This is a genomic window from Caballeronia novacaledonica, from assembly GCF_900258035.1.
GTDB classification, from domain to species: domain Bacteria; phylum Pseudomonadota; class Gammaproteobacteria; order Burkholderiales; family Burkholderiaceae; genus Caballeronia; species Caballeronia novacaledonica.
The window spans coordinates 1-101,804 of sequence record NZ_OGTP01000024.1; the positions used below are offsets into that span (position 1 = coordinate 1).

Consider the following 101,804-nt stretch of genomic DNA (forward strand, 5'->3'; position numbering starts at 1 on the left):
AGAGCACATCGCAAGACACTCAAACCATCACTTCCGTCTTGCGTCGCTGCATCAGCAGCAGAGAAACGAGATTATGAACAACGCTTCGGTTCGTGTCAACAAGATTTTGAAGCATTTTCTTGCCGACCCAACCCGCTGATCCTGCCGACTCAAAGCAAACGGGTCGTGCGGACATCGCACGACCCGTCGACGTAAGTCTTGGTGCCGGCTGCAGGACTCGAACCCGCCACCTGATGATTACAAATCAACTGCTCTACCAGATGAGCTAAGCCGGCGAAGCTCGGGATTCTACTTCATTTAACGACTTTGAGGTGAGACCTCGCAGGTGATTTCGAAGCGTCGTCATCCGTGACGGATTGCGACTCGTCTTTCGTCACGGAATCCGTACGTTCATCTGCAGGCTCTTCGATCTGCCGTGTCTCACGCTCAGGCGATCGCGCCCCGACGGGAGCGCTCGTCAGCTCCGAGCCGGAATGCGTCTGCTCGACCGGGAACGCCATGCCCTGCCCGTTTTCGCGCGCGTAGATGGCGAGCACGTTCGCGACTTGCACCTCGATCTTGTGCGACTTGCCGGAGAACCGCGCGCTGAACTCGATCCACTCGTTGCCCATCTGAAGCTGGCTCGTCGCCTCGAAACTGATGTTCAACACGATCTCGTCGTTGCGCACGAACTGACGCGGCACGCGCGTGGCGGCATCGACCCGCACGGCGATATGGGGCGTGAAACCGTTGTCCGTGCACCATTCATACAGCGCGCGCAACAGATACGGCTTGGTGGAAATCTCTTGCATCAACTTTCCTCTGCCGGAATGCGGCCGCGCGAAACCGCGCCGCCGCGTTCCAACGCACTCAAACTATCGACGCATCACCTTTTCGGAAGGCGTCAGCGCTTCAATATAAGCCGGGCGGCTGAAAATTCGCTCGGCGTACTTCATCAACGGTGCGGCGTTCTTCGACAGTTCGATCCCGTAGTGATCCAGACGCCACAGCAGCGGCGCGATCGCGACGTCGAGCATCGAGAACTCTTCGCCCAGCATGTACTTGTTCTTGAGGAAGATCGGGGCGAGTTGCGTGAGGCGATCGCGGATCGCGCTGCGCGCCTTCTCGTGATTCTTTTCGGCGGCCTTGCCCTTCTCGTTCTCGAGCGTGCCGACGTGAACGAACAGCTCCTTCTCGAAGTTCAGCAGGAACAGGCGTGCGCGTGCGCGCTGCACAGGATCTGCCGGCATGAGTTGCGGGTGCGGGAAACGCTCGTCGATATATTCGTTGATGATATTCGACTCGTACAGGATCAGGTCGCGCTCGACGAGAATCGGCACCTGTCCGTACGGGTTCATCACCGCGATGTCTTCCGGCTTGTTGAACAGGTCAACGTCGCGAATCTCGAAATCCATGCCCTTTTCGAACAACACCAGCCGGCAGCGCTGGGAGAAGGGGCAAGTAGTGCCGGAATACAGAACCATCATGTTTTTAAAGTTCCTTCAGTAAACTCGAAGGGCCGGCCGCGGCGTTTTCTCGCGAAAACGCTGTCGCGCCGACCCACGCCGTCGAAGGCGCGCTATTTGATATCTTTCCAGTATGCCGCGTTCAGGCGCCACGCGAGGAAACTCAAGAGCGCCAGGAACAGCAGAACCCAGACACCGAGCCGCTTGCGCGTCTGCTGCGCGGGTTCCGCCATCCACGACATGTACGAAACGAGATCGGCCACAGTTGAATCATAATCCACGGATGACATGGCACCAGGCGTAACCTGAGTGTAACCGACGAATCTTCTTACCTTTTCGCCGGTCTTTTCGTCCGTATCGGTCTCGAATTTCGCATCGCGAACGCCCTGAAGCGTCCACAAAACGTGCGGCATGCCGACGTTCTCATAGACGCGATTGTTCCAGCCCGTCGGCCGCGTCGGATCGCGATAGAAACTCCGCAAGTACGTGTACAGCCAGTCGTTGCCGCGCGCCCGCGCCTCGACCGACAAATCCGGCGGCGACGCGCCGAACCACGCCTTCGCGTCTTCCGGGCGCATCGCGATGGACATCGTGTTGCCGACCTTGTCCGTCGAGAAAAGCAGGTTCTCCTGAATCTGCTTCTCGCTGATGCCGAGATCCGTCAGCCGGTTGTACCGCATCAGATTCGCGCTGTGGCAGTTCAGGCAGTAGTTTACAAAAACTTGGGCGCCATGCTGCAAAGACGCGAGATTATCCGAACTGTCGGGCGCCCGGTCCAGCACCGCTTCTTCCTGCGCGAACGCCGGCGCCGCGTTAAACGCGAGCAGCGCCGCACCGATCATCGCTATTGTAGAGAGCCATTTTTTCATCGTATTCGTCTCCGGACGTGCGCTCAGTGAGGTTTGTAGTGCACTCGCTCAGGCGGCGTCCTGAATTTGCCGCGCGGCGTCCAGAAAGGCATGCCGAGGAAAAACGCGAAATAGATCAACGCGCAGATCTGCGCGATCAGCGTCGCGGCCGGCGATGGCGGTCGTGTGCCCAGAAAGCCGAGCATCAGGAACGCGAGGATGAAAATCGCGTAAAAGACCTTGTGGAAGAGCGGCCGATAGCGGATGGATTTCACCGGACTGCGGTCCAGCCACGGCAGGAAGAATAGCGACACGACCGCCGTGCCCATCACGACCACGCCCCAGAACTTCGATTCCGTCAGCGCCATGAAAATCAGCACGAGGACCGCGAGCACCGGCAGGCCGAGGCGCCACTTGCCGCGTCCCTTCACGAGCGCGAGCAGCCCGAGCAGCGCGATGACGATCATCAGCACGATCTTGAACGGATCGGTCGTGGCGCGGAGCATCGCGTAGAACGCCGTGAAGTACCAGACCGGCGCGATTTCCGGCGGCGTCTGCAGCGGATTGGCCGGCACGAAGTTGTTCGCTTCGAGGAAGTAGCCGCCCATTTCCGGCGCGAAGAAGATGATCGCCGCGAAGATCAGCAGGAACACGCACACGCCCATGAAGTCGTGCACCGAGTAGTACGGGTGAAACGGAATGCCGTCGAGCGGAATACCGTCCGGGCCCTTCTTCGCCTTGATCTCGATGCCGTCCGGATTGTTCGAGCCGACTTCATGCAGCGCGACCAGATGCGCGACCACGAGCCCGATCAGCACCAGCGGAATCGCGATCACGTGGAACGCGAAGAAACGGTTCAGCGTGACATCCGACACGACGTAGTCGCCGCGAATCCACAGCGACAGATCCGGGCCGATGAACGGAATCGCCGAGAACAGATTCACGATCACCTGCGCGCCCCAGAACGACATCTGTCCCCACGGCAGCAGATAACCGAAGAACGCTTCGGCCATGAGGCACAGGAAGATCGCGCAGCCGAAGATCCAGACGAGCTCGCGCGGCTTGCGATATGACCCGTACATCAGCCCGCGGAACATGTGCAGATACACGACGACGAAGAACATCGACGCGCCCGTCGAATGCATGTAGCGGATGAGCCAGCCCCACGGCACCTCGCGCATGATGTACTCGACCGAGGCGAACGCGAGCGTCGCGTCGGGCTTGTAGTTCATCGTCAGGAAAATGCCGGTGACGATCTGATTCACCAGCACCAGCAGCGCGAGCGAGCCGAAGAAGTACCAGAAGTTGAAGTTCTTCGGCGCGTAATACTCGGATACGTGCTTCTTCCAGGTCGAGGTCATCGGAAACCGGCGGTCGATCCAGCCGGTCAAGCCCGATGTCTCCACTTCCTTGTCTGCGGTCGCCATTTACGCCTCTCCCTTTTCGTCCTTGCCGATCACGAGTTGCGTCGCGGATGTGAACATGAACGGTGGAATGTCCAGGTTCTGCGGCGCGGGCTTGTTCTTGAAGACGCGGCCGGCCAGGTCATAGGTCGAGCCGTGGCACGGGCAAAGGAAGCCGCCCGGCCAGTTATCGGGGAGATTGGGTTGCGCGCCCTCCTGGAAACGCGGCGTCGGCGTGCAGCCCAGATGCGTGCACACGGCGACCGCGACGAGAATGTTCTTGTGATCCGCGCGCGAGCGATACTCGTTGTTGCAGTACTCCGGCAACGGCATCGAGAATTCCATCTTGGACTTCGGGTCGGCCACTTCGTTGTCGGCCTTCTTGATGTCGGCCAGCATTTCGTCGGTGCGATTGACGATCCACACCGGCTTGCCGCGCCAGGCAACGGTCATCATTTCGCCCGGCTTGAGTCCGCTGATATCGACCTCGACGGGCGCGCCCGCCGCCTTGGCCTTCTCCGATGGAGCAAACGAACCCACAAAAGGAACTACGGTTGCCACAGCTCCGACACCACCTACTGCGGTCGTCGTAATCAGCCAGGTACGGCGGCCGCCGTCGACGCGTTTTTCATCCTTGTCTCGCATCACACGCCCCACTTCTGAGTTGGATTTATACCGTCACATCAGTCGTTCGCCGTTAGTGTGCGCGAATGGAGTTAGCATTTACAAGGGCTGACTAGCAAAAATCACTCGAAGTGTTTGATGCTTCAGGGTTTTCCCCACGTTTCTCGCGCAATCTGGTGAAGCTTCATTCAGGCAACTGCAAGCGCCGATAATCGGCGCGCCGGCTTAACAACGTATTAAACCGGATTATCGATATCGATAAAAACATGTTCGATATCGAACTGCTCCGACAGATGCGCGCCGACGGCCTGCACGCCGTAACGCTCCGTTGCGTGATGACCGGCCGCGATGAACGCCACGCCCGATTCCGCCGCGATGTGCATGGTCTGCTCCGAGACTTCGCCGGTCAGATACACGTCCGCGCGCGCCGCGATCGCGTCGTCGAAATAGCCTTGCGCGCCACCCGTGCACCACGCCACGCGACGCAGTTCCTTGTCCGTATCGCCGAACACGAGCGGCTTCCTGCCGAGCGCGTTCTCGACCATCGCGCTGAAGTGCTCGAGCGACAGCGGCATCGCGAGCGTCGCGGCCCAGCCGAGATCCTGATCGGCGAAACGGCCATCGGCGATCAGCCCGAGGCGCGCGCCGATCTGCGCATTGTTGCCCAGATCAGGATGCGAATCGAGCGGGAGATGGTAGGCGAAGAGATTGATGTCGTTGGCGATCAGCGTGCGCAGCCGCCGGTACCTGCGACCCGTGATCTGCGGCGCCTCGTTGCGCCAGAAGTAGCCGTGATGCACGAGCACGGTGTCCGCGCCCCACTCCAGCGCGGCCTCCAGGAACGCCTGCGAGGCCGTTACGCCGGTCGCGATCTTCTGCACGCGCCGCGCGCCTTCAACCTGCAGACCGTTCGGGCAATAGTCCTTGAAGCGGCCGATTTCCAGCAGATTGTTCAGATACAATTCGAGTTCGATCCGATCCATGAAATCCTCTATCCCTTCAAATGCTTAGACGCTTCTGGCTATTTTTTGCCCAAGCGGTCACCGTGCTTTTGGCCCTGATGTTCATCATCGCGACCTTGAAACCGCAGTGGCTTCAACGTCAGGGTCAATTCGGCAAGCAGCTTGCCGAGCCGATCGTCGCGTTGCAGGAGGTGGCGCCGAGCATCGGCTCGCGCCCGGTTCAATCGTCCTACTCGGAAGGCGCGCAAAAGGCGATGCCGGCCGTCGTGAACGTGTTCTCCAGCAAGGACGGCAACCTGCCGCCCGATCCGCGTGCGAAAGACCCGCTGTTCCGCTACTTCTTCGGTGACAAGAACAAACGAAAGAGCGACGAGCCGCCAGCGTCGAATCTCGGCTCCGGTGTCATCGTCAGCTCGGAAGGTTACATTCTAACGAACCAGCATGTCGTCGACGGGGCGGATCAAATCGAAGTCGCGCTCGCCGATGGTCGCACGTCCAGCGCGAAAGTGATCGGCGTCGATCCCGAAACCGACCTCGCCGTGCTGAAGATCAACATGACCAATCTGCCGAGCATCACGCTCGGACGAATGGATCAGACGCGCGTCGGCGATGTCGTGCTCGCGATCGGCAATCCGTTCGGCGTAGGCCAGACGGTCACGATGGGCATCGTCAGCGCGCTCGGGCGCAATCACCTCGGCATCAACACGTTCGAGAACTTCATCCAGACGGATGCGGCCATTAATCCCGGCAATTCGGGCGGTGCGCTGGTGGACGTGAACGGCAATCTGCTCGGCATCAACACCGCCATCTATTCGCGCAGCGGCGGCTCGCTCGGCATCGGCTTCGCGATTCCCGTGTCGACCGCGCGCAGCGTGCTGGAAAGCATCATCACGACGGGCACGGTCACGCGCGGCTGGATCGGCGTGGAGCCGCAGGACGTGACACCGGAGATCGCGGAGTCGTTCGGGCTGGATCAGAAATCCGGCGCGATCGTCGCGGGCGTGCTGCAAGGCGGCCCGGCGGACAGGGCGGGCATCAAGCCGGGCGATATCCTCGTGTCCATCAACGACGACACGATCACCGACACCACGCGCCTGCTCAACGTCGTTGCGCAGATCAAGCCGGGTACGTCGGTGAAGGTTCATCTCATGCGCAAGAACAAGGAGCTGGACGTCAACGTGATGATCGGCAAACGTCCCGCGCCGCCGCGCGCACCGCAAATGCCGGATGAAGATCAGGGCGAGCAAGGCGACCAGAACGACGAATAAACGCCGCATCCGCCGAAGAAAAAAGGCAGCTTCGATCACCCGAAGCTGCCTTTTTAGTGTCCATCAACCCCACGCGCGCCGCGACAATACGCCGCATCTATTCCGCCGCCGGCTCCTCGTTCTTGACCTGTTCCTTGCCGACCACCAGCCGCGCCGCGATGATGCCCGCCTCGTAAAGAATGATGAGCGGAATCGCGAGAATGAGCTGCGAAAACACGTCGGGCGGCGTGACGACCGCTGAGATGACGAACGCGCCGACGATCACATACGGGCGAATCTGCTTGAGCTTCGGAATCGACACGACGCCCATGCGCGCGAGCAGCACGACGACGATCGGAACCTCGAACGTCACGCCGAACGCCATGAACATCGTCAACACGAAGCTCAGGTAATTGTCGATATCCGTCGTCATTTCCGCGCCGAGCGGCGCGTTGTAGTGCGCCATCACGCGAAAAATGGTCGGGAACACGACGAAATACGCGAACGCCATGCCGCACAGGAACAGCGTATAGCTGCTGAAAACGAGCGGCCCGACGAGCTTCTTCTCATGCTGATACAAACCCGGCGCGACGAAGGCCCAGACCTGATACAGCACGATCGGCAGCGCGATCACGAAGGCGACGAGCATCGTCACCTTCATCGGCACGAAGAACGAACCGGTGACGTCGGTGACGATCATCTTGCCGTCGGCCGGCAGGTTCTGCATCAGCGGACGCGCGAGCAGCTTGAAGATGTCCGGCGCCCAGTACACCAGCGCGACGAATACGACGATGACCGCAGCGCCCGCGCGCATGATTCGGTCGCGCAATTCGACCAGATGCGAAATGAACGTCTCTTCGACGGGCTCTTCTTTAGTATGTTGCGGGTCGCTCACGCCGGCCCTCGGTAGAAATCATCGATGAAGGAATCGCGGCTCGTTCAGAAGAACTTCGTCTGCCGGCGCAGGGTGGCGGGCGTATGACGAGCGACGCGCGCCGCGCCCGATTGGACTCGCGTGCGACGCGAGGTCGTGCGCTTGTACCAGTTCGGAATTGCGGCTTGCTTCACGCGCCAGTTCTTGCGCCTGGTCGACGTCGATGTAGACGTGCTTGCCCAGGGCTTGTCCGACGCGGCACTGTCCGCCGATTCGCCCGCGCCGCCCGCGATGCTCGGCGCGATCGACGTGCCCTCTTTCCATGCATCGTTCAACTCGGATTCATGGCGGCGCAGCGTGTCGTGAATCGTCGATTCGACATTGGACGCCGCGTTTTCGAACTCGGTGCGCATTTTCTTCAGCTCATCGAGTTCCATCTCGCGCGCGACTTCCGATTTGACGTCGTTGATATAGCGCTGCGCGCGTCCGAACAGCGCCCCCGCCGTGCGAGCGACGCCGGGAAGGCGCTCCGGCCCGAGGACCACCAGCGCAACGACGCCGATGACCGCCATTTTGGTCAGACCGAGATCGAGCATTGAACGAAAAGTGGAGAGTTACCGTCGGTGGACGGATTAGCGATAGTCGCCCGAACGGGACTTGTCCTTCGCCTCGACGTCCACGGCGCCGTTACGCGGCAGCTCGCGCTGATCGGTCGAATTTGCCGGCGTGTCGCCTTCGCGCATGCCTTCCTTGAAGCCCTTCACCGCGCCGCCCAGATCGCCGCCGATATTGCGCAGCTTCTTCGTGCCGAACACGAGCGCCACGATCAGCAGAACGATCAACCAATGCCAAATGCTTAACGAACCCATGAATGAAAACTCTCCGTGATTCCGCTCCGATTTGGGTGCCAGAGCGGAAATTGGGGCCTTGCGGCCTCAGCCGAGACTGGACGCCTCAACTTCGACTATCGATTTTGCTCGCCCAATATTTCATTGGAAAGGAGAATGCCGACAAAGATTGCAGCATTACCCCATTCGGCGCCACGGGCGCTCGCCGGCCAACAAATGCGCGTGGATGTGATACACCTCCTGCCCGCCGCCCGGCCCGGTATTAATTACCGTGCGAAAACCGGTGTCGCCTCCCGTGTAAGAGACACCCAAATCTTTCGCTAACCGTCCGACGAGACTCACCATTCTACCAAGCAGCGGACTGTCACTTTCTGTGCAGTGGGAAAGTGTTTCAATATGCTTGCGCGGGATCACCAGCACATGCACCGGCGCCGCCGGATTGATGTCGTTGAAGGCGACGAATTCGTCGTCCTCGTAGACCTTCGTGCTCGGCAGTTGGCCAGTGGCGATCTTGCAGAAAATGCAGTTGTCGTGACTCATGTAAAACCGTGTCTCCGTTGCCAGGTCTGTTCGATCGAAGCGAGATCAGAACCACGCGCGCGGTTCGATCGCTTTGTTCTCGTAGAGATACAGCCAGCCCTTGATGATGCGATAGAGCGTCCAGATGCTGACCGCGGCAAGAATAAGGAAGCCGATGCCGATCCAGATCGTCGCGAAACCGATCACATGGCCCAGCACCGCCCACCAGAACGTGCGGATCTGCCAGGTGAAGTGATCCTCGTAGGGCGTGCCCGCGGCATCGCCACGCTTGATGTAATTGAGAATGATGGCGACCAGACCGGTGAGCCCGCCGGACAGCCAATAGAAGGCGTACAACGCGTACAGAACATGCGTGAACGTGCGCATGTTGCGCAGACGCTCGGGATCATTCGAGTTCTGAACGACAGGCGGCGGATAGGGTTCGTACTGCCGGTTCATGCTTGCCCTCCTTCGCTGGAAGCGAAACGCTCGTCAACTGCCGCTTTGCTCGCGCTCGCGCGATTTGCGCAGCGCCTTCTCTTCGATCCCCGACAAACCTTCGCGACGTTCCAGTTCCGCGACGACATCGGCGGGGCTCAGGTCGAAATGCGACAGCATCACGAGACAATGAAACCACAAATCGGCGACTTCGCCGACGAGCGCTTTCGGCGCGCCGCCATGACGCGCGTCCTTCGCGGCGAGCACGACTTCCGTCGCTTCCTCGCCGATCTTTTTGAGGACCGCGTCGTCGCCTTTGTGAAAGAGTCGGGAAACGTAGGATTGTTCCGGATCGCCGCCCTTGCGACTGTCGATGACGGCGGCGAGGCGCAGCAGCGTGTCGAGCGTATTGGCTTGCGTCATTTGTAGATGCTTTCTGGGTCTTTCAGGACCGGCTCGACGGCGACCCACTCGCCGCTGTCCGCCGTGCCCTCGAATTTCTGGAAAAAACAGGAATGGCGGCCGGTGTGGCACGCGATGCCCGACACCTGCTCGACCTTGAGCAGCACGACGTCTTCGTCGCAATCGAGGCGCACGTCGTGAACGTGCTGCACGTGCCCCGACTCCTCGCCCTTGAACCACAGCCGCTGACGCGAACGCGAGAAGTACACCGCGCGCTTCAGTTCGATGGTTTTCGCGAGCGCATCGCGATTCATCCACGCGAACATCAGCACATCGTTGGTCGATGCTTCCTGCGCGATCACCGGCACGAGGCCGTTCGCGTCCCACTTCACCTTGTCGAGCCAGTTCGATTGATCGCTCACCGCTTACGTCCTCACCGAAATGCCTTGGTCGGCCATGAAGCGCTTCGCCTCGCCGACCGTGTGCTCGCCGTAGTGGAAGATGCTCGCGGCGAGCACCGCGTCCGCATGACCTTCGACGATGCCGTCAGCGAGATGCTGCAACGATCCGACGCCGCCCGATGCGATCACCGGCACCGGCACCGCGTCCGATACGGCGCGCGTCAACGCGAGATCGAACCCGGATTTGGTTCCGTCGCGATCCATGCTGGTCAGAAGAATTTCGCCCGCGCCGAACTCGGCCATCTTGCGCGCCCATTCGATCGCGTCGATGCCCGTCGCCTTGCGGCCGCCGTGCGTGAACACTTCCCAGCGCGGCGTCTCGCCTTCGGCCGACACGCGCTTCGCGTCGATCGCGACGACGATGCACTGCGAGCCGTGCTTGTCCGATGCGTCGCGCACGAGTTGCGGATTCGCGACCGCCGACGAATTCATGCTGATCTTGTCCGCGCCCGCGTTGAGCAGACGCCGCACGTCTTCGACCGCGCGCACGCCGCCGCCGACGGTCAGCGGAATGAACACCTGCGACGCCACCGACTCGATGATCGGCAGAATCAGATCGCGTTGGTCGGACGTTGCGGTGATGTCGAGGAACGTGAGTTCGTCGGCGCCCTGATCGTCGTAACGACGCGCGATTTCCACGGGATCGCCCGCGTCGCGCAGTTCGACGAAGTTGACGCCCTTCACGACGCGGCCGGCGGTCACGTCGAGACAGGGAATGATGCGTTTTGCGAGAGCCATGTTCTTGCCACTTGCGGAATAAGGGCGGCGTCGCGGCCGCCCGGAGTGCTGCTCAGATGTGCTCGCGCTCGGGCGTTTTCAGGCGCCGTCGGCTTCGCGCAGCGCGTCGGCGCGCGTCTGCGCGGCCCTGAAATCGAGATCGCCGGAATAGATCGCGCGGCCGCAGATCACGCCTTCGATGCCTTCGCCCTCGACCTCGCAGAGCGATTCGATGTCCGCGATGCTCGACAGCCCGCCGCTCGCGATCACCGGAATCTTCACCGCCTTCGCGAGGCGCACGGTCGCGTCGATGTTGATGCCCTGAAGCATCCCGTCACGGCCGATATCCGTGTAGATGATCGATTCGCAGCCGTAGTCCTCGAACTTGCGGCCGAGATCGACGACCTCGTGGCCCGTGAGCTTGCTCCAGCCGTCCGTGGCGACCTTGCCGTCCTTCGCGTCCAGCCCGACGATGATGTGCCCGCCGAACGCACTGCACGCGTCCTGCAGGAAGCCCGGATTCTTCACCGCCGCAGTGCCGATGATGATGTACGACAGGCCGTCGTCCAGATAGCGCTCGATGGTTTCCAGGTCACGGATGCCGCCGCCCAGTTGCACGGGAATCTCGCTGCCCACCTCGTCGAGGATCGCGCGGATCGCGTCGCCGTTTCGCGGCTTGCCGGCGAACGCGCCGTTCAGGTCGACCAGATGCAGCCGACGCGCGCCGCGATCGACCCAATGTCGGGCCATCGCTGCCGGATCTTCTGAAAAAATGGTCGCCTGGTCCATATCGCCTTGCTTGAGGCGCACGCACTGACCGTCCTTAAGATCGATGGCCGGAATGAGCAGCATAGGTATCGCGTATTTTCTGGGTAAAGTTGATCAAAACGGCGCACATGCGGTCTTTCGTGCCTGTATCGCGAGCCGTCTCGCTAGTGTAGTACAAGTCTTGCAACGGTCATGCGCCCGTAGTAATAGGCGAAAACGCTAGCGCGCGGGCCATTTCACGGGTTCCAGTGCACGAAATTCCGGTACAGGCGCAGACCTGCATCCGCGCTCTTTTCCGGATGGAATTGGGTCGCGAAGATATTGTCGCGCGCCACCGCCGACGTAAATGCGCTGCCGTACACGGTTTCGCCGGATGTGTGGGCCGGATTGTCCGGCACCACGAAATAGCTGTGCACGAAGTAGAAGAACGCGCCGTCCGCGACGCCGTCCCAGATCGGATGCGCTTGCGTCTGACGAACGCGGTTCCAGCCCATTTGCGGCACCTTGAAGCGCGAACCGTCGTCCTGCAGCAGGCCGTCGAGTTGGAAGCGCACGACTTTGCCGGGCAACAGGCCCAGTCCTTTCGTGTCGCCTTCCTCGCTCCAGTCGAACAGCATTTGCTCGCCGACGCATACGCCGAGCATCGGCTTCTCGCGCGCCGCTTGCATCACCGCTTCCTGCAGACCGGATTCGCCCAGATGCGCCATGCAGTCGCGCATCGCGCCCTGTCCCGGCAGCACGACGCGATCCGCCGAATGGATGCCGTGCGGCTGATCGACGATCGCCACGTTCGCTTCGGGTGCAGCCTTCTTCAGCGCCTGGTAGACCGAGCGCAGGTTGCCCATTCCGTAATCAACAATCGCAATCGAAGTAGTCATTTCAAAGATGGCATCAAGGCCTTCAACCCGTTGACGATGAACTCCACCGCCAGCGCGGACAACATCAAACCCATGAGACGCGTGCCGATGTTGATTCCCGTGCGCCCGACCCAGCGCGCGATCGGCTCCGCGAGATTCAGCGCGCCGAAGCACAGCCCCGCGATGATCGCGCCCAGCACGACGAGCCCGAAGCGGTCGTACCAGTGCTGCGCATTGGCAGCATAGACGATCACCGTGCTGATCGAACCCGGACCGGTGAGCAGCGGAATCGCGAGCGGCACGACAGCGATGCTGTTGCGCTCCTCGGCTTCCATGCGTTCTTCCGGCGTCGAGCGCGTGTTGCCGACCTGCGCATTCAACATGTTGATCGCCATGAGCAACATGATGATGCCGCCGCCCACTTCGAACGATCCGACCGAAATGCCGAAGAACGCGATGATCTGCTGCCCGAGCAACGCCGTCACCGCGATCACGCAGAACACCGAAATCGACGCGACGCGAATCGTGTTGCGCTTTTCGATGTCGGATTGGTGCGCGGTCAGGCTGAGAAAAAACGGTATCGCGCCGACCGGATTGATCAGCGCGAGCAATGATATGAACGACTTGAACAGATCCATCGGATTCTCGACGCGCGCGCCGAATCAGCGTGTGTCGATCAGAGACTGCCCTTGGTGGACGGGATCTGCCCCGCCGCGCGTTCGTCCATTTCGACGGCCATGCGCAGCGCGCGGCCGAACGCTTTGAACACGGTTTCGACCTGATGATGCGCATTGATGCCGCGCAGGTTGTCGATATGCAGCGTGACGCCGGCGTGATTCACGAAGCCGCGGAAGAATTCGATGGTGAGGTCGACGTCGAACGTGCCGATGCGCGCGCGCGTGAACGGCACGTGAAATTCGAGACCCGGGCGGCCGGAAAAGTCGATCACGACGCGCGACAGCGCTTCGTCGAGCGGCACGTACGAATGTCCGTAGCGGCGAATGCCCTTGCGATCGCCGATGGCCTTCGCCACCGCCTGCCCCAGCGTGATGCCGGTATCTTCGACGGTATGGTGATCGTCGATATGGAGGTCGCCATGCGCTTCGATGTCGAGATCGATGAGCCCGTGACGGGCGATCTGATCGAGCATGTGATCGAGGAACGGGACGCCGGTGGCGAGCTTCTGCTTGCCGATGCCGTCCAGATCGAGCTTCACACGGATCTGCGTTTCGCTGGTGTTGCGAACGACTTCCGCAATGCGCATGGTGATTCCTTGAGACTTTTCGAGAGTGGGGGTTCAGTTCGGTGCGAGCTTTTTCAGCGCCGCGACCATGTGCGCGTTTTCTTCGGCCGTTCCGACCGTCAAACGCACGCAATTGGCTAGCAATGGATGCATTTTACCCACGTTTTTTATCAAAACCCGCGAAGTCAGAAGGGTTTCGAAAGCAACGGCGGCGTCCGGCACGCGCACGAGCAGGAAATTGCCCGCGCTCGGAAAGACCGTCATGCCGGGCAGCGCGGCGACTTCCCGCGCGAGCGCGGCGCGTTGCGCGCGCAGATCGGCGGCCTGGGCGTCGAGCACGTCGAGGTGATCGAGCAGGAAATCGGCGGTTGCCTGCGTCAGCACGTTGATGTTGTACGGCGGGCGCACCTTGTCGAACTGCATGATCCACGACGGCCGGCCCGCCATGTAGCCCAGACGAATGCCCGCAAGCCCGAGCTTCGAGACGGTCCGCATCACGACGACGTTATCGAATTCCGCCGCGCGCGGCATCCAGCTCTTGCCGGCGAACGGCTGGTACGCTTCGTCGATCACGACGAGGCTCTTGCTCGCCGCGGCGATCACGCGCTCCATGTCGATGTCGCCGTAGAGCGTGCCGGTCGGGTTGTTCGGATACGCGAGGTACACGAGCGCCGGCGCGTGTTCGTCGATGGCGGCGATCAGCGCGTCGGCGTCGAGCGTGAAGTCCGGCTTCAGCGGCACGCCGACGAACTCCAGATGCGCGAATTTCGCCGACATTTCGTACATCACGAAGCCCGGCACGGGCGCGACGACCTTCGCGCCCGGCTTCGAACACGCGACCGACATCATGCTGATGAGTTCGTCCGAGCCGTTGCCGAGCAGCACGTCGCAGGAATCGGGAATCTTCATCGTGCGCTTGATCTTCGCGAGAAGATCCGCCGGGCGCGGCGCCGGATAGCGATTCAGCGCGACGCCCGCGAGATGCGCGCCGAGACGTTCGGCGAGACCGGCGGGCAGACTGTAGGGATTTTCCATCGCGTCGAGCTTGATCAGACCCGTGGCGTCGGGCACGGGATAGCTCGTCATCGCGAGGACGTCGGGACGAATAATGTCTTGTTTTGTCGTCATGATTTCCCGGCGTCTCTCTCGCCGGTCAGGCGGCGGCTCTCAGGCCGCCTCGTTCATTCGGTCCGGCTGATGTCAGCCGACGTTTTTCATCCGGTATTCCGCACTGCGTGCATGCGCTTGCAGACCTTCGCCGTACGCCAGTTCCGCGGCGATTTCGCCGAGCGTCTGCGCGCCGTCCGCGCTCACTTCGATCACGCTCGAGCGCTTCATGAAATCGTAGACGCCGAGCGGCGACGAGAAGCGCGCGGTGCGTGAAGTCGGCAACACGTGGTTCGGACCGGCGCAGTAGTCGCCGAGACTTTCGCTCGTGTAGCGGCCGAGGAACATTGCGCCGGCATTATGAATCTGCGCGGCCCACTGATGCGGATCGAGCGCGGAAATTTCGAGGTGCTCCGGCGCGATCTCGTTCGCGATCGCGCACGCTTGCTCCATGTCCTTCACCTTGATGAGCGCGCCGCGATCTTCGAGCGAGCGCTGAATGACGTCGCGGCGCGGCATGGACGGAAGCAGTTCGATGATCGCATCCTCGACACGCTGGATGAAGTTGTCGTCCGGGCACAGCAGGATGGATTGCGCGAGCTCGTCGTGCTCGGCTTGCGAGAAGAGGTCCATTGCGACCCAGCGCGGGTCGGTGGTGGCGTCGCAGATGACCAGAATCTCGGACGGCCCCGCGATCATGTCGATGCCGACCGTGCCGAACACGCGGCGCTTCGCCGACGCGACATACGCGTTGCCCGGACCGCAGATCTTGTCGACCGCGGGCACGCTTTCCGTGCCGTACGCGAGCGCGCCGACCGCCTGCGCGCCGCCGATCGTGAATACGCGATCCACGCCGCCGAGCAGCGCCGCCGCGAGCACGAGCGGGTTTTTCACGCCGTCGGGCGTCGGCACGACCATCACGATTTCCTTCACGCCCGCGACGCGCGCCGGAATCGCGTTCATCAGCACCGACGACGGATACGCCGCCTTGCCGCCGGGCACGTAGATGCCCGCGCGATCGAGCGGCATGACTTTCTGGCCGAGCACGGTGCCGTCTGCTTCGGTGTATTGCCAGCTATGGCTGCCGCACTCGATGCGCTGTTTCTCGTGATAGCCGCGCACACGCGCCGCCGCCGCTTCGAGCGCCGCGCGGCGCTTCGGTTCGAGCCCTTCGAGCGCCGCTTCCATTTCGGACAGCGGCAATTCGAGCGCCGCGACGCTGTCCGCCTTCAGACGATCGAACTTGTTGGTGTATTCGAGCACGGCCGCATCGCCGCGCGCTTTGACGTCCGCGAGAATCTGCGCGACCGAGCGCTCGATTGCCTCGTCCTCGCTCGCTTCGAAGGCGAGAACCGCACGCAGCGCCTTGTGAAAACCATCGGCGCTGGAATCGAGTTTGCGAATCTTGATAGACATGCTGGTTTTCCGTTTTGCTGATGGCGCGCCGCGTCGTGCGGCTCGCCTAATTTCCCGTTGCCGCCGAGGCGCGCTCGAAGGCGTCGAGGAACGGCCTGAGCGCCGCGCGCTTCAACTTGAGCGCCGCCTGATTCACGACGAGCCGCGATGAAATCTGCATGATTTCTTCGACCTCGACCAGATTGTTCGCCCGCAGCGTGCCGCCCGAGCTGACGAGATCGACGATTGCGTCCGCGAGGCCGACGAGCGGCGCGAGTTCCATCGACCCGTACAGTTTGATCAGATCGACGTGGACGCCCTTCGCCGCGAAATGCTGACGCGCCGTTTCCGTGTACTTTGTCGCGACCTTCAGGCGCGCGCCCTGGCGCACCGCGCTCGCATAGTCGAAACCGTTTTTCACGGCCACCGACATCCGGCAACGCGCGATGTCCAGATCGACAGGTTGATACAGACCGCTGCCGCCGTGCTCGATCAGCACGTCCTTGCCCGCGACGCCGAAATCAGCCGCGCCGTATTCGACGTAGGTCGGCACATCGGTCGCGCGCACGATGATCACGCGCAGATTCGGGTTCGTGGTCGGCAGGATCAGCTTGCGCGAACTCTCCGGATCTTCGGCCACCTGCACGCCGGCGGCGGCGAGCAGCGGCAGCGTTTCCTCGAAGATACGCCCTTTCGACAGCGCGAGCGTGAGGGGCGCGCTCCGCTCGACCGACGACGAAGTCTGCGGCAGCGAGCTCATTGCTCGCTCCCGCTGCCCTTGATGCGGCGCACGTTCGCGCCGACCGCCGTCAGTTTCGATTCCATGCGGTCGTAGCCGCGATCCAGATGGTAGATGCGGTCGATCAGCGTTTCGCCGTCCGCGCACATCGCCGCGATCACGAGACTCGCGGACGCGCGCAGATCGGTTGCCATGACCTTCGCGCCGGAGAGTTTCTCGACGCCGCTGACGAGCGCCGTATTGCCGTCGATCGTGATGTGCGCGCCGAGACGGTTCAGTTCCTGCACGTGCATGAAGCGGTTCTCGAAGATCGTCTCGACCACTTGCGACGTGCCGTTCGCGATCGTGTTCAGCGCCATGAACTGCGCCTGCATGTCAGTCGGGAACGCGGGATATTCGGACGTGCGGATATTCACCGCGGCCGCGCGCTTGTCCATGCGCACGCGCATCCAGTCGTCGCCTTCCTCGATGCTCACGCCCGCTTCGCGCAGCTTGGCCGTCACGGCGTCCAGCAGATGCGAGCTCACGCGACGCAGCGTGACATCGCCGCCCGCCGCCGCGACCGCGCACAGGAACGTGCCGGCCTCGATGCGATCCGGCACGACGTCGTGCTTCGCGCCATGCAGCTTGTCGACGCCCTGAATCACCAGACGGTCCGTGCCGATGCCGTCGATCTTCGCGCCCATCTTCACGAGCAGATGCGCGAGGTCGCTCACTTCCGGTTCGCGCGCCGCGTTCTCGATGACCGTCTCGCCTTCGGCCAGCACCGCCGCCATCAGCAGGTTTTCGGTGCCGGTGACGGTGATCATGTCGGTGATGATGCGCGCGCCCTTCAGACGCTTCGCGCGCGCTTCGATGAAACCGTGCTCGATGTTGATCTCGGCGCCCATCGCCTGCAAGCCCTTGATGTGCTGATCGACCGGACGCGCGCCGATCGCGCAGCCGCCGGGCAGCGACACCTTCGCCTCGCCGAAGCGCGCGACGAGCGGACCGAGCACGAGAATCGACGCGCGCATCGTCTTGACCATTTCGTACGGCGCGATCAACTTGTCGAGCTTCGACGCGTTGAGGTTCACGCTGCCGTCGCCGGACACTTCGGACTGCACGCCCATCTGGCGCAGCAGCTTGACCATCGTGCGCACGTCCTGAAGATTCGGCACGTTCGACAGATGGACGTCGTCCGCGGTGAGAATACTCGCGCAAAGAATGGGCAAAGCCGCGTTCTTCGCGCCCGATACGGTGATTTCGCCAGAGAGCTTCGTGCCCCCCGTGATGACCAATTTGTCCATTGCTTGTCCTTCGACCGAGCTTCCTGCTGCGGAGCCGTTTTCGGCGCCACGGTTGTCTTGAATGAATCGCACTATTTACTGCCTTTGTCTGCCGGTGATGCCGGTGTTACGTAAGTTGAGTCGTGTGACCTGATTGGCTTCGCCGGGTGGACTCAGGCCGATTTCCACTCGTCGGGGGTGAGGGTCTTCATGCTGAGCGCATGAATCTCCTCGCGCATGCGCTCGCCGAGCGCCGCATAAACCAGTTGATGACGCGCGATCAGACGCTTGCCGACGAACGCATCGCTCACGATGGTCGCGAAAAAGTGCTGGCCGTCGCCTTCCACTTCGAGATGCTGGCAGGACAAGCCGCCAGCGATGTAGTCCTTCACTTGCTCCGGAGTCGGCAACATGGAAGTCTCCTTGAATTAGTGACGCAGCTTGTAGCCGCTCGCGAGCAAACGCACGGCGACGAGCGCCAGCACGGCCAGAAATCCGCCGACGATGCCGAGACTCACCAGCGGATTCACGTCGGACAGGCCGAAGAAGCCGTAACGAAAGCCGTCGATCATGTAGAAGAACGGATTCAGATGCGACACCGCGCGCCACACGGGCGGCAGCGAATGTGTCGAGTAGAACACGCCGGAAAGAAACGTGAGCGGCATGATCAGGAAGTTCTGAAACGCGGCCAGTTGATCGAATTTGTCGGCCCAGATGCCGGCGATCAGACCCAGCGTGCCGAGAATGCCCGAACCGAGGATCGCGAACGCAATGATGTAGAACGGCGCGGAAAAAGACATCGGGATGAACCATATCGTCACGATGAACACGCCAAAGCCCACGCACAGCCCGCGCACGACCGACGCCAGCACGTACGCGAAGAACATTTCCCAATGCGCGATTGGCGGGAGCAGCACGAATACGAGATTGCCGGTGATCTTCGACTGGATCAGCGACGACGAACTGTTCGCGAACGCGTTCTGCAGCACGCTCATCATCACGAGGCCGGGCACGAGAAAGCTCGTGTAACCGACGCCCGGATACACCTGCACGTGCCCCGACAGCGCGTGTCCGAAGATGGTCAGATACAGCAGCGCCGTAACGACCGGCGCGAGCACGGTCTGAAACGAAACCTTCCAGAAGCGCAGCAGCTCCTTGTATAACAACGTCTGGAAACCGCTCATGAAAGCCCCTCGACCACTTCCGGCTCGTTCATCACCTGCACGAACACGTCTTCCAGATCGGCCTTGCGCACTTCGATTTCGTCGAACGTGCAGCCTGCCGCGCGACATTTCGCGAGAATGGGCTCGACTTCGTCGTAGCTCGCGAGGCGCAGCAAGTGCTGCGTGCCCGACACCGCGTGCGGATCGACTTCGAGCGCGCGCAATTCGGCGGGCAACGCGCCGTTCGACAGACGCAAATACAACTGCATGCCCGAGAAACGCTGCAACAGCGTGCTCGTGCGTTCGAGCGCGACGACTTCCCCGCGACGAAGCATCGCGAGCCGATGGCACAGCGATTCGGCTTCTTCGAGATAGTGGGTCGTCAGCACGATCGTGTGACCTTCGCGATTCAGTCGCGAGATGAATTTCCAGAGCGTCTGCCGCAATTCGACATCGACGCCGGCGGTGGGCTCGTCGAGCACGATCACGGGCGGACGATGCACCAACGCCTGCGCGACGAGCACACGGCGCTTCATCCCGCCCGACAGCGCGCGCGTGTTCACGTCGGCTTTTTCGGTGAGATCGAGATTGGCCATGACCTCGTCGATCCAGTCGTCGTTGTTGCGCAAGCCGAAATAGCCCGATTGAATCCGGAGCGATTCGCGCACGGTGAAGAACGGATCGAACACCAATTCCTGCGGCACCACGCCGAGCGCGCGCCGCGCCGCCCGGAAGTCGCTGACGACATCGTGGCCGCGCACGGAGATCGTGCCGCTATCGGCGCGCGCCAGACCGGCCAGAATGCTGATCAACGTGGTTTTGCCCGCGCCGTTGGGACCGAGCAAGCCGAAGAACTCGCCCTCTTCCACCGTGAGACTCACGCCTTTGAGCGCCTGGAGATCCTTGTAGCGCTTCCTGACGTTTCGGATTTCTATGGCTGACATGTAGACAGTGCGCGCGCCGCGCACGGCCGCGCCTCGAATGTGCGGATTTTCGCTTCACGGACCCGGGCCTGGACCAAAAAGGGCCGGGTTCGGGCCCGAAAAAAACGTTTGATTATAGGGCAAAGCGGCTTGAGCCGACTTCGGAGCGATCCTGATTGCGGCAGCGAAGCGTGCTGCCGCCGTTCTGCGCGGAGTCAGAACAGGATCAATGTCGGAACGAGAGAAGCGTGTCGACGCCGTAGGCTCGCGCGAGACTGACGAGCCCGGAAGGAAGATTGACGACGCCCAATGCGGCGCCGCGCGCGGACGCGGCGCGCTGCCATGCGAGCAGCACGGCGAGCGCGGAGGAGTCGAAGCGCGTGAGCGGCGCGCAATCGACTTCGGTCGCGCCTGCTGCGATGCGCGACAGACCCGATTCGAGCGCCGCCTTCGCGCTCTCGTGGGTCAGGGTCGCGGCCGTCTGGAAACGGCCGCCCGTGGCCACTGTGCTCACGATGCCTTGCCGCCCGCGAGCTGCTGGTTACGCTGCGTCAGGAACTGCAGCAGACCGCCCACGCCGTTCTGCGAGATCTGCTCGTTGAACTGCTGCTGATAAGCCTGAATCAGCCACGCGCCGAGCACGTTGATGTCGTACACGCGCCAGCCTTGCGCCGTCTTGTACAGGCGATAGTCGAGTTCGACCGGCGAGCCGTTGTTCATCACGACCGAACGGACCACGACGTCGGTGTCTTCCGGATTCGCGCGGAACGGCTTGTACTGGACCGTCTGGTTGCGCACCTGAGCGAGCGCGCCCGAGTACGTGCGGATCAGCAGCATCTTGAACTGCTCGACGATCTGCTTTTGCTGCTCCGGCGTCGCCGAGTTCCAGTTGCGGCCCATCACGAGGCGCGTCGTGCGCGTGAAATCCGTGTACGGCAGGATTTTCTGGTTGACGAGTTCGGTGATCTTGTTGATATCGCCCGACTGGATCTTCGGGTCCGACTTGATGTCGTCAAGGACTTGCTGCGTCACCGTCTTGATCAGCGTGTCGGGCGAGCTCGAATCGACGCTTTGCGCCGACGCCGCGCCGCAAACCGCCATGAACATCGCGAAGAGGGGAAGAAGTAGAAGTTTTTTCATCACAGATCCCGCAAAAGTAAAGGCTTCGGTTTGAGCGCGCCGCCTGTTCCGAGTTCAGGCGGCACGGCGGCCAAAGCGTAAGAAACGTCGTTAGATATGTTACCGCGCGTTAGCGAAAACCCGCTCAACGCAAGCGGAATGAAGGGAAGTTAGGCGGAACGTACTGGTTTCCCGGTACCGTGTTGCTCGGCCCGCTCGCCGGAGCAGGTGCAGCCGCCGTGCCCGAAGCAGGCGCCGCTCCCGCCGCCGGCGCCGCCGTTGCCGATGCGCCTTCCGGAGCAGCCGCGCCCTCGTCGCTGTAGTTCGGCAGCGGCGCTTCACCGTAATCCGGCATGCTGCTTTCGCCACCGGAGATCAGATACTGACGGCGTTGCAGATACGTGTTGCGCACGAACGAGTACTTGTCGAGCGCGGCATCGGCGAGCACATCGGTCGCGCCCAGGAGATTCGCGCGGATATTGACGAGGTTCACGCCATACAGCGCCCAGCTCACCGAATCCGGGCTGACGTAGGTGAGCGGATTGCCGAAATAGTCGACGACGAGACCCGCCGAATCCCGCACCGTGCTCGGCCCGAGCAGCGGCAGCACGACATACGGGCCGGACGGCACGCCATAGTGGCCGAGCGTCAGGCCGAAATCGCCCGAGTGCTTCGGCAGCTTCGCGATGGTCGCGACGTCGAACAGGCCGCCGACGCCGAACAATGTGTTGATCGCGACGCGCATGATGTCCGACACGCCATCCGCAATCTTCAACTGCGCCAGATTGTTCGCGGCAATGTAGACGTCGCCGATATTCGAGAAGAAGTTGGTCACGCTGTTGCGCACCGGCTCCGGCACGGCCCACACGTAACCCTTCGCCACCGGCTTCAACGCGTACTGATCGACCTTGTCGTTGATCGTGAACATCGTGCGGTTGTAGCTCTCGAACGGGTCCCCTTTGGTCGGCGTCGTTACCGTCGCGCAGCCGGTGAGCGCGACCGCGCCCGCCACGATGATTGCGCGCCGCATCCCCATCGCCCGCATGGTGTTCTCCTTATTGAGCCGGTGCCGAGGCGGCGTTCGCCCCGGCCGCACCCGATGCGCCCATTGCGCTCGCCGCGCCCGGGAAAGCCGGTGCGGGCGCGGGCGCTGCCGGCGCCGCCGGTGATTTCGAGGCGCCGGAATCCGCCGCCTTGTTGTAGAGGAACTGGCCGATCAGGTTTTCGAGGACCACGGCCGATTGCGTCATCGTGATGGTGTCGCCGTTCTTCAGCATTTGTTCGTCGCCGCCCGGCTCGAGGCCGATGTACTGCTCACCGAGCAAACCCGACGTCAGAATCTTCGCGGACGAGTCCTCCGGAAACTGATACTGCTTGTCGATATCGATCGTGACGACGGCCTGATAGGTGTGCGGATCGAAGCCGATACCGCCGACGCGCCCGACCGTCACACCCGCGCTCTTGACCGGCGCGCGCGCCTTGAGCCCGCCGATGTTGTCGAACTTGAGCTTCACCGCGTACGTTGGCTGAAACGACAGGGAGCTCATGTTGCCCGCCTTCAGCGCGAGAAAGAGCAGCGCCACGAAACCGAGCACCACGAAGAGGCCGACCCAAAAGTCGAGAGCAGTCTTTTTCATCGTCTTCCCAAAGAGAATCTTTTCGCAGATGGCGCGTGACGGTCTGTGCCCTTCACAACGCCCGCGCCTTGCCCGGCGCCTGCGCTTGGTCCATTAGCTGAACATCAATGCGGTCAGCAGGAAATCCAGCCCGAGCACGGCCAGCGACGCGTACACGACGGTTTTCGTCGTCGCTCGCGACACGCCTTCCGGCGTCGGTTTCGCTTCGTAGCCCTGGAACAGCGCGATGAACGTCACCGCGAAGCCGAACACGATGCTCTTGATGACGCCATTGCCGACATCGCGCCACACATCCACGCCGCCTTGCATCTGCGACCAGAACGCGCCCGGATCGACGCCGATCAGAATCACGCCGACGACATAGCCGCCAATGATGCCGACCGCGCTGAAAATGGCCGCCAGCACCGGCATGGCGATGATGCCCGCCCACATGCGCGGCGCGACGACCACTCTGAGCGGATCGACCGCCATCATTTCCATTGCGGTGAGTTGCTCGCCCGCCTTCATCAGCCCGATTTCGGCGGTGAGCGACGTGCCCGCGCGCCCCGCGAACAGCAGCGCCGTGACGACCGGCCCGAGCTCCCGCACGAGCGACAGCGCGACGAGCAGGCCGAGCGCCTGCTCCGATCCATAGCGGCTCAGCGTGTAATAGCCCTGCAAGCCGAGCACGAAGCCGACGAACAGTCCCGACACCGCGATGATGACGAGCGAATAATTGCCGACGAAGTGAACTTGTTTCGTGACGAGACGCGGGCGCCGCAACAGCGGGAAGAATTCGAGCACGAGGCGCAGGAACATGCGCGTCGCGTAGCCGGCGGTGCCGAAGCCATCGAGCACCCAGCGTCCGAGCGCGCTGATCATGCCTGCCCTCCGATGCCGAAATCGGCGGCGAGCGGCGTGCCCGCGTAGTGGAACTTGAACGGGCCGTCCGGCGTGCCGTCGATGAACTGGCGCACGGTCGGGTCTTGCGACGCGCGCAGTTGCGCCGGCGTGCCTTCGGCGTGAATGCCGCCGTTCGCGATGAAATACACGTAGTCGGCGATGGCGAACGATTCCGGCACGTCGTGCGTGACGAGAATGGAGGTTGCGCCGAGCGCGTCGTTGATCGTGCGGATGAGTTGCGCCGTGATGCCGAGCGAAATGGGATCGAGGCCCGCGAACGGTTCGTCGTACATCATAAGCTGGGGATCGAGCGCGATGGCGCGGGCGAGCGCCACACGGCGCGCCATGCCGCCCGAAATTTCCGACGGCGCGAGATCGCGCGCGCCGCGCAGACCGACTGCGTTCAGCTTCATCAGCACGAGATCGCGGATCAGCGCTTCGGGCAGATCGGTGTGCTCGCGCAGCGGAAACGCCACGTTTTCGAACACGGTCTGGTCCGTAAACAGCGCGCCGAACTGGAACAGCATGCCCATCTTGCGGCGCAGCGCGTACAGACCTTCGCGCGTCTGCGTGCCGACGTCCTGTCCGTCGAACATGACCTGGCCGCGGCTCGCCTTCACGAGGCCGCCGACCAGCCGCAGGGTCGTGGTTTTGCCGCAGCCTGAGCCGCCCATGACCGCAACCACCTGACCACGCGTAAAACGCATGTTCAGGTTCGACAGTACGAGCCGGTCGCCGTAGCCGAAATCGACGTCGCGTAGCTCCAGCAGAGTCTCGGAAGAAGCAGGCACTGGGTAAGAGATTCCGTTGACGCAAAACGCCGAATTATAGGGCCTGCGCGCAATCGGTGCTTTGCCTAGGTCGGCGCTGCTCCGCTTTTGGGATTTTTCACTATTTACCTGCAAACATTTGTTGCAGTGACGAGACCGCTGCCGCCGTATCCGGCGCTTCCGTGACCGCGCGCACGACGGCCGCGCTGCCGACGCCCGTCGCCAGAACGTCCGGCATCACCTTGGCATCGATTCCGCCGATCGCGACGAGCGGCACGCGTCCCGACAGCAACTGCACATAGCGCCTGAGCCGCGCGAGTCCTTGCGGCTTGGTCGGCATGACTTTCGTCGTGGTGGGGAAAACCGCGCCGAGCGCCAGATAGCTCGGTTCGAAATGCAGCGCCCGCAGCATCTCGTAATAGCCGTGCGTCGAGAGTCCCAGCCGCAAGCCGGCCTTCGCGATCGCGTTCAGATCGGCGGTCTGCACGTCTTCCTGACCGAGATGCACGCCGTACGCGCCCGCGGCAATCGCTTCGCGCCAGTGATCGTTGATGAAAAGCTGCGCGTCATGCCGTCGCCCCGCCTCGACCGAGCGTGCGATTTCGCGTTTCAAATCGGCGGTGTCGGTCGTCTTGCGGCGCAATTGCGCGGTGCGCACGTCGAGATCGAGCACGCGTTCGACCCAGTCCGCGCTCGGCAGCACCGGATACAGGCCGAGACGATCCGGGCACGCCGGAAAACCGCCTTCGGGCGCCGGCGGCAAATCGGCGACGCGCGGGAAAGTCGCGAAGTCGACGGGCCACGCGTCCGCCTTGTTCTCGTCGCCCGCGCGCCAGGCGAGTGCGAGCGTCAGCGCGTCGTGCGGCTCGAAGTTGCAATCGAGGAAAGCGGCGAGCGCGGCCAGCCAATCGTCCGACCGTTCGCCTTCGAGCGCGAAGCGTTCGTCGCCACGATGCAGCGTCACGCGGCCCTCACGCGCGTCGAGCACCGCCGCGCCGCTGTCCGCGAATCGCCCGGCGTCCGCATCGTGCGATTCGGTCAGGACGATCAGATCGTCGGCCTTCGGCGCTTCCGGCGCGGTCAGGCAGATGCGCCAGCGCATCGCCGCCGCGGGCCATTCGCCGAGACGCGCGCGAATCCGCTCGGCGACTTCGATCAGCTCGTCGGCGGGTGGCCAGAAAACTTCGCGATTCAGCAAGCTCATGCCGCGCCTCCGTCCTGATGCCAGAACGGCATGCCGACGACCGGCGTGCTCGCCTGCGCGCTGTCGCGCTCGGCCATCGGACCGGCGAGAAATGCCGTGCGCCCGGCTTCGACGCCGAGCGCGAAGGCCCGCGCCATCTGCGGCGGAAACGTCGCCTGTGAGACGGCCGTGTTGAGCAGCACGCCATCGAAGCCCCATTCCATCACCTGGCACGCGTGCGACGGCACGCCGAGACCGGCATCGACGATCAGCGGCACGTCCGGCAGCCGCTCGCGCAGCGTGCGCAGCCCGTACGGATTGGTCACGCCTTTACCGGTGCCGATCGGCGCGCCCCACGGCATCAGCGCTTCGCAGCCCGCGTCGAGCAGACGCCGGCCGATCACGAGGTCTTCCGTGCAATACGGCAGCACCTTGAAGCCTTCGCGGACCAGCTTCGTCGCCGCTTCGACGAGGCCGATCGGGTCGGGTTGCAACGTGTAGTCGTCGCCGATCAGCTCCAGCTTGATCCAGGGCGTCTCGAAAACTTCGCGCGCCATGTGCGCGGTCGTGAGCACCTCGTCGACGCTCTGACAACCGGCCGTGTTGGGAAGCAGCGCGACGCCGTGGCGCTTGAGCACATCGAAAAAACCGGCTTCGCCCGTCTCCGACTGGCGGCGCAGCGCGACCGTGACCATGCCCGGCCGTGCGGCGTCGATGGAGTCGGAAAGCGATTGCAGCGACGGATAGCGCGACGTGCCAAGCAGCACGCGGCTCGGAAAGCTCTCGCCGTAGAGCGTGAGCGTGTCGGCGGTGGATAGGGTCATGATTCGATCCTTCGGTTCGGAATTCAGCCGCCCGCGACGGGCGACACGACGTCGAGCTTGTCGCCGGCGGCGAGCGTTTTGGTGGCGTGCTCGCCGCGCGCGACAAAGCTGCCGTTCAATGCGACCGCGAACGGCGGCTTCGCGCCGAACGCGGCGAGCGCTTCGGTGACGGTGGCGGCGTCGGGTAAATCGAAGACGCGCTGATTGATGTGGATGTTCATGTTTCTTTCCTGATGACTAGAGCGCCGCGACGGCGGTTTCGTCGTGGAGCAAGTCGGGCCAGCGCGCGGTTTCGCGGAATTGCGCGAAGGCTTCGTGATCGCCGAGATCGCCTGAAACGAGCGCTTCGGCCAGACGGCACGCGGCATCCGCGACTTCGGGGGCGATCATGAAGCCGTGCCGGTACAGGCCGTTCACGCGCAGAGTCCGCGCGCCGTCCCAGACAATGGCCGGCCGATGATCCGGCAAGGTCGGCCGGCAATGCGCGTTCAGTTCGAGGATGCGCGCCTCGCCGAAGCCCGGATGCACGGCGAAAGCGGCGCTCAGCAGTTCGAGCGCGGATCGCACGCTCACGGGCGACATGTCTTCGCCTTCCACTTCCGTCGCGCCGATCACGTACAGATCGTTTTCCTTCGGCGCGATATAGAGCGGATAGCGCGGATGCAGCATGCGCACGGGCCGCGAAAGTCCGATGCCCGGCGCGTGCACGCGCGCGACTTCGCCACGGATGCCGCGCAGCGCGAGCCACGCGGGCTTTCCGCCCAGACCACGGCAATCGATGATCCAGCGTGCGTCGGGCATTGCATCGACCGGCGTGTTCCAGTGCGTGCGCACGCCGCGTGCAACGAGGCCGGCCGCGAGCGCGCTCAGCGCCTGACGGTTATCCAGTTGACCTTCGTTCGGCAGCAGCCAGCCCTGCGCGAAGCGCGTCCCGAGCGCGGGCTCGGCTTGCGCAACCTGCGCGCCGGCGAGCTTGACGAAACCGCCATCGAGCAGATCGGCGGGGGAATTGGCGCGCAGACGGCGCTCGAAAAGCGGCGCCTCCGCGCGATCCGCGCCGTGCCAGACGACAAGCGTGCCGTTGCGCTGAAAGAAGACCGGCTCGGGCAATTGTTCGATGAGACGCGGCCAGCGTTCGAGCGACGCCGCCCCGAGCCCGACGACGAGCGGCTCCGCGCTCGCCGCCTCCGCGAGCGGGGCGAGCATCGCGGCGGCAACCCACGCGGCCGATTGCGTGCCGGCCGCGTCGCCGCGTTCGTAGAGCGCGACGTCATGACCCGCGCCCGCAAGCTGCCACGCGACAAGCCGCCCGACGAGCCCGCCGCCGACGACGGCGAAATCCTGCCGGCGCGGCGCGCCCTGTTCGATCCTGTTCAATTCGATGTCTCCATAGGGCGTGACGCTGCGCTGCACACGAGGAGACGGAGTACGCGATCTCGACCGTGCGGGCGCGGCGCCACATCACAAGGACGAAATCAGCGGAGAGACCGGCTCGGCAAGAATGAAACGTGCCGGGCGGAAAGGACATACCGGAAGAAACTGGAGGAATGGCGCGGATTTCGCGCGTTCTCCGGAAACTTCCCTCGCCGGTATTACCCGGATCGGGTGCAAAGGGTCTCTCTCAGCCTCGCCGCGCTGCCGGCCGTTCCGGCCGCCGATGCACGCGAAGCACCCCTGTTTCGTCGAGGATCATTAAAGCATGAAAGGCGAAGGCGCTGCAAACCGGGATTGCCCGCCTTTTATCGCGCGCGGCGGCACTCTGGCACAATGCCGCGAACATGGTTCGCCGGCCGATCGCGCGAAATTAAGCGGGCGTTAAGGGAATCCCGGAACAATCTGCGGGGCCGGGAAACGACGCGCGCGGCCCGGCCGCGGACGAAACAATCGGGCGCCCCGGGGCGCATCAGCAGGAAGCTCATGACCAACACTCGTACCGAAAGCACACAGCAGAAGGCCGACGAAGTCTCGGCCTGGAGCCTCATCAAGCCCTACTGGGTCTCGGAGGAGCGCGGTGTCGCGTGGGGCCTGCTCGTCGCGATCATCGCGATCAACATGACGGTCGTGTGGATCAATGTCCGGCTCAACAGCTGGAACGCCGACTTCTACAACGCGCTGCAGAACAAGAACGTCAGGGACTTTCCGCATCTGCTGCTGATTTTCACGGGCCTCGCGTTCGCGTACATTCTGCTCGCGGTGTACGGGCGCTATCTGCGGCAGATGCTCGCGTTCCGCTGGCGGCAATGGCTCACCAACCGGTTTCTGGAGCAATGGCTCGGCGACAAGGCGTTCTACCGCATCGAGCGCGATCGCCTCGCCGACAACCCCGACCAGCGTATTTCCGACGACCTTCAGTCCTTCGCCACCACGACGCTTTCGCTGTCGCTCGACCTGCTTTCGACGCTCGTCACGCTCGTCACCTTCATCACGATTCTCTGGACCATCGCGGGCGCGCTGACGTTCTCGCTCGGCGCCACGCCGATCACGATACCGGGTTACATGGTGTGGGCCGCCGCGCTGTATGCGATTCTCGGTTCGCTGATCATCCAGAAGGTCGGGCATCCGCTCGTGTCGATCAACTATCAGCAGCAGAAGGTGGAAGCGGATTTTCGCTTCGGGCTGATTCGCGTGCGTGAAAACGCCGAGCAGATCGCGTTCTACGACGGCATCTCCACCGAAACCGCCAACGCGAAGACCATCTTCCAGCGCATCCGCGACAACTGGTGGCTCATCATGAAGTACACGAAGCGCATGACCTTCGTGCTGAGCTTCTACGGACAGATCGCGATCATCTTCCCGATCATGGTCGCCGCGCCGCGCTACTTCGCGGGCGCGTTTTCGTTTGGCGTGCTGATGCAGATTTCATCGGCGTTCGGCACCGTCAGCGATTCGTTTTCGTGGTTCATCAACAGTTATTCGACGTTGGTCGAATGGCGCGCCACCGTCAACCGTCTGCGCGAATTCAAGCGCGTGATGCGCTCGACGCATATCCGCGAGGAAACGTCGCCGGCGACGGAACGTGGCGGCATCAATCTGCATTACACGAGCACGCCGTCGCTCACGACGAACGGCCTGATGCTCGCGCTGCCCAACGGCACGCCGCTCTCGCGCGTGGCGAACGTTTCGATCGAGCCGGGCTCGCGCTGGCTCGTCGTGGGGCCGTCGGGATCGGGCAAGAGTACGTTGATGCGCGCGCTGGCGGGCTTGTGGCCGTTCGGCGACGGCACCATCGACGCACCCGTCGATGCGAAGATGATGTTCATCCCGCAAATGAGCTATCTGCCGATCGGAACGTTGCGCGCGGCGCTCTCGTATCCGTCGCCCGGCGGCACGTTCAGCGATGACGAATCGCGCGAAGTGCTGCGTCAGTGCAATCTCGAATCGTATGCGGACCGGCTGGAGGAAAGCGCGCACTGGGCGCGGAGTCTTTCGCCGGGCGAGCAGCAGCGTCTCGCCGCGGCGCGCGTGCTGCTTCACAAGCCGGACTTCGTGTTCCTCGATGAAGCCACCAGCGCGCTCGATGCCGAGAACGAACTGCATATCTACAACACGCTCGTCGAGCGGCTGCCGAAGGCGGCGATTCTGAGCGTGGCGCATCGCGAGTCGGTGGCGATGTTCCATGACTACAAGATCGAGATCGAGCGGGCGATGGCGGAGGTTTGATCCGCTCGCAGCACAAAGCAAGAAGGCCACGCAGTTGCGTGGCCTTCTCGTTTTTACGCTCGACGGCTTACCGCGGCAATTCGCTCGATCCCATCAGATACGCATCGACCGACCTTGCGCACTGACGACCTTCGCGAATCGCCCAGACGACCAGCGACTGCCCGCGACGCATATCGCCCGCGGTGAACACCTTGTCCGCCGACGTGTAATACGCCTTGTCGCCTTCGGTGGAAGCACGCACATTCCCGCGCGCATCCTTCTCGACGCCGAACGCCTCCAGCACGGGCGACACCGGTTGCGTGAAACCCATCGCGAGCAGCACGAGATCGGCCTTCATCTCGAACTCGGAGTTCGGCACTTCCTGCATCTTGCCGCCCTTCCACTCGACGCGCACCGCGATCAGCTTCTCGACCTTGCCGTTCTTGCCCTCGAAGCGCTTCGTCGCCACCGACCAGTCGCGATCGCAACCTTCTTCGTGCGACGACGACGTGCGCAGCTTGATCGGCCAATACGGCCACACGAGCGGCTTGTTCTCTTCCTCGGGCGGCTGCGCGAGCAGTTCGAACTGCGTCACGTCCTTCGCGCCATGACGATTCGACGTGCCCACGCAGTCCGAACCCGTATCGCCGCCCCCGATCACGACGACATGCTTGCCCTTCGCCAGCAGTTGATCCGTCAGCTTGTCGCCGGCATTGACCTTGTTCTGCTGTGGCAGGAATTCCATCGCGTAGTAGATGCCTTCCAGCTCGCGGCCCGGCACCGGCAAATCGCGCGGCGTTTCCGAACCGCCCGCGATCACGACCGCGTCGAACTGTTCCTTCAGCTCGTCCGGCGTGATCGTTTCCTTCGCCGTGTTGCCGATGTACGCCGGCAGCGGATCACGGCCGATGAACACGTTCGTGCGGAACGACACGCCTTCCGCTTCCATCTGGCGCATGCGGCGATCGATCAGCCACTTCTCCAGCTTGAAGTCGGGAATGCCGTAACGCAGCAGACCGCCGATGCGATCGTTCTTCTCGAACACGACGACCTCATGCCCCGCGCGCCCGAGCTGCTGCGCGGCCGCGAGACCGGCGGGGCCCGAACCGACGACGGCGACCTTCTTGCCCGTCTTGTGCTTCGGCGGCTGCGGCACGACCCAGCCTTCGGCGAATGCCTTGTCGATGATCGCGTGCTCGATCGACTTGATGCCGACCGGATCGTCGTTGATGCCGAGCGTGCACGCCGCTTCGCACGGCGCCGGGCAGATGCGGCCCGTGAATTCCGGGAAGTTGTTGGTCGAGTGCAGCACGTTGATCGCGCTCTTCCAGTCCTGCTGGAACACGAGATCGTTGAAGTCCGGAATGATGTTGTTGACCGGACAGCCGTTGTTGCAAAACGGAATGCCGCAATCCATGCAGCGCGCGCCTTGAATCTTGGCGTCTTCATCCGTCAGCGCGGCGACGAATTCCTTGTAATGCTTGACGCGGGTCAGCGGTGCTTCGTACGCCTCGTGGCGGCGTTCGAATTCGAGAAAACCGGTTGCCTTGCCCATTTCTTTCTCTATGTACAGTGAGGGACCTGCTTCCCGATGCGCTCGCATCGGGAAGGCCTTCTATCTATGAAACCGGCTTTATGCCGCGATGGCGTCCTTCGACTTCTTCGCGCCGAGCTCGGTGAGCGCGCGTCGATACTCGGTCGGGAACACCTTGACGAACTGGCGGCGAGCCGAATCCCAGTTCTCGAGCAGCGACTTCGCACGCGGCGAACCGGTGAACTGGAAGTGACGTTCGATCAAGCCCTTGAGCAGCGCTTCGTCGGTCTTGCCGCCGTGCCACAGCGCGCGATCCACCGTGCGCTCCTGTTCGGCCTGCTGCAGCACCGGATCGAGCGCGACCATCGACTTGTTGCACTTGCCGGAGAACGTGCCGTCCGGGTCGTACACGAACGCGATGCCGCCCGACATGCCCGCCGCGAAGTTGCGGCCCGTCTCGCCGAGCACGACCACCGTGCCGCCCGTCATGTATTCGCAGCCGTGATCGCCCGTGCCTTCGACAACCGCCGTCGCGCCCGAGTTGCGCACGCAGAAGCGCTCGCCCGCGACACCGCGGAAATACGATTCGCCTTCGATCGCGCCGTACATCACCGTGTTGCCGCAGATGATGTTTTCCTCGGACTTGCCACGGAAATCGTTGGTCGGCCGAATGATGATTCGTCCGCCCGACAAACCCTTGCCGACGTAATCGTTGCCGTCGCCGACGAGATCCAGCGTGACGCCCTTCGCGAGGAACGCGCCGAAGCTCTGGCCCGCCGTGCCCTTCAACTGGATATGAATCGAGTCGTCGGGCAGGCCGTCGTGGCCGTGCTTCTTCGCGATCAGACCGGACAGCATCGCGCCGACCGTGCGGTTCACGTTGCGCACCGGCTGAATGAACGACACGTGCTCGCCCTTTTCGATCGCCGCCTTCGACTTCTCGATCAGCACGTGATCGAGCGCCTTGTCGAGACCGTGATCCTGCACGTCGACATGCTTGCGTGCGACGTCTTCCCCAACCGGCACCTGATAGAAGATGCGCGAGAAGTCGAGACCCTTCGCCTTCCAGTGCTCGATGCCCTTCTTCATGTCGAGCAGATCGACACGGCCGATCAGGTCGTCGAACTTGCGGATACCGAACTGCGCCATGATTTCGCGCACTTCTTCCGCCACGAAGAAGAAGAAGTTGACGACATGCTCCGGCTGGCCGGAGAACTTCGCGCGCAGCACCGGGTCTTGCGTCGCGACGCCGACCGGGCACGTGTTCAGATGGCACTTGCGCATCATGATGCAGCCCTCGACGACGAGCGGCGCCGTCGCGAAGCCGAATTCGTCCGCGCCGAGCAGCGCGCCGATCACGACGTCGCGGCCGGTCTTCATCTGGCCGTCGGCCTGCACGCGGATGCGGCCGCGCAGACGGTTCAGCACCAGCGTCTGCTGCGTTTCGGCGAGGCCGAGTTCCCACGGCGTGCCCGCGTGCTTCAGCGACGACAGCGGCGATGCGCCCGTGCCGCCGTCATGACCCGCGATCACGACGTGATCCGCCTTCGCCTTCGCAACGCCGGCCGCAACCGTGCCGACGCCCACTTCCGACACCAGCTTCACCGAAATGCTCGACGACGAATTCACGTTCTTCAGATCGTGAATCAGTTGCGCGAGGTCTTCGATCGAATAGATGTCGTGGTGCGGCGGCGGCGAAATCAGGCCGACGCCCGGCACCGAATAGCGCAGCTTGCCGATGTAATCCGAAACCTTGTGGCCCGGCAACTGACCGCCTTCGCCCGGCTTCGCGCCCTGCGCCATCTTGATCTGGATCTGGTCCGCCGACGACAGATACTCCGCCGTCACGCCGAAACGCCCCGACGCAACCTGCTTGATCTTCGAGCGCAACGAGTCGCCATCTTTCAGCGGGATGTCGCTGACGACTTCCTTGCCGATGATCGATTGCAGCGTGTCGCCGTTCTTGATCGGAATGCCGCGCAGTTCGTTGCGATAGCGCGTTTCGTCCTCGCCGCCTTCGCCCGTGTTCGACTTGCCGCCGATGCGGTTCATCGCGACGGCGAGCGTGGCGTGCGCTTCCGTGCTGATCGAGCCGAGCGACATCGCGCCCGTCGCGAAACGCTTGACGATGTCCTTCGCCGATTCGACTTCGTCGAGCGGAATCGCCTTCGAGGGCGACACCTTGAACTCGAACAGGCCACGGAACGTCATGTGACGCTTCGTCTGGTCGTTGATGATGTGCGCGTATTCCTTGTACGTCTGGTACGAATTGCTGCGCGCCGAGTGCTGCAGCTTGGCGATCGCGTCCGGCGTCCACATGTGCTCTTCGCCGCGCACGCGGTACGCATATTCGCCGCCCGCGTCGAGCATGTTCGCGAGAACGGGGTTGTCGCCGAATGCGTCGCGATGCAGGTGAATCGCCTCTTCCGCCACTTCGAAGATGCCGATGCCGCCGACCTTCGTCGCCGTGCCCTTGAAGTACTTTTCGACCAGTTCCGTCGACAGGCCGACGCCTTCGAAAATCTGCGCGCCGGTGTAGGACATGTACGTCGAAATGCCCATCTTCGACATGACCTTCAACAAGCCCTTGCCGACCGCCTTCGTGAAGTTGTAGATGACCTTGTCCGCCGACAGGTCGCCCTTCAGGCCATCGGCCATGTTGGCGAGCGTTTCGAGCGCGAGGTACGGATGCACGGCTTCCGCGCCGTAGCCCGCGAGCAGCGCGAAGTGATGCGTCTCGCGCGCCGAACCCGTTTCCACGACGAGACCCGTGCTCGTGCGCAGGCCATGCTGCACGAGATGCGAGTGAATCGCCGACGTGGCGAGCAGCGCCGGAATCGCGACGTTGTCGCGGTCCATCTTGCGATCGGACACGATCAGGATGTTGTAGCCGGACTTCACGGCATCGACCGCTTCCGCGCACAACGACGCAATGCGCGCCTCGATGCCTTCCTTGCCCCACGCGACCGGATAGCAGATGTTCAGCTCGTACGAGCTGAATTTGCCGCCGGTGTACTTGTCGATCGCGCGGATCTTCGCGATGTCCTTGAAGTCGAGCACGGGCTGCGACACTTCGAGGCGCATCGTCGGGTTGATGTTGGTCGTGTCGAGCAGGTTCGGCTTCGGACCGATGAACGAGTTCAGCGACATGACGAGGTTTTCGCGGATCGGGTCGATCGGCGGGTTCGTCACTTGCGCGAACAACTGCTTGAAGTAGTTGTAGAGCGTCTTGCTCTTGTTGGACATGACCGCGAGCGGCGAGTCGTTGCCCATCGAGCCGACGGCCTCTTCGCCGGACTGCGCCATCGGCGCCATCAGGAACTTGAGGTCTTCCTGCGTGTAGCCGAACGCCTGCTGACGGTCGAGCAGCGCGGCGGCTTCGCGGCGTTGCGTTTCGACGTCTTCGGCCTTCGGCTCGATTTCGTCGAGCTTGATGCGCACGGCGTCGATCCAGCTCTTGTACGGCTTCGCGTTGGACAGGTTGTCCTTCAGCTCCTTGTCCTCGATGATGCGGCCCTGCTCCATGTCGATCAGGAACATCTTGCCCGGCTGCAGACGCCACTTCTTGACGATCTTCGATTCGGGAATGGGCAGCACGCCGGATTCCGACGCGAGGATCACGAGGTCGTCGTCGGTGACGAGATAGCGCGCCGGACGCAGGCCGTTACGGTCCAGCGTCGCGCCGATCTGGCGGCCGTCCGTGAACGCGATCGCGGCGGGGCCGTCCCACGGCTCCATCATCGCGGCGTGATATTCGTAGAACGCGCGGCGGTTGTCGTCCATCAGCGTGTGCTGCTCCCACGCTTCCGGGATCATCATCATCATCGCGTGGACGAGCGGGTAGCCGGCCATCACGAGGAGTTCGAGACAGTTGTCGAACGATGCCGTGTCCGACTGGCCCGGATAGATCAGCGGCCAGAGCTTCGGCAGATCGTCGCCGAGCACGTAGGACGCGATCGCGCCGGTGCGCGCGTTCAGCCAGTTGACGTTGCCCTTCACGGTGTTGATTTCACCGTTGTGCGCGATCATCCGGTACGGGTGCGCGAGTTCCCACGCCGGGAACGTGTTGGTCGAGAAGCGCTGATGCACGAGCGCCAGCGCCGAAACGACACGCTCGTCCTGCAGGTCGCGGTAATACACGCCGACCTGACCGGCCAGCAGCAGCCCCTTGTAGACGACGGTGCGCGACGACATCGACGGCACGAAGTATTCCTTGCCGTGCTTGAGCTTGAGCGCCTGAATGCGATGGCTCGCCGTCTTGCGGATGATGTACAGCTTGCGCTCGAGCGCGTCCGTCACGACGATGTCCTTGCCGCGACCGATGAAGATCTGACGGATCAGCGGCTCGCTCGCCTTCACGGTCGGCGAAATCGGCATGTTGGAATCGACGGGCACGTCACGCCAGCCGAGCACGACTTGGCCTTCGGCCTTCACCGTGCGCTCGAGCTCCTGCTCGCACGCGAGACGCGACGCGTGTTCCTTCGGCAAAAAGATCATGCCGACGCCGTACTCGCCAGCCGGCGGCAACGTCACGCCCTGCTTGGCCATTTCTTCGCGATAGAAGCCGTCCGGCACCTGAATCAGGATGCCGGCGCCGTCGCCCATCAGCGGATCGGCGCCGACCGCGCCGCGGTGATCGAGATTTTCGAGAATCTTGAGACCCTGCTGAATGATCTCGTGGCTCTTTTTCCCCTTGATGTGGGCGACGAAGCCGACGCCGCAGGCGTCATGCTCGTTCGCAGGGTCGTACATGCCCTGCGCGGCGGGAAGCGAACCGGCTGCCGGTTGCTGATGATCGTTCATGGGGACACCGTCTCTACTGTGAGGGGCCGACTTGGCCGTTGAACCATTTTCTTGTCGCCCGGACCGTTTTTTTCAACTTGACGTGGCACGAAGCACGGTCGTGCGCGGCACGCTGCACCGCGGCAATCGCCGGAAATCGAAATATACGCGACGAATCAAAAAGATGGCAAATAAAACTTGATGATGCGACACCAATTATCGATATGGTGCAAACACGCACCGATATATTGGGGCCGCATCGAAGAATGCCGGAAAGAAACGGCGTGCCGGGAAAATTCGAGACGCCGTTTCATTTTCTGCTTCAGGATGGCCGTGCCAAGCCGTTATTGAGGCTGTGGAGTTTCGCGGATCTTGCGCGGACGCCCACGCGGCAGCGGCGACACCCGGCGGTTGGCGGCATGCGATGCCCATTCGCGATAGGCATCGCTGCCCAGCACCCAGCCTTTCAGTGTCGCTTGCAGGAGACGATTCGCTTCACGCTCGTCGAGCGGTTGCTCGCACAGCTCCTTGTACGCGTGCTGGCGTTCGAACGGCGTGTTGCCGAGCGACCAGAACAGCGGATGGTCGGTGATGAGGCCATCCAATGCGAGCCCGACGTGATGTCGAAAACTGGACCATTTGTAGTCCTGCGGCGCAGTGACGAGTTGCGCACGTACGGGCGCCATTTCGACGACGCGCGTGGCGAGCAAGAAGTAACGCTCGCCCTCGATGACCGTGGCGCGGTAGCGGCCCTCCCACAGCGTGCCGCGTCGCGTGTAACGGCGATTGAAATGCGCTACGTAACGACGTCCCACGGCCTGCATCGCTTTGGGCAGGCTGGATTCGTCGCGCGGCGTGACGAGCAGATGCACCGCTTGCGGCATCAGCGCGTAGGCATGGATGGAGAGGTGATGATCACGTGAAGCAGTCCTCAAGCAGTCGATGAAGAGCTCGTAGTCCTGGTCGTCGACGAAGGCGGGTTGCTGGTCGAGACCACGCAGGATGACATGCTGCGGCTGTTCGGGAACGTAGAGTCGTGCAAGCCGTGCCATTCTGGATATTCCGTTGGTCGCATTTGTGTTACCCCGATCGGGGGCCATTCGGAGCCGTTACGGCAGCGCGGACAAACACATGCAAGTGCCGTGCAACGAGGCCCCAAAGCCGCTCCTTGCCCTAGGGAAAATGCTCTACGGCATTGCTATGGTTTATGTGAAATGTTGTGTTCATAATGAGCGTGCTTTTTTGGAGGAGCACAAATTGAAAATAAAACAAGTCATCACGGGGATCGCGGCATTAGCATGTGTGTCCACCGCGGCACATGCGCAATCTGCTGGGTCCTTCTATGCAACTGCAGGCTGGTTTCACTTTGCCCCGCAAGACAGCAGCGGTCCGCTCAAAGAAACAAGTGTAGGCGGATCTCCGGTCAATATCGACGTTCCCGGCACCGGCGCCGGAATCTCGAGCGCTGATACGGCCGGTTTCACAGTAGGCTACTTCGCCACCGACCACATTGCAGCCGAACTCGAAATGGGCATCCCGCCGACTTTCGATCTCGAAGGCACAGGCACCTTCTCGCAGTACGGCAAGCTCGGCAGCGCGAAGCAATGGAGCCCGACGCTGCTGTTCAAATACTTCTTCAATGCCCCTACGGCGAAGCTCCGTCCGTTCGTCGGTATTGGTGTGACGCGCACCTGGTTCACTGATGCCAAGATTACGAATCAGCAATTCGAAGGCTCGGTCCTGCATGGTCCGACCACCGTCGACACGGATAGTTCGTGGGCGCCCGTGTTTAACGTCGGCGCGACTTACAATTTCACAGAACACTGGTTTGCGGGCTTTTCCGTGTCGTTCATTCCTTTGAAGGCTACTGCAAAGCTGAACACGCAGGCTCAAACGCCTGTCGGCACGCTCAATGTCCAGTCGCAAGCGAAAATCACGCTCAACCCGATCGTCACATATTTGCGCGTTGGCTATCGCTTCTAAGGTCAAACTGCCTATCGGCATGTAACGACGATTAAAGCGCAATCGCGAAAAGAAAGAAAACGCCGGCATGATTAACGCTTGCCGGCGTTTTATTTTTGTTCGCGCTTGTAAATGTGACCTCCGATGGAAAGAATCGCTTGCAGTTCTTACGGGTCGGCTGGCGCGTAAGAGTCGTTACGGTCGCGCTTACCGAGGCGTTGCGCAACGGCGAGGCACCGGCATCGAATTTGCTGCATGATGGGTTTCCCCGCCAACCTCGGGCGGGCTATCCACGACTCATCCATCGGAGCGATCTATGAACGCACTGCCAAATACGCGAGACGCCATCGGAGATTCCTGGAGCACGACGAGTCGCCGCGCACGCCGCATGGCGCGGCATGGCCGTGAAGCGGCCGAGGACATCGGCGCCGAACTCCGCACGCTGCTCAGCGAACTCGAAAGCACGCTGTCCGAAGGCACATCGGCCGACGCGGCTGCGCTGCGCGCGCAGATCAGCGACCGTCTCGACAGCGCCCGCGCACGTCTGAACGACACCCACGCGGCGCTACGCGAGCGCGCCGGCGTCGCGTTCGAAGACGCGGACGCGTATCTCCACGAAAAGCCCTGGCAGACGATCGCGCTCGTCGGCGGGTTAGCGCTGGTCGCGGGCGTCTTGCTCGCGCGCGTGCGCTGACGCCTCACTCGGACGACGCTTCCAGAAAATCCGCGCCAATGATGTCGATGCGATCCGTGCAGATCGCATCGACGCCCCATTGCGCGAGCAGACGCGCGCGCGCCGGATCGTTCACCGTGTAGGCGAGAAGCCGCAGTCCGGCATCCTTGATCTGCTTGACGAGCGTTTCGTCCAGCGTGCGATGGTTCGCGTGCAGCGACACGCACGACAGCGCCGCGGTCTGCGCGCGCCAGTTTTCCGGCACGCGCTCGTACAGCATGCCGCGCGGAAGGTTCGACGCGACATCGCGTGCGGCTTCGAGCGCCGCGTACGAGAACGACGACAACAGCGGCGCGATCTCCGCGTCCGTCCACAAATGCGCCGCCTCGCGCGCGACGAGCACACCTGTCTCCACGTCGCGCCCCTGACTCGGCTTGATCTCGATGTTCGCCGCGAGCCCATGCTTCGTGCATCGCTCGTGGACTTGCGCGAGCGTCGGCATGCGCGCGTCGGCGAATTCCGCGCTGAACCACGTGCCCGCGTCGAGCGCGCGCAGTTGCGCGTAAGTCATCGCTTTCGCGGCGCCGCGTCCGTTCGACGTGCGGTCCACCGCGTCGTCATGAAGCAGGAAGACGATATCGTCGGCGGAGAGTTTCGCGTCGAATTCGATCATCTTGTGGCCGAGGCGCGCGCCTACGTCGATCGCTTCGAGCGTATTCTCCGGCGCGAGCTTGCCGCCGCCGCGATGCGCGACGATCGCGGGATAAGGCCAGGTTCTCATCGCGTGTGCTCCGCTCAATTGGCGCGCAGTCCCGTTGCCGGGTCGAAGAAATGCAGATGCCGCGCGGGCAACGACACCCTGAGCCGCTCGCCACGTTGCGGACGATGCTCATGCGGCAAGCGCGCCGCCACGTCGTGCTTGCCCCACTTGCCGTGCGCGAGATTGTCCGCGCCGAGCAGTTCCGCCGAATCGACATCGAGCGTCGCGCTCGCGGCGCTCTCGATGCCCGGCGTCATATGCTCCGGACGAATGCCGATGATCCATTCGCGCCCGCGCATCGCGCCATTCACGCCGGATACCGGCAACGCAGGTCCCTCGCCTGCGACGATAAAAGCCGCGCCATCGTCCGACAAACGGCCTTCGAGCAGATTCATCGCCGGCGAGCCGATGAAGCTCGCGACGAACACCGTGGCCGGACGCTCGTACACTTCGGTCGGCGCGCCGATCTGTTCGGCGTGCCCCTTGTTCATCACGATGACGCGTTGCGCGAGCGTCATTGCTTCGATCTGATCGTGCGTGACATACAGGCTCGTGGTCGCGAGCCGCGCGTGCAGGCGCTGAATTTCGAGGCGCATCTGCACGCGCAGTTTGGCGTCGAGATTCGACAGCGGTTCGTCGAAGAGAAACACCGCCGGTTCGCGCACGATCGCGCGGCCCATTGCGACGCGCTGCCGCTGCCCGCCCGACAGTTCGCGCGGCTTGCGCGCGAGCAGATGTTCGAGTTCGAGTATGCGCGCCGCATTGGCGACACGCGCGTCGACGGTCTTTCGGTCTGCGCCGCCGATCTTCAGCGCGTACGCCATATTCTGCGCCACGCTCATGTGCGGATAAAGTGCGTAGTTCTGAAAGACCATCGCGATATCGCGGTCCTTCGGCTCCAGCTTGTTCACGACCTTTCCGCCAATCTCGATCGCACCGTCCGACACGCTTTCGAGTCCCGCGACCATGCGCAGCAGCGTCGACTTCCCGCAACCCGATGGACCGACCATCACGACGAACTCGCCGTCCGCGACATCGACATCGATGCCGTGCAAGACGAACGTCTTGCCGTCGTAGCTCTTCTTGACGCCCTTGAGATTCAATGCAGCCATTGTCTTATTTCTCTGAGTCCACGAGCCCGCGCACGAACCAGCGCTGCATCGTCAGGACGACGGCGAGCGGCGGCAGCATCGCGAGCAGCGTCGCCGCCATCACCAGGTGCCATTCGGTCGCGGTATCGCCCGACGCGATCATGCTCTTGATGCCGACCACCGCCGTCTGCAGCGACACTTCGTTGGTGATGAGAATCGGCCAGAGATACTGATTCCAGCCGTAAATGAACGTGATGACGAAGAGCGCCGCGATGTTCGTCTTCGAAAGCGGCAGCACCACGTCCCAGAAGAAGCGCAGCGGCCCCGCGCCGTCGATGCGCGCCGCTTCCATCAGCTCGTCGGGCAGCGTCATGAAGAACTGGCGGAACAGAAATGTCGCGGTCGCGGAGGCGATCAGCGGGAGCGTCAGTCCGGCATACGTGTTCGACAGATGCATCGACGAGACGACTTGCACCGTCGGAAAGATGCGCACTTCGACCGGCAGCATCAGCGTGATGAAGATGAGCCAGAACGCGAGATTTTTCAGCGGAAAGCGAAAGAACACGATGGCGTACGCGGAGACGATCGACACGGCGATCTTGCCGACCGAAATCACGAGCGCCATCACGAGGCTGTTCAGCAACATGAGACCGAACGGCGCGGCCGCGTTGCCGCTGCCGTGCGTCCAGATGTGCGCGACGTTCTCGAAAAAATGCGTGCTCGGAATCAGCGAAAGCGGCACGCTGAAGACTTCCTTCGCGTTCATCGTGGCCGCGCAGAACGCGACGTACACCGGAAACACGATCAGCGCGACGCCGAGCAGAAGCACCGCGTGACAGAAGATATCGAAGCCGCGACGGTTTTCGATCATGAATATTGCACCCTGCGCTCGACGAAGCGGAACTGGATCACGGTCAACGCGACGACGATCACCATCAGCACGACCGATTGCGCGCCCGAGCTGCCGATATCGAGTCCCTGAAAGCCCTCCGCGAAAATCTTGTAGATGAGCGTCTTCGTCGATTGCGCGGGGCCGCCGCCGGTCGCGGCATCGATGACGGGAAAGGTGTCGAAGAACGCGTAGACGAGGTTCACGACGAGCAGGAAGAAAGACGTCGGCGACAAGAGCGGCAGCGCGATGCCGAAGAAGCGCCGCACGGGTCCGGCGCCGTCGATGGCGGCGGCTTCGATCAGCGATTGCGGAATCGCCTGAAGGCCCGCGTAGAAAAACAGGAAGTTGTAGCTGACCTGTTTCCAAACCGACGCGAGCACGACGAGGAACATCGCCTGCGTGCCGTTGAGCGCGTGATTCCAGATGACGCCCTGCCTGGCCAACGCATACGTCACGAGCCCGATGCTCGGATTGAACAGGAACGACCACAGCACGGCGGCGATCGCGGGCGCGACCGCGTACGGCCAGATGAGCAGCGTCTGATACGCCTTCGCGCCGCGCGTCACGCGATCGGCGCAAGCGGCGAGCAGAAGCGAGATCACGAGTCCCGACACGGTGACGAGGGAGCAAAAGATCATCGTCGTGCTGAACGACGAGAGATAGAGCGGATCGGCGAACAACTGCCTGAAGTTCGCCAGCCCGACGAACTCGCTCGACGTGCCGAACGCGTCCTGGCTTTGCGTCGCCTGCCAGAGCGCCTCGCCGGCCGGCCAGAGAAAGAACAGCGCGGTGATCGCGAGTTGCGGCGCGACGAGCAGATACGGCAGGACGCCCGTATCGAAACGAGACCGTTTTTCCATGCGTGGCGCATCCAGAGGCGCCCGCGCTTTCGGGCGCGGGCGTGAGGCCTTAATTGCCGGTCTTCTCGAAGCGGCGCAGCAGTTCGTCGCCGCGTTGCACCGACGCGTCGAGCGCCTGCTGCGGCGTCTTCTTGTCGGCCCAGACCTGCTCCAGCTCTTCGTCGACGACCGTGCGGATCTGCGGCATGTTGCCGAGACGCAGGCCCCTCGTGTACGGCAGCGGCGGCTTGTTCAACATCTGTTTGATGGCGATGTCCGCGCCGGGATTCTTCTCGTAGAAGCCCTGTTTCTGCGTGAGTTCATACGCGGCCTGCGTGACCGGCAGATAGCCCGTGTCCTGATGCCACTTCGCCGCGACTTCCGGCGTCGAGAGATAGGCGAGGAATTTCGCGACGCCCTTATAGACGGCCGGATCCTTGCCCGACAACACCCACAGACTCGCGCCGCCGATGATCGCGTTCTGGGGCGCGCCCTTCACGTTCGCGTCGTAGGGCATCATGCCGACGCCGTAATCGAATTTCGCGAATTTCGCGATGGTGGCGCGCGAGCCCGACGAGTTCGTGATGATGCCGCAGTCGCCGCTATAGAACTTCGACACCGGCTCGTCCTTGCGCCCGACATACGTGAACGTGCCTTCCTTCGCCATGTTCTGCAGGAACTGGATGTGCGCGACCTGCAACGGCTTGTTGAATTCGAGCTTGGCGTCGAGACCGTCGAAGCCGTTGTTCTTCGTCGCGAACGGCGCGGCATGCCACGCGCTGTAGTTCTCGAGATGGATCCAGCTTTGCCAGCCCGACGAGTAACCGCACGAATAACCGGCGGCCTTCAGCTTCTTCGCGTCGGCTTCGACATCGGCCCAGGTTTTCGGCGGCTGGTTCGGATCGAGACCGGCTTTCTTGAACGCGTCCTTGTTGTAGTAGAGAACGGGCGTCGAACTGTTGAACGGCATGGAGATCAGATGGCCGGTCTTCGCGTCGCTGTAATAACCGGCGATGGTCGGCACGAACGCCTTTTCGTCGAGCGGCACGCCGGCCTGCCTGAAGACGTCGGAGACCGGAATGACGGCCTTCTTCGCCTGCATCATCGTCGCGGTGCCGACTTCGTAGACCTGGAGGATGGCGGGCGCGTTGCCGCTGCGATACGCCGCGATGCCCGCCGCGAGCGCCTGGTCATACGTGCCCTTGAACACGGGAACGATCTTGTAATCGCTCTGCGACTTGTTGAAGTCGTTGGCGATGTCGTTCACACGCTCGCCCAGCGCGGCTTCCATCGCGTGCCAGAACTGGATTTCCGTCGCGGCGTGCGCGGCGGTGCTGACGCCGAAGGCCAGAACGGCCGCGACCGAAATCGTGCGGAACAAGGGCTTGCAGCTCATCGATGAGTCTCCTTTGAAGGATTCGCGCTTGAAACGCGCGATATTAGTTGTTGTCGATGACAAACAAGCGTTGATACTCTTTCAGCGCATAGCGGTCGGTCATGCCCGCGATGTAATGCGCGATGAGCCGCGCCTGCGAGCTGTCGTGGCTGGCAGAAGGCGCGTCGTTCGCGGATTCTTCCGTCACCGGTCCGCGCGACTGATAGGCGGGCGGCAAGAGACGCGGATCGTCGGTGAAGGCTTCGAAGAGGCCCGTCACCACGCGCTTCGCCTTGTTGGCCATGCGCATCACGCGATAGTGCCGGTACAGGTTCTTGAACAGAAAGCGCTTGAGTTGCGCCGCCTGCGCCGCGACTTCATCGCTGTGCGCGACGAGCGTCGGCGCATTGCGCACGGCGTCGAGCGAATCCGGCGCGACGCGTTCGAGATTGCGGCTCGTCGCCTCGATCAGATCGACGATCAACGTGTTGATGATCCGGCGGATCGTCTCGTGGATGAGCCTGCGCCCTTCGATGTCCGGATAGTCGGCGCGCGCCGCTTCGAAGTGCGTGAGCCATAGACTCACTTCGGAAAGCTGATCGAGCGTGATGAGGCCGGAGCGCAGGCCGTCGTCCACGTCGTGATTGTTGTACGCGATTTCATCGGCGACATTCGCGATCTGCGCTTCGAGCGACGGCTGCTTTCCCGTAAGAAACCGCTCGCCGAGTTCGCCGAGCTTGCGCGCATTCTCGCGCGAGCAATGTTTGAGGATGCCTTCGCGCGTCTCGAAGCAGAGGTTCAGGCCGTTGAAGGCGCCGTAATGCTCTTCGAGCTGATCGACCACCGCGAGGCTTTGCAGATTGTGCTCGAAGCCGCCGTGATCCCGCATGCATTCGTGCAGCGCGTCCTGTCCGGCGTGCCCGAACGGCGTGTGGCCGAGATCGTGCGCGAGCGAGATGGCTTCGACGAGATCCTCGTTCAGCCTCAGATTGCGTGCGACCGAACGCGCGATCTGCGCGACTTCGAGACTGTGCGTGAGACGCGTGCGGAAGAGATCGCCTTCGTGATTGACGAAGACCTGCGTCTTGTATTCGAGCCTGCGAAACGCGGTCGAATGCACGATGCGATCGCGGTCGCGCTGAAACTCCGTGCGCGCCGCCGGCGGCGTTTCGGCGAAGCGCCGTCCGCGCGATTGCGACGCGTGCGCGGCATACGGCGCGAGATGCGCCTCGAACGCGAGCGTCGGAAGTTGCTGTTCTGTTTCGCTCACCGGCTGCTCCGAATCGTCGTGGTTCTGGCCGCCGCTCGCGGATCAGACGCTGGCTGCGAGCGTCGCGCGCACGGCGTGATCGGGCGCGCTCGTGATCTCGGTCGCGCCGAAGCGGGTCAACAGAATGAATTTGATCTCGCCGGCTTCGGCCTTTTTGTCGATCTTCATCAGATCGACGTAGCGGTCGTCACCGAGTCGAGGTGCCGAGACCGGCAGCTTCGCCGCTTCGATCACGCGCACGAGGCGCTGACGCGCGGCTTCGTCGAGCTTGCCCAGGCGCACGGACAAATCCGCCGCCATGACCATGCCGCAGCCGACCGCTTCGCCGTGCAGCCATTCGCCGTAGCCGAGCCCGGCTTCGATCGCATGGCCGAACGTATGGCCGAAATTGAGAATGGCGCGCTGGCCGCCTTCGCGCTCATCCGAAGCGACTACCGACGCCTTGATCTCGCACGAACGCTTGACGGCGTGCGCGAGCGCGTTGTCGTCGCGGCGATTCAGCGCGTCGATGTTGGCTTCGATCCAGTCGAAAAATTCGGCATCCGCGATGGCCGCCGTCTTGATGACTTCCGCGATGCCCGCCGCCAGTTCGCGCTCCGGCAACGTGTGCAGCGCGCCGATATCCGCGATGACCGCCTGCGGCTGATAGAACGCGCCGATCATGTTCTTGCCGAGCGGATGATTGATGCCCGTCTTGCCGCCGACCGACGAATCGACTTGTGAAAGCAGCGTGGTCGGCACTTGAATGAACGGCACGCCGCGCATGTAGCACGCCGCCGCGAAACCCGTCATGTCGCCGACGACACCGCCGCCGAGCGCGATCAGCGTGGTCTTGCGATCGGCGCGTTCGGTGAGCAATGCATCGAAGATCGTGTTGAGCGTTTCCCAGTTCTTGTGCGCTTCGCCATCGGGCAGGACCACCGTGGTCACTTTCTTGCCGAGCGGTTCGAGCGCGGCGCGCAGCCGGTCGCCGTAGAGCGGATCGATGGTGGAATTCGTGACGATCGCCACGGACGCGCCCTTGATATGCGGCGCGAAGAGCTCAGTGCGGCCGATCAGGCCCGCACCGATATGAATGGGATAGGCGCGCTCGCCGAGCTCGACATTGACGGTGATCGTTGGGGTAATCATGGCGGACATTATGACTCAGCCGACTTGACGACGCCGGCCACCTCCAGTTGCATCAGGACCATGTTGACGAGCGCGTTGACGGTCGGCCGCCCCGTTTCCACGACGAAATGCGCGCATTCGTGATACAGCGGATCGCGCGTCTGAAAGAGTGCTTCGAGCTTGCCGCGCGGATCTTCGGTCTGCAAGAGCGGCCGATTCTTGTCGCGCCGCGTGCGCTGCCAGAGATCGTGCGGATTGGCGCGCAGATAAATGACGATGCCGCGATTCTTCAGATGTTCGCGATTCTCCGGCCGCAGCACCGCGCCGCCGCCCGTCGCGAGCACGATGCCGCTGCGCTGCGAAAGCTCGTCGATGACGTTCGCCTCCCGCTGACGAAAACCCGTTTCGCCTTCGAGTTCCCAGATTACCGGGATGCGTGCGCCCGTGCGCGCCTCGATCTCCTGATCCGAATCGATGAACGAGCGCTGCAGACGGCGCGCAACCGCACGGCCCACGGTGGTTTTGCCCGCCCCCATGAGTCCGACGAAAAAAATGTTCGCGTTCGCGTGCCCTTCCTGCAACCTGGATCCTTTAACAGTATCGAATTTCTTCGTGCGGCAGCTTAAGGGCAAACCGCCCGCTTTGTCGAGTCGGCCCGCCCGCGAGCCGGCGTTCAGCCGCCCGATGCAATCACCTGCGGCGTAATCAATATGACGAGTTCGCTCTTCGAGCTGCGCCGCGCGTCGTGACGAAACAGCCAGCCGAACACAGGCAATTTCGACAGTAGCGGCACGCCGGTCGTGTCGTCGCGTTCGTCGTCGGAATAAATGCCGCCGATCGCCACGGTGCCGCCGTTTTCCACTTCCACGCGCGTCTGGACATGCTTGGTATGGATGGCCGGCCCGTTCGCCGTCTGCTCGCCGAGACTGTCTTTCGTGATGTCGAGATCGAGAATGACGTGGCCGTGCGGCGTGATCTGCGGCTCAACCTCCAGTTTGAGCGTTGCGCGCCGAAACTGCACGCCCGACATGCCGTTGCCGACCTTTGCCTGATACGGCACGTCCACGCCCTGCTCGACGATGGATTTCATCCGGTCCGCCGTCACGACACGCGGACGCGAGACGATTTGTCCGCGCCCTTCGGCCTCCAGCGCGCTCAGTTCGAGATTGAGCAGCCGGGTCGCCTGCGCGACGAACAGCGTGAGCCCGGCGGTCGCCGCATCGAAACCGCTGATCGGCCCCGCCGACAGATCGTATACCACACCGTCCTTGCCGCCCGCCAACCCGGCCGACGGATCGTTCTGCGGCGCGACGCCCAGCTTGACGCCGAGATTTCGCGACAACCCCGCCTCGCCCTCCACGATCTTCGCTTCGATCATCACCTGCGGCGTCGGCTTGTCGATCAGCGCGATCAATTCGGCGATCTGCCGGACGCGCGCGTCGAGGTCGGTGACGAAGAGCAGGTTCGTGCGCGCATCGGCGATGGCGGTGCCACGCTTCGACAGTACGCGCTGACTGCCCGAACCGGTCAGCGTCTTGCGCAGGTCTTCCGCCCGCGAATAGCGCAGCACGAACGTGCGGCTCGCGAGCGGTTCGAGGTCCGCCGCGCGCGCGTGTGCTTCGAAGCGCAGCTTTTCGCGCGCGGCGAGTTCGGCGAGCGGCGCGACCCAGATCACGTTGCCGTGCCGTTCCATCGCTAGACCGTTGACTTCGAGGAGCGTGTCGAACGCGCGGCGCCATGGCACGGCGACGAGGTTCATCGACACCTGTCCGCGCACCTTTTCGCTGGCGACGATATTCAACCCCGTGAAGCGCGCAAATGCCTGCAGCGCGGCGCCGAGGTCGGCGTTTTTCAGGTCGAGGGTGATCGGCTTGCTGCCGTCGCCTGTTTCGTTCGTTGCGCTGCTCAGGCGTTCGAGTTCCGGCAAGGGCACGGGCGGACCTTCCAGCGCATCCGTTGTTTCGGTCGCGGGCTTGGCGGGCGCGGCAGCTTCCGCAGTCTGAGCGACGACGGGCATGTCGGGTATGAGCGGATCGACAGGCTGAGCGTTGAACGATGCGGGCAGCGGCGGCAAAGGCGCAATGATCGTATCGGCGCTTTCGGCCGCGTGCGCTGCGTGCGCGAACAGCAGCAGGGCCGCGCCCGTTGCCGCCAATCTGAGTGAAAGCTTCGCGAACCGGCTCACTTGCGATCCTCCGTGAACGTCACCTGGCGCGGGATGCCATCGGTGCGGGCGAGTTCGATCGCACGCGGCATGACACGCCCGAGCCATTCGTCACCGATCTTCTGGCCCGGCGTGAAGCCGTCGACATCGCGGCCGGTTTGCAGGAGCGCCATCGCGCGACGACGCTCGACGAACGTGCCCACGAGCAGCATGTCCCCGGCCTGGGCCGCAGCGTCCGCACTGCCGAACGGATCGACGACGAACGCATCGACGCGTGACGGCACGGCGAGCGATACAGCCGGCAGCGTCTCGAAGATGCGCAGCGTCGCTTCGATGGCGAGCGTGCCCGGCTGTCGCTTGATCTGCACGCTCTCGGGCACGACGAGCCGCGGCAGACCGGCGAGCGCTTCCAGGAACCGGCGAATTTCGGGGAAGGTGCCGTCCGCGCGCAGTTTGAGCACGCGTTCGGGGAGCGGTCCATGAACCTTTGGATCGCTGCTCCTGCCCGCAACCGGCTCGATCTCCGCGACGCGCAAACCGCTCTGCGTGGCGAGATCCGCGACGGCGCGCAACGCGTCGGCGGCGCTCCAGTGCTCCGGCTCCATGCGGCCCGACGCCGCCCGCGCTCGCAGGGCAGGCAGTTCGGCCGCGATACGCCCCGCGTCCTGCACCTTCGCTTGCGTCGCCGCTAACGCGGCGCGGCTCGCGTCGATCTGATTCGCGTCGAACGTCCGCCAGGTTCGAAGACCGAGCACGAAGACGAGCAGACATAAGGCGATCGCCACGCACGCGGTCCGGCGCCGCGACCATTCATCCAGCGGCCGAAGGATCGACGGCGCACCGCGCGAACGCGATTTCGCGGCGAAGTTCATCGGGATCGTGCTCATGGACGTTTCTCCTGCGCGGCCGGACGAGCGGCCGTCGATATCGGATGCGGCTGACGTGACGCGGCTTCATCGCGCGAATGATCCGGCGCGTATCGCACGAGCGCCACGAACTCGAAATGCGCGAAATGCTCGCCGGGAAGTGCCGAAGCGCCGCGCTTGCCGGACGGTGCTGCGTCCGCGCGCCGCTTCATCTCGATCACTTCCACCGCCTGCACGCCGCTCACGTGTTCCAGCCGCTTGAGCCATCGCGCGGCCGCCTGCGAATCGGGCGCGAGCGCTGCAAGTTCGACCTCGTTCGTTCTCTGCGTCACGCGCTGAAGCGCAACGCCACGCTGCGCGGGCGCATCGGCGAGCGCTTCGAGCAGCGCGAGAAAGCGCTCGCGCGGCAAGGCCAGCGGCTGTGCGGCTTCACGCGCGCGCCGCCGCTCCGCTTCGGCGCGAACGAGCCGCGCGTGTTCGTCGATCTGCGCGCCCGACGGACGCAGCGACGCCTCCAGCGCCATGCGCCGCTCGTCCAGCCGCGCGCGCGTGAACGTATCCCAGCCGGCCACGGCGCCGACAGCCGCGCAGCCGGCAAGACTCACCGCGCCGAGCAGCGCAAGCCGCTGACGCCGCACTTCGCGGCGTTTGCGCGCGCGATACGGCAGCAGATTGAATCCATCGAGCATGGCGGCGTTCATTGCATCACCTCGCGCAAGGCCAGTCCGAACGCGGTAGCGAAACGCGGCGAATGCCGGTGTACCGCGGGGATGTCGGCGGCGCCGTTGCAGTACGGCGCGGCTTCGAAAGGCAGCGCCGGGCAGCCGAAAGTCTTGCCCAGAACGGGAAGCGGAAGATGCGCGTGCGCCATCAGTTCGATGTGCCCGCCGACGTAGATGCAGTCGAGCGGCGCGTCCCGACCTGCGAGTTCGTGCAGCGCGTCGGCAATACTCCGATGTTCCGGCGCGGGATAGCGGACTTCGTTTTCGACGCCGCGCCCGCCGACCAGCCAGCCGTGCAGCCCGGTGCTTTCCAGCCAGCAGACCAGATAGCGCGCGTCGGCGTCCAGTTCCGCCGATCCGGCATGGCGCATCGCGCGCAACGCGGCGGCCGGATCGCCGTCGATAGCGGATAGCGCGATGCCCGCTTCCGCTGCCGTTTCGACGCGCGCCTCGACGTGCCGCCGCGCCGTGGCCGCGATCGCGACCTGCGCCTCGCCGTCCTCGCGCGCCTGCACGGACCAGTCCACCGCCAGCGCGCCGCGTTCGATTCCCGCCGCGCGCTCGGCTTCCGCGAGCACGGCCGGTTCGAGCAGGCCGCGCGGATCGCCGCCGATGGCGTCCGCGAGCTGCGCGTGGGTGTCGATCAGACGCGCGAGCGGAATCTGCGTCGTGAGCGTCGCCGACGCGGGCAAGCCCATCGCGCAGCGCAGCGCCCGCCACGCGCCGCTGTCCGGCAGACGCCCGAACGCCTCGCGCAAAGCGGCGACGACAGGCGCGCGATCGACGAAATCGCCGTCGATCACCGCGCCCGACGGCAGCGCCACCGAATCCAGATGTTCCACGCACACCGCCGCGTTCGCCCTCAAGCGCCGACTCACGATGGCGAGCCGCACCGCGTCTTCGCCCACGTCGATGCCCGCCGCGTAGCGCCGCGTGACCGTCAGCATCGTGCCGCGCAGCGTGTTTTCCTTACTCATCAACCACTCCTTCCATTCACTCGCGCGCCGAACCGTTCGGGCGCTTGACGTGGAAGGATTGTCGCGAGCGTGATCGGCGGCGAACACTCGGCCGAATGGCCAACGCTCACGATAGAAGGATGCTTATGCGCACGATCGCGCGTATCTTGAAGACAGCGGCAAACGCGCGTGAGCGGCGTGCTGAAAGGCTTCAGAAAAGTCCCAGAACTGGACAGCTATAATCGCGTGACCGTTTTTGGTGGTGCCAATGCAATCCTCTTCCCCGTCCAACCCGCCGTCCACGCCGCCCGAGAGGCCCAAAAAAGCCAAACGCCCCTGGTGGGCGCGGCTCATGCTCGGATTTTTCGTCAGCGTTTTCGCGCTCGTCGTCTGCGCGGGTCTCGTGCTCGGCTACGCGCTCGTCGTCGCGATGCCGAATCTGCCTTCGCTCGAAGCGCTCACCGACTACAAGCCGAAGGTGCCGCTGCGCATTTACACGGCGGATCACGTTCTGATCGGTGAATTCGGCGAGGAACGGCGCAGTGTCGTGCGCATTCAGGACGTGCCCGATCACGTGAAAAAAGCCGTGCTCGCCATCGAGGATTCGCGCTTCTACGATCACGGCGGCGTCGATCTCACCGGCATCCTGCGCGCGGGCTCTGTCGCGCTGACCAACGGCCACGCGTCGCAGGGCGCGAGCACGATCACGATGCAGGTCGCGCGCAATTTCTTCCTGTCGAGCGAGAAGACCTACACGCGCAAGATTTACGAAATGCTGCTCGCGTACAAGATCGAGCGCGCGCTGACGAAGGATCAGATTCTCGAGGTCTATATGAATCAGATCTATCTCGGGCAGCGCGCGTACGGTTTCGCGAGCGCGGCGCGGGTCTACTTCGGCAAGGATCTGAAAGATGTGACGCTCGCCGAGGCCGCGATGCTCGCGGGCCTGCCGAAAGCGCCGTCGGCGTATAACCCGGTCGTGAATCCGAAGCGGGCGAAAGTGCGGCAGGAGTACATCCTGGAACGCATGCGCGAGCTGAACTTCATCACCCAGGCCGACTACGAGCAGGCCGTGAATCAGCCGCTCGTCGTGAAGGGACAGGGCCGCGAATTCAGCGTGCATGCCGAGTACGTCGCGGAAATGGTGCGTCAGATGATGTACGCGCAATACCGCGAGGAAGCGTACACGCGCGGTCTGAACGTCGTGACGACGATCGATTCCGCCGATCAGGACACGGCCTATCGCGCGCTGCGCAACGGCTTGATGGACTATGAGCATCGGCATGGCTATCGCGGGCCGGAAGGCTATATCGATTTGCCGAAGGACGCCGATGACCGCGAGCAAGCCATCGACGATGCGCTCGCCGAGCATCCCGACAACGGCGAGATCGTCGCGGCGGTGGTGACGTCGGCGAATCCGAAGGAAGTGAAGGCGAGCTTCATCGACGGCAACACGGCGACGATCACCGGTAACGATCTGCGCTTCGTGCAGTTCGCGCTCGGTCCGAAGGCGCAGCCGAACACGCGGATCCGCCCCGGCGCGATCGTGCGTCTCATGAAGAACGACGACGGCGACTGGGTCATCACGCAACTGCCGCAAGTCGAAGGCGCGTTCATCTCGATGGTGCCGCAGGATGGCGCGATCCGCGCGCTCGTCGGCGGTTTCGACTTCAACAAGAACAAGTTCAATCACGTCACGCAGGCGTGGCGTCAGCCGGGCTCGAGTTTCAAGCCGTTCATCTATTCGGCGTCGCTCGAGAAAGGTCTTTCGCCCGCGACGATCATCAACGACGGCCCGCTCTTCTTCAGCGCCGCCGAAACCGGCGGCCAGGCGTGGGAGCCGAAAAACTACGGCGGCGGCTTCGACGGCCCGATGTCCATGCGCTCCGCGCTGCAACGCTCGAAGAACATGGTGTCGATCCGCATCCTGAACCATATCGGCACGAAGTACGCGCAGCAGTACATCACGCGCTTCGGTTTCGATGCGGACCGTCATCCCGCCTATCTGCCGATGGCGCTCGGCGCGGGCCTCGTCACGCCGCTGCAGATGGCGGCGGGTTATGCGGTGTTCGCGAACGGCGGTTATCGCGTGAATCCGTATTTGATCGCCGATATCACCGATCCGTACGGCCGCGTCGTGTCGCATCCGCAGCCGCTCGTTGCGCAGCAAAGCGCGCCGCTCGCGATCACGCCGCGCAACGCGTTCGTGATGAACAGCCTTTTGCAGAGCGTCGCGCAGCACGGCACGGGCGCAAAAACGAATCAGTTGAAGCGTGGCGATCTCGCCGGCAAGACGGGCACGACGAACGATTCGCGCGACGCGTGGTTCGCCGGCTATCAGCGCACGCTCGTCGCGATTGCGTGGATCGGCTATGACAATCCGCGCACCCTCGGCGACAAGGAAACGGGCGGCGGCCTCGCTTTGCCGGTCTGGATGGACTACATGAGCCGCGCGCTGAAGGGCGTGCCCGAGTACAAGCCGATGATGCCGCCCGACATCACCCCGCTCGGCAACGAGCTGTACTACGACGACATGACGCCGGGCCACGGCTTTGTCGCGACCATCGGCGTGAGTCAGGCGCCGCCGCAGGAAGGTGTGTCCGGCGTGACGGCCCCGGCGCCGGAAGTCGGGGAACAGGAGAAGCAGGACATCATGAATCTGTTCAAGGGACAGTAGTCCCGTCCTGCGAAGATCGAAGCGAGCGGACCACGCGGCCCGCTCGCTTTTTTATGCCTTGAACGTGATCGGCTCGCCGGCCTGCTCGCTCGAATACTTGCTCAGCGTGGCGAAGAATTCGCTGTTGTCGCGCGTGTCGAGCCAGGCGCCGTCGACGTACTTGTAGTGAAAACCGCCCGCCTTCGCCGCGAGCCAGATCTCGTGTTTCGGCGGTTGCAGGTTCACGATCACCTTCGTGCGATTTTCGAACTCCAGCGTCAAAACATTGCCGCTGCGTTCGAATTCGATATCGGCCTCGGCCGCGTCCACCGAGCGCTCGATGGCGGTCAGCGCGGCCTCCGCCAGCGTCAGGTATTCCTGGTCTGTCATGCTAAACTCCATCGATTAAACGTATAGGGACGGTCATGCGAGTGGTTTTCAGGATGAGCGCGATTGTAGCGGCTTTGAGCATCGGCGCCGCGGCAACAATCTCGCTCGGCGGTTGTGGGCAACGCGGTCCGCTTTATCTGCCGAAGGTGCCGCCGCTACCGCAACGTCCCAACGATCTCCAGAATACGCCGCCTTCGAATGTCACTCCGGGCAGCGAGACCGCATCGCGCGCGGGCAGCATTCCGGATACGTCGGGTCAGCCGCTTTCGCTCTCGCCCGAGACGGACCTGAATACGAGCCCCAACGCCGCATCGGCGCCGAAAGCCGCGTCGTCCGCTTACTGATCCTCGATCCTTTGCCTTCACGGCGCAACTCGATTCCACGCATGAGTGATCCCGCATTCCATTACGTCGACGGCGTGCTGCACGTCGAAGGCGTCTCAGCCGCGTCGCTCGCGGAGCAGTTCGGCACGCCGCTCTACGTCTATTCGCGCGATGCGCTCACGCGCGCCTATCACGCCTACGCCGATGCATGCGCGGGCCGCCGCGCCACGGTGCACGTCGCGGTGAAGGCGAACAGCAATCTCGCGGTGCTCAACGTGTTCGCGCGCATGGGTTCGGGCTTCGACATCGTGTCGTCGGGCGAGCTCGCGCGCGTGCTCGCGGCGGGCGGCAAGGCGGAAAACACGGTGTTTTCGGGCGTCGGCAAGTCGGCGGCGGAAATGCGCGAGGCGCTCGAAGCCGGCGTGAAGTGCTTCAACGTCGAGTCGATTCCCGAGTTGCACGCGCTGAACGAAGTCGCAAAATCGCTCGGCAAGAAGGCGCCGGTTTCGTTGCGCGTGAATCCCGATGTCGATGCGAAGACGCATCCCTACATCTCCACCGGCCTCAAGTCGAACAAGTTCGGCGTCGCGTTCAGCGACGCACGCGCAACGTATCGCGAAGCGCGTGCGATGCCGAACCTCGATGTCGTCGGCATCGACTGCCATATCGGTTCGCAGATCACCGAGATCAGCCCGTATCTCGACGCCGTCGACAAGCTGCTCGAACTCGTCGAGCAGATCGAGGCGGACGGCATGAACATTCGCCACGTCGATGTCGGCGGCGGTCTCGGCATCACGTACGACGACGAAACGCCGCCCGATATCGGCGAATTCGTGAAGACGGTGCTCGATCACATCGAAACGCGCGGCCACGGTCAGCGCGAAGTGTATTTCGAGCCGGGACGTTCGCTCGTCGGCAATGCGGGCGTGCTGCTCACGCGCGTCGAGTTTCTGAAGCCGGGCGAGGAAAAGAACTTCGCCATCGTCGATGCCGCGATGAACGATCTTGCGCGCCCCGCGATGTACGAGGCGTTTCATCGCATCGTGCCGGTCGTGAAGCGCGACGCAAAAGCGCATAAGTACGATGTCGTCGGTCCCGTGTGCGAAAGCGGCGACTGGCTCGGGCGGGACCGCGAACTGGCCATCGAACCGGGCGACCTGCTCGCGATCTGCTCGGCGGGCGCGTACGGCTTCGTGATGAGCTCGAACTACAACACGCGTCCGCGCGCCGCCGAAATCATGGTCGACGGTGAGCGCGCGCGTCTCGTGCGCGAACGCGAGGAAGTGAAGCAGTTGTTCGCCGGGGAATCGATTCTGCCGGACTGATCGGCTGCCACCGATACAAAAAAGCGATGCCGCGGCATCGCTTTTTTTATGCGCGTTTGATTCGCGTTCGAAGCCACGCGATCGCGCGCCAGCCGAGCAGCACGATCACGATCGACCCGTAGATCTTCGGCAATTCGAAATCGTGCTTTCCCGCCTTCATCCACCAGAAATGCAGGATCGCGAGCGCGGCGATCAGATAGATCGTCCGATGCAAGGTCTGCCAGCGGCGGCCGAGTTTTCTGACCATGACTTTCGGCGACGTCACCGCGAGCGGAATCAGCAGCACGAACGCCGCGAAGCCGACCGTGATGAACGGCCGCTTGCCGATGTCTTTCAGCATCGCGGCGACATCGAACCATTTGTCGAACCAGATGTACGTCGTGAAGTGCAGCACGGCGAAGAAGAACGCGAAGAGCCCGATCATCCGGCGAAAGCGCAGGAGCGCCGCGACGCCGGTCATGCGGCGCACCGGCGTGACCGCGAGCGTGATGCACAGATAGACGAGCGTCCAGAGACCCGTGGAGCGCGTGATGAATTCGATCGGATTCGCGCCCAGGCCGCCCGTCGCGCCGAGCAGCACGAGACGCGCGAGCGGATACAGCATCGCGATGAACACGACGACCTTAGCCGGAACGAGCCAGCGAACGCCGGCACTCGCCCGCGTGCCTTTGATGTCGGAAGCGGTCGGCATCGATCAGAAGTTCTTCTTGAGGTCCATGCCCTGATACAGCGACGCGACCTGATCGCCGTAGCCGTTGAACATGAGCGTCTTGCGCTTCGGCGAAAAAAAGCCGTCCTCGCCGATGCGCCGCTCCGTCGCCTGACTCCAGCGCGGATGATCGACGTCCGGATTCACGTTCGAATAGAAACCGTATTCGCTCGGCGCGTAGAGATTCCAGCTCGTCGGCGGCTGCTTTTCGACGAAGCGAATTTTCACGAGCGACTTCGCGCTCTTGAAGCCGTATTTCCAGGGCACGACCACGCGCACCGGCGCGCCGTTCTGGTTCGGCAGCACCTGTCCGTATAAACCGACCGTCAGGAGCGTGAGCGGGTTCATCGCCTCGTCCATGCGCAGGCCTTCGGAGTACGGCCATTCGAGAATCGGCGTCGAGAGTCCCGGCATCTGCGACGGATCGGCGAGCGTGATGAACTGCACGTACTTCGCGCTGCCCGTCGGCTCTGCGCGCCTGATGAGCTCCGACAAAGACACGCCGATCCACGGAATGACCATCGACCAGCCTTCGACGCAGCGCAGCCGGTACACACGTTCTTCGAGCGGCGCGAGCTTCAGGAGGTCGTCGATGTCGTAGACCTTCGGATTCTTGATCGCGCCTTCGACCGACACTTTCCACGGACGCGGACGCAACGTGCCCGCGTGCTCGACGGGATCGCTCTTGTCGGTGCCGAACTCGTAGAAGTTGTTGTAGCTCGTGATGTCCTTGAACGACGTCGCCTTGTCGAGCGCGACGAACTTCGGATTGGTCTTCGCCGCGAGCTTCTGCCCTTTGGCGTCCGCCGATGTCATCGCCGCGTGCGCGATGCCCGTCGCGCCCAACATGCCCATCGCGCCGAGCGAGCGCAGCGCGCGTCGACGATTCTCGAACACGTCGCGCGGCGTGATTTCATGACCCGCGATGTCGTCGCCATACAGATGGCGATTTCTTCTGATCCACATGATGCGATGCTCCTTCGTTCATATACGGGGAAACAGCAGTTCGGATGCCCGTATTCCATCGCAAAATAAAAAAACCGCCAGCGCGACGCATGGCGGTTTCTTTTCGCTTCGATGCGACTCAGCCGATCAGAGCTTGCCGTAACTATGCAAGCCCGACAGGAACATGTTCACGCCGAGGAACGCGAACGTCGTGACGACCAGGCCGGTCAGCGCCCACCACGCCGCCGCCGCGCCGCGCAAGCCTTTCATGAGGCGCATGTGCAGCCACGCCGCGTAGTTCAGCCAGACGATCAGCGCCCACGTTTCCTTCGGGTCCCAGCTCCAGTAACCGCCCCACGCTTCGGCAGCCCACAGCGCGCCGAGAATCGTCGCGATGGTGAAGAACGCGAAGCCGACGGCAATCGACTTGTACATCACGTCGTCGAGGACTTCGAGCGACGGCAGGCGGTCCGCCATGAAACCGCGCTGTTTCGCGAGATACGCGACGGAAACCATCGCCGAGAGCGCGAAGCTGCCGTAGCCGATGAAGTTCGCCGGCACGTGGATCTTCATCCACCAGCTTTGCAGCGCGGGCACGAGCGGTTGAATCTGCTGCGCGTCGCGGGCGATCGAGTACCACATCAGGAAGCCGACGGCCGCGCTGATCACGAGCAGCACGAACGCGCCCATCGCCCGCGTCGAATAATGCTGCTCGTAGTAGAGATAGAACAGCGACGTGATCAGGCAGAACAGCACGAACACTTCATACAGATTCGAGATCGGAATATGGCCGACGTCCGAGCCGATCATGTACGACTCGTACCAGCGCACCATCAAACCGGTGAAACCCATCAGCACCGCGACCCACGTCATGCGCGAGCCGATCGCGCCGCCGGTCTGCGAGCGCGTCACGAGACCGATCCAGTAGAAGAGCGTGGCGAGGATGAAGAGCGCGCTCATCCAGAGAATTGCGGACTGACTCGACAGGAAATACTTGAGGAAGAAGTTCGTGTCGGCGCGCGCGAGATCGTGCTGATAAAGCTGGATCGACGACAGCGCCAGAACCGCCATCATCGCGATCAGCAGGCGCACCGGTTTCCAGCGCCATCCGAGCACGACGAAGGTCGGCACCGCGCCGACCAGCACCGCCATGTCGTACACGTCCATGTACGCGTGATAACGGTTCAGCGCGAAGCCCGCGCCCGCGACCATCGCGAGAGCGAAGAGCCAGTCGACGAGCGTCAGCCGGCGCAGGAACGGACGATCGTCGAACACGGCGACGTCGGGAAGGCCCGATGCCGGACGTTCCGTCTTGGCGGAGGCGTGGGAGGAAGTCTGTGTGAGGTCCATGATCTTACCGTGTCGAAACTTCCGAGCTCGATGTCTCGGATTGCGAGTGCTGGGGCGCACCGGATGCCGGGGACGGATCAGCCGGTTCTGCCGGCTTCGCGTCGAGCGCCGCCGCGATTTGCGCGCGCGTGCGGACGAATTCCTTCTCGAAATCGAACGTGCGGCGCGCCGTGGACATCGCCATCAGCACGCTCGCACCGCCCTGCCCTGCATCTTTGAGCCAGAACCAGAGCCGGCGTTCGCGGACGTAGAACATCGAAAAAATTCCGACCACCAGCAGAAGGCTGCCAAGATACACCAGATTTTTACCTGGCGCGCGCGTCAACTGGAATACCGAAGCTTGCACCTGCTTGAAGTTGTCCAGTTGCAGAAAGACGGGCGAACCGTACAGAAAGCTGTCGGAAAGCGCGTTGATGGACGCCTGAACGAACGCGGAGTTCTTTTCATCCACTTTAGCGTCGGGCTGGCCGTTTTGCTCTCGGGAAATCTGCCAGACGTCCCACATCGCGCCTTCGAGCATGCGCATCAGCAAGCCCGCCGCCTTCTCCTGCTCGCCCTTCGGCACCGAACGGTCAATGAACGTCGCGACGCTCTGGAAGCCGCCAATCATCTGCGGATTCGTCGTCGGTTTGCCGGTTTCGTCGACGCCGGCAAAGAGATTCAGCACGCGAACCGCGCTTTCTTCCAGATGCTTCTGCAGTTCGCCGTTCTCCTGCGGAACCGAACGCAGCGCGAAACGATGCGCGGCTTCGGCGCGCGTCGCGGGCGTCGCGAGCGCGGCGCGCAAGTCCATCCACTGCTTGATCGTGCCCTGTTCGTCGGCGGGAATGCGCAGATAGCGGAACGGATCGTTCGGGCTCACGCGCATGCCCGCGAGGAACATGCGCTGGCCGCTTACGTCGATCGGCAGCATGTAGTTGCTGTACTCGCGCGCCTGGCCGTCCGTGCCACGCACCTTGTATTGCACCGATGGGCCGATGTTGCGCAGATCAGTCGGCTTGGAAGTCTTCGCGCCGGAGCCGAGACGCTCGTCGAATGCGTCGCGCAGCGTTTCCTTCTTGCCGACGCCGCGCGCGTCCGGCGCGCCGCTGCCATCGGTCATGTTTTCGACGTTGATCGCGCGGAAATCCGTGAACTCGACGGTTTCGCCTTGCGCGCCGGTGAACTGCGTGCCGACGGGCGACGTGCCGCCGATCGTGCCGCTGAAAGGCGCGCTTTTCGCGCTGCCGCCGGTCATCGGCCAGGCGGTCATTTCGAGCTTCGAGCCGCCGTCCTGGAAGCTCGACTGATAAATCGAAATGCCGTCGTACGTGAACGGCTTGTTCACCTCGACGCGTGCCGGAACGCGTTTGCCCGTTTTGTGATCGATCACGACGATGTCGCTCGCGAAGAGCTTCGGCATGCCGGTCGAGTAGTAATCGACGATGAACTTGTTCAGTTGAATCGAAAACGGCAAGTCTTGAATGATCGAGCCGTCCTGCTGGTTCAGGATCGCCGTGCCCACGAACTGGCCTTCCGGCACCCACGCATAGCCGCGGAACGTCGGGTTCGACGTCGCGAGGCGATGCTCGGGCGGAATGTCGTTGATGACGGCGTTGCTGTTGATCGGCGTCTTGTTGAACATCCACATCTGCAGCTTGATGGGCAGATTGCTGTCCAGCAGCCCGCCGATGCAGATCACGACAATCGCGACGTGCGCCGAGATATAGCCGATCTTCGTCATCGCGCCGCGCTTGCCCGCGATGAGCGTCGCGCCGGTGTCGGTCTGGCGCGTCACGGTGCGGTAGCCCATTTTCGCGGCAAGGCGTTCGAGCGTCGCGGCGGTCTGCGCGCGGTTCGCCGATACCGTGAATTCGCCCTTGTGATGAAACGCGCGCAGGCCGCCTTCATGCACGCGATCCTTCCAGCTCTTGAGGTCCGCGATCATCTTCGGACTGTTGCGGATGACGCACAGCGACACCGAGATCACGAGAAAGATCAGGATGAGCATGAACCACCACGCGCTGTACACGTTGTAGAGGCTCACGCCGCGGAAAATGTCCGCCCAGAACGGACCGAACTGATTCACATAGTTGGGATACGGGTCTTCTTGCGTGAGCACCGTACCGATGATGCTCGCGATCGCCAGAATGACCAGCAACGCGATGGCGAAGCGCATCGAACTGACGAGTTCGATGAAATGCCTGATGGCCCGACGAGCCGACTTCGACTGCAAACCCGATGTGGTGACGCTCATTCAAACTCCGGCTGGACAGCAAAAAAGGGTGGAGACGCTGGCGGTCTCATCGACCGACGTCCCACCCTTTTCTTGTTTTCGCGCCGGTCTTCTCGGACATTCCGGGACCGGCTTCGTAGTATGGGCGACTCCCGCGTTTGCCGGCGGGAACCGCTGGACGCTGACTGCTGCGCGTTTAATGCAACCCGGCGATGTAGTCGGCAACCGCCTTCATCTCCGCTTCATTCAGGCGCGAGGAAATCTGGTGCATCGGCTCGCTGTTGGCGCGTTGTCCCGATGCGAAGGCGTTCAACTGCGCCACGGTGTAATCGCCCCATTGCCACGACAGCCGCGGATACTGCACCGGAATGCCCATGCCGGTCGCGCCGTGGCAGGCCGCGCACGCCGGCACGCCCTTGTCCGCGATGCCGCCGCGATAAATTTTCTGGCCCAGTGCGACGTCGTTCTTGTCGCGCGCGAAGTTGGGCTTGGCCTTCTGCGACGCGAAATATGCCGCGACGTTCACCATGTCCTGATCCGACAGTGCGCCCGCAATGCCCGCCATGATCGGATTGTTGCGCGCCGGCGCCTTCGCGCCCGGCTGCGTCTTGTAATCCTTCAATTGCTTGACGATGTATTCGGCATGCTGGCCCGCGAGCTTCGGAAACGCCGCGCCGGCGCTGTTGCCGTCTGCCGCGTGACACGCGGCGCACACCTGGGTCGCGATGGCCTGGCCTCGCGCCGCGTCCGGCTTCGCCGCTTGAGCAGGCTCCGCCGCATTCACCGACATCGATACTGCTAGTCCACTCAAACCCGCACCGAAAGCCGCCGCTGCCCGAATCACCACCAGAGACCTGTACAGTCGGTTCATTCGCGTACCCTGTTTTTCGTCTTGTGAGAATGTGAGGTTCTGCAAAAAACGACGGCGACCGATTATCGCCGCAAGATACCCGAACTCGCTGAACGAAGAGGCTCAAAAAGTGCCCGAAAACTGTCTCGCTCCTCTGTGGGTGCCGCCTGCGGCTTGGGTCTTGCGTGCCCGTGCTGGTCTTTAAAAATCCGTCGTATTGTACAATAACCCGCTACACGCAAAGACGCCAGTCGGGGCATGCCCAGTATTTGCCGGGTTCTCAAGGCTTGAAGTTTTCGCAGCTCTTTCGATTGGGCCCCGCCATGTCATTTCTGCTTCACCAATCCCGCTTCTTTACAACCGTCAATCATCTGCGCGATCTGCCGCCCACGCCGCAGCCCGAAATCGCATTTGGCGGACGCTCGAACGCGGGAAAATCGACGGCCATCAATATTCTGTGCAACCAGAAGCGCCTCGCGTTCGCGAGCAAGACGCCGGGACGCACGCAGCATATCAACTACTTCTCGGTCGGGCCGGAAGCTTCGCCGACCGGCTATCTCGTCGATCTTCCCGGCTACGGCTACGCCGAAGTGCCGGGCGCCGCGAAGGAACATTGGCAGCGTCTGCTCTCGACTTATCTCCAGAGTCGAGCGCAGTTGCGCGGCATGATCCTGATGATGGATTCGCGCCGCCCGCTGACCGAACTCGATCGCATCATGATCGACTGGTTCGCGCCGACCGGAAAACCGATTCACACGCTGCTCACAAAATGCGACAAATTGACGCGACAGGAGATGACCAACGCCCTTCGCGCGACCAAGAAATCGCTGGCCGAATACAAGGATGCGGGCTATCGCGGCGAACTCACCGTGCAGCTCTTCTCCGCACTCAAGCGCACGGGACTGGACGAAGCGCACGAACAGATCGAAAGCTGGCTGATGCCCGAGGAAGCCGGCGAGAACGCGTCGGAAGACGCAACCGACTAGGCGCGGCGCGCATCGCCGGCATGAAAAAAACCCGCCGCATGACGGCGGGTTAACAGCCTAATCGAACATCGACAGGCACCCGCTCAGGGAGGAGAAGCGGGGAGTCCGGCGGCAAGCGCCTCGCTCGATCGGTATGATATACCATTGTCTCAAAATGGTTTCGGGCGCGGCCAAGTGCTTGTTCAGCAAGGATTTACCCACTTTCGAAGCCGTTTTTCGACCTCCCCGGAAGACCACTTCAATTCGAGTCACGACATGAGCTTCTATCCCCATCATCGCCCGCGCCGGATGCGCCGCGATGACTTCTCGCGCCGTCTGATGCGCGAAAACCTACTCACGACGAACGACCTCATTTACCCGGTGTTCATCGTCGAAGGCACGAATACGCGGCAGGCGGTGCCGTCGATGCCCGGCGTCGAGCGCACGTCCGTCGATTTGCTGATGAAAGTCGCCGAGCAGTGCGTCGAACTGGGCGTGCCGGTGCTGTCGCTGTTTCCGGCGATCGAGCCGTCGCTCAAGACGCCCGATGGCCGCGAAGCCACGAATCCGGAAGGTCTCATTCCGCGCGCCGTGCGCGAGCTGAAAAAGAACTTCCCGATGCTCGGTGTGCTGACGGACGTCGCGCTCGATCCGTACACGAGCCACGGCCAGGACGGCGTGCTCGACGAAGAAGGCTACGTGAAGAACGACGAAACGAGCGAAATTCTCGTCGAGCAGGCGCGCACGCAGGCGGAAGCGGGCGTGGATATCGTCGCGCCGTCGGACATGATGGACGGCCGCATCGGCGCGATCCGCGAGATGCTCGAAAGTGAAAGCCACATCCACACGCGCATCATGGCGTACGCGGCGAAGTACGCGTCGGCGTTTTACGGCCCGTTCCGCGACGCAGTCGGCTCGGCCGCGAATCTCGGCAAAGGCAACAAGATGACGTATCAGATGGACCCTGCCAACTCCGATGAAGCGATGCGCGAAGTGCGCATGGATATCGAGGAAGGCGCGGACATGGTGATGGTCAAGCCGGGCATGCCGTATCTCGACATCGTGCGCCGCGTGAAGGACGAATTCCGCTTCCCGACGTACGCGTATCAGGTCAGCGGCGAGTACGCGATGATCAAGGCCGCCTCGCAAAATGGCTGGATCGATCACGACAAGGCGATGATGGAAGCGCTGCTCGCGTTCAAACGCGCGGGCGCGGACGGCGTGCTGACGTACTTTGCGCTGGATGCAGCGCGGATTCTTCGGGCGTCGAAGTAAGTTTCCTGCTCGCGATACGAAAAGGGCGATGCTCGATGCATCGCCCTTTTTTATCCGTTCGACGGACCGACCCGGTCGAGGCTTTTCAGGAAAGTATCGGCCGATTCGTACCCGACCACGCGCGCGACTTCGTTGCCCTGCGCATCGAAGAAAATGATGCCCGGCGGCCCGAACAGCTTGAAGCGCTTGAGGAGCGCCTGATCGTCGGTGTTGTTGGCGGTCACGTCCGCGCGGAGCAAATTCAGTTGCGCGAGCCGCGCTTGCACGCGGGCATCGGAGAAAGTCAGCTTCTCCATTTCCTTGCAGGACACGCACCAATCGGCGTAGAAGTCGAGCATCGCGGGCCGCGCGGCGGCCTTCACCGCCGAATCGAGTTCCGCCGACGAACGCACCGGCGCGAACGTCGGTCCTTCCGCTTGCGCGTTCGCAGTCGCGGACGACGCGCCTCGGGAAGCGAGCACGGCGAGCGGGCGCAGCGGATCCGTCGAACCCGCAGCCAGGCCGACAAGCAACGTCGCCGCCCAGATCGCGAACGCGGCGGCGAGACCGCGCCCGAGTCGTTTCCACACGCCAGCAGGCGCCGACGCGCCCGACGAGAACAAGCCGAGCGATGCCGCCGCGATCAACAGCCAAAGCGCGGCGAGCAGCATCTGCGCGACGTCGCCGATAACCGGCCACACGATCCACAGCGCGGCCGCAAGCAAGACCACGCCGAAGAACACCTTCACGCCGTCCATCCAGGCGCCCGCGCGCGGCAGGATCGATCCCGCGCCCAAACCGATGACAAGCAGCGGCACGCCCAGCCCGACGCCCATCGCGAAGAGCGCCGCGCCGCCGAGCACGGCGTTGCCCGTATGCGCGATGAACGCGAGCACCGCGAACAGCGGCGCCGTCATGCACGCGCCGACGACGAGCGCGGATAGCGCGCCCATCGCCGCGACCGCCGCAAACTTGCCGCCGCTGCGCTTTTGCGAAGCCTCGTTGACGCCGCTTTGCCAGCGCTCAGGCAACGCGATGTCGACGCCTGAAATGAGCGCAACGGCAAACGCCGCGAGCAGCACGCCGAACGCGCCGAGCACCCACGGGTTCTGTAGCCACGCGCCGAGACTTTGTCCGATCAGCGCGGCAACGATCCCGAGCACCGTATAGACGAGCGCCATTCCGATCACATACGAGACGGAAAGCGCGAATCCGCGCGAACGCGTCACGCGCGCACCTTCCCCGACAATGATCGCGGACAGTATCGGGATCATCGGATACGAGCACGGCAAGAGGCTCAGGACCATGCCGGCAAGGAAATACATGCCGACGACCGCGAAGAATCCGCCGCCTTCGAGCATCGACTGCGCGTAGTCGGCGCTGGTCGCGCGCTCGAACCATGAACTGCCCGTGTCTGCCTTCATGGCGGCCGGCTTGGCGCTCGCCGGTTGGAGCGCGTCGCCATTGACGCGGTAGGTTTTCTCCATCGGCGGATAGCAAATGCCCTGATCCGCGCATCCTTGCGACGTCACAGCGAGCTCGAACGGCCCCTTCGCCTGCGTGACCGGGATGCGGATATGCAGTTCGCCGCGATACGTCTCGACGTCCTTGTTGAACGTCTGATCGAAGTGGACTTTGCCCGCCGGCAGTTGCGCGGCGCCGATGGTTGCATCGCCGCTCTTCACCGCGAACGCGAAGCGCTCGCGATACATGTAGTAGCCGTCGGCGATCTTGTAGCGCACGTCCACTTCGCCGGGCGTTTCCGATGCGCTGAATTTGAACGCGACATCGGGATCGAGGAAATCGTCGGCTGCGCGCGCGGCGCCCGACAGCAGCAGAGCGAACGCTGCGAGAAACAGGAACGCGCCGACGAATCGCCGCGAGAAAAGACGGGAAAACTCAAACATGAAGAGGACGCTGCGTTTCTGCGTTGACCCATTGACCGTAGCCCGGCGATGCATCGACCTGCCAGACGAGGATTTCGGGAGTTTCATACGGATGCCGAGCCTCGACGAAGCGCTGCAATGCTTCGCTGCGCGCGACGCTCGTCTTGAACAACAACTGCACTTCCTGCGACGACTCAAGCGCGCCCTTCCAGTGATACTGCGAAGAAACCGCGCCGAGATTCGTGACGCACGCGGCAAGCCGAGCCTCCAGCGCCGATTGCGCGAGCGTATTGGCTGCGGCGGTATCGGGCAGCGTGGAAAGCATCAAGACAACGGGGACATTCACGCCGGTGCTCCGAAAAAGCGGCAAGTCAATTGTGTATCGTAGCATCGGCGGCTGACACACACTTTTCCGCATCGACGCGCTGAAACGTCGCAGGCGGAAAGCAAAAAGGCCAAGCTTTTTGAGCCTGGCCTTTCTGTGAACAACTGAAAACGGAATTTATTCCGCTTCTTGAACTTCTTCTGCCTCTTCGACTTCCGGGCGATCCATCAACTGGACCAGCGCCATCGGGGCGTTGTCGCCGACGCGGAAACCGAACTTCAGGATGCTGAGGTAGCCGCCCGGACGGTTTGCGTAGCGCGGGCCGAGGACGTCGAACAGCTTCGCGACGGAATCACGATCGCGCAGGCGGTTGAACGCCAGACGACGGTTCGCGAGCGACGGCTTCTTGCCCAGCGTGATGAGGGGCTCGACAACCTTGCGCAGTTCCTTGGCCTTCGGCAGCGTCGTCTTGATGACTTCGTGCTCGATGAGCGAATTCGACATATTGCGGAGCATTGCCAGACGATGGCTGCTCGTGCGGTTCAGTTTCCGCAGACCATGCTTGTGACGCATTTTTCAGCTTCCTATAACGAGTTTAGAGCCAGCTCTTCTATTGCTCCCTGATTCGGGGCACGGGCCGGTCGGAGAAGAAATAAGACGCGGATTTTAAAGTAAAATCCGCGTCTTTGACAACAACGCTTGCGACTGCGTCAGTTACTTGTCGAGACCAGCCGGCGGCCAGTTTTCGAGCTTCATGCCGAGCGTCAGACCGCGCGAAGCCAGCACTTCCTTGATTTCGTTCAGCGACTTGCGGCCCAGGTTCGGCGTCTTCAGCAGCTCGTTTTCCGTGCGCTGGATCAGATCGCCGATGTAGTAAATGTTCTCGGCCTTCAGGCAGTTCGCGGAACGCACCGTGAGTTCGAGGTCATCCACCGGACGCAGCAGGATCGGATCGATCTGCGGCGCACGCGACGGCGCTTCCGCTGCCGCTTCAGTACCTTCGAGCGCTGCGAACACCGACAACTGGTCGACCAGAATACGCGCCGACTGACGGATCGCTTCTTCCGGCGAAATCACACCGTTGGTTTCGATGTTCATCACGAGCTTGTCGAGGTCGGTACGCTGTTCGACGCGCGCGCTTTCAACGGCGTAGCTCACGCGGCGAACCGGCGAAAACGACGCGTCCAGCACAATACGGCCGATGATCTTCGCCGACTCTTCGCCGTAACGACGCACGTTGCCCGGCACATAGCCGCGGCCCTTTTCGATCTTGATCTGAACGTCGAGCTTGCCGCCCTTCGACAGGTGCGCGACCACGTGTTCCGGGTTGATGACCTCGCAGTCATGCGCGAGCTCGATATCGCCGGCCGTGACGAGACCTTCGCCTTCCTTGCGCAGCGTCACCGTGACTTCGTCGCGGTTGTGCAGCTTGAAAACGACGCCCTTCAGATTCAGCAGCAGGTTGACCACATCCTCTTGCACACCATCGAGCGTCGAGTATTCATGCACGACGCCTGCGATCGTCACTTCGGTCGGCGCGTAGCCGATCATCGACGACAGCAGCACGCGCCGAAGCGCGTTACCCAAGGTGTGGCCATAGCCGCGTTCGAACGGCTCCATAACCACCTTCGCATGGTTTTCACCAAGCGATTCAACTGCAATGATCTTGGGCTTCAACAAACTGGTTTGCATAGGTTTTCCTTTTCAATACCCTCGGCTCGTTACACCGATAAGGCTGACCGGTAACAACCTGAAAATAAACAGCCGAGGCCACCCCTTGCCACGAGCAATCAGGCTCCCCGGCTGTCAATCCATTACCGCCGCGATTAACGCGAATACAATTCGACGATCAGGCTTTCGTTGATGTCGCCGGCGATGTCGCTACGCTCGGGCATCGACTTGAACGTGCCTTCGAACTTCTTCGCGTCGACCGACACCCAGCTCGGCATTCCGCCTTGCTCGGCCAGCGACAGGGCTTCGACGATACGTGCCTGCTTGCGCGACTGCTCGCGCACGGACACGACGTCGCCCGACTTGACCTGCATCGACGGGATGTTCACGACTTGGCCGTTCACCACGATCGACTTGTGGCTCACGAGCTGACGCGCTTCGGCGCGCGTCGAGCCGAAGCCCATGCGGTAGACCACGTTGTCGAGACGCGACTCGAGCAACTGCAGCAGGTTTTCGCCCGTCGGACCCTTGCGGCGGTCGGCTTCAGCGAAGTAACGGCGGAACTGACGTTCCAGCACGCCATAGATACGCTTCACTTTCTGCTTTTCGCGCAACTGGGTGCCGTAGTCGGACGTACGCGCGCCCGAGGTGCGGCCGTGTTGGCCGGGCTTGCTGTCGAGCTTGCACTTGTCGGCGAGGGAGCGCCGTGCGCTCTTCAGGAACAGATCAGTGCCTTCACGGCGGGACAGCTTTGCTTTGGGACCGGTATAGCGTGCCACTTTGCATCCTTAAATATTGATCACGCACACTTTCGTCTGCGCTAGTCCGAACCCTTGGGGTCGAACGGTGGGCTTAGTCAAAACTTCATAACGCACGAAACCCGCCGATACTTGCGCATCGACAGGAAACATGCGGTCGCGTCGTCGGACTTTAGATACGACGGCGCTTCGGCGGACGGCAGCCGTTGTGCGGGACCGGCGTCACGTCGGAGATCGCGGTGATCTTGATGCCAAGACCATGCAGCGCGCGCACCGCCGATTCACGGCCAGGACCGGGGCCCTTGATCCGCACTTCGAGGTTCTTCACGCCGTATTCCAATGCCACGCGGCCCGCCGATTCGGCTGCGACCTGAGCTGCAAACGGCGTCGACTTACGCGAGCCCTTGAAGCCCTGACCACCCGAGGTCGCCCATGCCAGCGCGTTACCTTGACGGTCAGTGATCGTGATAATGGTGTTGTTGAACGACGCGTGAACGTGAACCACGCCCTCGGCGACGTTCTTCTTGACCTTCTTGCGAACGCGTTGCGCCGCGGAGTTGTTCGAAGCCTTAGCCATTACGTTTTCCTGTAACTGTCAGTTCCGCTTACTTCTTCAGCGATTGCGCTGCACGACGCGGACCCTTGCGCGTACGGGCATTCGTGCGCGTACGCTGGCCACGCAGGGGCAGACCCTTGCGATGGCGCATGCCACGGTAGCAACCCAAGTCCATCAGGCGCTTGATGTTCATCGTCACTTCACGGCGCAGGTCGCCTTCGACGATGAACTTGCCCACTTCGTCACGCAGCTTTTCGAGGTCTGCGTCAGTGAGGTCCTTGACCTTCTTCGAAAATTCCACACCAGCTGCCGTGCAAATGCCGCGGGAACGCGTGCGACCGATGCCGAAGATTGCCGTCAGGCCGATCTCGGTATGCTGGTGATTCGGGATGTTAACCCCTGCGATACGAGCCATTGTTTTTCCTCAAACAAAAAGCGCAAGCAAAAGCGCGGCGTTCAGCCTTGACGCTGTTTGTGGCGCGGATCAGAGCTGCAAATCACGCGCACAACGCCCTTGCGCTTGATGATCTTGCAATTGCGGCAAATGCGCTTAACCGATGCCATCACTTTCATGATATTACCCTTTTTTCAAATCACTTCGCCCGGAACACGATCCGTGCACGAGACAGATCGTAAGGCGTCAATTCAACCGTAACCTTGTCGCCCGGCAGGATGCGGATGTAGTGCATCCGCATCTTTCCGGAAATATGCCCCAGGACGACATGGCCATTTTCCAATTTCACCCGGAAAGTAGCGTTGGGAAGGTTTTCGATGACCTCACCCTGCATCTGGATAACATCGTCTTTGGCCATAGTCCTTATTAACGCATCGGGACGTTGCCACCCTTGAAGTTTGCCTTCTTGAGCAGCGATTCATATTGTTGCGACATAACGTACGACTGCACCTGAGCCATGAAGTCCATCGTGACGACGACAATGATCAGCAGCGACGTTCCACCAAAATAAAACGGCACGTTCCAGCGCAACACCAGAAACTCAGGCAGCAGGCACACGAATACGATGTAGATCGCACCAGCCAGCGTCAGACGCGTGAGGATGCGGTCGATATACCGTGCAGTCTGATCGCCCGGACGGATACCCGGAACGAAAGCACCGCTCTTCTTCAAGTTGTCGGCAGTTTCCCGGCTGTTGAACACCAGTGCGGTGTAAAAGAAGCAGAAGAAAACGATCGCCAACGCATACAGCAGCACGTACACGGGTTGACCGGGCTTCAGGGCCTCGGCCACGTTGTGCAGCGTGTTTGCGAACCAGTTGGTGCGCGTTCCCGAACTGAACCAGTTCAGGATGGTTGCCGGGAAGAGAATGATCGACGACGCGAAGATCGGCGGAATCACACCCGACATGTTCAACTTCAGCGGCAGATGAGACGACTGTCCGCCGTAAATCTTGTTACCGACCTGGCGCTTCGCGTAGTTCACGAGGATCTTGCGCTGACCGCGTTCGATGAACACGACCAGATACGTGACCGCCGCGATCAACACGACGATGATGATCGCCGAGATGATGCTCATCGAACCGGTGCGAACCAGCTCGAACAGACCACCGATTGCGTTCGGGAAACCCGCCGCGATACCACCGAAGATGATGATCGAGATGCCGTTGCCGAGACCGCGCTCCGTGATCTGCTCACCAAGCCACATCAGGAACATCGTGCCCGTCACCAGCGTGACGACCGTCGTCAGCCGGAACACCATGCCGGGGTCCAGCACCAGAGCCGGCTGGTTTTCCAGCGCGACCGCGATACCGAACGCCTGAAAGGTCGCCAGAACCACCGTGAAGATACGCGTGTACTGCGTGATCTTCCGCTGTCCCGCCTGCCCTTCCTTCTTCAACGCCTCCATCTGCGGCGACACGATCGACAGCAACTGCATGATGATCGACGCCGAAATGTAGGGCATGATGCCCAGCGCAAAGATCGTGAATCGCGACAGCGCGCCACCCGAGAACATGTTGAACATGCCCAGGATGCCGCCCGACTGGCTTTGGAACAGCTTGGCCAGTTGATCCGGATCGATGCCGGGTACCGGAATATGCGCACCAATGCGGTAGACGATCAACGCCAGCAGCAGGAACACTGCACGCCGACGCAGATCGCCGAATTTCGCCGCGCTCCGACCGGTTTTTGCGAGACTCGGGCTGTTAGCCAAGTACCTTCTCCGATGCTAGTGCTAGTAACGGCGAAAGCGCGTTACTCGGCGAACGAGCCGCCAGCGGCTTCGATTGCCTCACGGGCGCCCTTCGTTGCCGTCAGGCCCTTCACCGTGACCTTGCGCGTGATCTCGCCGGTCTTGATGATCTTCGCGCTCTTGATGAGCTCGCCGACCAGACCCGCTTGCTTCAACGCCAACAGATCGATTTCGTCGACCGGCAGCTTTTCGAGATCAGCCAGGCGCACTTCACCGACGAATTCCTTCGTCAGCGAGGTGAAGCCGCGCTTCGGCAGACGACGCTGCAGAGGCATCTGACCGCCTTCGAAGCCGACCTTGTGAAAGCCGCCCGAACGCGATTTCTGACCCTTGTGGCCGCGGCCAGCGGTCTTGCCGAGGCCCGAACCGATACCGCGACCGACGCGACGCTTTGCATGCTTCGCGCCTTCTGCCGGCTTCAGGTTATTCAATTCCATGTTCAACTCCTTGGATCCGTGGGTCGCGCTTAAGCGATGACCTTAACGAGGTACGAGACCTTGTTGATCATCCCGCGCACTGCCGGCGTGTCCTGCAACTCGGAAACCGAGTTGAGGCGGCGCAGGCCGAGGCCACGCACCGTTGCGCGGTGCGATTCGCGGGTCCCGATCAGGCTCTTGATGAGCTGAACCTTGACAGTTTTTTCAGACATGGTGCCCACCTTAGCCCAGAATGTCTTCGACGGACTTCCCACGCTTCGCCGCGATGTCAGCCGGTGTCGACTGCTTGCGCAGACCGTCCAGCGTTGCGCGAACGAGGTTGTACGGGTTCGTCGAACCGTGGCTCTTGGCCACAACGTTTTGCACGCCCATCACGTCGAACACTGCGCGCATCGGGCCGCCAGCGATCACGCCGGTACCGTCCTTCGCCGGAGCGAGGAGAACCGCCGATGCGCCGTGCTTGCCGTGCACTTCATGTTGCAGCGTGCCGTTCTTCAGGGGCACCTTGAACATGTTGCGGCGGGCCTGCTCCATTGCCTTTTGAACGGCAACCGGAACTTCCTTGGCCTTGCCCTTGCCCATGCCGATCCGGCCGTCACCGTCGCCAACCACGGTCAGTGCGGCGAAGCCGAGAATACGGCCACCCTTCACGACCTTGGTCACGCGGTTGACCGAAATCATCTTTTCGCGCAGGCCGTCGTCGCGTTCGTCAGCCTGAACTTTCGCTTGCATCTTTGCCATGACGAATTCTTCCCTTAGAACTTGAGCCCGGCTTCACGCGCCGCATCAGCCAGCGCCTTCACGCGGCCGTGGTAGCGGAAACCCGAGCGGTCAAAGGCGACGGATTCGATGCCGGCAGCCTTGGCCTTTTCGGCGATACGCTTACCGATCAGAGTCGCAGCGTTGACGTTGCCGCCCCTGCCCGACTTGTCGGCGAGTTCAGCGCGCACTTCAGCTTCGAGCGTCGAGGCGCTTGCCACGACCTTCGTACCGCATGCCGAGAACACTTGCGCGTAGATATGCGTATTCGTGCGATGCACGGCCAGACGCGGAACCTGCAGCTCAGCGATCTTGATACGCGTCTGACGAGCGCGGCGCAGGCGAGATTGAGTCTTATCCATGATTGCGCACCCTTACTTCTTCTTCGTTTCTTTGAGGATCACGACCTCGTCGGAATAACGCACGCCCTTGCCCTTGTACGGCTCAGGCGGACGATAGCCGCGCACTTCTGCTGCGGTCTGTCCGACTTTCTGCTTGTCGATCCCCTTGATCACGATTTCGGTCTGCGACGGGGTTTCAGCCTTGACGCCTTCCGGCATCTGGTGCACCACGGGGTGCGAGAAACCCAGCGACAGGTTCAGCTTGTCGCCTTGCGCTTGCGCACGATAACCGACGCCAACCAGCGTCAGCTTGCGCTCGAAACCCTTGGTGACGCCCTGCACCATGTTCGCCACCAGGGCGCGCATCGTGCCGGACATCGCGTTCGCTTCGCGGCTTTCGTCAGCCGGAGCGAGCTTCAACGTGCCGTTGTCGTTCGTCACGGTCACCAGCTTGTTGGCCGGTTGCGAGATCGTGCCGAGCGGACCCTTGACGGTGATGACGTCGCCCTTGATGGCCACTTCCGCGCCTTGCGGCAGCGCGATCGGGCTTTTACCTACTCGAGACATGTTTCTTCTCCTTAGGCGTTAAGCGACGTAGCAGATGACTTCGCCACCGACGCCGTTCTGGCGCGCCTTGCGGTCGGTCATCACACCCTTCGGCGTCGACACGATTGCAACGCCGAGGCCGTTCATGACCTGCGGAATGTCGTTGCGACCGCGGTACACACGCAGACCAGGCTTCGAGACGCGCTCGAGGCGCTCGATCACCGGACGGCCAGCGTAGTACTTCAACGCGATATTCAATTCGATCTTCGCGCCTTCAGCCTTCACTGCGAAGTCGTCGATATAACCTTCGTCCTTCAAAACCTGCGCAATCGCAACCTTGACTTTCGACGAGGGCATAGTCACCGAAACCTTCTCGACCATCTGCGCGTTGCGGATGCGAGTCAGCATATCGGCGATAGGATCACTCATGCTCATTTATGTTTCTCCTATTACCAGCTCGCCTTGGTCAGGCCAGGGATTTCGCCGCGGAAAGCGATTTCACGAATCTTGCCGCGTGCGAGTCCGAACTTGCGGAACGTGCCACGCGGACGACCCGTGATCGCGCAGCGGTTACGCTTGCGAGTGGGGTTCGAGTTACGCGGCAATTGTTGCAGCGCCAGACGCGCGAAATAACGCTCTTCGTCCGACTTGCTTGCGTCATCGATCACAGCCTTCAGCTCAGCACGCTTCGGAGCGTACTTGGCTGCCAGGCGCGCGCGCTTCTTTTCACGTTCGATCAGTGCCAGTTTAGCCACGGTAACCTCAGTTTCTGAACGGGAACTTGAAGCCGGCGAGCAGCGCCTTTGCTTCGTCGTCAGTCTTCGCGGTGGTCGTGATGCTGATGTTCAGCCCACGCAGCGCGTCGATCTTGTCGTAGTCGATTTCGGGGAAAATGATCTGCTCTTTCACACCGATGTTGTAGTTGCCACGACCGTCGAATGCACGGCCCGACACGCCACGGAAGTCGCGCACACGGGGGAGCGCAACCGTCACGAAACGGTCGAGGAATTCGTACATCGCTTGGCCGCGCAGCGTGACCATCGCGCCGATCGGGTAGCCCTGACGAATCTTGAAGCCTGCGATCGCCTTGCGCGCCTTCGTGATAACCGGCTTCTGGCCGGCGATCTTCGTCAGGTCGCCCACGGCGTTTTCGATGATCTTCTTGTCAGCGACGGCTTCGCCAAGGCCCATGTTCAGGGTGATCTTGGTGATGCGCGGCACTTCCATGACAGACTTGTAGCCGAACTTTTCGACGAGTTGCGGCACAACCTTTTCTTTGTAAATCTCTTGCAGACGAGCCATTTTTTAACTCCGCGTCAGGCGTTGAGCGTGGCGCCGGTCGACTTCAAGAAGCGAACCTTCTTTCCGTCTTCGACCTTGATGCCCACACGCGACGCCTTGCCGTTCGCGTCGACCAATGCGACGTTCGAAATATGCAGCGGCATCGTTTTGGCTTCCACACCGCCCGTCGTACCCTTCATCGGGTTCGGCTTCACGTGCTTCTTGACGAGGTTGATGCCCTCGACGGTGACACGCTCTTCCGCAACGGCCAGCACGATGCCGCGCTTGCCCTTGTCCTTGCCGGTGATGACGATGACTTCGTCACCCTTGCGAATCTTGTTCATCGCGACTCCTTACAGCACTTCCGGCGCGAGCGAAACGATCTTCATGAATCGTTCGCTACGCAGTTCACGCGTAACCGGCCCGAAAATACGCGTGCCGATCGGCTCGAGCTTCGTATTCAGCAGAACGGCGGCATTGCCGTCGAACTTGATGAGCGAGCCATCCTGGCGACGCACGCCCTTGGCCGTACGAACGACCACGGCGTTGTAAATTTCGCCCTTTTTCACGCGTCCGCGCGGCGTCGCTTCCTTGACGGTCACCTTGATGATGTCGCCAATGCTAGCGTAACGACGCTTCGAACCGCCGAGCACCTTGATGCACATGACTTCACGCGCACCCGTGTTGTCGGCCACTTCAAGCCGAGTTTCGGTCTGGATCATGGTTTATCTTTCCCAACTTAATCCGGTCGCGCCACCATGGCACAGCCGGTCAGTCTTGGTCCCGTCAGCCAACTGGCTGCTTGGGTTAGAACAGGCAGCGAGGGCAGACGAAACCCGCCATCGCAATCCGGTGAATCTGTCGACTCAGGCTGGCGCCTGAACCGGCTTCCCCCACCAGTTTCGCCCGCGACGGGGCTCCCACAAAGAGGGAAGACCGAGATTATAACAAATAATCCCGGTCTTGCAAGCGAAACTTACTGCGACACGATTTACTACTGCATCGCGGTACAACTACTACAGCTTCAGATCACGCGAGCCGCTTCAACCAGCTTCGACACGACCCAGGCCTTCGTCTTCGAAATCGGACGGGTTTCCTGAATTTCGACGAGATCGCCTTCGTTGTACGTGTTCGCGTCGTCATGCGCGTGGTACTTCTTGGAACGCACGACGTACTTGCCGTAGATCGGATGCTTCACGCGGTGCTCGACCAGCACGGTGACCGTCTTGTCCATCTTGTTGCTGACGACCTTGCCGACCAGCGTCCGCTTGAGCGAGGTTTTTACGCTATCGTTCATTTCTGGTTCGCCTTCTCAGTCAGGACAGTGCGCACACGTGCGATGTCGCGACGGACCTTCTTCAGCTGGCTCGTGTTCGTGAGCTGCTGGGTCGCGAGTTGCATACGCAAGCCAAATTGCGCCTTCAGCAGGTCCGACAGCTCTTTGTTGAGCGCGGCCTGGTCTTTCTGGTGAAGTTCAGATGCCTTCATCATTTACTCCTTAGGCGCCGAGCTGACGCACAACGAAGTTCGTCTTGAGCGGCAGCTTCGCTGCAGCCAGACGGAACGCTTCGCGCGCCAGTTCTTCGGAGACACCGTCCATTTCGTACAGCATCTTGCCCGGTTGAATTTCAGCGACGTAGTACTCCGGGTTACCCTTACCGTTACCCATACGCACTTCGGCCGGCTTTTGTGAAATCGGCTTGTCCGGGAAAATACGGATCCAGATCCGGCCACCACGCTTGATGTGACGCGTCATTGCACGACGTGCCGCTTCAATTTGACGCGCGGTCAAACGGCCGCGACCGATAGCCTTCAGACCGAAGTCACCGAACGACACCGCGTTGCCGCGCGTCGCCTTGCCGGTGTTACGACCCTTCTGCTCTTTGCGATACTTTCTGCGTTTCGGTTGCAGCATCGTTATTCTCCAGTCTTCGCGTCACCGCCAGCGCGACGGGGTGCACCACGACGCGCACCGGCCGGAGCGCCTTCACCGTCACGGCGCGGACGGCGATCGCCACCCGGACGTGCGTTGCGGCGCGGACGCTTTTCTTCCGCGACTTCTTCCACCACCGGCGCTTCGTTGCGGCCCAGCGTGTCGCCCTTGTAGACCCACACCTTCACGCCGATGATGCCGTACGTGGTCTTTGCTTCCGACGTCGCGTAGTCGATATCCGCACGCAGCGTATGGAGGGGCACGCGACCTTCGCGATACCACTCGGTACGAGCGATTTCGATACCGTTCAGGCGGCCCGCGCTCATGATCTTGATGCCCTGGGCACCAAGACGCATCGCGTTCTGCATCGCGCGCTTCATCGCGCGGCGGAACATGATCCGGCGCTCGAGCTGCTGCGTGATGGAGTCAGCGATCAACTGAGCATCGGTTTCCGGCTTGCGGATCTCTTCGATGTTGACGTGAACCGGAACGCCCATGCGCTTCTGAAGTTCAGCCTTCAGCGATTCGATGTCTTCGCCCTTCTTGCCGATGACAACGCCCGGACGCGAGCTGTAAATCGTGATGCGCGCGTTCTTCGCCGGACGCTCGATGACGACGCGACCGACCGAAGCGTTCTTCAGCTTCTTCTTCAGGTATTCACGAACACCGATGTCTTCCTGCAACATCGCCGCGAAATTGTTGTTGTTCGCGTACCAGCGCGAAGCCCAATTGCGGCTGACGGCCAAACGGAAGCCAGTCGGATGAATTTTCTGTCCCATCGTATGGCTCCTTAATTCCCGACCGTCACAGTGATGTGACAGGATTGCTTCTCGATGCGGTTACCGCGACCCTTTGCGCGTGCGGTGAAACGCTTCAGCGAAGCAGCCTTGTCGACGTAGATGCTCGTGATCTTGAGCTCGTCGATATCGGCGCCTTCGTTGTGTTCCGCATTCGCGATCGCAGACAGCACGACCTTCTTGACGATACCCGCCGCCTTCTTCGGCGAGAACGTCAGAACGTTCAGCGCCTTGTCGACCGGCAAACCACGAATCTGGTCAGCCACAAGGCGCGTTTTCTGCGCCGAGATGCGGGCACCGCGATGAATTGCCTTCACTTCCATCTTGATAGCCCCTTATTTCTTGGCCTTCTTGTCGGCCGCGTGACCCTTGAACGTACGGGTCAATGCGAACTCGCCAAGCTTGTGGCCGACCATGTTTTCCGTGACGTACACCGGAACGTGTTGACGGCCGTTGTGAACAGCGATCGTCAGACCGATGAAGTCCGGCAGAATCGTCGAACGACGCGACCAGGTCTTGATCGGCTTCTTGTCACGCGTCGATGCAGCCGCCTCAACCTTCTTCAGCAAATGAGCGTCGCAGAACGGACCTTTTTTAGCAGAACGTGTCATTGCCTACTCCTTAACGCTTGTGACGGCGCTGGACGATCATCGTCGTCGTGCGCTTGTTGCTGCGGGTGCGATAACCCTTCGTCGGCGTGCCCCACGGGCTCACCGGATCGCGACCTGCTGCGGTACGGCCTTCACCACCACCGTGCGGGTGATCGATCGGGTTCATTGCAACACCGCGCACCGTCGGACGGATACCGCGCCAGCGATTCGCACCGGCCTTACCGATTTGACGGAGGCTGTGTTCTTCGTTGCCCACTTCGCCGATCGTCGCGCGGCACTCGACGTGCACGCGGCGGATTTCGCCCGAGCGCAGACGCACTTGAGCGTAGACGCCTTCGCGAGCCAGCAGCATTGCCGACGTGCCAGCCGAACGCGCGATTTGCGCGCCCTTGCCCGGCAGCATCTCGATGCAGTGGATCGTCGTACCGACCGGAATGTTGCGGATCGGCAGGGTGTTGCCTGCGCGGATCGGCGCTTCCGAACCGGACATCAGCTGCGCGCCCACGGCCACGCCCTTCGGCGCGATGATGTAGCGACGCTCGCCGTCCGCGTACAGAACCAGCGCGATGTTCGCGCTACGGTTCGGGTCGTACTCGAGACGCTCGATCTTCGCCGGAATGCCGTCCTTGTTGCGACGGAAATCGACGATACGATAGTGCTGCTTGTGACCACCGCCCTGGTGACGCGTGGTGATACGGCCGTTGTTGTTACGGCCCGCCGACTTGGATTGCGAGTCGAGCAGCGCTGCGTGCGGCTTGCCCTTGTGCAGATCCTTGTTGACGATCTTGACCATCGCGCGGCGACCCGGCGAGGTCGGCTTAACTTTCACGATTGCCATGATTACTTGGCCTCCGCTTCAAAGTTGATTTCCTGGCCGGGCTTCAGGCAGACGTACGCCTTCTTCACGTCCTTGCGCTTACCGTTGAAGCGGCCAAAGCGCTTTGCCTTGCCCTTCGTGACGAGCACGTTGACGGAATTGACTTCGACCTTGAACAGCAGCTCGACAGCAGCCTTCACTTCCTGCTTCGTGGCGTCCGGTGCGACTTCGAACACGACTTGCTCGTTCTTGTCGGCAACCAGCGTCGCCTTTTCGGAGATCACCGGCGCGAGCAGAACTTGCATCAAACGATGATCGTTTTTGCGAATCTCGCTCATGACAGCAACTCCTCGATCTGAGCGACCGCAGCCTTCGTGATCAGGATCTTCTTGAAGTAGATCAGCGAGAGCGGGTCGGCGTAACGCGGCTCGACAACCGCCACGTGGGCCAGGTTGCGCGACGCGAGGTACAGGTTCTCGTCGACCGTATCGGTAATGACCAACACGGAATCGAGGCCCATTGCCTTGAATTTTTCGGCCAACAGCTTGGTCTTCGGGGCTTCCAGCGCGAGGTCTTCGACCACGGCGATACGGCCTTCGCGAGCGAGCTGCGAGAAGATCGAGCAGAGACCTGCACGATGCATCTTCTTGTTGACCTTGTGCGAGAAGTTTTCTTCCGGCGAGTTCGGGAAAATGCGACCACCGCCACGCCACAACGGGCTCGACGACATACCGGCACGAGCGCGGCCCGTACCCTTCTGACGCCACGGCTTCTTGGTGGTGTGCTTGACCTGCTCGCGATCCTTTTGCGCGCGGTTGCCGCTACGTGCGTTCGCCTGATAAGCGATGACGATCTGGTGAATCAGGGCTTCGTTGTAATCGCGACCGAACACGACGTCCGATGCGTTCACGCCAGCGCCTTCCTGACCATTGGCATTCAGGAGCTTAAGTTCCATTATTTCGCTCCTTTCACAGCACGCGTCTTGACGGCCGGGGTCACGAAGACCTTGCCGCCCTTCGCACCCGGAACAGCACCGCGGACGAGCAGCAGATTACGCTCAGCGTCGATGCGGGCGATTTCGAGATTTTGAACCGTGACGGTGACGTCACCGAGGTGACCCGTCATGCGCTTGCCCGGGAACACGCGACCCGGATCCTGCGCCATACCGATCGAACCCGGAACGTTGTGCGAACGCGAGTTACCGTGCGTCGCGCGACCCGAGGCGAAGTTGTAGCGCTTGATCGTGCCGGCATAACCCTTACCGATCGACGTGCCTTGCACATCAACCTTCTGGCCGACTTCGAAAATATCCGTACCGATCACGGCGCCGTTCGACAGTTCGCCTGCCTTGGCCGTTTCGATATGGAATTCCTTGAGGATTTCACCAGCTTGAACGCCGGCTTTGGCGAGGTGACCCGCCAACGGCTTCGTCACGCGCGATGCGCGGCGAGCGCCGAATGCAACCTGAACGGCGGTATAACCATCCGTTTCAACGGTCTTGATCTGCGTCACGCGGTTGTCCGACACGTCCAGCACGGTGACGGGGATCGAATCCCCTTCAGGCGTGAAGATACGGGTCATGCCAACCTTGCGACCTACGAGTCCAAGGCTCATCGTTTTCTCCATTCCCAACTGCGATTGGTCGGGGCTGATTTACAAATGCCGGCTTCGTTACGAGAAACTGGGTCGGCTTTCTTGCGTCTTTTTCGTGCGCATAGGCGCGAAAAGCCTTTAAGTATAACAAGGCTTTTCGAATCCCGCAAGCAATCAAAGACTTAGCACTTCCCGACGCACCGGCAGGCGCGTCGGGCAAGCTTGTGGGACTTACTGCAGCTTGATCTCGACGTCGACGCCAGCCGGCAGATCGAGCTTCATCAGCGCGTCGACGGTCTTGTCCGTCGGATCGACGATGTCCATCAGGCGCTGGTGCGTACGGATTTCGAGCTGGTCGCGCGACGTCTTGTTGACGTGCGGCGAACGCAGGATGTCAAAACGTTGAATACGCGTCGGCAGCGGTACCGGGCCACGGACGATCGCGCCAGTCCGCTTCGCGGTGTCGACGATTTCGGCTGCCGATTGATCGATCAGGCGGTAGTCGAAAGCCTTCAGACGAATGCGGATTTTCTGGTTCTGCATGACAATTCCTTGAAAAGAGCGAGGCGGTATTGCACCGCACAATGGCAAAAGAGCGTGGAACCGGGCATTCGCTGAGGGCGAACACCCGGCTCCAATCTGTACTTCAGTACTGCAACTTCAAATCGAGCGAATCAAGGATTTTACTCGATAATCTTCGCCACGACACCGGCGCCGACGGTACGGCCGCCTTCGCGGATTGCGAAGCGCAGACCTTCTTCCATGGCGATCGGAGCGATCAGCTTCACCGTGATCGACACGTTGTCGCCCGGCATCACCATTTCCTTGTCCTTCGGCAGCTCGATCGAGCCCGTCACGTCCGTCGTACGGAAGTAGAACTGCGGACGGTAGTTGTTGAAGAACGGCGTGTGACGGCCGCCTTCGTCCTTGCTCAGCACGTACACTTCAGCCGTGAAGTGCGTGTGCGGCGTGATCGAACCCGGCTTGGCCAGAACCTGGCCGCGCTCCACGTCTTCACGCTTCGTGCCGCGCAGCAGGATACCGACGTTGTCGCCCGCCTGACCTTGGTCGAGCAGCTTGCGGAACATTTCCACGCCCGTGCAGGTCGTCTTCACCGTCGGCTTGATACCGACGATTTCGATTTCTTCGCCGACCTTCACCACACCGCGCTCCACGCGACCCGTCACCACCGTGCCGCGACCCGAGATCGAGAACACGTCTTCCACCGGCATCAGGAACGAACCGTCAACTGCGCGCTCCGGCGTCGGGATGTACGAATCCAGCGCGTCGGCCAGGTTCATGATCGCCACTTCGCCCAGCTCGCCCTTGTCGCCTTCCAGCGCCAGCTTGGCCGAACCCTTCACGATCGGGGTGTCGTCGCCCGGGAAGTCGTACTTCGACAGAAGTTCGCGCACTTCCATTTCGACGAGCTCGAGCAGCTCGGCGTCGTCCACCATGTCGCACTTGTTCAGGAACACGATGATGTACGGCACGCCAACCTGACGGGCCAACAAGATGTGCTCGCGCGTTTGCGGCATCGGGCCGTCGGCGGCCGAGCACACCAGGATTGCGCCGTCCATCTGCGCGGCGCCCGTGATCATGTTCTTCACATAGTCAGCGTGGCCCGGGCAGTCGACGTGTGCGTAGTGGCGGTTAGCCGTTTCGTACTCGACGTGCGCGGTGTTGATGGTGATGCCGCGCGCCTTTTCTTCCGGCGCTGCGTCGATCTGATCATACGCCTTGGCTTCGCCGCCGAACTTCTGCGTGAGAACCGTCGTGATCGCTGCCGTCAGCGTGGTCTTGCCGTGGTCAACGTGACCGATCGTGCCCACGTTCACGTGCGGCTTGGTCCGCTCGAATTTACCTTTTGCCATGATTACCTTCTTTCAAAGTTTGGTTATCGGTTAAAGCTTGTGGCTTGCGCCGAATTACTTGCGGGCCTTACTTGCCCTTGGCGTTGATGATCGCGTCGGCGACGTTACGCGGAGCTTCAGAGTAGTGCTTGAACTCCATCGTGTACGTGGCACGGCCTTGCGACAGCGAACGCAGCGACGTCGAGTAGCCGAACATTTCCGACAGCGGCACTTCGGCGCGAACGATCTTGCCGCCGCCAATCATGTCTTCCATGCCCTGGACGATACCGCGACGGCCCGACAGGTCGCCCATCACGTTGCCCATGTAGTCTTCCGGCGTTTCGACTTCCACAGCCATCATCGGTTCGAGGATGACCGGGCTCGCCTTGCGCATTGCTTCCTTGAAGGCCATCGAGCCGGCCATACGGAACGCGTTTTCGTTCGAGTCGACGTCGTGGTACGAACCGAACGTCAGGTGAACCTTCACGTCGACCACCGGGAAGCCAGCCAGCACGCCCGACTTCAGCGTTTCCTGGATGCCCTTGTCCACGGCCGGGATGTATTCGCGCGGAATCACGCCGCCCTTGATCTCGTCCAGGAACTCGTAGCCCTTGCCCTGCTCGTTCGGCTCGAGCGTGATGACCGCGTGACCGTACTGACCGCGACCACCCGACTGCTTGACGAACTTGCCGTCGACGTCTTCCGCCTTGCTGCGGATCGTCTCGCGGTAAGCAACTTGCGGCTTGCCGACAGTAGCTTCCACGCCGAATTCACGACGCATACGGTCAACCAGAATTTCCAGGTGGAGCTCGCCCATGCCCGAAATGATGGTTTGGCCCGATTCTTCGTCCGTTTGAACGCGGAACGACGGATCTTCCTGTGCCAGACGGTTCAGCGCCAGACCCATCTTTTCCTGGTCAGGCTTCGTCTTCGGCTCGACAGCCTGCGAAATCACCGGCTCCGGGAAAATCATGCGTTCGAGCACGATCGGATGCTGCGGATCGCACAGCGTGTCGCCCGTGGTTGCTTCCTTCAGACCAACAGCAGCCGCGATGTCGCCCGCGCGCACTTCCTTGATTTCTTCGCGCTGATTGGCGTGCATCTGCAGAATACGGCCGAGACGTTCCTTCTTGTCCTTGGTCGCGTTCAGCACGGTGTCGCCCGAATTCACGACGCCCGAATACACACGGAAGAAGATCAGCTGGCCGACGAACGGGTCCGTCATGATCTTGAACGCCAGCGACGAGAATTTCTCGTCGTCGGATGCACGGCGCTCGCCCTTCTCGCCGCTTTCGAGTTCGCCCGTAACCGGCGGAATGTCGACCGGCGACGGCAGGAAGTCGATCACGGCGTCGAGCATGCGCTGCACGCCCTTGTTCTTGAACGCGGTGCCGCACAGCATCGGCTGAATTTCGCACGCAATGGTCCGGTCGCGGATCGCCTTGACGATTTCCGCTTCGGTCAGCTCTTCGCCGCCGAGGTACTTTTCCATCAGCTCTTCGCTGGCTTCGGCAGCCGACTCGATCATCTTCTCGCGCCACTCGTTGCACGTATCGACGAGTTCAGCGGGGATATCGACGTAGTCGAACTTCGTGCCTTGGGACGCTTCGTCCCAAATGATCGCCTTCATCTTCAGAAGATCGACCACGCCCTTGAAGTTTTCTTCGGAGCCGATCGGCACCACGACGGGAACCGGGTTCGCCTTCAGGCGGTTCTTCAACTGGTCGTAGACCTTGAAGAAGTTCGCGCCGGTACGGTCCATCTTGTTGACGAACGCGAGACGGGGAACCTTGTACTTGTTCGCCTGACGCCACACGGTTTCCGACTGCGGCTGCACGCCGCCCACTGCGCAGTAGACCATGCACGCGCCGTCGAGGACGCGCATCGAGCGCTCCACTTCGATCGTGAAGTCGACGTGCCCAGGGGTGTCGATGATGTTGATGCGGTGCTCGGGATAGTTGCCGCCCATGCCCTTCCAGAAGGCCGTGGTGGCAGCCGACGTGATGGTGATGCCGCGCTCCTGCTCCTGCTCCATCCAGTCCATCGTTGCTGCGCCGTCGTGAACTTCACCGATCTTGTGGTTCACGCCCGTGTAGAACAGGATGCGCTCGGTCGTCGTCGTCTTGCCGGCGTCGATGTGAGCGCTGATACCGATATTGCGGTAGCGCTCGATAGGTGTCTTGCGAGCCACTTTGGATCCTTTTTCGGTCGACGCGCCAGCGAGTGCGAGCGCGTCCTAACACAAACGGGCGAGGCGCCTGGAGTAGCGCACCCGCCCTGATTTTTCCGTTTGCTCTACGAGCGGGAGCTTAGAAACGGAAGTGCGAGAATGCCTTGTTGGCCTCTGCCATGCGGTGAACTTCGTCGCGCTTCTTCATCGCGCCGCCGCGGCCTTCGGCCGCTTCGGAGAGTTCACCTGCCAGACGCAGGGCCATCGACTTTTCGCTGCGCTTCTTCGCGGCTTCACGCAACCAACGCATCGCCAATGCCATACGACGCGAGGGGCGCACTTCGACCGGAACCTGATAGTTTGCACCACCAACGCGACGGCTCTTCACTTCGACCACCGGCTTCACGTTGTTGAGCGCAACCGTGAACACTTCCAGCGGGTCCTTGCCACCCTTGGTCTGGATCTGTTCAAAAGCGCCGTACACGATACGCTCGGCAACCGACTTCTTGCCGGAGAGCATCAGCACGTTCATGAACTTGGCTACATCTACGTTACCGAACTTCGGATCCGGCAACACTTCCCGCTTGGGGACTTCGCGACGACGCGGCATGATTCTTCCTTTACTTTTTCAGTTGGAGCTGGTTTTCAACTCCGCGGCCACCAACAAACCCGATCCATCTATTCGACTAAACCAGCTTGGCCGGGTGACCACTTACTCGACAGCACCGGCAACTCCGGCACCCTCGCCTTAACCGCCTTGCGGCGACCTGATTCCTGCTTCGGACCGACTTACTTGCCGGCCTTTGCGCGCTTCGCACCGTACTTCGAGCGAGCTTGCTTACGGTCCTTGACGCCCTGGGTATCCAGCGAGCCGCGAACCATGTGGTAACGCACACCCGGCAAGTCCTTCACACGGCCGCCGCGAATCAGCACGACCGAGTGCTCTTGCAGGTTGTGGCCTTCACCACCGATGTACGAAATGACTTCGAAGCCGTTCGTCAGACGAACCTTGGCAACTTTACGGAGTGCCGAGTTCGGCTTCTTCGGCGTCGTGGTGTACACGCGAGTGCACACGCCACGACGCTGAGGGCAGTCCTGCAGGGCCGGCGACTTGCTCTTCGTCGTTTCCGACGCGCGGCCTTTGCGAACCAGTTGATTGATGGTTGGCATTGTTTAATCCTAAAAATGAACAAAATCCGCGCAATTCTTTCGGGCAAAGCGAAAAGAACTGCGCGTTTGACGATCCCGCCGATGAATTCCGCTTTGCGCATCCGGCGTTAAGCCAGATCCGAAGTCGGACCAAGGACGAGAACCAAGCATGATATTCCGAAAATCGCAATCGGGTCAATACGTTGCGACGATTTCGATGGCTTTTCGCAAGCCGGACGTCAATCCGAACCGACGACGGAGAGCAATTCGTCGCCGAAGCGTTCCAGTTTCCGCACGCCGATACCGGGAATATGGCGAAGATCGTCGATCGTATCGGGGTCGCTGCGGACGATTTCGGCGAGCGTGGCGTCGTGGAAGATGACGTAGGCCGGAACACCGTCGCTCTTCGCGGTTTCCGCGCGCCAGGCACGCAGACGCTCCCAACGCGCCTTTTCGCGCGCCGACATACCGGCGGTCGGGTCCGCGCGCTCGCCAGTGCGGCTGGAAGACTGGCGCGCGCGCGTCGGCTTGACGTACTTGCGCAGCGTGACGTGCTCTTCGCCCTTCAGCACGGGCTTGCTCGCGTCGGTCAGCACGAGCGCGCCAAAACCGTCGTGATCGACGGCGAGATAGCCGAACGCCACCAGTTGCCGGAACACGGCGCGCCATTCGGGTTCGGAGAGCGCGGCGCCGACGCCGAAGGTCGAAATTTTCTCGTGGCCGCGCTGGAGGACTTTTTCGCTGCGGGAGCCGCGCAGAATATCGATGAGATGGCCCGCGCCGAAGCGAAACCCGCTCGCCTTCTGCGCCCGGTACACGCACGACAGCGCCATCTGCGCTTCGCGTGTGGCATCGAAGGACGCGGGCGGCTCCAGACACGTATCGCAGTTGCCGCACGGCTTGCCCGTCTCTCCGAAGTACGCGAGCAGACGCACGCGCCGGCACGACGCCACCTCGCACAAGCCGAGAAGCGCGTCGAGCTTGCCGGTCTGCACGCGCTTATGCGCGTCGTCGGCTTCGGATTCGTCGATCATCTTGCGCTGTTGCACGACGTCGCCCAATCCGTACGCCATCCACGCGTTCGCCGGCAGACCGTCGCGTCCGGCGCGGCCCGTCTCCTGATAGTAGCCCTCGACGCTCTTCGGCAAATCCAGATGCGCGACGAAGCGCACGTCCGGCTTGTCGATGCCCATGCCGAACGCGATCGTCGCGCACATGACGATGCCTTCCTCGCGCTGGAACATCTCCTGATGCTTCTGGCGCGTCTCGAACTCCATGCCCGCGTGGTACGGCAGCGCGCGAATGCCCTGCCCTTTCAGCCAGTCGGCGGTTTCCTCGACCTTGCGCCGCGACAGGCAATACACGACGCCCGCGTCGGTCGTGCCGTCCTTGTTCGTATGCTCGGCGCGGATGAAATCGAGCAGTTGCGAGCGCGCGTTGTCCTTCTCGACGATGCGATAGCGAATGTTCGGCCGGTCGAAGCTGGAAACGAAGACGCGCGCGTCGTCGAGCGCGAGCCGATGGACGATTTCGTCGCGCGTGATCGCGTCGGCTGTGGCGGTGAGCGCGATACGCGGCACGTCCGGAAACCGTTCGTGCAGCACCGAAAGCTGAATGTACTCGGGGCGGAAATCGTGCCCCCACTGCGACACGCAATGCGCTTCGTCGATGGCGAAAAGGCCCACGCGCGCGCGCTCGAGCAGTTCGAGAAAGCGCGGCGTCATCAGACGTTCGGGCGCGACGTAGAGGAGATCGATTTCGCCCTCGCGCAGCGCGCGCTCGGTGGCCGCGGCCTCGGCGCCCGACAACGTCGAATTCAGATACGCAGCGCGCACGCCGACTTCGGTCAGCGCCGCGACCTGATCCTGCATCAGCGCGATCAACGGCGACACGACGATGCCCGCGCCGAGCCCGGCCTCGCGGCGCACGAGCGACGGTATCTGATAGCACAGCGATTTGCCGCCGCCCGTTGGCATGAGCACGAGCGAATCGCCGCCGTTCGCGACATGCTCGACGATCTCCGCCTGTTGTCCGCGAAACGCGGGATAGCCGAAGATTTCGTTGAGTATTTCGAGCGACCGTGCCATGGAGGGAAAATGCGCGCTGCAGCGTGAGAGATAACGAATTCTACCAACGCATCCGCGCGTCAAAACGGAGTTAGCCATTTGGACGAGGGCGTCGGCGCAACGGACGGACGAAAAAAAACCGCCCAGCCGAAGCTGGGCGGTTCGTGGCTACTGCGAGCAAAAGACGCTTACTCGTTGGTATGCGGCTGCTGCTGTTCCGCCGCCGGCGTTTCCGGCGTACCAAAGTCGAATGCCTCTTCGGCCGCGATCTGGTCGAAACGCTCGCGATCCGACGATTCCTTCGCCTTGCGCGCCTTGTGGAACGCGAGACCCGTACCGGCCGGAATCAGACGGCCGACGATCACGTTTTCCTTCAGGCCACGCAGATCGTCGCGCTTGCCCATGATCGCCGCTTCGGTCAGCACGCGCGTCGTTTCCTGGAACGACGCCGCCGAGATGAACGAATCGGTCGACAGCGATGCCTTCGTGATACCGAGCAGCACGTTGTCGTACGTCGCCGGACGCTTGTCTTCCGCGATCATCTTGTCGTTTTCGTCGAGCATGTCCGAGCGCTCGACTTGTTCGCCAGGGATGAAACGCGTATCGCCGTTGTCGACGATCTGCACACGACGCAGCATCTGACGCACGATCACTTCGATGTGCTTGTCGTTGATCTTCACGCCCTGCAGACGGTACACGTCCTGCACTTCGTCCACGATGTAGCGCGACAACGCCTCGATACCCTGCAGACGCAGGATGTCGTGCGGATCGGCGGGACCGTCGACGATCATTTCGCCCTTGTTGACGACCTGACCATCGTGCACCAGCACCTGCTTTTCCTTCGCGATCAGGAACTCGTGCTGATTGCCCTCGAGATCCGTGATGACGAGACGCTGCTTGCCCTTCGTGTCCTTACCGAACGACGTCGTGCCCGTGACTTCCGCGAGAATACCCGCGTCCTTCGGCGAGCGCGCTTCGAACAGTTCGGCCACGCGCGGCAGACCGCCGGTAATGTCGCGCGTCTTCTGCGCTTCAACCGGGATACGCGCCAGCACTTCACCGACCTGCACTTGCTGACCATCCTTCACGGTGATCAGTGCGCCGACCTGGAAGCCGATCTGCACCGAATGCTCGGTGTTCGGGATCTTCACTTCCTCGCCGTTCGCGTCGAGCAGTTTCACCTGCGGACGCACGCTCTTCGAAGCCTGCGAGCCGCGACGCTTCACGTCGATCACGACCAGGGTCGAAAGACCGGTCACGTCGTCGATCTGCTTCGCAACGGTCACGCCTTCCTCGACGTTTTCGAACTTCACCGTACCGCCCCACTCGGTGATGATCGGACGCGTCAGCGGATCCCATTGAGCCAGTTGCGCACCGGCCTTGATCTGCGCGCCGTCGAGTTGCAGCAGCGTCGCGCCGTACGGAACCTTGTGACGCTCACGCTCGCGACCGAAATCGTCCGCGATGATCGCCTCGCCCGAACGCGAGATGACGACCTGCTCGCCCTTCGCGTTGGTGACGTAACGCATCGTCGCCGTGAAGCGCACCGTACCGTTCGACTTCGCTTCGACTGTCGAAGCAACCGCCGCACGCGATGCCGCGCCACCGATGTGGAACGTACGCATCGTCAACTGCGTGCCCGGCTCGCCGATCGACTGAGCAGCGATCACACCGACTGCCTCACCGACGTTCACGCGCGAACCGCGGCCGAGGTCGCGGCCGTAGCACGCGGCGCACAGGCCATAACGCGTTTCGCAGGTGAGCGGCGTGCGCACGCGCACTTCGTCGATGCCCAGACGTTCGATTTCTTCGACCGCGTCTTCGTCGAGCAGATCGCCGGAAGCGTAGATCGTCTCTTGCGTTTCCGGATTGACGACGTCCGCCACCGCGACGCGACCGAGAATACGGTCACGCAGCGCTTCGACGACTTCACCGCCTTCCACCAACGCCTTCATCGCCACGCCGTTCGACGTGCCGCAATCGTCTTCGACCACGACCAGATCCTGCGTCACATCGACCAGACGACGCGTCAGGTAACCCGAGTTCGCGGTCTTCAGCGCCGTATCCGCCAGACCCTTACGAGCGCCGTGCGTCGAGATGAAGTACTGCAACACGTTCAGGCCTTCGCGGAAGTTCGCGGTAATCGGCGTTTCGATGATCGAGCCGTCCGGCTTCGCCATCAGGCCGCGCATGCCGGCGAGCTGGCGAATCTGCACCGCGGAACCCCGCGCGCCCGAGTCGGCCATCATGTAGATGGAGTTGAACGACTCCTGCTTCGTCTCGTTGCCGTCACGGTCGACGACCGGTTCGGTTGCGAGCTGCTCCATCATCGCCTTGCCGACGCTTTCCGACGTCGCCGACCAGATGTCGACCACGTTGTTGTAGCGTTCCTGCGCGGTGACGAGACCCGACATGTACTGACGGTCGTATTCCTTCACCTTCTTCGCGGCGTCGCCGACGATCGTCTCTTTCTGCGGCGGCACGAGCATGTCGTCCACGCAAATCGAGATGCCGGCGCGCGTTGCGAGGCGGAAGCCCATCTGCATCAGCTGGTCGGCGAAGATCACCGTCTCGCGCAGACCGCACTTGCGGAACGCGGTGTTGATCAACTGCGAAATCTGCTTCTTCTTCAGCGGCTTGTTCAGCACCGTGAACGGCAGACCCGGCGGCAGAATCTCCGACAGGATCGAGCGGCCGACCGTGGTCGCGTACAGCGAGATCTTCGGCACGAACTTCGGCGCGCCTTCGCTCGTGTCTTCGTTCGCCACCATTTCGGTGATACGCACGTTGACGCGCGACGCCAGCTCGACTTCCTTGTTCTCGTACGCGCGGATCACTTCCGACACGCCCGTGAACGTCATGCCTTCGCCCTTGCCGTTGATCGCTTCACGCGACGCGTAGTAAAGGCCCAGCACGATATCCTGCGACGGCACGATCGACGGATCGCCGTTCGCCGGGAACAGGACGTTGTTCGACGCCAGCATCAGCGTGCGCGCTTCCATCTGCGCTTCGAGCGACAGCGGCACGTGAACGGCCATCTGGTCACCGTCGAAGTCGGCGTTGAACGCCGCGCAGACGAGCGGGTGAAGCTGAATTGCCTTGCCTTCGATCAGCACCGGCTCGAAAGCCTGAATGCCGAGACGGTGCAGCGTCGGCGCACGGTTCAGCATCACCGGATGTTCGCGGATCACCTCTTCCAGGATGTCCCACACCACCGGCGTCTGGTTCTCGACTTCCTTCTTCGCGGCCTTGATGGTCGTCGCGACGCCCATCACTTCCAGCTTGTTGAAGATGAAAGGCTTGAACAGTTCGAGCGCCATCAGCTTCGGCAGACCGCACTGATGCAGCTTGAGCGTCGGACCGACCACGATCACCGAACGGCCCGAGTAGTCCACACGCTTACCGAGCAGGTTCTGACGGAAACGGCCGCCCTTACCCTTGATCATGTCGGCGAGCGACTTCAGCGGACGCTTGTTCGCGCCGGTCATCGCCTTGCCGCGACGGCCGTTGTCGAGCAGCGAATCGACGGCTTCCTGCAGCATCCGCTTTTCGTTGCGGACGATGATTTCAGGCGCCTTCAGTTCGAGCAGACGCTTCAACCGGTTGTTCCGGTTGATCACGCGGCGATACAGGTCGTTCAGGTCCGACGTCGCGAAGCGGCCGCCATCCAGCGGCACGAGCGGACGCAGTTCCGGCGGCAGCACCGGCAGCACGTCGAGCACCATCCAGTCCGGCTTGATGCCCGAACGCTGGAAAGCCTCGAGCACCTTCAGGCGCTTCGCGTACTTCTTGATCTTCGCTTCGGAGCCGGTGTTCTTCAGTTCCGTGCGAAGCGTTTCGACCTGTTCGTCGATGTTGATCGCGCGCAGGAGTTCACGCACGCCTTCCGCGCCCATTTCGGCACGGAATTCGTCGCCGTACTCTTCGACCTTGTTGTAGTAATCCTCCTCGGTCATGATCTGCCGCGCTTTCAGCGGCGTCATGCCGGGATCGATCACCACGTAGGCTTCGAAGTACAGCACGCGCTCGATGTCGCGCAGCGTCATGTCGAGCACCATGCCCAGACGCGACGGCAGCGACTTCAGGAACCAGATGTGCGCGACCGGCGAGGCCAGCTCGATGTGGCCCATCCGCTCACGACGCACCTTCGCCAGCGTCACTTCGACGCCGCACTTTTCGCAGATCACGCCGCGATGCTTGAGGCGCTTGTACTTGCCGCAAAGGCATTCGTAGTCCTTGATCGGACCAAAAATCTTCGCGCAGAACAGACCATCCCGCTCCGGCTTGAACGTGCGGTAGTTGATGGTCTCAGGCTTCTTCACTTCGCCAAACGACCAAGAACGAATCTTGTCGGGCGACGCGAGGCCGATCTTGATCGCATCAAAAACTTCTTCTTGTTGGACTTGCTTGAATAGATCGAGCAGAGCTTTCATTGCTTTCTCTCCGTAGTCCGATTAGTTGCGGTCCAGATCGATATCAATACCGAGCGAGCGGATTTCCTTCACCAACACGTTGAAGGATTCCGGCATGCCCGCGTCGATTACGTGATCGCCCTTGACCAGGTTTTCGTACACCTTGGTCCGGCCCGTCACGTCATCCGACTTGACCGTCAGCATTTCCTGCAGCACATACGATGCGCCATACGCTTCGAGCGCCCACACTTCCATCTCACCGAAGCGCTGACCGCCGAACTGCGCCTTACCACCCAGCGGCTGCTGCGTGACGAGCGAATACGGGCCGGTCGAACGCGCGTGCATCTTGTCGTCGACCAAGTGGTGCAGCTTCAGGTAGTGCATGTAGCCGACCGTGACCGTGCGCTCGAATGCTTCGCCGGTGCGGCCGTCGTACAGCGTGACCTGGTTCTTCGACGGCGTCATGCCGAGGTTCGTGGCGATGTCGTCCGGGTAGGCCAGATCGAGTGCGCGCGACATTTCGTCTTCCGTCGCACCGTCGAACACCGGCGTCGCGAACGGCACGCCTTCGCGCAGGTTCTTCGCCAGTTCGACGATCTCGTCGTCGGAGAAGCTTTCCAGCTCTTCCTTGCGGCCCGATTCGTTGTAGATCTGCGTAAGGAACTGACGCAGTTCTTCGACCTTCGCCTGACGCTGCATCATTTCGCCGATACGCCAGCCGAGACCCTTCGCGGCCCAGCCCAGATGCACTTCGAGAATCTGACCCACGTTCATCCGCGACGGCACGCCGAGCGGATTCAGCACGACGTCGGCCGGACGGCCATCGGCCATGTACGGCATGTCTTCGATCGGAACGATCTTCGACACGACACCCTTGTTACCGTGACGGCCCGCCATCTTGTCGCCAGGCTGCAGGCGACGCTTCACGGCGAGATACACCTTGACCATCTTGAGCACGCCCGGCGGCAGTTCGTCGCCTTGCGTGAGCTTCTTGCGCTTCTCTTCGAACGCGAGGTCGAACTGGTGACGCTTTTGCTCGATCGAATCCTTGATCGCTTCCAGTTGCGCCGCAGCTTCTTCGTCCGCGAGGCGGATGTCGAACCAGTGGTAGTGGTCGAGATCTTCGAGGTACGGGAGGTCGATCTTCGTGCCCTTCGCGAGCTTCTTCGGACCGCCGTTCGCGACCTTGCCGTTCAGCATGCGCGCGAGACGCTGGAACGCGTCGCCTTCCACGATGCGAAGCTGGTCGTTCAAATCGAGGCGATAGCGCTTTAGTTCGTCGTCGATGATCTGTTGCGCACGCTTGTCGCGCGTGATGCCTTCGCGCGTGAACACCTGCACGTCGATGACCGTGCCGCTCATGCCCGACGGCACGCGCAGCGACGTGTCCTTCACGTCCGATGCCTTCTCGCCGAAGATCGCGCGCAGCAGCTTTTCTTCCGGCGTCAGCTGGGTTTCGCCCTTCGGCGTGACCTTGCCGACCAGCACGTCGCCCGCTTCGACTTCCGCGCCGATGTACACGATGCCCGACTCGTCGAGACGGCCAAGCTGCACTTCCGCGAGGTTCGAAATGTCGCGCGTGATTTCTTCCGGTCCGAGCTTCGTGTCGCGAGCCACGACGTTCAGTTCTTCGATGTGGATCGACGTGTAGCGATCGTCCGCAACGACCTTTTCCGAGATCAGGATCGAGTCTTCGAAGTTGTAGCCGTTCCACGGCATGAACGCGACCAGCATGTTCTGGCCGAGCGCGAGCTCGCCCAGATCCGTCGAGGCGCCGTCGGCCAGCACGTCGCCGCGCGAGACCTTGTCGCCCACCTTCGCGATCGGACGCTGGTTGATGTTCGTGTTCTGGTTCGAACGCGTGTACTTGATCAGGTTGTAGATGTCCACGCCGACGTCGCCGGCAACGGCTTCATCGTCGTTCACACGAATCACGATACGGCCCGCGTCGACGTAATCCACCACACCGCCGCGCAGCGCCTGGACGGTCGTACCCGAGTCGACGGCCACCGTACGCTCGATGCCCGTGCCCACGACCGGCTTTTCCGGACGCAGGCAAGGCACGGCCTGACGCTGCATGTTCGAGCCCATCAACGCGCGGTTCGCGTCGTCGTGCTCGAGGAACGGAATCAGCGATGCAGCCACCGACACGATCTGCGACGGCGCCACGTCCATGTACTGGATGCGATCCGGCGTGACCATCATCGTTTCGCCTGCTTCACGCGAAGACACGAGTTCGTCAGTCAACGAGCCGTCGTCGCCCACTGCCGCGTTCGCCTGAGCGATCACGTAACGGCCTTCTTCGATCGCCGACAAATAGTCGATCTGGTCGGTGACCTTGCCGTCCACCACCTTGCGATACGGCGTTTCGAGGAAGCCGTACTCGTTCAGGTGCGCGTACAGCGCGAGCGAGTTGATCAGACCGATGTTCGGGCCTTCCGGCGTTTCGATCGGGCACACGCGGCCATAGTGCGTCGGATGCACGTCGCGCACTTCGAAGCCCGCGCGCTCGCGCGTCAGACCGCCCGGTCCCAGTGCGGAAACGCGACGCTTGTGCGTGATTTCCGACAGCGGGTTGGTCTGGTCCATGAACTGCGAGAGCTGCGACGAACCGAAGAACTCGCGGATCGCCGAGGAAATCGGCTTCGAGTTGATCAGATCGTGCGGCATCAGGTTTTCGCTTTCGGCCTGGCCGAGGCGTTCCTTCACCGCGCGCTCGACGCGCACGAGACCCGCGCGGAACTGGTTCTCCGCGAGTTCGCCGACGCAACGCACACGGCGATTGCCCAAGTGGTCGATATCGTCCACTTCGCCCTTGCCGTTACGCAACTCGACGAGGATCTTGATCGTGGCGAGGATGTCGTCGTCCTGCAGCGTCATCGGGCCGACGATTTCGTCGCGACCGACACGGCGATTGAACTTCATACGGCCGACCTTCGACAGGTCGTACGCGTCTTCGCTGTAGAACAGACGGTTGAACAGCGCCTCGACCGCTTCTTCGGTCGGCGGCTCGCCCGGGCGCATCATGCGATAGATCGCGATGCGGGCGGCCATCTTGTCGGCGGTTTCGTCGATACGCAGTGTGGACGAGATATACGGGCCCTGGTCCAGGTCGTTCGTGTAGAGCGTCTGGATGTCCTTGACCTTCGCCTCGCGCAGCTTTTCGAGAACCGTTTCGGTGATTTCCTCGTTGGCGTTCGCGATCACTTCGCCCGTTTCCGGATCGATCACGTTCTTCGCCAGCACGCGGCCGAGCAGGTACTCTTCCGGCACCGAGATGAACTTCGTCTTGGCGTTTTCGAGGTCGCGAATGTGCTTCGCGTTGATCCGCTTGTCCTTCGTGACGATGACATTGCCATCGCGATCCTGGATGTCGAAACGCGCGACTTCACCGCGCAGACGCTCGGGAACGAATTCCATTTGCGCGCCTTCGCTCATCAGGCCGAAGTTGTCGAACACGAAGAAGTTCGCGAGGATCTGCTCCGGCGTCATGCCGATCGCCTTCAGCAGAATCGTGACCGGCATCTTGCGGCGACGGTCGACGCGGAAGTACAGCACGTCCTTCGGGTCGAATTCGAAGTCGAGCCACGAACCGCGGTAAGGGATGATGCGCGCCGAGAACAGCAGCTTGCCGGAGCTGTGCGTCTTGCCCTTGTCATGCTCGAAGAACACGCCAGGCGAACGGTGGAGCTGCGACACGATCACGCGCTCCGTTCCGTTGATGACGAACGAACCCGTCGGCGTCATGAGCGGAATTTCGCCCATGTACACTTCCTGCTCTTTGACTTCCTTGACGACGGGCTTGCTCGGCGATTCCTTGTCGAGCAGAACCAGACGCACTTTCGCGCGCAGGGCCGAGCAATACGTCAGGCCGCGCTGCTGGCATTCCTTGATGTTGAATGCGGGCGACGACAGCATGTAGCTGACGAACTCGAGTCGCGCGAAGCCGTTGTGCGAAACGATCGGGAAAACAGAGGTGAACGCAGCCTGCAAGCCTTCTGACTTGCGCTGCGACGACGACGTGTCTGCTTGCAGAAACGTCTGGAATGATTCAAGCTGGGTCGCCAGCAAAAAGGGAACTTGGTGAACGATGGGGCGCTTCGCGAAACTCTTGCGAATACGCTTCTTCTCGGTGAAGGAATATTGCATACGATCTCCGAATCACGGCGGGCGTTGCCGAGGCGGGATACCCCGACGTCACAGCCCGGTGTTCACCGACTGAGACCCGCGCGAGTGTCCGGGGAGGACGCGCGAATCTAGAAGCTTGGTGGTTGGCCGCTACCAACCGCTGGCTGACGGCAGCGGATGCCTATGTTTCCCGCTACCCGACCAAACTTGCCTTCTGCAGTCGCTTCAGAAGACAAAGAAAGCGATCGGAAAATTCTGCCATTCCGAACGTTTTCTTTGGCTTCTGTGGAGACTTTTATACTTGCCGACAAGCATAAAAACTACGTCCCCACAAAGCACAAAAAGGCCGGCGGTGAAAAACCGCCAGCCTTCGCATAGCGCAATGAAACTTACTTGATTTCAGCCTTCGCGCCTGCGTCTTCCAGCTTCTTCTTGGCTTCTTCAGCAGCAGCCTTGGGCACCGCTTCCTTGATGGGCTTCGGTGCGCCGTCAACCAGGTCCTTCGCTTCCTTCAGGCCGAGACCCGTCAGTTCACGAACAGCCTTAATGACGGAAACCTTGTTCGCGCCTGCTTCGAGCAGGTTCACGGTGAACTCGGTTTGCTCTTCCACTGCAGCAGCTGCGCCGCCACCAGCCGGGCCAGCAACTGCGACAGCAGCAGCCGACACGCCAAACTTCTCTTCGAACGCCTTGACCAGTTCGTTCAGTTCGAGAACCGACATCGAGCCAACGGCTTCCAGGATGTCTTCTTTTGCGATTGCCATTTGAAATACTCCTAAATTGAATTCGGATCGAGCTAGCGATCTAGCTAATACCTAACTGAGCAACTGGTGCCCAAGTGTGTGCGTTATGCAGCTTCGCCTTGCTTCTTCTCGGCGAGCGCGGCCAGGGCGCGCGCGAAGCCGGAAACAGGTGCTTGCATGACGAACAGCAGCTTGGAGAGCAGTTCTTCGCGGCTCGGGATGTTGGCCAGCGCTTGCACGCCCGCCTTGTCCATCACTTTGCCTTCGTAGGAACCAGCCTTGATGATCAACTTGTCATTGCCCTTACCGAAGTCATTGACGACCTTGGCAGCGGCAATGGCATCTTCCGAGATGCCGTAGATCAGAGGACCGGTCATCTGCTCAGCCAGCGGAGCGAACGGCGTACCTTCGACAGCGCGACGCGCCAGCGTGTTCTTCAACACACGCAGATACACTTGTTGCTCACGCGCTTTCGCGCGCAGCTTGGTCAGATCGCCAACCGTGATCCCACGATACTCAGCGAGCACCATCGTCTGAGCCTTCGCGACTTGCGCGGCGACTTCAGCGACGACTGCCTGCTTATCTTCTTTGTTCAGTGGCACGGTTAAACCTCCAGATTCGGTGCACTCGGGCCACAACCCTCATGCACCACGTTCAACAACGGCGTCCGACTGTTAGGAGTATTTCGATCAATTGGTGACCATTCAGAATGATCGACAACCGACTTCAACCACTGCAAAACTGTTTCGGGTTCGCCATCTGCGTTGGCTTGAATTAAGGCGACGCCTGCCTGCTGCGTCACCACCAACGGTCTTTGACAACCGGTTGCCCGACTCGAAACTGCAGCCTCGCAACCGCCCAAAGCCCTTTTTGAAGCGCGATCAATCGATCGCGCCCGAAATCTTACTGTTGCGCCAGCGTGGCTTGATCCACGCGAACGCCAACGCCCATCGTGCTCGACACGGCGATCTTGCGCAGATACACGCCCTTGCTCGTCGCCGGCTTCGCCTTTTGCAGCGCTTCGATCAGCGCAGCCAGGTTCTTACGCAACGATGCCGGCTCGAACGACGCACGGCCGATCGTACCGTGGATGATACCGGCCTTGTCGACGCGGAACTGAACCTGACCCGCCTTCGCGTTCTTGACCGCTTGAGCGACGTCCGGCGTAACCGTGCCAACCTTCGGGTTCGGCATAAGGCCGCGCGGACCGAGAATCTGACCCAGCGTACCGACGACACGCATCGTGTCCGGCGAAGCAATCACCACGTCGAAGTTCAGATTGCCGGCCTTGACTTGCTCGGCCAGGTCTTCCATGCCGACCACGTCTGCGCCAGCGGCACGAGCTTGTTCAGCCTTATCGCCCTGTGCGAACACTGCCACGCGAACCGACTTGCCGGTACCAGCCGGCAGAACGACGGAGCCGCGAACGACCTGGTCCGACTTCTTCGCGTCGATGCCGAGTTGAACAGCGACGTCGATCGATTCATCGAACTTGGCGCTCGCGCATTCCTTCACGAGAGCCAGCGCGTCGTCGATCGCGTACAGCTTCTGACGATCAACCTTGCTTGCGAATGCCTGAAGGCGCTTAGAAAGCTTAGCCATTTACACGCCCTCCACAGTGATGCCCATCGAACGCGCGCTGCCGGCGATGGTACGCACGGCTGCGTCCAGATCAGCTGCCGTAAGATCCGGCATCTTGGTCTTCGCGATTTCTTCCGCTTGAGCGCGGGTAATGTTACCGACCTTGTCGGTGTGCGGCTTGGCCGAACCCTTCTGCACGGCGGCGGCCTTCTTGATCAGAACGGTAGCCGGCGGCGTCTTCATGATGAAGGTGAAGCTCTTGTCCGCGAATGCCGTAATGACGACCGGCACCGGCAGACCCGGCTCCATACCTTGAGTCTGCGCGTTGAACGCCTTGCAGAACTCCATGATGTTCAGGCCGCGCTGGCCCAGTGCCGGACCGACCGGCGGCGACGGGTTGGCTTTACCTGCAGGAATCTGCAGCTTGATAAAGCCGACAATTTTCTTTGCCATGTTGAAAACCTCTGCTGAACGCGCGAGCGTTCGGTGAGTGATAGCGCGTGTTCGACGTTGCCGGCTACTGACGCTCCTCAACGGTCATAACGCGGACCGTAAGCGCGAATCGCGCGATAGCTCGAAAGCCACGCGCGATGTGTTCGTTTAAAGCTTTTCGACTTGGCCGAACTCGAGTTCGACGGGTGTCGAGCGTCCAAAAATCGTGACGGATACACGGACTCGGGACTTTTCGTAGTTCACTTCTTCGACGTTGCCATTGAAGTCGGTGAACGGACCTTCCTTCACGCGGACCATCTCGCCCACTTCGAACAACGTCTTCGGCCGCGGTTTTTCGACGCCTTCCTGCATCTGCGACATGATCTTTTCGACTTCACGCGGCGAGATGGGGCTCGGGCGATTGCGCGCACCACCAACGAAACCGGTAACCTTGGCCGTGTTCTTGACCAGATGCCACGTTTCGTCCGTCATTTCCATTTCGACAAGGACATAGCCCGGAAAGAAACGACGCTCGGTGACCGACTTGTGGCCACCTTTCACTTCAACGACTTCTTCGGTCGGAACAAGAATCTGACCGAACTGATCCTGCATGCCTGCACGTTCGATGCGCTCCTGAAGCGCACGTTGCACGCTCTTCTCCATGCCGGAGTAGGCGTGCACTACATACCAACGCTTTCCACTCGGGGATGTCGGAGTATCGCTCATATCATTTCCAACCCAGAATCGCCGAGAAAATCACCCATTCGATCGACTTATCGCTAAGCCAAAGGAAAATGGCCATGATCAGAACAAATGCGAAGACCACGAGAGTTGTCTGGGTCGCTTCTTTGCGAGTCGGCCAGACGACCTTGCGAACTTCTTTGTACGAATCTTTGGCGAATGCGATGAAGCCCTTTCCCGGCGCGGAGAGAAGACCGACTGCGACACCCGCGATGACACCAACAGCAAGCGCTGCGCCGCGGACGTACCATTCTTGGCCCGAGAGCCAGAAGAATCCAACGAACCCGGCCAAGACCAACAATACGCCCGCCACCAACATCAACTTGTCGCCGGAAGTATTTACAGTTTCGACGGAAGGATTCGCCATAACACCTTAAACAGCGCCGGTTGGCGCGAGAATTTGGCAGGGGCAGAGGGAATCGAACCCCCAACCTTCGGTTTTGGAGACCGACGCTCTGCCAGTTGAGCTATACCCCTAAACCATTTGGGGCCGACGGACTTCGCCGACCCCGAAACCACTACAAACCGAGAAGATCTCTGGCTCTTACTCGATAATCTTCGCCACGACACCGGCGCCGACGGTACGGCCGCCTTCGCGGATTGCGAAGCGCAGACCTTCTTCCATGGCGATCGGAGCGATCAGCTTCACCGTGATCGACACGTTGTCGCCCGGCATCACCATTTCCTTGTCCTTCGGCAGCTCGATCGAGCCCGTCACGTCCGTCGTACGGAAGTAGAACTGCGGACGGTAGTTGTTGAAGAACGGCGTGTGACGGCCGCCTTCGTCCTTGCTCAGCACGTACACTTCAGCCGTGAAGTGCGTGTGCGGCGTGATCGAACCCGGCTTGGCCAGAACCTGGCCGCGCTCCACGTCTTCACGCTTCGTGCCGCGCAGCAGGATACCGACGTTGTCGCCTGCCTGACCTTGGTCGAGCAGCTTGCGGAACATTTCCACGCCCGTGCAGGTCGTCTTCACCGTCGGCTTGATACCGACGATTTCGATTTCTTCGCCGACCTTGACCACACCGCGCTCGACGCGGCCCGTCACCACCGTGCCGCGACCCGAGATCGAGAACACGTCTTCCACCGGCATCAGGAACGAACCGTCAACTGCGCGCTCCGGCGTCGGGATGTACGAATCCAGCGCGTCGGCCAGGTTCATGATCGCCACTTCGCCCAGCTCGCCCTTGTCGCCTTCCAGCGCCAGCTTGGCCGAACCCTTCACGATCGGGGTGTCGTCGCCCGGGAAGTCGTACTTCGACAGAAGTTCGCGCACTTCCATTTCCACGAGCTCGAGCAGCTCGGCGTCGTCCACCATGTCGCACTTGTTCAGGAACACGATGATGTACGGCACGCCAACCTGACGGGCCAACAGGATGTGCTCGCGCGTTTGCGGCATCGGGCCGTCGGCCGCCGAGCACACCAGGATTGCGCCGTCCATCTGCGCGGCGCCCGTGATCATGTTCTTCACATAGTCAGCGTGGCCCGGGCAGTCGACGTGTGCGTAGTGGCGGTTAGCCGTTTCGTACTCGACGTGCGCGGTGTTGATGGTGATGCCGCGCGCCTTTTCTTCCGGCGCCGCGTCGATCTGGTCGTACGCCTTGGCTTCGCCGCCGAACTTCTGCGTGAGAACCGTCGTGATCGCTGCCGTCAGCGTGGTCTTGCCGTGGTCAACGTGACCGATCGTGCCCACGTTCACGTGCGGCTTGGTCCGCTCGAATTTACCTTT

Annotated in this window: 110 protein-coding genes, 2 tRNA genes and 1 riboswitch; of the genes, 9 read left to right on the forward strand and 103 right to left on the reverse strand. The window is 61.9% G+C overall.

Annotated elements, in window-relative coordinates; all coding sequences use genetic code 11:
- Positions 1-199: 199 nt before the first annotated feature.
- From NOV72_RS25705 to NOV72_RS25735, 7 genes are all read right to left on the reverse strand, one after another.
- Positions 200-275: transfer RNA gene (locus tag NOV72_RS25705), tRNA-Thr, on the reverse strand.
- Positions 276-293: 18 nt separating this feature from the next.
- Positions 294-791 (reverse strand): ClpXP protease specificity-enhancing factor, encoded by a 498-nt coding sequence (locus tag NOV72_RS25710; RefSeq protein ID WP_106857381.1) that lies wholly within the window; start codon positions 789-791, stop codon positions 294-296.
- Between the two features lie 63 nt (positions 792-854).
- Positions 855-1,466: a glutathione S-transferase N-terminal domain-containing protein gene (locus NOV72_RS25715; RefSeq protein ID WP_008344155.1), complete on the reverse strand. Its 612-nt coding sequence runs from the start codon at positions 1,464-1,466 to the stop codon at positions 855-857.
- A gap of 92 nt (positions 1,467-1,558) precedes the next feature.
- Entirely contained in the window at positions 1,559-2,314 is a 756-nt protein-coding gene (locus NOV72_RS25720) for a cytochrome c1 (RefSeq protein ID WP_106857382.1), read from the reverse strand.
- Positions 2,315-2,337: 23 nt separating this feature from the next.
- Positions 2,338-3,720: a cytochrome b gene (locus NOV72_RS25725; RefSeq protein WP_106857383.1), complete on the reverse strand. Its 1,383-nt coding sequence runs from the start codon at positions 3,718-3,720 to the stop codon at positions 2,338-2,340.
- Positions 3,721-4,341: a ubiquinol-cytochrome c reductase iron-sulfur subunit gene (petA, locus tag NOV72_RS25730; RefSeq protein ID WP_106857384.1), complete on the reverse strand. Its 621-nt coding sequence runs from the start codon at positions 4,339-4,341 to the stop codon at positions 3,721-3,723.
- 215 nt (positions 4,342-4,556) lie between these two features.
- A complete protein-coding gene (locus tag NOV72_RS25735) occupies positions 4,557-5,303 on the reverse strand; it encodes a Nif3-like dinuclear metal center hexameric protein (protein WP_106857385.1) in 747 nt (248 codons plus the stop codon).
- A gap of 20 nt (positions 5,304-5,323) precedes the next feature.
- On the opposite strand from NOV72_RS25735, the gene NOV72_RS25740 reads away from it, so the two are divergent.
- On the forward strand, positions 5,324-6,550 hold the full coding sequence (locus tag NOV72_RS25740) for a S1C family serine protease (RefSeq protein WP_106857386.1): 1,227 nt from the start codon (positions 5,324-5,326) through the stop codon (positions 6,548-6,550).
- A 97-nt stretch (positions 6,551-6,647) separates the two neighbouring features.
- On the opposite strand, the gene tatC is transcribed toward NOV72_RS25740, so the two are convergent.
- From tatC to NOV72_RS25885, 29 genes are all read right to left on the reverse strand, one after another.
- Positions 6,648-7,424: a twin-arginine translocase subunit TatC gene (tatC, locus tag NOV72_RS25745; protein WP_106857387.1), complete on the reverse strand. Its 777-nt coding sequence runs from the start codon at positions 7,422-7,424 to the stop codon at positions 6,648-6,650.
- Positions 7,425-7,468: 44 nt separating this feature from the next.
- Entirely contained in the window at positions 7,469-7,999 is a 531-nt protein-coding gene (tatB, locus tag NOV72_RS25750) for a Sec-independent protein translocase protein TatB (RefSeq protein ID WP_106857388.1), read from the reverse strand.
- A gap of 36 nt (positions 8,000-8,035) precedes the next feature.
- Positions 8,036-8,272: a Sec-independent protein translocase subunit TatA gene (gene tatA / locus NOV72_RS25755; RefSeq protein WP_106857389.1), complete on the reverse strand. Its 237-nt coding sequence runs from the start codon at positions 8,270-8,272 to the stop codon at positions 8,036-8,038.
- 156 nt (positions 8,273-8,428) lie between these two features.
- On the reverse strand, positions 8,429-8,791 hold the full coding sequence (locus tag NOV72_RS25760; protein WP_106857390.1) for a histidine triad nucleotide-binding protein: 363 nt from the start codon (positions 8,789-8,791) through the stop codon (positions 8,429-8,431).
- Positions 8,792-8,836: 45 nt separating this feature from the next.
- Positions 8,837-9,229 carry a DUF4870 family protein gene (locus NOV72_RS25765; RefSeq protein ID WP_106857391.1) on the reverse strand — a complete coding sequence of 131 codons (393 nt, stop codon included), beginning with the start codon at positions 9,227-9,229 and terminating at the stop codon, positions 8,837-8,839.
- A gap of 33 nt (positions 9,230-9,262) precedes the next feature.
- Positions 9,263-9,631 (reverse strand): phosphoribosyl-ATP diphosphatase, encoded by a 369-nt coding sequence (locus NOV72_RS25770; protein ID WP_106857392.1) that lies wholly within the window; start codon positions 9,629-9,631, stop codon positions 9,263-9,265.
- Positions 9,628-10,032, reverse strand: a complete 405-nt coding sequence (gene hisI / locus NOV72_RS25775) for a phosphoribosyl-AMP cyclohydrolase (protein WP_106857393.1) — start codon at positions 10,030-10,032, stop codon at positions 9,628-9,630. Before hisI ends, NOV72_RS25770 begins: the two co-directional genes overlap by 4 nt.
- A gap of 3 nt (positions 10,033-10,035) precedes the next feature.
- Entirely contained in the window at positions 10,036-10,809 is a 774-nt protein-coding gene (gene hisF / locus NOV72_RS25780) for an imidazole glycerol phosphate synthase subunit HisF (protein ID WP_106857394.1), read from the reverse strand.
- Between the two features lie 78 nt (positions 10,810-10,887).
- Complete coding sequence (gene hisA, locus NOV72_RS25785; RefSeq protein WP_106857395.1) at positions 10,888-11,640, reverse strand: 1-(5-phosphoribosyl)-5-[(5-phosphoribosylamino)methylideneamino]imidazole-4-carboxamide isomerase; 753 nt, start codon at positions 11,638-11,640, stop codon at positions 10,888-10,890.
- A 152-nt stretch (positions 11,641-11,792) separates the two neighbouring features.
- Complete coding sequence (gene hisH, locus NOV72_RS25790; protein WP_106857396.1) at positions 11,793-12,434, reverse strand: imidazole glycerol phosphate synthase subunit HisH; 642 nt, start codon at positions 12,432-12,434, stop codon at positions 11,793-11,795.
- A complete protein-coding gene (locus tag NOV72_RS25795) occupies positions 12,431-13,051 on the reverse strand; it encodes a MarC family protein (RefSeq protein ID WP_106857397.1) in 621 nt (206 codons plus the stop codon). The genes hisH and NOV72_RS25795 overlap by 4 nt, the downstream gene beginning before the upstream one ends.
- A gap of 38 nt (positions 13,052-13,089) precedes the next feature.
- Entirely contained in the window at positions 13,090-13,677 is a 588-nt protein-coding gene (hisB, locus tag NOV72_RS25800) for an imidazoleglycerol-phosphate dehydratase HisB (protein ID WP_106857398.1), read from the reverse strand.
- A gap of 33 nt (positions 13,678-13,710) precedes the next feature.
- On the reverse strand, positions 13,711-14,784 hold the full coding sequence (gene hisC, locus NOV72_RS25805; protein ID WP_106857399.1) for a histidinol-phosphate transaminase: 1,074 nt from the start codon (positions 14,782-14,784) through the stop codon (positions 13,711-13,713).
- A 72-nt stretch (positions 14,785-14,856) separates the two neighbouring features.
- Positions 14,857-16,179 carry a histidinol dehydrogenase gene (hisD, locus tag NOV72_RS25810; RefSeq protein ID WP_106857400.1) on the reverse strand — a complete coding sequence of 441 codons (1,323 nt, stop codon included), beginning with the start codon at positions 16,177-16,179 and terminating at the stop codon, positions 14,857-14,859.
- Between the two features lie 46 nt (positions 16,180-16,225).
- Complete coding sequence (hisG, locus tag NOV72_RS25815; protein WP_106857401.1) at positions 16,226-16,918, reverse strand: ATP phosphoribosyltransferase; 693 nt, start codon at positions 16,916-16,918, stop codon at positions 16,226-16,228.
- Positions 16,915-18,186, reverse strand: a complete 1,272-nt coding sequence (murA, locus tag NOV72_RS25820; RefSeq protein ID WP_106857402.1) for a UDP-N-acetylglucosamine 1-carboxyvinyltransferase — start codon at positions 18,184-18,186, stop codon at positions 16,915-16,917. The genes hisG and murA overlap by 4 nt, the downstream gene beginning before the upstream one ends.
- A 152-nt stretch (positions 18,187-18,338) precedes the next feature.
- The gene (locus NOV72_RS25825; RefSeq protein WP_035506651.1) at positions 18,339-18,578 is read right to left on the reverse strand and encodes a BolA family protein; all 240 of its coding nucleotides are present in this window, start codon (positions 18,576-18,578) and stop codon (positions 18,339-18,341) included.
- Positions 18,579-18,593: 15 nt separating this feature from the next.
- Entirely contained in the window at positions 18,594-19,349 is a 756-nt protein-coding gene (locus NOV72_RS25830; RefSeq protein ID WP_106857403.1) for an ABC transporter permease, read from the reverse strand.
- On the reverse strand, positions 19,346-20,272 hold the full coding sequence (locus NOV72_RS25835) for an ABC transporter ATP-binding protein (RefSeq protein WP_106857404.1): 927 nt from the start codon (positions 20,270-20,272) through the stop codon (positions 19,346-19,348). The genes NOV72_RS25830 and NOV72_RS25835 overlap by 4 nt, the downstream gene beginning before the upstream one ends.
- 205 nt (positions 20,273-20,477) lie before the next feature.
- Positions 20,478-20,765, reverse strand: coding sequence for an STAS domain-containing protein (locus NOV72_RS25840; RefSeq protein WP_106857405.1), 288 nt, complete (start codon positions 20,763-20,765; stop codon positions 20,478-20,480).
- Positions 20,762-21,391 carry an MlaC/ttg2D family ABC transporter substrate-binding protein gene (locus NOV72_RS25845; RefSeq protein WP_106857406.1) on the reverse strand — a complete coding sequence of 210 codons (630 nt, stop codon included), beginning with the start codon at positions 21,389-21,391 and terminating at the stop codon, positions 20,762-20,764. The genes NOV72_RS25840 and NOV72_RS25845 overlap by 4 nt, the downstream gene beginning before the upstream one ends.
- A gap of 124 nt (positions 21,392-21,515) precedes the next feature.
- Positions 21,516-22,415: an MlaA family lipoprotein gene (locus NOV72_RS25850; protein WP_106857407.1), complete on the reverse strand. Its 900-nt coding sequence runs from the start codon at positions 22,413-22,415 to the stop codon at positions 21,516-21,518.
- 10 nt (positions 22,416-22,425) lie between these two features.
- The gene (mlaD, locus tag NOV72_RS25855; protein ID WP_106857408.1) at positions 22,426-23,007 is read right to left on the reverse strand and encodes an outer membrane lipid asymmetry maintenance protein MlaD; all 582 of its coding nucleotides are present in this window, start codon (positions 23,005-23,007) and stop codon (positions 22,426-22,428) included.
- Between the two features lie 93 nt (positions 23,008-23,100).
- Positions 23,101-23,868: a lipid asymmetry maintenance ABC transporter permease subunit MlaE gene (mlaE, locus tag NOV72_RS25860; RefSeq protein ID WP_106857409.1), complete on the reverse strand. Its 768-nt coding sequence runs from the start codon at positions 23,866-23,868 to the stop codon at positions 23,101-23,103.
- Entirely contained in the window at positions 23,865-24,680 is an 816-nt protein-coding gene (locus NOV72_RS25865) for an ABC transporter ATP-binding protein (RefSeq protein ID WP_106857410.1), read from the reverse strand. Before NOV72_RS25865 ends, mlaE begins: the two co-directional genes overlap by 4 nt.
- A 100-nt stretch (positions 24,681-24,780) precedes the next feature.
- Complete coding sequence (thiE, locus tag NOV72_RS25870; RefSeq protein WP_106857411.1) at positions 24,781-25,863, reverse strand: thiamine phosphate synthase; 1,083 nt, start codon at positions 25,861-25,863, stop codon at positions 24,781-24,783.
- Positions 25,860-26,666: a thiazole synthase gene (locus tag NOV72_RS25875; protein WP_245933153.1), complete on the reverse strand. Its 807-nt coding sequence runs from the start codon at positions 26,664-26,666 to the stop codon at positions 25,860-25,862. The genes thiE and NOV72_RS25875 overlap by 4 nt, the downstream gene beginning before the upstream one ends.
- Before the next feature lie 23 nt (positions 26,667-26,689).
- Complete coding sequence (thiS, locus tag NOV72_RS25880) at positions 26,690-26,887, reverse strand: sulfur carrier protein ThiS (protein ID WP_106857413.1); 198 nt, start codon at positions 26,885-26,887, stop codon at positions 26,690-26,692.
- A 16-nt stretch (positions 26,888-26,903) separates the two neighbouring features.
- Positions 26,904-28,043, reverse strand: a complete 1,140-nt coding sequence (locus tag NOV72_RS25885) for an FAD-dependent oxidoreductase (RefSeq protein ID WP_106857456.1) — start codon at positions 28,041-28,043, stop codon at positions 26,904-26,906.
- A 184-nt stretch (positions 28,044-28,227) separates the two neighbouring features.
- Positions 28,228-28,352: riboswitch (TPP riboswitch) on the reverse strand.
- A 231-nt stretch (positions 28,353-28,583) separates the two neighbouring features.
- Here NOV72_RS25885 and NOV72_RS25890 point away from each other — a divergent pair.
- The gene (locus tag NOV72_RS25890) at positions 28,584-30,326 is read left to right on the forward strand and encodes an ABC transporter ATP-binding protein/permease (protein ID WP_106857414.1); all 1,743 of its coding nucleotides are present in this window, start codon (positions 28,584-28,586) and stop codon (positions 30,324-30,326) included.
- 67 nt (positions 30,327-30,393) lie between these two features.
- Here NOV72_RS25890 and NOV72_RS25895 read toward each other — a convergent pair whose 3' ends face one another.
- From NOV72_RS25895 to NOV72_RS25905, 3 genes are all read right to left on the reverse strand, one after another.
- Complete coding sequence (locus NOV72_RS25895) at positions 30,394-31,860, reverse strand: glutamate synthase subunit beta (protein ID WP_106857415.1); 1,467 nt, start codon at positions 31,858-31,860, stop codon at positions 30,394-30,396.
- Between the two features lie 78 nt (positions 31,861-31,938).
- A complete protein-coding gene (locus NOV72_RS25900) occupies positions 31,939-36,642 on the reverse strand; it encodes a glutamate synthase-related protein (RefSeq protein WP_106857416.1) in 4,704 nt (1,567 codons plus the stop codon).
- Between the two features lie 323 nt (positions 36,643-36,965).
- Positions 36,966-37,673 (reverse strand): transposase, encoded by a 708-nt coding sequence (locus NOV72_RS25905; protein WP_106857417.1) that lies wholly within the window; start codon positions 37,671-37,673, stop codon positions 36,966-36,968.
- A gap of 205 nt (positions 37,674-37,878) precedes the next feature.
- Between NOV72_RS25905 and NOV72_RS25910 the strand changes: the two genes are divergently transcribed.
- Positions 37,879-38,604 carry an OmpW/AlkL family protein gene (locus NOV72_RS25910; protein ID WP_106857457.1) on the forward strand — a complete coding sequence of 242 codons (726 nt, stop codon included), beginning with the start codon at positions 37,879-37,881 and terminating at the stop codon, positions 38,602-38,604.
- A gap of 295 nt (positions 38,605-38,899) precedes the next feature.
- Positions 38,900-39,277, forward strand: coding sequence for an ElaB/YgaM/YqjD family protein (locus NOV72_RS25915; RefSeq protein WP_106857418.1), 378 nt, complete (start codon positions 38,900-38,902; stop codon positions 39,275-39,277).
- 4 nt (positions 39,278-39,281) lie between these two features.
- Here NOV72_RS25915 and ugpQ read toward each other — a convergent pair whose 3' ends face one another.
- From ugpQ to pilM, 12 genes are all read right to left on the reverse strand, one after another.
- A complete protein-coding gene (gene ugpQ, locus NOV72_RS25920; protein ID WP_106857419.1) occupies positions 39,282-40,037 on the reverse strand; it encodes a glycerophosphodiester phosphodiesterase in 756 nt (251 codons plus the stop codon).
- Between the two features lie 14 nt (positions 40,038-40,051).
- On the reverse strand, positions 40,052-41,128 hold the full coding sequence (locus NOV72_RS25925) for a sn-glycerol-3-phosphate import ATP-binding protein UgpC (RefSeq protein ID WP_106857420.1): 1,077 nt from the start codon (positions 41,126-41,128) through the stop codon (positions 40,052-40,054).
- Between the two features lie 4 nt (positions 41,129-41,132).
- Entirely contained in the window at positions 41,133-41,978 is an 846-nt protein-coding gene (ugpE, locus tag NOV72_RS25930; protein ID WP_106857421.1) for a sn-glycerol-3-phosphate ABC transporter permease UgpE, read from the reverse strand.
- Entirely contained in the window at positions 41,975-42,859 is an 885-nt protein-coding gene (ugpA, locus tag NOV72_RS25935) for a sn-glycerol-3-phosphate ABC transporter permease UgpA (RefSeq protein ID WP_106857422.1), read from the reverse strand. Before ugpA ends, ugpE begins: the two co-directional genes overlap by 4 nt.
- A gap of 49 nt (positions 42,860-42,908) precedes the next feature.
- Positions 42,909-44,234, reverse strand: coding sequence for a sn-glycerol-3-phosphate ABC transporter substrate-binding protein UgpB (gene ugpB / locus NOV72_RS25940; protein ID WP_106857423.1), 1,326 nt, complete (start codon positions 44,232-44,234; stop codon positions 42,909-42,911).
- Positions 44,235-44,277: 43 nt separating this feature from the next.
- Positions 44,278-45,483 (reverse strand): deoxyguanosinetriphosphate triphosphohydrolase, encoded by a 1,206-nt coding sequence (locus tag NOV72_RS25945; RefSeq protein WP_106857424.1) that lies wholly within the window; start codon positions 45,481-45,483, stop codon positions 44,278-44,280.
- A 42-nt stretch (positions 45,484-45,525) separates the two neighbouring features.
- The gene (aroB, locus tag NOV72_RS25950) at positions 45,526-46,623 is read right to left on the reverse strand and encodes a 3-dehydroquinate synthase (protein WP_106857425.1); all 1,098 of its coding nucleotides are present in this window, start codon (positions 46,621-46,623) and stop codon (positions 45,526-45,528) included.
- Positions 46,623-47,174: a shikimate kinase AroK gene (aroK, locus tag NOV72_RS25955; RefSeq protein WP_106857426.1), complete on the reverse strand. Its 552-nt coding sequence runs from the start codon at positions 47,172-47,174 to the stop codon at positions 46,623-46,625. The genes aroB and aroK overlap by 1 nt, the downstream gene beginning before the upstream one ends.
- Before the next feature lie 92 nt (positions 47,175-47,266).
- Positions 47,267-48,778, reverse strand: coding sequence for a type IV pilus secretin PilQ (locus NOV72_RS25960; protein WP_245933154.1), 1,512 nt, complete (start codon positions 48,776-48,778; stop codon positions 47,267-47,269).
- Positions 48,775-49,644 (reverse strand): type 4a pilus biogenesis protein PilO, encoded by an 870-nt coding sequence (gene pilO / locus NOV72_RS25965; RefSeq protein ID WP_106857428.1) that lies wholly within the window; start codon positions 49,642-49,644, stop codon positions 48,775-48,777. Before pilO ends, NOV72_RS25960 begins: the two co-directional genes overlap by 4 nt.
- Positions 49,641-50,324, reverse strand: coding sequence for a fimbrial assembly family protein (locus NOV72_RS25970; protein WP_106857429.1), 684 nt, complete (start codon positions 50,322-50,324; stop codon positions 49,641-49,643). Before NOV72_RS25970 ends, pilO begins: the two co-directional genes overlap by 4 nt.
- On the reverse strand, positions 50,321-51,322 hold the full coding sequence (gene pilM / locus NOV72_RS25975) for a type IV pilus biogenesis protein PilM (protein ID WP_106857430.1): 1,002 nt from the start codon (positions 51,320-51,322) through the stop codon (positions 50,321-50,323). Before pilM ends, NOV72_RS25970 begins: the two co-directional genes overlap by 4 nt.
- 247 nt (positions 51,323-51,569) lie before the next feature.
- On the opposite strand from pilM, the gene NOV72_RS25980 reads away from it, so the two are divergent.
- Positions 51,570-53,978 carry a penicillin-binding protein 1A gene (locus NOV72_RS25980; RefSeq protein ID WP_106857431.1) on the forward strand — a complete coding sequence of 803 codons (2,409 nt, stop codon included), beginning with the start codon at positions 51,570-51,572 and terminating at the stop codon, positions 53,976-53,978.
- A 51-nt stretch (positions 53,979-54,029) separates the two neighbouring features.
- Here the strand turns inward: NOV72_RS25980 and cyaY are convergent, their stop codons facing one another.
- The gene (cyaY, locus tag NOV72_RS25985; protein ID WP_106857432.1) at positions 54,030-54,347 is read right to left on the reverse strand and encodes an iron donor protein CyaY; all 318 of its coding nucleotides are present in this window, start codon (positions 54,345-54,347) and stop codon (positions 54,030-54,032) included.
- A gap of 35 nt (positions 54,348-54,382) precedes the next feature.
- Here cyaY and lptM point away from each other — a divergent pair, with 35 nt between their 5' ends.
- A complete protein-coding gene (gene lptM / locus NOV72_RS25990; protein WP_106857433.1) occupies positions 54,383-54,691 on the forward strand; it encodes an LPS translocon maturation chaperone LptM in 309 nt (102 codons plus the stop codon).
- 41 nt (positions 54,692-54,732) lie between these two features.
- The gene (lysA, locus tag NOV72_RS25995; RefSeq protein ID WP_106857434.1) at positions 54,733-55,995 is read left to right on the forward strand and encodes a diaminopimelate decarboxylase; all 1,263 of its coding nucleotides are present in this window, start codon (positions 54,733-54,735) and stop codon (positions 55,993-55,995) included.
- A gap of 46 nt (positions 55,996-56,041) precedes the next feature.
- Here the strand turns inward: lysA and msrQ are convergent, their stop codons facing one another.
- The 5 genes from msrQ to NOV72_RS26020 form a co-directional block, all read right to left on the reverse strand.
- The gene (gene msrQ / locus NOV72_RS26000; protein ID WP_106857435.1) at positions 56,042-56,686 is read right to left on the reverse strand and encodes a protein-methionine-sulfoxide reductase heme-binding subunit MsrQ; all 645 of its coding nucleotides are present in this window, start codon (positions 56,684-56,686) and stop codon (positions 56,042-56,044) included.
- A 3-nt stretch (positions 56,687-56,689) separates the two neighbouring features.
- Positions 56,690-57,670, reverse strand: a complete 981-nt coding sequence (gene msrP, locus NOV72_RS26005) for a protein-methionine-sulfoxide reductase catalytic subunit MsrP (protein ID WP_106857436.1) — start codon at positions 57,668-57,670, stop codon at positions 56,690-56,692.
- 126 nt (positions 57,671-57,796) lie between these two features.
- The gene (ccsB, locus tag NOV72_RS26010) at positions 57,797-58,999 is read right to left on the reverse strand and encodes a c-type cytochrome biogenesis protein CcsB (protein ID WP_106857437.1); all 1,203 of its coding nucleotides are present in this window, start codon (positions 58,997-58,999) and stop codon (positions 57,797-57,799) included.
- A gap of 4 nt (positions 59,000-59,003) precedes the next feature.
- The gene (locus NOV72_RS26015; protein WP_106857438.1) at positions 59,004-61,235 is read right to left on the reverse strand and encodes a cytochrome c biogenesis protein ResB; all 2,232 of its coding nucleotides are present in this window, start codon (positions 61,233-61,235) and stop codon (positions 59,004-59,006) included.
- A gap of 175 nt (positions 61,236-61,410) precedes the next feature.
- Positions 61,411-62,085, reverse strand: coding sequence for a c-type cytochrome (locus NOV72_RS26020; RefSeq protein WP_106857439.1), 675 nt, complete (start codon positions 62,083-62,085; stop codon positions 61,411-61,413).
- Between the two features lie 302 nt (positions 62,086-62,387).
- Between NOV72_RS26020 and yihA the strand changes: the two genes are divergently transcribed.
- Both yihA and hemB read left to right on the forward strand, forming a co-directional pair.
- A complete protein-coding gene (gene yihA, locus NOV72_RS26025; RefSeq protein WP_106857440.1) occupies positions 62,388-63,050 on the forward strand; it encodes a ribosome biogenesis GTP-binding protein YihA/YsxC in 663 nt (220 codons plus the stop codon).
- Positions 63,051-63,305: 255 nt separating this feature from the next.
- Positions 63,306-64,304 (forward strand): porphobilinogen synthase, encoded by a 999-nt coding sequence (gene hemB, locus NOV72_RS26030; protein ID WP_106857441.1) that lies wholly within the window; start codon positions 63,306-63,308, stop codon positions 64,302-64,304.
- Between the two features lie 50 nt (positions 64,305-64,354).
- On the opposite strand, the gene dsbD is transcribed toward hemB, so the two are convergent.
- The 46 genes from dsbD to tuf (NOV72_RS26260) all read right to left on the reverse strand — a co-directional run.
- Positions 64,355-66,190, reverse strand: a complete 1,836-nt coding sequence (gene dsbD, locus NOV72_RS26035; RefSeq protein ID WP_106857442.1) for a protein-disulfide reductase DsbD — start codon at positions 66,188-66,190, stop codon at positions 64,355-64,357.
- Positions 66,183-66,515, reverse strand: coding sequence for a divalent-cation tolerance protein CutA (gene cutA / locus NOV72_RS26040; protein ID WP_106857458.1), 333 nt, complete (start codon positions 66,513-66,515; stop codon positions 66,183-66,185). Before cutA ends, dsbD begins: the two co-directional genes overlap by 8 nt.
- Before the next feature lie 156 nt (positions 66,516-66,671).
- Positions 66,672-67,067, reverse strand: coding sequence for a 50S ribosomal protein L17 (gene rplQ, locus NOV72_RS26045; RefSeq protein ID WP_061120218.1), 396 nt, complete (start codon positions 67,065-67,067; stop codon positions 66,672-66,674).
- A gap of 141 nt (positions 67,068-67,208) precedes the next feature.
- Positions 67,209-68,186, reverse strand: coding sequence for a DNA-directed RNA polymerase subunit alpha (locus NOV72_RS26050; RefSeq protein WP_014192467.1), 978 nt, complete (start codon positions 68,184-68,186; stop codon positions 67,209-67,211).
- A 134-nt stretch (positions 68,187-68,320) separates the two neighbouring features.
- Positions 68,321-68,944, reverse strand: coding sequence for a 30S ribosomal protein S4 (rpsD, locus tag NOV72_RS26055; RefSeq protein WP_035506745.1), 624 nt, complete (start codon positions 68,942-68,944; stop codon positions 68,321-68,323).
- Between the two features lie 151 nt (positions 68,945-69,095).
- Complete coding sequence (rpsK, locus tag NOV72_RS26060) at positions 69,096-69,500, reverse strand: 30S ribosomal protein S11 (RefSeq protein ID WP_035506748.1); 405 nt, start codon at positions 69,498-69,500, stop codon at positions 69,096-69,098.
- Between the two features lie 28 nt (positions 69,501-69,528).
- On the reverse strand, positions 69,529-69,894 hold the full coding sequence (rpsM, locus tag NOV72_RS26065) for a 30S ribosomal protein S13 (RefSeq protein WP_008344037.1): 366 nt from the start codon (positions 69,892-69,894) through the stop codon (positions 69,529-69,531).
- Between the two features lie 41 nt (positions 69,895-69,935).
- A complete protein-coding gene (gene rpmJ, locus NOV72_RS26070) occupies positions 69,936-70,052 on the reverse strand; it encodes a 50S ribosomal protein L36 (RefSeq protein ID WP_004199844.1) in 117 nt (38 codons plus the stop codon).
- Positions 70,053-70,072: 20 nt separating this feature from the next.
- Entirely contained in the window at positions 70,073-70,291 is a 219-nt protein-coding gene (gene infA / locus NOV72_RS26075) for a translation initiation factor IF-1 (RefSeq protein WP_004521905.1), read from the reverse strand.
- 8 nt (positions 70,292-70,299) lie between these two features.
- Positions 70,300-71,646 (reverse strand): preprotein translocase subunit SecY, encoded by a 1,347-nt coding sequence (gene secY / locus NOV72_RS26080; RefSeq protein ID WP_008343935.1) that lies wholly within the window; start codon positions 71,644-71,646, stop codon positions 70,300-70,302.
- Between the two features lie 41 nt (positions 71,647-71,687).
- Positions 71,688-72,122 carry a 50S ribosomal protein L15 gene (gene rplO, locus NOV72_RS26085; protein WP_008343934.1) on the reverse strand — a complete coding sequence of 145 codons (435 nt, stop codon included), beginning with the start codon at positions 72,120-72,122 and terminating at the stop codon, positions 71,688-71,690.
- 29 nt (positions 72,123-72,151) lie between these two features.
- Positions 72,152-72,334 carry a 50S ribosomal protein L30 gene (gene rpmD, locus NOV72_RS26090; RefSeq protein WP_106857459.1) on the reverse strand — a complete coding sequence of 61 codons (183 nt, stop codon included), beginning with the start codon at positions 72,332-72,334 and terminating at the stop codon, positions 72,152-72,154.
- 10 nt (positions 72,335-72,344) lie between these two features.
- A complete protein-coding gene (gene rpsE, locus NOV72_RS26095) occupies positions 72,345-72,863 on the reverse strand; it encodes a 30S ribosomal protein S5 (protein WP_008343875.1) in 519 nt (172 codons plus the stop codon).
- A gap of 14 nt (positions 72,864-72,877) precedes the next feature.
- Positions 72,878-73,243: a 50S ribosomal protein L18 gene (gene rplR, locus NOV72_RS26100; RefSeq protein WP_106857443.1), complete on the reverse strand. Its 366-nt coding sequence runs from the start codon at positions 73,241-73,243 to the stop codon at positions 72,878-72,880.
- A gap of 12 nt (positions 73,244-73,255) precedes the next feature.
- A complete protein-coding gene (rplF, locus tag NOV72_RS26105; RefSeq protein ID WP_061120221.1) occupies positions 73,256-73,789 on the reverse strand; it encodes a 50S ribosomal protein L6 in 534 nt (177 codons plus the stop codon).
- Positions 73,790-73,807: 18 nt separating this feature from the next.
- On the reverse strand, positions 73,808-74,203 hold the full coding sequence (gene rpsH / locus NOV72_RS26110) for a 30S ribosomal protein S8 (protein WP_035506756.1): 396 nt from the start codon (positions 74,201-74,203) through the stop codon (positions 73,808-73,810).
- A gap of 14 nt (positions 74,204-74,217) precedes the next feature.
- Positions 74,218-74,523: a 30S ribosomal protein S14 gene (gene rpsN, locus NOV72_RS26115; RefSeq protein ID WP_016346471.1), complete on the reverse strand. Its 306-nt coding sequence runs from the start codon at positions 74,521-74,523 to the stop codon at positions 74,218-74,220.
- 7 nt (positions 74,524-74,530) lie between these two features.
- On the reverse strand, positions 74,531-75,070 hold the full coding sequence (gene rplE / locus NOV72_RS26120; RefSeq protein WP_016346472.1) for a 50S ribosomal protein L5: 540 nt from the start codon (positions 75,068-75,070) through the stop codon (positions 74,531-74,533).
- Between the two features lie 14 nt (positions 75,071-75,084).
- Complete coding sequence (gene rplX, locus NOV72_RS26125) at positions 75,085-75,393, reverse strand: 50S ribosomal protein L24 (RefSeq protein ID WP_106857444.1); 309 nt, start codon at positions 75,391-75,393, stop codon at positions 75,085-75,087.
- A gap of 9 nt (positions 75,394-75,402) precedes the next feature.
- Positions 75,403-75,771: a 50S ribosomal protein L14 gene (gene rplN, locus NOV72_RS26130; protein ID WP_006998478.1), complete on the reverse strand. Its 369-nt coding sequence runs from the start codon at positions 75,769-75,771 to the stop codon at positions 75,403-75,405.
- 302 nt (positions 75,772-76,073) lie between these two features.
- Positions 76,074-76,346, reverse strand: a complete 273-nt coding sequence (gene rpsQ / locus NOV72_RS26135; protein ID WP_008343854.1) for a 30S ribosomal protein S17 — start codon at positions 76,344-76,346, stop codon at positions 76,074-76,076.
- Positions 76,343-76,537: a 50S ribosomal protein L29 gene (gene rpmC / locus NOV72_RS26140; RefSeq protein ID WP_007180130.1), complete on the reverse strand. Its 195-nt coding sequence runs from the start codon at positions 76,535-76,537 to the stop codon at positions 76,343-76,345. Before rpmC ends, rpsQ begins: the two co-directional genes overlap by 4 nt.
- 10 nt (positions 76,538-76,547) lie before the next feature.
- Positions 76,548-76,964: a 50S ribosomal protein L16 gene (gene rplP / locus NOV72_RS26145; RefSeq protein WP_106857445.1), complete on the reverse strand. Its 417-nt coding sequence runs from the start codon at positions 76,962-76,964 to the stop codon at positions 76,548-76,550.
- A gap of 2 nt (positions 76,965-76,966) precedes the next feature.
- Positions 76,967-77,761, reverse strand: a complete 795-nt coding sequence (rpsC, locus tag NOV72_RS26150; protein WP_035506762.1) for a 30S ribosomal protein S3 — start codon at positions 77,759-77,761, stop codon at positions 76,967-76,969.
- 11 nt (positions 77,762-77,772) lie between these two features.
- On the reverse strand, positions 77,773-78,102 hold the full coding sequence (gene rplV, locus NOV72_RS26155; protein WP_007730533.1) for a 50S ribosomal protein L22: 330 nt from the start codon (positions 78,100-78,102) through the stop codon (positions 77,773-77,775).
- A gap of 12 nt (positions 78,103-78,114) precedes the next feature.
- A complete protein-coding gene (gene rpsS, locus NOV72_RS26160; protein WP_008343850.1) occupies positions 78,115-78,390 on the reverse strand; it encodes a 30S ribosomal protein S19 in 276 nt (91 codons plus the stop codon).
- A 10-nt stretch (positions 78,391-78,400) separates the two neighbouring features.
- The gene (rplB, locus tag NOV72_RS26165) at positions 78,401-79,228 is read right to left on the reverse strand and encodes a 50S ribosomal protein L2 (RefSeq protein WP_106857446.1); all 828 of its coding nucleotides are present in this window, start codon (positions 79,226-79,228) and stop codon (positions 78,401-78,403) included.
- 2 nt (positions 79,229-79,230) lie between these two features.
- Positions 79,231-79,545, reverse strand: coding sequence for a 50S ribosomal protein L23 (gene rplW, locus NOV72_RS26170; RefSeq protein WP_008343846.1), 315 nt, complete (start codon positions 79,543-79,545; stop codon positions 79,231-79,233).
- Positions 79,542-80,162, reverse strand: coding sequence for a 50S ribosomal protein L4 (rplD, locus tag NOV72_RS26175; protein WP_106857447.1), 621 nt, complete (start codon positions 80,160-80,162; stop codon positions 79,542-79,544). The genes rplW and rplD overlap by 4 nt, the downstream gene beginning before the upstream one ends.
- A complete protein-coding gene (gene rplC / locus NOV72_RS26180) occupies positions 80,162-80,821 on the reverse strand; it encodes a 50S ribosomal protein L3 (protein WP_061120237.1) in 660 nt (219 codons plus the stop codon). The genes rplD and rplC overlap by 1 nt, the downstream gene beginning before the upstream one ends.
- A 210-nt stretch (positions 80,822-81,031) precedes the next feature.
- Positions 81,032-81,343, reverse strand: coding sequence for a 30S ribosomal protein S10 (gene rpsJ / locus NOV72_RS26185; protein ID WP_006998489.1), 312 nt, complete (start codon positions 81,341-81,343; stop codon positions 81,032-81,034).
- 140 nt (positions 81,344-81,483) lie between these two features.
- The gene (gene tuf / locus NOV72_RS26190; RefSeq protein WP_106857448.1) at positions 81,484-82,674 is read right to left on the reverse strand and encodes an elongation factor Tu; all 1,191 of its coding nucleotides are present in this window, start codon (positions 82,672-82,674) and stop codon (positions 81,484-81,486) included.
- Between the two features lie 67 nt (positions 82,675-82,741).
- Positions 82,742-84,844 (reverse strand): elongation factor G, encoded by a 2,103-nt coding sequence (fusA, locus tag NOV72_RS26195; RefSeq protein WP_106857449.1) that lies wholly within the window; start codon positions 84,842-84,844, stop codon positions 82,742-82,744.
- A gap of 118 nt (positions 84,845-84,962) precedes the next feature.
- Positions 84,963-85,433, reverse strand: coding sequence for a 30S ribosomal protein S7 (gene rpsG / locus NOV72_RS26200; protein ID WP_006053291.1), 471 nt, complete (start codon positions 85,431-85,433; stop codon positions 84,963-84,965).
- A 179-nt stretch (positions 85,434-85,612) separates the two neighbouring features.
- Positions 85,613-85,993, reverse strand: coding sequence for a 30S ribosomal protein S12 (gene rpsL / locus NOV72_RS26205; protein ID WP_006998493.1), 381 nt, complete (start codon positions 85,991-85,993; stop codon positions 85,613-85,615).
- 218 nt (positions 85,994-86,211) lie between these two features.
- Positions 86,212-88,059, reverse strand: a complete 1,848-nt coding sequence (gene recQ / locus NOV72_RS26210; protein ID WP_106857450.1) for a DNA helicase RecQ — start codon at positions 88,057-88,059, stop codon at positions 86,212-86,214.
- Positions 88,060-88,226: 167 nt separating this feature from the next.
- Positions 88,227-92,471 carry a DNA-directed RNA polymerase subunit beta' gene (gene rpoC / locus NOV72_RS26215; protein WP_106857451.1) on the reverse strand — a complete coding sequence of 1,415 codons (4,245 nt, stop codon included), beginning with the start codon at positions 92,469-92,471 and terminating at the stop codon, positions 88,227-88,229.
- A gap of 21 nt (positions 92,472-92,492) precedes the next feature.
- Entirely contained in the window at positions 92,493-96,599 is a 4,107-nt protein-coding gene (rpoB, locus tag NOV72_RS26220) for a DNA-directed RNA polymerase subunit beta (protein ID WP_106857452.1), read from the reverse strand.
- 368 nt (positions 96,600-96,967) lie between these two features.
- Positions 96,968-97,342, reverse strand: a complete 375-nt coding sequence (gene rplL, locus NOV72_RS26225) for a 50S ribosomal protein L7/L12 (protein WP_014192486.1) — start codon at positions 97,340-97,342, stop codon at positions 96,968-96,970.
- A gap of 83 nt (positions 97,343-97,425) precedes the next feature.
- Entirely contained in the window at positions 97,426-97,923 is a 498-nt protein-coding gene (gene rplJ / locus NOV72_RS26230) for a 50S ribosomal protein L10 (RefSeq protein ID WP_061120230.1), read from the reverse strand.
- Positions 97,924-98,224: 301 nt separating this feature from the next.
- Complete coding sequence (rplA, locus tag NOV72_RS26235; protein WP_106857453.1) at positions 98,225-98,923, reverse strand: 50S ribosomal protein L1; 699 nt, start codon at positions 98,921-98,923, stop codon at positions 98,225-98,227.
- Complete coding sequence (gene rplK / locus NOV72_RS26240; protein WP_106857454.1) at positions 98,924-99,355, reverse strand: 50S ribosomal protein L11; 432 nt, start codon at positions 99,353-99,355, stop codon at positions 98,924-98,926.
- Between the two features lie 147 nt (positions 99,356-99,502).
- Entirely contained in the window at positions 99,503-100,060 is a 558-nt protein-coding gene (nusG, locus tag NOV72_RS26245) for a transcription termination/antitermination protein NusG (RefSeq protein WP_014192489.1), read from the reverse strand.
- A gap of 1 nt (position 100,061) precedes the next feature.
- Positions 100,062-100,442, reverse strand: a complete 381-nt coding sequence (gene secE, locus NOV72_RS26250; protein WP_008343790.1) for a preprotein translocase subunit SecE — start codon at positions 100,440-100,442, stop codon at positions 100,062-100,064.
- Positions 100,443-100,476: 34 nt separating this feature from the next.
- Positions 100,477-100,552: transfer RNA gene (locus tag NOV72_RS26255), tRNA-Trp, on the reverse strand.
- Positions 100,553-100,619: 67 nt separating this feature from the next.
- The coding region (gene tuf / locus NOV72_RS26260; protein ID WP_245933155.1) for an elongation factor Tu at positions 100,620-101,804 on the reverse strand (1,185 nt) is incomplete at its 5' end.

Excerpts from the sequence above, each read along its gene's own strand:
- rplV (WP_007730533.1), bottom strand. The coding sequence starts at position 78,102 with ATGGAAGTGAAGGCAATTCATCGCGGTGCCCGCATCTCGGCGCAGAAA.
- NOV72_RS25900 (WP_106857416.1), bottom strand. The coding sequence starts at position 36,642 with ATGAACGATCATCAGCAACCGGCAGCCGGTTCGCTTCCCGCCGCGCAG.
- rpsE (WP_008343875.1), bottom strand. The coding sequence starts at position 72,863 with ATGGCAAAGATGCAAGCGAAAGTTCAGGCTGACGAACGCGACGACGGC.
- mlaE (WP_106857409.1), bottom strand. The coding sequence starts at position 23,868 with ATGATCAGCGCGCTCGGACGCTGGGTGCTCGATGGCTTCGGCACCGCC.
- lysA (WP_106857434.1), top strand. The coding sequence starts at position 54,733 with ATGAGTGATCCCGCATTCCATTACGTCGACGGCGTGCTGCACGTCGAA.
- rplX (WP_106857444.1), bottom strand. The coding sequence starts at position 75,393 with ATGAACAAGATTCGCAAGGGTGACGAAGTCATCGTCATCACCGGCAAG.
- nusG (WP_014192489.1), bottom strand. The coding sequence starts at position 100,060 with ATGAGCGATACTCCGACATCCCCGAGTGGAAAGCGTTGGTATGTAGTG.
- rpmD (WP_106857459.1), bottom strand. The coding sequence starts at position 72,334 with ATGTCTGAAAAAACTGTCAAGGTTCAGCTCATCAAGAGCCTGATCGGG.
- hisG (WP_106857401.1), bottom strand. The coding sequence starts at position 16,918 with ATGAGCTCGCTGCCGCAGACTTCGTCGTCGGTCGAGCGGAGCGCGCCC.
- dsbD (WP_106857442.1), bottom strand. The coding sequence starts at position 66,190 with ATGTTTGAGTTTTCCCGTCTTTTCTCGCGGCGATTCGTCGGCGCGTTC.
- NOV72_RS25895 (WP_106857415.1), bottom strand. The coding sequence starts at position 31,860 with ATGGGCAAGGCAACCGGTTTTCTCGAATTCGAACGCCGCCACGAGGCG.
- rplK (WP_106857454.1), bottom strand. The coding sequence starts at position 99,355 with ATGGCAAAGAAAATTGTCGGCTTTATCAAGCTGCAGATTCCTGCAGGT.
- yihA (WP_106857440.1), top strand. The coding sequence starts at position 62,388 with ATGTCATTTCTGCTTCACCAATCCCGCTTCTTTACAACCGTCAATCAT.
- rpsJ (WP_006998489.1), bottom strand. The coding sequence starts at position 81,343 with ATGCAGAACCAGAAAATCCGCATTCGTCTGAAGGCTTTCGACTACCGC.
- mlaD (WP_106857408.1), bottom strand. The coding sequence starts at position 23,007 with ATGAAAAAGACTGCTCTCGACTTTTGGGTCGGCCTCTTCGTGGTGCTC.
- petA (WP_106857384.1), bottom strand. The coding sequence starts at position 4,341 with ATGCGAGACAAGGATGAAAAACGCGTCGACGGCGGCCGCCGTACCTGG.
- NOV72_RS26050 (WP_014192467.1), bottom strand. The coding sequence starts at position 68,186 with ATGCAAACCAGTTTGTTGAAGCCCAAGATCATTGCAGTTGAATCGCTT.
- ugpQ (WP_106857419.1), bottom strand. The coding sequence starts at position 40,037 with ATGAGAACCTGGCCTTATCCCGCGATCGTCGCGCATCGCGGCGGCGGC.
- NOV72_RS25720 (WP_106857382.1), bottom strand. The coding sequence starts at position 2,314 with ATGAAAAAATGGCTCTCTACAATAGCGATGATCGGTGCGGCGCTGCTC.
- rplD (WP_106857447.1), bottom strand. The coding sequence starts at position 80,162 with ATGGAACTTAAGCTCCTGAATGCCAATGGTCAGGAAGGCGCTGGCGTG.
- rpsS (WP_008343850.1), bottom strand. The coding sequence starts at position 78,390 with ATGACACGTTCTGCTAAAAAAGGTCCGTTCTGCGACGCTCATTTGCTG.
- tuf (WP_106857448.1), bottom strand. The coding sequence starts at position 82,674 with ATGGCAAAAGGTAAATTCGAGCGGACCAAGCCGCACGTGAACGTGGGC.
- NOV72_RS25905 (WP_106857417.1), bottom strand. The coding sequence starts at position 37,673 with ATGGCACGGCTTGCACGACTCTACGTTCCCGAACAGCCGCAGCATGTC.
- infA (WP_004521905.1), bottom strand. The coding sequence starts at position 70,291 with ATGGCCAAAGACGATGTTATCCAGATGCAGGGTGAGGTCATCGAAAAC.
- hisA (WP_106857395.1), bottom strand. The coding sequence starts at position 11,640 with ATGCTGCTCATTCCGGCCATCGATCTTAAGGACGGTCAGTGCGTGCGC.
- rplR (WP_106857443.1), bottom strand. The coding sequence starts at position 73,243 with ATGGATAAGACTCAATCTCGCCTGCGCCGCGCTCGTCAGACGCGTATC.
- rplA (WP_106857453.1), bottom strand. The coding sequence starts at position 98,923 with ATGGCTAAGCTTTCTAAGCGCCTTCAGGCATTCGCAAGCAAGGTTGAT.
- pilO (WP_106857428.1), bottom strand. The coding sequence starts at position 49,644 with ATGAGCACGATCCCGATGAACTTCGCCGCGAAATCGCGTTCGCGCGGT.
- thiE (WP_106857411.1), bottom strand. The coding sequence starts at position 25,863 with ATGAGCTTGCTGAATCGCGAAGTTTTCTGGCCACCCGCCGACGAGCTG.
- msrQ (WP_106857435.1), bottom strand. The coding sequence starts at position 56,686 with ATGCCGACCGCTTCCGACATCAAAGGCACGCGGGCGAGTGCCGGCGTT.
- pilM (WP_106857430.1), bottom strand. The coding sequence starts at position 51,322 with ATGAGTAAGGAAAACACGCTGCGCGGCACGATGCTGACGGTCACGCGG.
- NOV72_RS25980 (WP_106857431.1), top strand. The coding sequence starts at position 51,570 with ATGCAATCCTCTTCCCCGTCCAACCCGCCGTCCACGCCGCCCGAGAGG.
- NOV72_RS26015 (WP_106857438.1), bottom strand. The coding sequence starts at position 61,235 with ATGAGCGTCACCACATCGGGTTTGCAGTCGAAGTCGGCTCGTCGGGCC.
- rpsC (WP_035506762.1), bottom strand. The coding sequence starts at position 77,761 with ATGGGACAGAAAATTCATCCGACTGGCTTCCGTTTGGCCGTCAGCCGC.
- rplL (WP_014192486.1), bottom strand. The coding sequence starts at position 97,342 with ATGGCAATCGCAAAAGAAGACATCCTGGAAGCCGTTGGCTCGATGTCG.
- ugpE (WP_106857421.1), bottom strand. The coding sequence starts at position 41,978 with ATGATCGAAAACCGTCGCGGCTTCGATATCTTCTGTCACGCGGTGCTT.
- NOV72_RS25760 (WP_106857390.1), bottom strand. The coding sequence starts at position 8,791 with ATGAGTCACGACAACTGCATTTTCTGCAAGATCGCCACTGGCCAACTG.
- rpoB (WP_106857452.1), bottom strand. The coding sequence starts at position 96,599 with ATGCAATATTCCTTCACCGAGAAGAAGCGTATTCGCAAGAGTTTCGCG.
- hisH (WP_106857396.1), bottom strand. The coding sequence starts at position 12,434 with ATGACTACTTCGATTGCGATTGTTGATTACGGAATGGGCAACCTGCGC.
- NOV72_RS25915 (WP_106857418.1), top strand. The coding sequence starts at position 38,900 with ATGAACGCACTGCCAAATACGCGAGACGCCATCGGAGATTCCTGGAGC.
- ccsB (WP_106857437.1), bottom strand. The coding sequence starts at position 58,999 with ATGGACCTCACACAGACTTCCTCCCACGCCTCCGCCAAGACGGAACGT.
- rplQ (WP_061120218.1), bottom strand. The coding sequence starts at position 67,067 with ATGCGTCACAAGCATGGTCTGCGGAAACTGAACCGCACGAGCAGCCAT.
- rplO (WP_008343934.1), bottom strand. The coding sequence starts at position 72,122 with ATGGAATTGAATAACCTGAAGCCGGCAGAAGGCGCGAAGCATGCAAAG.
- NOV72_RS25830 (WP_106857403.1), bottom strand. The coding sequence starts at position 19,349 with ATGAGCGGTTTCCAGACGTTGTTATACAAGGAGCTGCTGCGCTTCTGG.
- NOV72_RS25850 (WP_106857407.1), bottom strand. The coding sequence starts at position 22,415 with ATGCGGGCGATGGGGATGCGGCGCGCAATCATCGTGGCGGGCGCGGTC.
- rpsM (WP_008344037.1), bottom strand. The coding sequence starts at position 69,894 with ATGGCTCGTATCGCAGGGGTTAACATCCCGAATCACCAGCATACCGAG.
- rpsQ (WP_008343854.1), bottom strand. The coding sequence starts at position 76,346 with ATGAACGATAGCGTAAAAACCTCGCTCAAGCGGACGCTGGTCGGCAAG.
- rpoC (WP_106857451.1), bottom strand. The coding sequence starts at position 92,471 with ATGAAAGCTCTGCTCGATCTATTCAAGCAAGTCCAACAAGAAGAAGTT.
- ugpA (WP_106857422.1), bottom strand. The coding sequence starts at position 42,859 with ATGGAAAAACGGTCTCGTTTCGATACGGGCGTCCTGCCGTATCTGCTC.
- hisB (WP_106857398.1), bottom strand. The coding sequence starts at position 13,677 with ATGCGCATTGCGGAAGTCGTTCGCAACACCAGCGAAACGCAGATCCGT.
- NOV72_RS25875 (WP_245933153.1), bottom strand. The coding sequence starts at position 26,666 with ATGACCCTATCCACCGCCGACACGCTCACGCTCTACGGCGAGAGCTTT.
- NOV72_RS25735 (WP_106857385.1), bottom strand. The coding sequence starts at position 5,303 with ATGGATCGGATCGAACTCGAATTGTATCTGAACAATCTGCTGGAAATC.
- secE (WP_008343790.1), bottom strand. The coding sequence starts at position 100,442 with ATGGCGAATCCTTCCGTCGAAACTGTAAATACTTCCGGCGACAAGTTG.
- tatB (WP_106857388.1), bottom strand. The coding sequence starts at position 7,999 with ATGCTCGATCTCGGTCTGACCAAAATGGCGGTCATCGGCGTCGTTGCG.
- NOV72_RS25765 (WP_106857391.1), bottom strand. The coding sequence starts at position 9,229 with ATGAACCGGCAGTACGAACCCTATCCGCCGCCTGTCGTTCAGAACTCG.
- msrP (WP_106857436.1), bottom strand. The coding sequence starts at position 57,670 with ATGTGGATCAGAAGAAATCGCCATCTGTATGGCGACGACATCGCGGGT.
- aroB (WP_106857425.1), bottom strand. The coding sequence starts at position 46,623 with ATGTCCGCCATGATTACCCCAACGATCACCGTCAATGTCGAGCTCGGC.
- thiS (WP_106857413.1), bottom strand. The coding sequence starts at position 26,887 with ATGAACATCCACATCAATCAGCGCGTCTTCGATTTACCCGACGCCGCC.
- rplC (WP_061120237.1), bottom strand. The coding sequence starts at position 80,821 with ATGAGCCTTGGACTCGTAGGTCGCAAGGTTGGCATGACCCGTATCTTC.
- NOV72_RS25725 (WP_106857383.1), bottom strand. The coding sequence starts at position 3,720 with ATGGCGACCGCAGACAAGGAAGTGGAGACATCGGGCTTGACCGGCTGG.
- hisF (WP_106857394.1), bottom strand. The coding sequence starts at position 10,809 with ATGGCTCTCGCAAAACGCATCATTCCCTGTCTCGACGTGACCGCCGGC.
- rplE (WP_016346472.1), bottom strand. The coding sequence starts at position 75,070 with ATGGCTCGTCTGCAAGAGATTTACAAAGAAAAGGTTGTGCCGCAACTC.
- rpsH (WP_035506756.1), bottom strand. The coding sequence starts at position 74,203 with ATGAGCATGAGTGATCCTATCGCCGATATGCTGACTCGCATCCGCAAC.
- lptM (WP_106857433.1), top strand. The coding sequence starts at position 54,383 with ATGCGAGTGGTTTTCAGGATGAGCGCGATTGTAGCGGCTTTGAGCATC.
- rplB (WP_106857446.1), bottom strand. The coding sequence starts at position 79,228 with ATGGCAATCGTGAAAGTTAAGCCGACCTCGCCGGGTCGCCGCGCGATG.
- hemB (WP_106857441.1), top strand. The coding sequence starts at position 63,306 with ATGAGCTTCTATCCCCATCATCGCCCGCGCCGGATGCGCCGCGATGAC.
- NOV72_RS25925 (WP_106857420.1), bottom strand. The coding sequence starts at position 41,128 with ATGGCTGCATTGAATCTCAAGGGCGTCAAGAAGAGCTACGACGGCAAG.
- rplN (WP_006998478.1), bottom strand. The coding sequence starts at position 75,771 with ATGATCCAGACCGAAACTCGGCTTGAAGTGGCCGACAACACGGGTGCG.
- NOV72_RS26020 (WP_106857439.1), bottom strand. The coding sequence starts at position 62,085 with ATGAACCGACTGTACAGGTCTCTGGTGGTGATTCGGGCAGCGGCGGCT.
- rpsG (WP_006053291.1), bottom strand. The coding sequence starts at position 85,433 with ATGCCGCGTCGTCGCGAAGTCCCCAAGCGGGAAGTGTTGCCGGATCCG.
- NOV72_RS25825 (WP_035506651.1), bottom strand. The coding sequence starts at position 18,578 with ATGTTGCCGACTCCGGAGCAAGTGAAGGACTACATCGCTGGCGGCTTG.
- rpmC (WP_007180130.1), bottom strand. The coding sequence starts at position 76,537 with ATGAAGGCATCTGAACTTCACCAGAAAGACCAGGCCGCGCTCAACAAA.
- NOV72_RS25710 (WP_106857381.1), bottom strand. The coding sequence starts at position 791 with ATGCAAGAGATTTCCACCAAGCCGTATCTGTTGCGCGCGCTGTATGAA.
- NOV72_RS25835 (WP_106857404.1), bottom strand. The coding sequence starts at position 20,272 with ATGTCAGCCATAGAAATCCGAAACGTCAGGAAGCGCTACAAGGATCTC.
- recQ (WP_106857450.1), bottom strand. The coding sequence starts at position 88,059 with ATGGCACGGTCGCTCGAAATACTCAACGAAATCTTCGGCTATCCCGCG.
- rpmJ (WP_004199844.1), bottom strand. The coding sequence starts at position 70,052 with ATGAAAGTGATGGCATCGGTTAAGCGCATTTGCCGCAATTGCAAGATC.
- hisC (WP_106857399.1), bottom strand. The coding sequence starts at position 14,784 with ATGACGACAAAACAAGACATTATTCGTCCCGACGTCCTCGCGATGACG.
- NOV72_RS25795 (WP_106857397.1), bottom strand. The coding sequence starts at position 13,051 with ATGGATCTGTTCAAGTCGTTCATATCATTGCTCGCGCTGATCAATCCG.
- NOV72_RS25740 (WP_106857386.1), top strand. The coding sequence starts at position 5,324 with ATGCTTAGACGCTTCTGGCTATTTTTTGCCCAAGCGGTCACCGTGCTT.
- hisD (WP_106857400.1), bottom strand. The coding sequence starts at position 16,179 with ATGTCTATCAAGATTCGCAAACTCGATTCCAGCGCCGATGGTTTTCAC.
- ugpB (WP_106857423.1), bottom strand. The coding sequence starts at position 44,234 with ATGAGCTGCAAGCCCTTGTTCCGCACGATTTCGGTCGCGGCCGTTCTG.
- NOV72_RS25715 (WP_008344155.1), bottom strand. The coding sequence starts at position 1,466 with ATGATGGTTCTGTATTCCGGCACTACTTGCCCCTTCTCCCAGCGCTGC.
- NOV72_RS25890 (WP_106857414.1), top strand. The coding sequence starts at position 28,584 with ATGACCAACACTCGTACCGAAAGCACACAGCAGAAGGCCGACGAAGTC.
- rpsK (WP_035506748.1), bottom strand. The coding sequence starts at position 69,500 with ATGGCTAAGGCTTCGAACAACTCCGCGGCGCAACGCGTTCGCAAGAAG.
- murA (WP_106857402.1), bottom strand. The coding sequence starts at position 18,186 with ATGGACAAATTGGTCATCACGGGGGGCACGAAGCTCTCTGGCGAAATC.
- rplW (WP_008343846.1), bottom strand. The coding sequence starts at position 79,545 with ATGAGCGAGATTCGCAAAAACGATCATCGTTTGATGCAAGTTCTGCTC.
- rpsL (WP_006998493.1), bottom strand. The coding sequence starts at position 85,993 with ATGCCAACCATCAATCAACTGGTTCGCAAAGGCCGCGCGTCGGAAACG.
- tatA (WP_106857389.1), bottom strand. The coding sequence starts at position 8,272 with ATGGGTTCGTTAAGCATTTGGCATTGGTTGATCGTTCTGCTGATCGTG.
- rplF (WP_061120221.1), bottom strand. The coding sequence starts at position 73,789 with ATGTCTCGAGTAGGTAAAAGCCCGATCGCGCTGCCGCAAGGCGCGGAA.
- NOV72_RS25770 (WP_106857392.1), bottom strand. The coding sequence starts at position 9,631 with ATGACGCAAGCCAATACGCTCGACACGCTGCTGCGCCTCGCCGCCGTC.
- cyaY (WP_106857432.1), bottom strand. The coding sequence starts at position 54,347 with ATGACAGACCAGGAATACCTGACGCTGGCGGAGGCCGCGCTGACCGCC.
- rplP (WP_106857445.1), bottom strand. The coding sequence starts at position 76,964 with ATGCTGCAACCGAAACGCAGAAAGTATCGCAAAGAGCAGAAGGGTCGT.
- NOV72_RS25970 (WP_106857429.1), bottom strand. The coding sequence starts at position 50,324 with ATGAACGCCGCCATGCTCGATGGATTCAATCTGCTGCCGTATCGCGCG.
- NOV72_RS25845 (WP_106857406.1), bottom strand. The coding sequence starts at position 21,391 with ATGAAAAAACTTCTACTTCTTCCCCTCTTCGCGATGTTCATGGCGGTT.